This window comes from Agrobacterium tumefaciens str. B6, from assembly GCF_001541315.1.
GTDB classification, from domain to species: domain Bacteria; phylum Pseudomonadota; class Alphaproteobacteria; order Rhizobiales; family Rhizobiaceae; genus Agrobacterium; species Agrobacterium radiobacter.
In genome coordinates this window covers 1-87,341 of the sequence record NZ_LMVK01000014.1, presented here as the reverse complement: position 1 = coordinate 87,341, position 87,341 = coordinate 1, and the positions used below count along the sequence as shown (strand labels likewise).

Genomic DNA, 87,341 nt, shown 5'->3' with positions numbered 1-87,341 from the left:
CCACAGCTCCCGCCGCATCGACGCCGACCACGCTGCAGGAGTTCTTGCCCAGATCAATTCCAAGAATAGCAATAGACATTGGCTCGTTCCTTTCGCTTTCCGAATGCCAGCACTGTACTCGATGCTGGGTGAAAGGGCGGGCCATCCCATAAGGCCCGGTTGGTAAACCGGACCTTTATTTTAGCATCTGCGGAAGGATGGTGTCAGAACTTGACCTTCACGCCGGTCGAGATTGCTGCGACGAGGTCGCTGCCGAAGCTGTAACCAGCCTCGTCGCCGCAGGTCGCCGTGCCGATGTTGCTGCAGCGGCCGCCGCGGATCGAGGATTCACCCGATGTCAGCAGGCCGAGAGCGCCGGCAATCTTGAACTCGACGTTCGGAGTGGGCGAATAAACGAGCTGGGTGCCAACCATCCAAGTATCGGTCTGCGTACCGATAACCGTCGATGTGCCGCGATCCCAGGTCAGGCTGACAGCGCCGCTCCACTGGTCGTTGAACTTGTGGCCAATACCACCGGTAACCGTCCAGCCGTCGCGATAATAAAGGTCAAGCGTCGTGAGCGAGGTGACACCCGCAATACAGGTCGGCACGCCAACCTGGCAGAAAGGCACGACCTGAATTTGGCTCCAGTCCGTCCACTTTACCGAGCCGAAGGCAAGCCAGTTCGGCGCGATACCGGACTGCACCTTCAGTTCCAGGCTATCAGGCATGGAAACCGAGCCATAGACGGGAGTGACCTTGCCGCCGTAAGCGATGAGGGCCGGGCTGCCAGCAGCCGGAAGGCTTCTGAGGTCGACCGTACCGTTCAAATCGTGATCGACGGCACTGTTATAAACGAGGCTCGTGCGGAAAGCGATTTCCGGAATCTCATAGGCGATACCTGCGCGCCATCCCCAGCCGTCGCCTTCCATATCAAGCTTTCCGACACCGGAAAACAGGGAAGGATAAGCCGGGCCAAGCGCCGTCGGGGATACGACCTGACGGTATTTGTAACCGCTGATCTCCTGATAGAAGCCGCCGCCGATGATCGAGAAGTCACCCTTGCCAAGATCGAACTTCACCCGGCAGGTGGTGGCGTAATTGTGCGACTTGACCTTGGTTTCGATATTGTAGCTCGATCCCTGCCAAATGCCGGGGTTCAGATCCGCGCCCCAGGGCTGCGAATAATCGAACATGCAGTCGCCGAAATCGCCGATTGCCGCCTTGGCGCCAACGCGCGTCGACCAGTAGTTTTCAGAATCGTCGGCCGTGGTGGACCAAGAGCCAGGCAGCGGACCACCGCTCTTCAGCGGATTGTCACGCGCATTCTCCACCTTGCGCTGCGGCGCGACAAAGGTCGCGGAACTGTCGAGAACATAATCGGACGGATCGAACAGCAGGTCGATATTGTAACCACCGCGCTCAAGGCCACCCGCCAGTGAGGGCGTTACCGCCGCGATGCTGACTGCGAAACATACCGCGCCGCGAAAAATTGCAGTTTTTGCCATCTCTCTCCCCAATCAAGGCAATGTGATCATCAAAAGAGTGAAGCGCTTCGCAGCAAATGACAATCTGCCGCACACTGGCACAGTTCTGCGACACTTCTCCATTTTTTACGTAAGAATTTGATGTCGATCCCCTTGCATAGTCATTTTAGGTTATTTTTCTAATCCAATTGAAGCAATCCGACATAAAATGAAACAAATTCCCACTTGAGACGGGAATTGTCTCCAAATAACCACACTCACGGGTTTCCCGAGGAAACGCGCTTATCAGGCCGTTTTTGTTGGCTTTTTTAACTGTTCGGACAGTTTCTGGCTGAAAATGGCGTGAAATAATCGCTCATTCGAGCGCACATGATTCGCCATTGCAGTGCAGCAATCAATCGAGACGACTTGTTACGCCAAAGCAAAAAAACGCCCCGTTTCAAACGGGGCGTTTTTGTTTCTCCAAAGCCGTAAGCGGTATTACCCCGCTTCGCTGACCCGTGTGAGCGCCGTTCTCAGGCTTGCAAGCTGCACTTCCAGCTCGGCCTTGCGCTCGCGCTCGGCAGCAACCACTTCCGGATCGGCATTGGCCACGAATTTTTCGTTCGACAGCTTTTTGTCGATGCGTTCCATTTCCGCATCCACCTTGCCGATCGCTTTTTCGAGACGGGTCTGCTCAGCCGCGAGATCAACGAGGTTGCCGAGCGGCAGGCATACCGTCGCCTCGCCGACGATGATCTGCGCGGGACCCTTCGGCGCAACCTCGGCGGCACGGATTTCATCCGCCCGCGCCAGACGCCGGATGGCGGCGGCGTGGCGGTCGAGCCGTGCTTCGGGGGAGGTATTGGCACCGACGACCACAAGCGACGCGGTGGCGCCCGGCGGCACGTTCATTTCGGCGCGCGCGGAGCGGATGCCGGAGACGAGATCGATCAGCCAGTTGATTTCCGCAGCTGCGGCATCATCGCGGAACTCCGGCGTCGGCCAGTCGGTGAGGCAAAGCAGATCATCCCGCTCCTCGCCCTCGCCCGCCGGGTGCGCCCACAGCTCTTCGGTCATGAAGGGCATGAAGGGATGCAGGAGCTTGTAGATTTCTTCCAGAACATAGGCCGCACAGGCCTGGGATTCCCGCTTCGCCTTTTCGTCTTCGCCACTGAAGACAGGCTTCAGCAGTTCCAGATACCAGTCACAGAACTGGTTCCAGACGAAGCGATAGAGAATGCCTGACGCATCGTTGAAGCGGAAATTCTCAAGCGCCGCCGTCACGTCGCGCGCCGTATTGGCAAGCTCGGTCAGGATCCAGCGGTTGATGGTCAACGATGCGGTTTCAGCCAGGAAGTGCGGATCGCGCTTGACGCCATTCATCTCGGCAAAGCGCGTGGCGTTCCAAAGCTTGGTGCCGAAGTTGCGGTAACCGGCGATACGTGCCGGATCGAGCTTCACGTCGCGACCCTGCGCCGCCATGATGGCCAGCGTGAAACGCAGCGCATCCGCGCCGTATTCGTCGATCAGTTCCAGCGGGTCGATGACGTTGCCCTTGGACTTCGACATCTTCTGGCCGTTCTTGTCGCGAACCAGCGCGTGAATATAGACCGTGCTGAAGGGCTCAACCGGATTGCCGGCGTCGTCCTTCATGAAATGCAGGCCCATCTGCATCATCCGCACCACCCAGAAGGGGATGATGTCGAAACCGGTGACCAGCACGTTGGTCGGGTAATAACGCGCCAGTTCCGGCGTCTGTTCGGGCCAGCCGAGTGTCGAGAACGGCCAGAGCGCCGACGAGAACCAGGTGTCGAGCACGTCTTCGTCGCGCGTCAGGATTTCGCCCGGCGCGAAGTTCTCAAGCTTCTCTTCGACCCAGGCCTTCCACGGACCTTCATGGGCGATATAGTGCTGGATGGCGGCCTGCAGGGCCTCTTCTTCGGTCTTCTCAACAAAGACCTGCCCGTCCGGGCCATACCATGCGGGAATCTGGTGTCCCCACCACAATTGCCGCGAGATGCACCACGGCTGGATATTCTCCATCCACTGGAAGTAAGTGTTTTCCCAGTTCTTCGGCACAAAATTGGTGCGGCCTTCGCGAACCGAGGCAATCGCCGGCTGCGCCAGCGTCTTGTTGTCCACCCACCACTGGTCGGTCAGGCGCGGCTCGATCGGCACGCCGCCGCGGTCGCCATGCGGCACCACATGCTTGTGCGGCTCGATCTTGTCGAGCAGCCCGGCCTCTTCGAAGATTTCAACGATGATCTTGCGCGCGGTAAAGCGATCCTGTCCTTCCAGACGATCCCATGCGCCGTGCAGCGCAGCGGGATGGCTGAGACCTTCGAGGAAATCCTCGTTCTCCTTGATGGTGATCGTGCCGTCGATATTCATGACATTGATGGCGCGCAGGCCGCAGCGCTTGCCGACTTCGAAATCGTTGAAGTCATGCGCGGGCGTGATCTTCACGGCGCCCGTGCCGGCGGTCGGATCGGCATAGTCATCGGCAACGATCGGGACCTTGCGGCCGACGATCGGCAGGATGACGTGCTTGCCGACAATGCCCTTGTAACGCTCATCCTCAGGGTTCACCGCAATACCGGTATCGCCGAGCATCGTTTCCGGACGCGTCGTGGCGACGACGATATAATCGCGGGTCTCGAACTCGGTGGGCTTGCCCTCCTCATCGAAAGCGATCGGATACTGATAGGTAACGCCCTTTTCGAGCGGGTAGCGCAGGTGCCAGAGATTACCCTTGACCTCGATCTGCTCGACTTCCATGTCGGAAATCGCGGTCAGCAGCTTCGGGTCCCAGTTGACCAGACGCTTGTCCTTATAGATCAGGCCCTGCTTGTAGAGTGTGACGAAAACTTCGAGTACAGCCTCGGAGAGACCTTCATCCATGGTGAAGCGCTCACGCGACCAGTCGCAGGATGCGCCAAGGCGTTTCAGCTGGTTGAAGATCAGACCGCCGGATTCGGCCTTCCATTCCCAGACCTTCTCCACGAAAGCCTCGCGGCCCATCTCACGGCGGCCGGGAAGCTGGCCTTCCATCAGCTTGCGCTCGACGACCATCTGCGTGGCGATGCCGGCATGGTCCATGCCCGGTTGCCACAGCACGTCCTTGCCGCGCATACGCTCGAAGCGGACCAGAATATCCTGCAGCGTGTTGTTGAGTGCGTGGCCCATATGCAGGGAGCCGGTCACATTCGGCGGCGGGATGACGATGGTGAAGGTTTCCGCGCCCGGCTTGGCGTTGGCGCCGGCACGAAAAGCATTAGCCTCGTCCCAGGCTTTGGCGATCTTCGGTTCGACGGATGCGGAATCGTAGGTCTTTTCGAGCATTTCCTGACCTGAATTTTAGAGTTCTTGTGTGGATTTTTTTAAATAAGGATGGACGGGAGAGAGTCAACAGAAACCCGCCCGCGAGCCAACCATTGAGCGGACCCACGGGTGACTATGACCCCATAACACCTTCATCTTCAACAAAAAAGCCGCCCCGTTGCCGGAGCGGCCGCTGTTTCATCGCATCATCAGCAATTGCAGATGCGACAAGAGCGGGACTTAGCGGCGCGAACCGCGCGCCACGCGCTCGATTTCCTCGCGCACGAGACGCTCCACCAGCGTCGGCAGATTGTCTTCCAGCCAGTCCTGCAGCATCGGGCGCAGCATCTCGGCGGCCATATCCTCGATCGAGCGCCGCTCGACACCGTCAAAAACCTCCGCCAGCTCGTTGAAGGAACGGGCGATCTGCGCACCGGCAGCGGCGGAAAGCAGATTGAGCGACAGGCCGCCCTCAACATCCGCCTCGTCTTTTGCCTGCACCTCGGCCAGATCGAATGTCGGCGTCTCACCGACAGGGTTCAGCACCGCGATGTCGAAACGCTCCGCTGTCAGCGGCGTTTCAATGGCGCCGCGCAGCGTAAGCTGATCGAAGCGGCTTTCGGCCGAAGGCGCGCTTTCGACGGCGGCAGCGGCGGCGCGATCCTCAGCGGCAAAAGACGCCGGCTGCTCGTTTACACCCGCGGCCGCCACGGCTGCCATCAGCGGCCGAACATCCGTCGGGCGCTGCGGCGCGGCGCGGTCGGAAGACGATACCGACGAAGGCTGCGATACATTCGGGGCGGCTGCGGCCGGCAACGCGATCTCGGCCGCGCCACGCTGCGCCTGCGCGGCGAAAGCCTGCGGTCCCATGGCGACGTTACGGTCGGCGGCGGCACGCACGCGGGCGGCGACATCGGCAAGCGACATGGTCTTTTCGGCAGAGCTTTCCTGCCGTTCAACCATGGGCCCTTCAGAAATCGGCGAAAAATCCTGCGCAGGCCGTGCGCCAAAAGCCTGGTTTGCGGCGGGGGGGACGCGTGCCGGCGGGCTGATGGGCTCCGCCACGAAAGCCGCTTCGCTTGCAGCCTCGTCTTCATCGTCATAGACTGGCGGCAACTGCCCGGAAAACGCGCCGGTGGGTCCGGTCTCGTTGCTTTCGATGATCCGGCGGATAGACGCCAGAATCTCTTCCATGGACGGTTCACGCGCTACGCTTGGCTGAGCCATATCAATCCCCGGTTTCCACTCTTCGAGCGCCCTACCGCATCCCTCGGACATCGGATAAAGCGCTCCTTGACCTGTTCAATTCGCACATCGCGTTTCAGACAACCAAAATCGATCGTCAAACCGATGTTCTGAAACATGGTCGGCCAAAGCGCTTGAGCAATTTTGCCGTCCTAGTCGCAGGATCATGCGGGGCAGAAATACGCACACCCCGAATCACCCTTAGTTTAGGTCAGCATAGCGAGGAACTAAATCACTGATTCGACAAGTTTCGTGATGATGCACAGCTTTGTGAGAGCGGCCGGAAGGAAGCGCTCTTCCGGCAAACCAAACGCAAAAACGCCGGGGCGGAAAGTCCACCCCGGCGTCAAAAAGACAATGATCGTTTGCCGATCAGAAAACGAATTCAGCCGCCTTGGCAAAACCCGGCAGCGGCTTGACCGACGCATTGAAGAAGGTAGCGGTCGATGTGCCGTTGCCATCGCGGCGATAGACGGTGGCCTTCGCGGCTCCGCCATATCCGACAACGACAACCAGACGTCCGCCGTCACGCAGCTGGTCGGTCAACGCCGCCGGCACTTCTTCCACCGAGCCATTGATGAAAATGAGGTCATAGGGCGCTTCGCCCGCATAGCCCTTTTCGAGATCGCCGGTCACGACGGCGACATTGTCATATCCGAGCGAAACCAGCGTCTCGGTCGCCTGCGCGGCCAGGGCCTCATCGCTTTCGAGCGAGACCACCGAACCGGCAAGCTGGGAAAGAATGGCAGCCGCATAACCTGCACCACCGCCGACTTCCAGGACGACGTCTTCCTTCGATACGGCCGAAAGCTGCAGCAGCTTCGCCAGCGGCGAAGTCTTCATGACATAACGGGCCGGGCGGCCATCGCGGGCGGGACAGATCTGCAGATCCTCGTCCACATAGGCAATCTGCCGCACGCCCGCCGGCACGAAAGCCTCGCGCGGCACGCTCAAAAACGCCTTCAGCACGGAATGCGACGTCACGTCGGTCGTGCGCAACTGGCTGTCGACCATATTGGCGCGTGCGGTTTCGAAATCCATCATGTCCTTATCGCCTCAATTTCACGGATAGGGGCCAAAAACCAGCCCAAGTCGGAAGATGCAGCCGACCGTTAAAACAATCTCATAATTGCCAGAGGCTGCGCTTTCAAGCGCGCTCATTGGCTGAGGTCCTAAAAAGCACCGGAGGGTGATGTAAATTTCCCGCGATTGGCGTGAATCGCATCGTCAGGAAGCAGGAATATCCGGCATGATCCACCAGAAAAGCTGAACGAGATCGCTCCAAAGCTGCGTCAGGTCCTCGATCATCTGGATCGTCGTCACATAGGCATAGATCGCCAAGACAGTCACGACACCGAGGAGCAGCCATGGCCAGAGCCTTCGCTTCCCGCCGTTGCCCGCCTTGTCCTGCCGATCCTGATCCACGCTCTCCTCCTGCATTCTGGCCAAAAAAACAGCGCGCATGCGCGTCATCTACGGGTCGCAGATCTGATGTAATGCCGATGGTGGAGAAATTTGGAGGCCTCGCCCGGAATTGAACCGGGGTACAAGGATTTGCAGTCCTCTGCGTCACCACTCCGCCACGAGGCCTCACACGCTCATCAATCAAGCGATGGCGGGCATTTAGAACGAATCCATTATGGGCGCAAGAGGGTTCGTTCCGAATGTAGTGTTTTTTCGGATAGGACCGGCACGCAGCAAAAGTGGGTCACCTAAGCGCTTAAGATTCCGAAGCTTTTTGTATCTGCTTCATATCTCGGAAGAAAACAAAGCCCGCATCCGGCGCGTTTGCGCCGTCGCGGGCAATGCTGCATCTTATATGCCGATCGGTCAGATCCGTCCAAGCAGGACCAGGATCAAGACGATGACCAGAACCAGTCCGAGACCACCCGAGGGGCCGTAGCCGTAATTATGGTAACCCCAGCTGGGCAGCGCGCCGATCAGGAAAAGAATGAGCAGGATGACGAGGATGGTGCCGAGCATGTGTAACCCTCCACTGTTGGCATGTGTCTGCCTGATTGAATGATGAAACGCGCAAAAAGTTCCCTTTCCTGCAGGTCCGGCAGCATAATTGCAGGCAGGCATCCTGTTCCGTTTCAACGGGTTACACCGGCAGTTCAAGAATGCGGCCCTTGCTCCCGTCTCCTGAAGTAATTCTCTGGCTAATTATATCGCGGCGGGAAGCTCCGGATGCGAATGACAGGCCTGCCCTCACGCGGATCGACCAAACCAGCGATTTATTCGTGGTAATTTCTCGGCCTATGTCTATCGGCAGTTGTCCGTCATATTAAGCGCCAGTCCCCCGTACCCTGAAACTGGCGGGAGACGGAGAGATCTGGCATCACTGGCAGTGCGCCAGATCTCTCCCGCCCCTCCCCAAGGGCCTCAAATTCTCCTTTGCAGGCACACGGATATTTTACCGACCGTGTCACGCCTTTGCCTTGCCTTGCCGGTTTCAGTCCGGCTAGACCCCGTGCCGGGAGGGAGAAACGAGAATCATATGTCCGGTTTTGCGAACCTCATCCCGCTTTTCATCTTTGGCCTGCTCGTCTACTTTTTCTTTCGCTGGGTCGCGCGCGACATTCAGAATCCGAAAAGCAAATAGTCGGGGAAAATCGCCTCCGGCCCCTTGCCCGCCGGGAACCGCCGCGCCTCCATCTCGTTTTCACAGACGCACTTCGGAGGACAGGATGAAAACGCTCGCATCATCGGCCACTATAGCGCTTGCACTGGCACTTGCCGGATGCACCGCCGGCACGACCGCCTATGTCGGCCCCGCGCCCTATGTCGAACCCATCCCCGGCAGCATCATCTACAGGGGCCAGCCGCGCACCAAGCTGACGAAATCGCCGATCGGCAGCACCTTCAGCCATGAATTCCGCATAGACGGCAGCACAAGGGCGGTGGAAACCTATCGCATTGCGCCCGACCGCTCGCTGGAACTCATCGACCGGCGCATCATTCGCGACTGGCTGTTCGGGCGCGACGACTGACCGCACCGCAACCGGCAGAAACGCATCCGCAACGGGATTGCGCATCCTGACCGCTTCGTTTAGAGCCGGGCGCAACAACCACGATGGATAGGCGATGAATACGCGCTGGCAAAAACCCGTCCTGATCGCGTTCGAAACGCCGGGCGATTACACGAGCATCGAAACCACGCAGGCCGCCTCCTGGGCGCTGATCGAGGACTGGCCGATAGAAGACGGCGATGCGCTGGACAAGGCGCTGCTGATCTGCGCCGCCGTCGATGCAGGCCGGAAAAAGCCCGAGGACGCGCGCAAGGCCTTCATCGCAGCCGCAATCGAAGCGGGCCTCGATATCAAGGCCTGACGGCGCAATAACTGGGGCCGCAGACTATAAATGCCGCCTGCAGCGCTACGTTTTCAACAAGACAGGTTCGATGGATCGCAACAGATGGAAACTTCCGGAAACATGAAAAAAGCCCTGTTCATTTTTCTCCTCTCCTGCCTGGCGATCGGCCTTCTCGGCCACCTCGTGGTCGCCTTCGTCGTCACAGGCTGAAGCGTGAAAACGCCCTCCGTCGAAAGGCGGAGAGGCTGGATTTTAGAATTTCCTGAATTTCATTCTTTCGTTATGGAACCGCGATAAACTTTGACCGTTCTCTTTTCACTCAACAGGAGGAGGGTTGGAATGCGTGACGGATTGAACGGTTTTCTCGAAATCTCGATGATCGGCTTCGTGGTCGCAAGCTGCCTTTTCATGGTCAACCTGCCGATTTGACCCACCTCAAAAATCTATCTCCGACAGAACCGGCGACTTGACGTTCCGGCATAAAAAATGCGGCCTTTTGGGCCGCATTTCTGTTTCAACAAATCATCACATCAGGCAGAAAGCTTGGCGGCCAGCTTGGCGACATGGGCGCCCTGATAACGAGCGGCTTCCAGCTCGATTTCGGAAGGCTGACGCGAACCATCGCCATCGGTGATGGTGGAGGCGCCATAGGGCGAACCGCCCTTGATTTCATCAACGCCCATCTGGCCCTGGAAAGCATAGGGCAGGCCGACAACGGCCATGCCGTGGTGCAGGAAAGTGGGGATGAAGCCGAGAATGGTGGATTCCTGACCGCCATGCTGGGTGGCGGACGACGTGAAGGCCGAGCCGACCTTGCCGACCAGCTTGCCACTGAACCACAGGCCACCGGTCTGGTCCCAGAAATTGCGCATCTGCGACGCCACCGTGCCGAAACGCGTGCCGGCGCCGACGATGATCGCATCGTAATCCGCCAGCTCGTCCACCGTCGCCACCGGAGCCGGCTGGTCCAGCTTGAAGTGGGAGGACTTGGCAACCTCTTCCGGAACGAGTTCGGGAACGCGCTTGACCACGGCTTCCGCGCCGGTGGACTTCACGCCCTCGGCAACCGCATAGGCCATTTTCTCGATATGGCCGTAAGAGGAGTAATAAAGTACCAAAACCTTCGTCATTCTCTTCGTTTCCTTTGCTGGAACTGTTTCCGGCGTACCGGCGACAAGCTTCTTTAAAAACTCGATGATCATCGGCGTTGACCTGTAAAAACCGTATGACAAAAACGTAGCGGACGGATCGGTCTCTCGCCAGCCGGGGATTGGCATACGCACTGTTCACGATGAGTGAACACTCGATGCCATCGTCAACCAATCCCCGTTTTGCGTTTCTTTAAAACCGCTTTGCATTCGCACTGGCGCGGCGTTAACGTCTGACAAGACAGATGACGAGTGCACCCATGTCCAACCCCTCCTCCACCTCCTCCGTTGTTACCGCCGCCATGCTTGCGATCGGCGACGAACTGCTTTCGGGCCGCACCAAGGACAAGAATATCGGGCACCTCGCGGATGTGCTCACCATGTCCGGAATTGACCTGAAGGAAGTGCGCATCGTCGCCGACGAGGAGGAAGCGATCGTGGAAGCGCTGAACGCGCTGCGCAGCCGTTACGATTATGTCTTCACCTCGGGCGGCATCGGCCCGACCCATGACGACATCACCGCGGATGCGGTATCAGTGGCATTCGGCCTGCCCTGCGAACACGACGCCGAGGCGCTGCGCCTGCTCGGTGACATGTATCGCGTCCGCGAGATGGAATTCACCGAGGCGCGCAAGCGCATGGCGCGCATGCCGAGAGGCGCCGCCCACATCGCCAATCCCGTTTCCGTCGCCCCCGGCTTCGTCATCGGCAATGTCCACGTCATGGCCGGCGTGCCGCAGGTGTTCCAGGCCATGCTCGACAATGTCATGCCGACGCTGCGCACCGGCGCGAAAGTCATGTCGCAGGCGGTGCGTTCGCCCTATGGCGAAGGTGATATCGGCACGCCGCTGACGGCCATCCAGAAGGCGCATCCCGAAACCAGCATCGGCTCCTATCCGAAATATGACGGGCAGCGTTTTTCGACGGAGATCGTCGTGCGCGCCCGCGACGCTGGCGTGCTGAAGGCGGCGACCGAAGCGGTTGCGGCCATGATCGAAACCATCGGCCAGGAGAAACAATTGGCCGCCAGCAAGGGCGATGCAACCGCCTGAAACGAAAAGGCCTGAAACAAAAAAGTTTGACCAAAATCAAGGTGGCCATCGGCAAAGACGGCCACTCTCCCCCTAGAAAAGACATTGCACCGAGGAGAGAGAAATGGGTTACAAAACGATATTGGCAGTGGTCGACAATGTTGCGAACACGCAAAAGCTCGGCGAATTCGTGGTGAGCCTTGCCGACCAGTTTTCCTCGCATGTGATTGGCCTGCACATGGAAACGCTGGCCGCCGTTCCGCTCGTCGCGCCGATGGAAATTCCCGATCCCGCCACCGTGCAGGCGCTGCAGGATGTGGCGCACAAGGAAACCACCGACGTGGGAACCGCCTTCGAGCACACCCTGTCCGCCAATGGCATCTCGCATGAATGGCGCAGCTTCGTCACCTCGGTGGGTTACGCCTCCGCATCGGCGATCGACAGCGCGCGTTGCGCCGATCTCATCGTCGCCCGCCAGAGCAGCTCCTCTGCACTGTCAGACAGCCGCTCGGATATTGACGGCTTCCTTTATGAAAGCGGCCGCCCCGTTCTTCTCGTGCCGCATGTGCTGACCGTCGCCAAACCGATCAAGCGCGTCCTGATCGCCTGGAACGGCTCGCGCGAGGCGACCCGCGCGACCTTCGACGCCCTGCCCTTCCTGAAGGCCGCAGACAGCGTCGAGATTTTCTCCGTCGATCAGGCCGAAAGCGAAACGCAGTCTTCCGGTCTTGCCGGTGCGGAACTGGCCGCCACCCTCGCCCGCCACGGCGTCAATGTCACCGTCACCTCGCAGGAAAAGATCGCAGGGATCTCGCCGCAGGCCGCGATCGAAAACCGCCTGTCGGACAACAGCATCGACCTTCTGGTCATGGGCGCTTATGGCCATTCCCGCTGGTGGGAGCTGCTGTTCGGCGGCGTGACGCGCACGCTGCTCGATTCCATGACGGCGATGACGCTGCTGTCGCGTTGAATAAGGATGCGGCGCAAACAGTGCCGCATACCCTCCGTATCCCGCATTATAACAGCGATCACCGCTTGTTTCTTCTCCCCGCCGGGGAGAGGTCCGCGGCAGCGGGATGAGGGGGCGACAGTCGAGATATGCGGTGAGGCTTCCCCCTCATCCGACCCTTCGGGCCACCTTCTCCCCGGCGGGGAGAAGAAACAGGCGGCAATCTCCCGCCCTGTCCTTTTAGCGGAAAGCTTGCCTTTTTGCCGGTCTTGCGGCTATTAGCCAAAGCCATCGACAATTTTGACCAGATGGTAGACGACATGTCCCTTCCCGATAAAGCCTTTCCCGTTTCCTGGGACCAGTTCCACCGCGACGCCCGTGCGCTTGCCTGGCGTCTTGCCGGTCTCGATAAAGAGTTCCGGGCAATCGTCTGTATCACCCGCGGCGGCCTCGTGCCGGCGGCGATCATTTCCCGTGAACTGAATATCCGCATGATCGACACGGTCTGCATCGCCACGCGTCATGACTATGTGAACCAGGGCGACACGGTTCTGCTGAAGGGCGTGGCCCCGGAACTGACGAGCGATGCCGGCGAAGGCGTACTTGTTGTCGACGACCTGACCGATACCGGCAAGACCGCGCTTGAAGTGCGTGAAATGCTGCCGAAGGCGCATTTCGCCTGTGTTTACGCCAAGCCGAAGGGCGTGCCGACCATTGACACCTTCGTCACCGAAGTCAGCCAGGATACCTGGATTTATTTTCCCTGGGACATGGGCTTCACCTATCAGGAGCCGATCGCCAAGGGATCGCGCGGCTGATTGCCGGCCGTCATTAAAAAATCGGACAGGAAAAACCGCCCCGCCGAGGGCGGTTTTTTGGGAGAAAATCCTTCTTTGATGACGGCGGAAAAACACGGAAAAACCGCAGTGTCGCCATTATGCCTCACCCCGGAAATGCGGGGTTTTGTCTTTCCGTTGCGGAAACCAGTCTCGCGCAAGCTTCAAATTTTCCCGCCAAGTCACTGATTTTTCTAATCGCTTTTGCTATCCCCGTTTTCCACAGGCACTTCACACAATATCTTGTGGTTAAAAATGGGTTTCAATCTATGGCTTGACGAATCTGTGCCGCGAGAGGAAAGTGACATTTATGTTGCGGCGGCAACGGACCGGAAAGTAACGAGGCCGGTTCCTCTCCATCTTCAGCGCGCATGTCCAAACGGCGGTCCCGACCATGAGGGGGCGGTTCGCCGCAGGCTTTTGCGCGCCTTTCGGAAACCGCCAAAAACATGACGCGAGGACTGGCGGCAGGAAGCTGTTGATACTATATTTAGTATTCCATGACATGCTTGCAGCCGAATAAGCCACGAGATACAGGGATGACATCCAAGGATGAACATCCCTTACAGATCGGCAACAACCGGCTGCGCGAAGGCATCGCACGGCTGGACCGGATTTTTGCGCCCTCCACCGGGCGCCCAATGGACGAGGACAGAAACCATGCGCATTGAACGCCGCTTCACGAAGCCCGGCCAATCGCCTTATGCGGAGATCGACTTCCGCAAGGCCGTCAGTGAAATCAAGAACCCGGATGGATCGATCGTGTTCCGTCTGGCTGACATCGACGTTCCCGCGCAGTTTTCCCAGGTTGCCACCGACGTTCTGGCGCAGAAATATTTCCGCAAGGCTGGCGTGCCGAAGTTCCTGAAGAAGGTCGAGGAAAACGACGTTCCTTCCTTCCTGTGGCGCTCCGTTCCCGATGAAAAGGCGTTGAAGGACGTTCCGGAAGCCGAACGTTTCGGCTCCGAGACCGATGCGCGTCAGGTTTTCGACCGTCTGGCCGGCACCTGGGCCTATTGGGGCTGGAAGGGCAAATATTTCTCGTCCGAAGAAGATGCCCTCGCCTTCCGCGACGAGCTTGCCTATATGCTCGCCACCCAGCGCGTTGCGCCGAACTCCCCGCAATGGTTCAACACCGGCCTGCACTGGGCCTATGGCATTGATGGCCCCGGCCAGGGCCATTTCTATGTCGATCCCTTCACCGGCAAGCTGACCAAGTCCAAATCCGCTTACGAACATCCGCAGCCGCATGCCTGCTTCATCCAGTCCGTCGAAGACGACCTCGTCAACGAAGGCGGCATCATGGACCTGTGGGTACGTGAAGCGCGCCTGTTCAAATATGGTTCCGGCACCGGCTCCAACTTCTCCTATCTGCGTGGCGAAGGCGAAAAGCTTTCCGGCGGCGGCCGCTCCTCCGGCCTGATGAGCTTCCTCAAGATCGGCGACCGCGCAGCCGGCGCCATCAAGTCCGGCGGCACCACCCGCCGCGCCGCCAAGATGGTGGTTGTTGATGCCGACCATCCCGATATCGAAGCCTATATCGACTGGAAGGTGAACGAGGAGCAGAAGGTTGCTGCTCTCGTGACCGGCTCGAAGATCGTCGCCAAGCACCTGAAAGCGATCATGAAGGCCTGCGTCAATTGCGAGGCTGACAATGGTGATTGCTTCGACCCGGCCAAGAACCCTGCCCTGAAGCGCGAAATCCGCGCCGCCAAGAAGGACATGGTGCCGGAAAACTACGTCAAGCGCGTCATCCAGTTCGCCGAACAGGGTTACAAGGACATCCAGTTCAAGACCTATGACACGGATTGGGATTCGGAAGCCTATCTCACGGTTTCCGGCCAGAACTCCAACAACTCCGTATCCTTGAAGGACGACTTCCTGCGCGCTGTCGAGAACGACGGCGACTGGAACCTCACCGCCCGCAAGGACGGCAAGGTCATGAAGACGCTGAAGGCCCGCGATCTCTGGGAAAAGATTTCCCACGCCGCCTGGGCGTCGGCTGACCCCGGCCTGCACTTCAACACCACCATGAACGACTGGCACACTTCGCCGGCCGAAGGCCCGATCCGCGCTTCGAACCCGTGCCCGGAATACATGTTCCTCGACGACACGGCCTGCCACCTTGCCTCGCTGAACCTCTTGCAGTTCAAGGATCAGGCGACGAAGCGCATCGACATCGCCGATTACGAACATGCCGTGCGCCTGTGGACCGTCGTGCTCGAAGTGTCTGTCATGATGGCGCAGTTCCCCTCGCGCCAGATTGCCGAACGCTCCTATGAATACCGCACGCTCGGTCTCGGTTACGCCAATATCGGCGGCCTCCTGATGTCCTCGGGCATTCCCTATGACAGCGATGAAGGCCGCGCCATTGCCGGTGCGCTGACCGCGATCATGACTGGCGTTTCCTACGCCACCTCGGCGGAAATGGCCGGCGAGCTTGGCCCCTTCCCGAGCTTTGCGCCGAACCGCGACAACATGCTGCGCGTCATCCGCAACCACCGCCGCGCCGCCCATGGCCTGTCGGATGGTTATGAGGGCCTGTCAGTGAACCCGGTCGCACTTATCCATGCCGATTGCACGGATCAGGACCTTATCGCCCACGCCACTGCCGCCTGGGACAAGGCGCTGGCGCTTGGCGAACAGCATGGCTACCGCAACGCCCAGACGACGGTTATCGCGCCGACCGGCACGATCGGCCTCGTGATGGATTGCGACACCACCGGCATCGAGCCCGACTTCGCGCTGGTGAAGTTCAAGAAGCTCGCCGGCGGCGGTTACTTCAAGATCATCAACCGCGCGGTTCCGGATGCGCTGCGTTCGCTCGGTTATTCCGAAAGCCAGATCGCCGAGATCGAGGCCTATGCCGTCGGCCATGGCAATCTCAACCAGGCGCCGGCAATCAACCCCTCAACGCTGAAGGCCAAGGGCTTCACCGATGAGAAGATCGAAGCCGTCAACGCTGCGCTGAAGAGCGCCTTCGACATCAAGTTCGTCTTCAACCAGTGGACGCTCGGCGCCGACTTCCTCAAGGAGACGCTCAAGGTTTCCGACGAGCAGCTCTCCGACATGAGCTTCAACCTGCTCGAGCATCTCGGCTTTGCCAAGAAGGACATCGAAGCGGCGAACGTTCACGTCTGCGGCGCGATGACGCTGGAAGGCGCACCGTTCCTGAAGAACGAGCACCTGCCGGTCTTCGATTGCGCCAACCCCTGCGGCAAGATCGGCAAGCGTTACCTCTCGGTCGAATCGCACATCCGCATGATGGCGGCGGCACAGCCCTTCATCTCGGGTGCAATCTCCAAAACGATCAACATGCCGAATGATGCGACTGTCGAGGATTGCGGCAGCGCCTACATGCTGTCGTGGAAGCTGGCGCTGAAAGCCAACGCCCTTTACCGCGATGGTTCCAAGCTTTCCCAGCCGCTCAACGCCTCGCTGGTGGAAGATGAGGACGACGAAGATTTCGTCGAGGAACTGGTCCAGCAGCCGCTCGCACAGCAGGCCGTGACGATCACCGAAAAGATCGTCGAACGCGTCATCGAGCGGGTTTCGCGCGAGCGTGAAAAGCTGCCGAACCGCCGTCAGGGTTACACCCAGAAGGCAACGGTCGGCGGTCACAAGGTGTATCTGCGCACCGGTGAATTCGGTGACGGCCGCATCGGCGAAATCTTCATCGACATGCACAAGGAAGGCGCCGCTTTCCGTGCGATGATGAACAACTTCGCCATCGCCATCTCGCTCGGCCTGCAATATGGCGTGCCGCTGGAAGAATATGTGGAGGCCTTCACCTTCACCAAGTTCGAACCGGCCGGCATGGTGCAGGGCAACGACGCGATCAAGAATGCCACGTCGATCCTCGACTACGTGTTCCGCGAACTCGCCGTTTCCTATCTCGGCCGCCACGATCTCGCCCATGTCGATACGTCTGACTTCTCCAATACCGCACTCGGCAAGGGTATCCAGGAAGGCAAGACCAATCTGCTCTCCACCGGCTGGACACGCGGTTACAAGCCGACGCTGGTTTCCAGCAACGAAGGCGAACGCGCCGGTTCCGAACCCAAGGGCTCGGCAACGGCAGCCCCTGCCCGCGCGTCGGCCAACGTGACCTCGTTTGCAGGCTCCGCCGCCCGCAAGCTGGAACCGACAGTCGCGATTTCCACCTCGGAAATCGTCTCCTTCAAGCGCGATTATGAAGAGCGCGCCAAGGAACTGGCGGAAGAGATTGCCGAAGAGGTAATCGACGACGTGGTTCAGGAAACCAAGCAGACCGCCACCGCCCTCTTCTCCGACAAGGCCGCCGCCGACGCTGCATCGGCCAAGACGGAAGCCAAGAAGGTGGAAAACGAACGCCGCATGCGCTCGATTGCACAGGGCTATACCGGCAACATGTGCTCGGAATGCCAGAACTTCACGATGGTGCGGAATGGCACTTGCGAGAAGTGCGATACCTGCGGTGCGACGAGCGGCTGCAGCTAAGCAAGGGCAACAAGGTTTCTCGGAACCTGAAATTGGCCAATTGCGCAAATGATGGAAATCCGGACACTGAAAAGTGCCCGGATTTTTCTTTTAGAATGACCATGACCTGCCACCTGCGACCCGCTACACCGGAGCGGCCAAGAAGCAACGGGCCTTGAAGCGCCATTAGTCTGACATCGATTGGATCAAATAGTTGGCGTTCCAGATGCCTTCGCATAAACCGCAACCGCAACGAATGCGGCGATACTGACCAGCCCGAGACACGCGTTAAGCGTCAGTGCGAAGCTCAAGCCAAGATTCTCCGTAAGCGCCGCAAAGACGAACGGCGCGCCGGCACCCACCGCAAGCCGAGCGGCTGCCATCTTTCCTGTAATTGCCCCATAGCCTTCGGATCCGAATAGATAGAGCGGCAGGTTTCCCTGTGCGATGCTGTTGATGCCTGAGCCCAGACCAAGGCAGATGGCGAAGGCAACCGCCCCCGGTAGCCAGCTGGCTGTCACCAGCAGGATCAATATGCCCAGCACGATTAAAACAGCGGAAAGCACCGCAAGTGCTGGCGGCGGGAGGCTCTTGCCGAAGATCATGTTGATCAAGCGACTGAGAACCTGAGCCGGACCGAAAAGAGAGCCGATCACGACAGCAGCCGCTCCCAGCCCCACGGTTCCAAGCATCGGCACCATATGGGCGAGGATGGCGGAGAGAGTAAAACCCAGTATCGCGAAAGCGAAGGAGACCAAGATCATCCCACGGCGTCTCGTATGCGAAGGGAGCGCACCCACGACGGTCTCGCGCGCGCGGCTCGTCGTGTCGGCACTCGATCCCGTCTTTCCTGCGCGCATAATCCAGAAGTGAAGCGGCATACAAAGAAAAAGATTAAGTCCCGCGAAGACGAGATAGATCTCCCGCCAATCGAGGTGGACGGCTAACGCAGCCGAGATCGGCCAGAAAATGGTCGATGCGAAACCACCGATGAGAGTGAGATAGGTGATGTTTCGGGACGCCGAACGAGGATTGTTTTCCACCAGAGCCGCAAACGCCGCCTGATATTGCACCATACCGGAGGATATTTCGAGCAGGATGACCGCAGCGGCAAAGATCGCAACCGAGGGCGATAAAGCGCAGAGCGCCAGTGTCAATGCCGCAAGAAACGAACCGATTGTCATCATGGTTGCGGCGCCGATCCGGTCCATCTGCCTACCGATATAGGTTGCCGAAAGACCGCCGATAAAAAGGGACACCGAAAAAACCGCAAACACCTGAGAAAGCGTCAGGCCCAGATCTTTCGCCATGCCGGGCGCAAGGATGCTGAAACTATAATAGAGGGTGCCATAACCCACGATCTGTGTAAGGCCGAGCGCAGAAACGGTGGCCGCAGACGCCCTGAAATCACGCAACGATGTTGCCCTCTTCAGCACGGCCATCGGCAGGGTGGCAGCTGTTGCCACGCTCGACATCCTCCCGGACGGCCGGATGCCCGGCGCAGCAGTCTTCCATCAGGAATTTCACGAGGGACGCCAGAGTATCGTAGCTCGCGCTATAGAGGATCGATCGCGACAGGCGTCGCTGTGAGATCAAACCAGACCGTTCCAGCTCTTTGAGATGGAACGACACATTCGTTGCCGAGACGCCCATGCGCTCGGCGATCACGCCCGCGGCCAATCCTTCAGGTCCCGCGATAACAAGTGCTCGCACGATGGACAGACGGGTCTCCTGCGAGAGAGCCGAAAATGACAGCAGGGCCTGACGCTCATCCATATTTCAACAATCCTTGAATTATTGTATCGATGGATAACGCAGATTATCGAGGCCGACAAGACGATTATGTCGACGTCGTACGGGATGCGGCAGCCGCGCCTCGAAAAGGCGCGGCCCGCCCCCCTCTATCATCCCATAAAATCCACCAGCAGCTTCACATTCAGCGCCGCAATCACCACCGCGATCAGCCAGGCGAAGGCCGAAAGCCAGAGCGGCGAGCGCAGCTCGCCCATCTTCGTCCGGTCGGCGGTGAACATGACGAGCGGGAAGACGGCGAAGGAGAGTTGCAGGCTGAGCACCACCTGCGTCAGGATCAAGAGTTCGGCCGTGCCGCTGTCGCCATAGAAGATGGTGACGCCGGCGGCGGGGACGATGGCGATGGCGCGGGTGATGAGGCGGCGCAGCCAGGGGGCGAGCCGCATCTTGAGGAAACCCTCCATCACGATCTGGCCGGCGAGTGTTGCCGTGACGGTGGAATTGATGCCGCAGCATAAGAGCGCCACGCCGAACAACGTTGGCGCAATGGCAAGGCCGAGCAGCGGCGCGAGCAGATTATCCGCCTCACCGAGTTCGGCGACATTCGTCTGCCCGGTCTTGTTGAAGGTCGCCGCTGCGAGGATGAGGATCGAGGCGTTGATGAGCAGGGCGAACATCAGCGCGATGGTGGAATCGAGGGTGGCGAATTTCAGCGCCTCGCGTTTTTCGGCAACTGTCTCGCCGATTTCGCGGGTCTGCACGATGCCCGAATGCAGATAGAGATTATGCGGCATGACGGTGGCGCCGAGAATACCGAGCGCCAGATAGAGCATATCAGGATTGGTGACGATCTCAGTCGTCGGCGCAAAACCGAGGATCACCTGCCCCCAGTCGGGATCAGCCAGCGCCACCTGAATGGCGAAACACACGGCGATGACGCCAAGCAGCGTGATGACCAGCGCCTCCACCCAGCGGAAGCCGAGCTTCTGCAGATAGAGGATCAGAAACACATCGAGCGCGGTGATGAGGACGCCGAGTTCGAGCGGAATGCCGAAGATGAGGTTGAGGCCGATGGCCGTGCCGATGACCTCGGCAATATCGGTGGCGATAATGGCGATTTCCGCGAGCAGCCAGAGCACCATTGCCACCGGTTTCGGATAGGCGTCACGGCAGGCCTGTGCAAGATCACGGCCGGATGCGATCGCAAGACGCGCGCAAAGCGATTGCAGCACAATCGCCATGATGTTCGAGACCAGCGCAACCGTCAGCAGCGTGTAACCGAATTTGGATCCGCCGGCGAGCGACGTCGCCCAGTTCCCGGGATCCATATAACCGACGCCAACGAGATATCCGGGGCCGAAAAACGCCATCGCCCGGCGAAACGTGCCGGCATTCGGATTGATCCTGATCGAACTGTGAACGTCGGATAACGAGAGGTCGTCGCCGTTTCATCGCCATCCAAAGACTGGCTTGTCCATTTTATGCGCTTTCAAAGGGAAGGTTGAATTGGTGCAGTTGCAAATCATTCGCATAAGCAATAGCGGCTGACAAGGGGAGTTTTTGCAGCCATGCAGACGGTGCCGGGGGAACCTGTACGGTTTGAACGCAATCCGGCGCACCTCCACGTTCCCGTTGGGGGGCCGACACCCCTCCTTCCCGTCCTTCCGACCCTTGCCAGTGCCCAGCCCAGATCCTGCCGCTGAAAAGACTCGTCTCGCCGCGCAGACGCGCCTCTGCTGAATTTCGGCTCAGGGCCGGAATGACGGAGGTCGGATGAGAAAGGGTAGTAGCAAATACGGAAACCGCCGTGCCGACAGGTGTAGACGACGGAGCTACAGCCAGCCGGGCTCACGGCCTTGTCATCGCCCCTGCTCCGCCCTTGCGGAACAGCGCCGCACTTGTCTGCGTTTATATTTCAGGAACACTCTAATACCGGGGAAGTTCATGCGACATGGCCATAAATTCAGCCTGGTGAACCATCCGAGCCGATGGCCGAAATATATCATGGCGTATCGAAGGCCGCGCGACTGGCTGATGACGATCAGCGGCATCGTGCTGCTGTTCATCGTCGCCGCCGCGGTTGCCATGGGTTATCTCGTCACCAGCCATCCCGGCAAGCCGGAGCCAAACCCCGGCATCGTGGAAGAACAGGCAGCAGAGAACGGCGGGTAAGCTGCGGCGCAAACGCGCCGCTCTCAGCTCAACCCCGCAAGATGGCCGCTGAACTGCGCCTCATGCAGGCGGCTGTAATGGCCCTTGGCGGCCAGAAGCTCGGCATGGGCGCCGGTTTCGGCAATGCCGGTCTGGTCCACCACCACGATGCGCGAGGCATCGCGGATCGTCGCCAGCCGGTGGGCGATAACGAGCGTGGTGCGCCCCTTGGCAAGCTCGGTCAGCGATTGCTGGATGGCGCGCTCGGTTTCCGTGTCGAGCGCGGAGGTCGCCTCGTCGAGAATGAGGATCGGCGGGTTCTTGAGGAACATGCGGGCAATAGCGAGACGCTGTTTCTGGCCGCCGGACAATTTAACGCCGCGTTCACCGATGACGGTGTCGAGCCCGAGCGGCATGGCCTCGATGACGCCATCGAGACGGGCGCGCCGCGCCGCCTCCATGATGTCCGCATCCGATGCGCCAAGCCGTCCATATTCGATGTTCTCGCGGATCGTGCCGCCGAACAGGAAGACATCCTGCTGCACGATGCCGATCTGGTTGCGCAGCGAAGCGAGTTTCATTTGTCGGATATCGATGCCGTCAATGGTGATCGCGCCGCTGGTAACGTCATAAAATCGCGGCAGAAGCGAGCAGAGCGTGGTCTTGCCCGCGCCCGAAGGACCAACGAAGGCCACCGTCTCGCCGGCGCTGATCTTCAGGTCGATATTGGTGAGAACCTGCTTGCCCTCGGCATAACCGAAACCGACATGGCGATATTCGATATCGCCGCGCAGCAGCGGCGCGTCCACCGCATCAGGCGCATCGACAATGTCAGGCGCTGTGTCGAGAAGTTCGGTGAAGCGGCGGAAACCGGCAATGCCCTTCGGATAGGTCTCGATGACCGAATTGATCTTTTCCACCGGGCGGAAAAACACGCCGACCAGCAGCAGGAAGCCAACGAAGCCGCCTTCCGTGAGACCGCCCGTCAGCACGAACCATGCGCCGCAGATCATCACGATCATCTGCGTCAGCCGCATGCTCATGTAGCTCAGCGAGGTGCTGGCCGCCATGATCTTGTAGGCATCGAGCTTCGTGCGGCGGTATTTCTGGTTGTCCTTCTCGAACAGCGCGCGCTCGTGGTCCTCGTTGGCGAAGGCCTGCACCACCCGCATGCCGCCGACATTTTCCTCGATACGGGCATTGAAATCCCCCACACGGCCATAAAGCGCGCGGAAATTCTGCGTCATGCGGCCGCCGTAACGGCTGGTCACCCAAGCGGTGACGGGCACGACGGCGGCGGTAATGAGCGCCAGCGGCACATTCACCGACAGCATCAGCAGGAAGGCGCCGATGAAGGTCATGATGGCGATGAACAGGTCTTCGGGGCCGTGATGGGCCACCTCGCCGATCTCTTCGAGATCCTTCGTCAGCCGCCCGACCAGATGGCCTGTTTTCTGGTTGTCGAAATAACGGAAGGAGAGCTTCTGCAGGTGATCGAAAGCCAGACGCCGCATGTCGGTCTCGATATTGATGCCGAGCATGTGTCCCCAATAGGTGACGGTCGCCATCAGCCCGGTATTCAGCACATAGATGACGAGCAGCCCGACCGAAGCGGCGAGAATGATGGCCCATTCACCGCCCGGCAGCAGCACGTCAACAAAGGTCTTCACGGCCATCGGAAAGCCAAGTTCGAGTACGCCCGACAAAACCGCGCAGGAAAAATCGAGAATGAACAGACCGCGATAGGGACGGTAATAGGCGAAGAAACGGCGCAGCATGGCATGACCTGGAGATCGGGCGCGGCAACCTTACGCCGCAATAAAAACGGAGTTTAATTGTCATATTTCAATGCGCGCGCCAAGACCGATGTTCTATTTTTACCAAAATCGTTCAATAGGTTCAGCAATAAACACACAACGGTAATGTGATCGGGTTATATTGCACTTATATGTATCGGTGTGACAGAGTGAATGCACCCCTTGCGGGGAGAATGCGAGAAAGAGCCTGCCGTGAGTAACATTGACAGCCGTAAGCCCAGTGGCGAACCGAGATGGCTTGGTCCCGCCAGCCCGACGCGGATCGCCCTGATCCCGCCTATTTCGGCTGCGCGCTGGCTGCTCCTTCTGGTCGTCCTTGCGGGCATCTATTTCTTCAACGGCTTTCTGGTTCCGGTTCTCGCCGCCCTCGTCATCGGTTTCGCCAGCTGGCCGGTCTATACGCGGCTTCTGCGGCAGGTGGGCGGCAACACGACGCTCGGTGCCACCATCGCCATCATCCTCATCATTGCCTTCCTCGTGGTGCCGATCTTCATCGCCGCCTCCTATACGGCAACCGAAATCCGCGAATGGTTCGGCTGGGCGGTACACGTCAACAAGACGGGCGCGCCCGTGCCGGACTGGATCGCCGCCCTTCCCGCCGTCGGCCCCTGGCTCGGCGAACAATGGGTGAAATATATCGGCACGCCGGGCGCCATCGGCGAGCTCATCCAGCTCGTCAGCGGCGCCAATATCGGCAATATCTACCGGGCGATCCTCGCCGCCGGCAACGGCGCGTTCCATCTCGTGCTGACCCTGCTGTTCATGCTGATCGCGCTGTTCTTCGTTTACCGCAATGGCGCAGGCTTCACCCGTCAGGTCGATCTGGTGGGCGAACGCATCCTGCCGACACGATGGGAACGCATTTCGAGGGTCGTGCCCGCCACCATCAGCTCGACCGTAACCGGCATGACGCTGATCGCCATCGGCGAAGGCATCATCCTCGGCATCGCCTACTGGATCGCCGGCGTGCCCTCGCCCGTCACGCTCGGCGTGCTGACCGGCGTCATGGCGCTCATTCCCGGCGGCGCGCCGCTCTCGTTTACGCTGGTGTCGATCTATCTGGTTGCCAGTGGCTCGCCCGCCCACGGGCTGGCGCTCTTCGTCTGGGGCTCGGTCGAACTCTTCATCGTCGACAAGACCATCCGGCCGAAACTCGTCGGCGGACCGATCAAGCTGCCGTTCCTGCCCACCTTTTTCGGCCTTGTCGGCGGCGTCAAGACCATGGGTTTCCTCGGCCTCTTCATCGGCCCGGTGCTGATGGCGCTGCTGGTGGCAATCTGGCGCGAATGGGTGCGCGAGGTGGAACTGTCCGCCGCCGCCACCACCGAGGCCCCGCCCCCGCCGCCAACAGAGGCCGATCCCGTTGATGAGGTTGCTGCGCTCGAAGAGGATAGCGAGGAAACGACGGCATTTCGGAAAGCTGCTTTTTGATTGGTGAAGCCTGCGGTGAGCGGCGATGACGTGGAGCGCCACAGGCCAAGGCCGCTTCCCTCTCTTTCGTCATGCCGGGCTTGGATACCGGCATCAGCCATGGCTCATCTGCGCAGTGAAAGAGTCTTCCGCGATCAAAGACTTGATCGCGCTGGACCCGCATCTAGTCCGGGGTGACGTGGGCGGATGCTGCGGCTATACCTCAAACAGTCCCATCGCCAGCCCATCCGACCGATCGGTGCCTTCGCCTTAAAGCACCTTTTCCATGAACAGGCTGAGCGGGTCAGGCTTATAGGGCGCAAAGGCCTCGATCTCCACAAACCCCGCCTTGCGGTAAAGGCCGATCGCCTCCGGCTGGCTGATCCCGGTTTCCAGCCGGATGGCGGAAAGGCCGAGTTCGGTACCGCGCGCGACAAGCGTATCCATGATCAGCTTGCCGATGCGCAATCCCCTCGCCTCGGGATCAACGAACATGCGCTTGACCTCCGCCGTGCCATCACCCGCCTCCACCAGCGCGCCGCAGCCGACCACGCGGCCATCGTGTCGCACCACGAAAAAGGAGACATTGTCCTTTTCCAGCTGGCCGATATCGACCAGATGATTGCTCTCGGCGGGGTAAAGCGACGCCATATAGGTATTGGAGAGATCGATGAGGCGCAGAACCGCGTCCTGCCGTGGTGTTTCAAGCTTGATTTCGGTGGCCAATGCGATGCCTGCCTTCTCTATAAAAATGCGTATTTCGTCGTAATGTCACTGCAATCGGGATAGATGAGTTTCTAGAGCATTACTCCCGACAGAGGCAACACACCCCATGAAAACAGCCCTCGTTCTCATGACCTTCCTTGGCTGTGACGACAGCGCCACCGATTGCCATTACATCGCCACCTCGCAGCAGCGCTGGACGAGCATCGAGCTATGTGACGCCGTGTCGGAAAAGGAGCTGGAGCGTTACGCCAATGCGCCCTACCCGGTCGTGGTGGCCGTGTGCCAGACACCGGGCGAGCAGGCCCCGCAGACGGCGGGCAATACGCCCGGCGCGCAGCCTCCCGCCGCGGCAGCACCTGCCGGAACGCAGCAGGCGACCGCAGAGGTAACGCCGAAGGAAGAAGAGAGCCTCACCAGGCAGGCGATCGGCCGCGTCAGCCGTATCCTGCCGTCCACAGAAGGCATAAAGCACCTCCTGGGAACGCCGGTAAGGATGGTCGAAAACAGCTATTCGTGGATCGCCAAGCGGTTCGATAAGTGATTGCGGGAAATGCCACGCCAGCTTTCTTTGCCGCTGCAATGCAGAGGTTTCCTCTGACAGGAAAGCGCCCACGGCCCTCATTCCTGTGCTTGTCACAGGAATCCAGTCGACGCGCGTCTGCGCGGCGCAAGGAGTTTTTTCAGCCCAAGGACTTGGGCTGGCTGGATTCCTGTGACCAGCACAGGAATGAGGGTGAGAAGATGCACCCGCGGAACCCCCAACCTTACGCCGCCTCGAACGTCAGCGCTTCAGCATAATACCGCGCCTTCTGCCGTTCTTCGGCGATGGCGAGCTTGCGCACGGCATGCAGCAGTTCGAACAACGTCTCGGAACCGTTGACGTCGCGGAAATGCGCCAGCAACTCGGCTGAGACGGAGGCTGCCGCCTCAGAAAGCTGCGAGCGGGCGGCGCGGCGCCACATCAGCGTCGCCTCGATGAAGACGTCGACGACATCGCCAAATAGCCCGACGGACTGGAACAGGGCCTTCAGCGCGTGCGGCCGCCCCGTCGCCAGAATGGCGCGCACCTTGCGGTCATCGAGACCGGAGAGATTGACCATCGCCGCTGTGAAGAACTCCAGCCGGCCCGAACAGACGGCGTGGATGAGCAGCGCCGGCGTCAGTTCCAGCCGCTGGCGCAGATGCTCCACCAGCGCCGGCAGTTCCGGTGAGGAAACGCTTGATGCGATGAGGATGGTAGCTGAATCTTCCGCCTCGCGAAAAATACTGTCGGCACGGTTGCGCGCGATCATCGCGTGAACCAGCGCCGAGCCGGCGAGCGCCTCGCTGATGCGGCCCATCAACAGGTGCCGCGCATCGGCCGGCAACGCCTCGCGGCGCAGCAGGAGGTCGCGAATATCGGCGTCGCGGCCATGGCGCTCGGCAATGCGACGCAGCGAGAACGGCGTGATGAAGGCATCGTCGTTTTCGAGCAGGATGATAGTTTCGGGCAGATCGCCGACCTCGGCGAGTGCGGCGCAGACCCCGCGCGGCAGACCGGGCCTTGCGGCAATGAGCGCGCGCGTCAGGCTTTCGCCGCGCCCGGCGAGATCAACCAGGTCGGCCTCGCTGAGAACCGGCGAGCGGGCAATCACCGTGCAGGCGATTTCCGGCTGGTCTTCGGCAAGCGAAACGAGAATGGCGCGCGGTGCGTCTTGGGCATCCGCCAGCGCTTCGGCGAGCGCCAGCCGCACACGCGGTGAAGGGTCATCGAGAAGATAGGTCATCGCCATATAGGCGGCATCGCGGTTTTCCCGCGCCATGTCGGACTGCAGATAGGCACGGCCGAGCGCATTGGCAGCTTTCGCCCGCTCGGTCGATCCAGCCTTTTCAGACCAGCGAAGAAATGCCTGTACGATCACCTGAGCCTCGAAACACATTCATACAATGGATGGCGGCATCATCGCCGCCACCATGTATAAAACTCTAGGCGCAAATGGTTTACGTTTGGTTCACCATAAAAATTAACCGCATCCGAAGAAGGACTATATTTACGGCGCAGTAGAGGGGCGCTGCAGCTGGAATACATCGCTGCCGCCATCGCAGTAATCCATATAGCCCATGCGCGCGACGGGGCGCGACAGGCCCATGTCGATGCGGCCATCGCGGATGATCGTTTCATCGATATGGATCGCCATGACCTGCCCGATCACCATCCACGAATCCGTCGGCTTGCCGTCGACATCCCCGAGTTGCTGTATCTGCGTCACCCGGCATTCCAGAACAGCCAGCGCTTCGCCGACGAAAGGCGCGTCCACCACCCGCCCGTCGACGGCGGTAAGGCCGGCAAGGGCGAATTCGTCGACGTCATAGGCGACAGGCGCAGAAGACGCATTCATCCGGTCCACCAGGTGGCGGCTGACGAGATTGGCGGTGAAGACACCGGTTTCCTCGACATTGCGCAGGCTGTCCTTCCTGCCGCTGGACGAGAACATGACCAGCTTCGGCCGGTCCGAAATCGCATTGAAGAAGGAATAGGGCGAGAGGTTCATGGAACCGTCCCTGCCCTTCGAGCCGATCCAGCCGATCGGACGCGGCGCGACGATGGCCTTGAACGGATCATGCGGCAGGCCATGCTGGTTGGTGTCCGTGGTGTAGAACATCAGACGTCCCCGACCCAGGTGACGACATCGGCAAGCTCCGGCCGCGGCCGCTCCACCGGCGGGAATGTCGTTGAGCCGATGTGGATATAGCCCGCGACCTTCTCTTCCCCGCCGACGCCGGTCTCAGCAAGGAATGCCGGGTCGAAAGCAAGCCATTCCGTTAGCCAGTTCGCGGCAAAACCGCTGGCATTGGCCGCGAAGATGACGTTGAGGCACACTGCGCCGGCGGACATGACCTGTTCCCATTCCGGGATCTTGAAATGCGGCTTGGCGGTGCTGATGACGGCGATGACGACGGGCGCGCGGGTGAAGCGCGTGCGCTCCGCTTCCTGCTGCTGTAGGTCCAGTTCCGGGTTCTTTTCAAGCGCGATCCTCAGCGCCGTTTCACCGAGACGCACACGCTCCTCGCCGCGATAAACCACGAAACGCCACGGCGCGAGCTTGCCATGGTCAGGCACGCGCACGGCAAGGCGCAGGATTTCCTCGATTTGCCCCTTCGAAGGTCCCGGCTCAGCAAGTTGCAGGGCCGGCGTAGAGCGGCGAGCCTTGAGATAATCGAGGAGCTTGATATCACTTGTCATGATCAAAAATCTTCCATTCTGCTGTCATCGCGAAACATGGGCCTTGAAATAGCCATGGCATTGGTTTTGAAGTGATGCGGGAAAATCAAGAAGTCAATCGGTATCGAAAATGTCGGCAATCAAAATCGCGGCACGTCTGGCCATTGCATGTGCTGCGCTTGGTCTTTTATCACAGGCCGCTTTTTCGCAGGATGCCTTTAAAGACTTCAAGCAACTCGGCGGCACGCCGAAAATGCCGAAACTCAACGCTTTCACCGCCCCTTCCGCACCCAATGCCCCCGCAAGCACCGCCCGCGATATCGCCATGGAAGCCAAGCTGACGAGCGAAGGCGAGGCGGTGAAAGAAGGCCTGTCCTGGCGCGTTTTCAGCCCCATTCCCGGCGCTGACGGCAAATTGCCGATGCTGGCAAGCTCCGAGGGCGGCTCGGCCCATTTCAATCTGGTACCCGGCGAATATTTCGTCAACGTCGCCTTCGGCCGCGCCGGCGTCACCAAGAAACTCAACATCCCAACGTCCGGCAACGTTCAGAAACAGGTGCTGATTCTCGATGCCGGCGGCTTCGTGCTGAACGCGGTCGCAGGGTCCGACAAGCAGATTTCCGGCACCCAGCTCAAATTTTCCGTCTATTCGTCGGACGCCCGGCCGGATGGCGAACGCGGCCTCGTCATGGCCGATATCAAGCCCAACACCATCGTGCGGCTAAATGCCGGCACCTATCACGTGGTTTCCGAATACGGCAACGTCAATGCGGTGGTGCGCGCCGACATTCAGGTGGAAGCCGGCAAGCTGACAGAAGCGACGCTGCAGCACCAGGCCGCGCAGATCACCCTCAAGCTGGTGTCCGAAGAGGGTGGCGAAGCCATTGCCGATACGGCCTGGTCCGTGCTGAACGGCGGCGGCGATGTGGTGAACGAAAGCGTCAGCGCGTTTTCGACCATGGTTCTGGCGGAAGGCGAATATACCGCCATCGCCCGTAACAAGGAAAAGGTCTACCAGCGTAACTTCAAGGTCACGTCGGGCCGGGATTCGGATGGGGAAGTGTTGATGAAGGATCAGGCGCCGGAAGATATGACCGGGGATTTCGAGTAAGTCTGATTGAGCCGGCCGCGACGCCAGCGATAACGTCCGAAACTTCTCTTCCGTCATGCCGGACTAGATCCGGCATCCAGCCACGGCGCGTCTGCGCCGTGAGGGACGAGTCTTTCGCGATCAAGGACTTGATCGCACTGGCCCCCGGATCTAGTCCGGGGTGACGGAGTGCGGATGCCCCGCCCTCTGCCAATCATAGCGCTGCTACAGCACATCGTTCACAAACAAAAACGGCCCCCGAAGGGGCCGTTGTCATTTCTCACGCAACCTGCTTCTTCGCCGCAAGCTTGCGCTTCACGTCCGGCGGCGTCGCCTCGTCCACGAGGCTTGTAATGGCCTCCTCGAGCGACATCGACGTCTGGTTTTGCGAACCGAGACGACGGATGTTGACGGTGCGTTCTTCCGCTTCCTTGCGGCCGCAGACGATGATGACCGGAACCTTGGTCACCGAATGCTCGCGGACCTTGTAATTGATCTTCTCGTTGCGGAAGTCGGTCTCAACCGCCATGCCCGCCTCGCGCAGCGCTTCGGCGACCTCGCGGCCGTAATCGTCCGCATCCGAGGTGATCGTGGCGACGACGACCTGAAGCGGCGCAAACCACAGCGGCATGTGGCCGGCGAAGTTCTCGATGAGAATACCGAGGAAGCGCTCCACCGAGCCGCAGATGGCGCGATGGATCATCACCGGCTGCGTCTTTTCGGAGTTCTGGTCGATATAGAAGGCGCCAAAGCGTTCCGGCAGGTTGAAGTCCACCTGTGTCGTGCCGCATTGCCATTCACGGCCGATGGCGTCCTTCAGCGTATATTCGAACTTCGGCCCGTAGAAAGCGCCCTCGCCCGGCATAATGCCGGTCTTGATGCGGCCGCCAGACTGCTCCTCGATGGTCTTCAGAACATCCATCATCACGCTTTCGGCGCGATCCCAGAGATCGTCGGAACCGACGCGCTTTTCAGGGCGCGTGGAGAGCTTGACGACGACTTCGCTGAAACCGAAATCCTCATAGACGGAGAGGATGAGGTCGTTGATGCGCAGGCATTCCGCCGCCATCTGCTCTTCCGTGCAGAAGACATGCGCATCGTCCTGCGTGAAGCCGCGAACGCGCATCAGGCCATGCAGGGCCCCGGAAGCCTCATAACGATGCACGGTGCCGAATTCCGCAAGGCGGACGGGCATTTCGCGGTAAGACTTCAAGCCATGCTTGAAGATCTGCACGTGCCCCGGGCAGTTCATCGGCTTCAGTGCGAAAACGCGCTGATCGGCTTCCTCGTCATCGGGATGGGTGAAGGCATGGGCGGATTTCACCGCGAACATGTTTTCCTGATACCAGCCCCAGTGACCGGAGGTTTCCCACAGCGACTTGTCCAGCACCTGCGGCGCGTTGACTTCCTGATAGGTATTGGCGAGACGTCGGCGCATATAGGCCGTCAGCGTCTGGAACATGCGCCAGCCCTTGCCGTGCCAGAAGACGACGCCCGGCCCCTCTTCCTGGAAATGGAACAGGTCCATTTCGCGTCCGAGACGGCGGTGGTCGCGCTTTTCGGCTTCGGCCAGAACGTGCAGATAATTGTCCAGCTCTTCCTGCGTTGCCCAGGCGGTGCCGTAGATACGTGACAGCATCGCATTGTTGCTGTCACCGCGCCAGTAAGCACCCGCCACCTTCATCAGCTTGAAGGCGGTGCCGACCTGCCCCGTGGAGGCCATATGCGGGCCACGGCAAAGATCGAACCAGTCGCCCTGGTAATAGATCTTCAGGTCCTGACCTTCGGGGATCGCATCAACCAGCTCGACCTTGTAATTCTCGCCCTTGGCGGCGAAGACTTCCTTGGCCTTTTCGCGCGACCAGATTTCGCGGGTAAACGCCTTGTTGCGCTGAATGATTTCCTTCATGCGCTTTTCGATCTTCGGCAGATCTTCGGGCGTGAAGGGCTCGTTCTTGGCGAAGTCGTAATAGAAGCCGTTCTCGATGACAGGGCCGATCGTCACCTGCGTGCCGGGCCAAAGCTCCTGCACGGCCTCGGCCATGACGTGAGCGGCATCGTGGCGGATGAGTTCCAGCGCACGCTTGTCTTCACGCGTGACGATCTCGATCTTGCCATCGGTGATGGTATCGGACAAATCGCGCACGGTGCCGTCAAGCGCAATGGCGACGGCCTTCTTGGCAAGCGATTTGGAAATGGATTCGGCAACCTCGCGGCCGGTCGTGCCGGGGGCGTAGCTGCGGACGGATCCATCGGGAAATGTAAGGGAAATGGCTTCAGACATCGTCTAGTGCTCCTGTCCAGTCCCGCCAACGAATGCGGGTGGTGTTGGAATAATGATCTGCCCGCTGAAAACGGACAGGCAGCCTGATAAAGGCTTTTGCCATTCCAGTCAAAGGTGAAGGGTCGTTCAGCGAAGCATTTCCGCGAGACCATTGACGGTATTGGCGTTGCGGGTCGTGCCTATGCCGAGCCTCCTGGTGGTCAGGACCGGGAGAAGCCGGCTCTCGCTCGGCTTTCCCAGAAAATCGATCCATAAATCGCCACCAATCACGGCGATCTTCTCCTGCCGGCGATATTTTTCGAGAAATCCGAGAACGTCCTCGCCGAGCGGTTCGCGCATCACCCGAACGCAGACATCGGATGGATTGCCATCCGGAAACGGATTCTCAGCCGCCAGTTTCAGCCAGTCGCGAGCCGGGCGAACCATGATATCGACATGTTTGTCGAAACGCTTTTCGAAGGCGCGTTCAAGCCTGTCCTCAATCTCGCGAACTGGAGCATCCTCCGCACGAAAGACCAGGTTTCCGGTGGCTACAAGCGTCCGGCACTCGGCAAATCCCAGTTCTTCAGCCATTGCGCGCAGATCGGCCATGATGAGCCGCTTGCCCGCGCCAAGGACGATGCTGTGCAGCAGCGCCACGTGATCCTTCATCGATGCAGGCTCCAGTAACGCCACGGCGCCCACCAGCGCCTCGTGCTGCCGAGCGCTTCCGGCACCGGGTCCAGTCCGCTCGTGCCGCCAGGGCCGCAGCGCGCAACGCGAAACAGGGTCATCCATCCGCCGGCCCACAGCCCGTGGCGGGCGATGGCCTCATAGCCATATTCGGAACAGGTGGGGATGTGACGGCAGGAGTTTCCGATGAAGCCGGAAAGCGTCAATTGATAAAGCCGGATAAGGCCGACACCAAACAACCGCCCCGGCGTTTTGGCAAAGCTGCCCGCCCAGTTACGGGATCGGCCCGCTTTTTCCGCCGTCTGCTGATGCCGGCAGCCCGGTTCGCCGCACATCACCTAACCTGCGGCGTTCAAAGCCGGCCGGCCTTCGATCTGGTCGAGAGCATCGACCACCGCTTCAAAGGTCAGCATGGTGGAGGCATGGCGCGCCTTGAAATCGCGCACGGGCTGAAGCACCCGCATATCTTCGAAACGGCCCGCCGGCCCTTCGCCGCCCTGTTTCAGCATGGCGAGCATGTCTTCCCGCGCCTGCCGGATTTCGCCGCTGGAAGCGCCGATGATGTGATGCGCCATGATGGAGGCGGAGGCCTGGCCGAGCGCGCAGGCACGCACCTCGTGGGAAAACGCCGTCACGATGCCGCCTTCGACCTTCAGATAAACCTTGAGCTTAGAGCCGCACAGGCGCGAGTGTTTTTCGGCGCTGGCGTCGGCATCTTCAAGAACACCCGTCAGCGGAATATTCCCGGCAAAGTCCAGAATGCGATTATTGTAGATGTCGTCCATCGTCAGGTGCCCGGCGCGCTCAAGATTGCCCAAAAACAGGACAGGTCAAATTTTTCAAACACAGCGTTTGTCGCAGTGAAGCTTTCCTGCCCTTCATTCTCATTATATGCTAACGAGCTTTCTGGACATCAAGCCGTGATGAAATTAACGGCTCCGATACCGAAATAACAGCATCGGTCTTGCCAAAATGCTGTAAAACAACCAGATAGCAGCAACTGCGAACAAATGTTCGCGATGAAAAACGAATTCAGGTGCGGCCTTTACCCGCATCGGGAGAGACGGAATGGATGCGATCGTGAAGAATTTCCCCGGCGCTGGCGCAAAAACCGACGTGGCAGAAGCTCGCCCAAGCCAGGCCGAAGCGGAAGAAGCAGTGCGCGTTCTTTTGCGCTGGGCAGGAGAAAATCCCGCCCGCGAAGGACTTCTGGATACGCCGAAGCGCGTCGCCAAGGCCTATCGCGAGCTTTTTGCCGGTTATGAGCTGAACGTTCAGGACGTGCTCGGCACGACCTTCGAGGAAGTCGGCGGTTATGACGATGTGGTGCTGGTGCGCGACATCCCCTTCTTCTCCCATTGCGAGCACCACATGGTGCCGATCGTCGGCAAGGCGCATGTGGCCTATCTTCCGGCCGGCCGCGTGCTCGGCCTGTCGAAGATCGCCCGCGTCGTTGAAATCTTCGGCCGCCGCCTGCAGACGCAGGAAAACATGACAGCGCAGATCGCAAGATCGATCGAAGAAACCCTGAAACCGCGCGGCGTGGCCGTCATGATCGACGCCGAACATATGTGCATGTCCATGCGCGGCGTGAACAAGCAGGGGTCGACGACGCTGACCACCAGCTTCACCGGCACGTTCAAGAACGATCCGGCCGAGCAGGTCCGCTTCATGACCATGGTGCGCAACCGCTAGGCATCGGACCGAAAAGTGTAGCGCGGGTTTTTGAAAACCCGATGCTCAGACAAATTTTGGAGTGGCGGAGTGATCTCATTTTCCCCGCCGCTCTGAAACCTTCCGCTTTTCTCCCGGGGTAGCCATGTCCATTTCGTTTCCGTCCGCGCCTGCGGACAAGGAAGTGCTCGAAAACGCAGGTCTCTTTTCGCCGAAATTCGATGCCCACGGCCTTGTCACCGCCGTGGTTACCGATGCACGCGACGGCGAATTGCTGATGGTCGCCCATATGAATGCGCAAGCCCTGTCGCTGACGCTCGAGACCGGCATCGCCCACTATTACAGCCGTTCACGCGACAAGATCTGGAAGAAGGGCGAAACATCGGGCAACCTGCAGACGGTGAAGGAATTCCGCACTGATTGCGATCAGGACGCGGTTTGGCTGAAGGTCTCCGTCGCCGGCCATGATGCGACCTGCCATACCGGTCGCCGCTCCTGCTTTTATCGCACCGTCGAGCTCTCCAATGGCGATGCTGTGACGAAGATCACCGACGACACCCGCCATTTCGATCCGGCCACCACCTATTCGGACAAATAAACGGCTACCTTCCATCGGCCGCACCAATTTGCTACCAATATAGCGGGCTCCGGGGATAAGGGCGGAGCTTCACAGAATTGGCAGGGAGTGCGGTCATGTTGGGATGGGGAAATCGTCACAATCATCTTGCGGCTGGAAATCCCGAAGCCACCGGCAATGAGCCGCCCGTCACCCAGATCGTCGACAAACACCGCATAGCGCTCGCCCTTGGCGGCGGCGCGGCCCGCGGCTGGGCCCATATCGGCGTCCTGCGGGCGCTGGACGAGGCCGGCGTGAAGATCGGCATGATCGCCGGCACATCGATCGGCGCACTGGTGGGCGGTTGTTATCTCGCCGGCAAGCTCGATGAGCTGGAGGAATTCGCCCGTTCGCTGACGATGCGCCGCATTGCCGGCCTGCTCGATTTGACGATCGGCGGCGGCGGTCTTTTTGGCGGCATGCGGCTGACCAAGCGCATGCAGGAGCATCTCGAAGGCCTGCGCGTCGAAAACCTCGATCATCCCTTCATCGCCGTCGCCACGGAGCTGCGCACGGGCCACGAAGTGTGGATCCATCAGGGCGATCTCGTTACCGCACTGCGTTCATCCTATGCCCTGCCCGGCATTTTCGAACCCGTGCAATGCAACGGCCGTACGCTGATTGACGGCGCGCTCGTCAATCCCGTGCCGGTTTCCGTCTGCCGCGCCTATGAGCAGGCTCTGGTCGTGGCCGTCAACCTCAACTACGATCTCTTCGGCCGTTCCGCCGTGGTCAAGCACGCGGCCTCACCGCATGGCGGCGGCACACCGCCGGTGGAAACGGCGCCGCGTCCCGGCCTGCCGGGTGTCATGGTGCAGGCCTTCAACATCATTCAGGACCGGATTTCCCGCTCGCGTCTGGCGGGCGACCCGCCCGATCTGATGCTTCATCCCCGCATCAACCATATCGGCCTCTCGGAATTCCATCGCGCCAGCGAAGCTATCGATCGCGGATATGAGGAGACGCGCTCCCGTATTCCGGAGCTTGAGCGCATGCAGCAGGCGTTCCGGCGCTAATACGCTACTTTTAAAAACGTCTCCAAAGCCCAGAATGAATAGATGAAACGCCCGGAGATGGTGAGACCATGTATTGGTATATCTCAGTCCTGCCCCCGACCGACAAAAACATACTGTGCGACACGAATCGATTGATCGGGTTTCTGGAGGGACAGCCTGAGCTCAAACGGACAAACGACGTCACCTTTACGTCGGCGGACGGTCAGCCCTGGATCGACATCGTCATCGTGAAAGAAGCGGCCGATGGCAACTGGTCCAGCAGCGGCAAATTCATTTCACAGTTCAATCGGGTTGAAATTGTCTGCTCTGATTATGAGACGCAAAACTTCTACGTGGAAATATCGGCGAAAATAGCCGACTTTCTTCAATGGCGACTTGTTACCAAGGGCGATGCGTGAGTCCCGGCCCGAGATTGAACCTTTTCCAGCCATCTGACGCCGGGACGCAAAATCATCCGGCAATATAAGCCTTGATGTGCTCCGCTTCGGCTTCGATCTCGCCAATCCGCGCCTTCACCACGTCACCGATGGAGATGATACCGGCAAGGCGGCCGTTCTCTTCAACAGGAACATGCCTGAAACGTCCGCCTGTCATGATTTCCATCAGCTCATCGGTGGTGGAATTGTGATGACAGCGAATGACATTCTTGGTCATGGCCACCGAAACGGATTGCTGGAGGGAAGCGGCACCCTGGCCCGCCACGATCTTCACCAGATCGCGTTCCGTGAAGATGCCGAGAACGACACCGTCGGCGTCGGTCACGACGACGGAACCGATCTTATGCGCATTGAGCGTTGCCGCCGCTTCACCGATGCTGACCTCCGGACCGACAGTCACGACGTCCCGGCCCTTGCGGTCGAGAAGATCCTTTACGAATGTTGGCATGCCTTCCTCCTCTTTTCAGCGATCCGCAGTGCCGCAGTCTCCCCCGGCGGTTGCAAATCATGAGATATGGTGCGCTGAGGCCCGCATGAATGCAATCCCGCATGGGACTTGCGAAAGCAAATTTGCGCCATGGCCGACAAGGAGCGTGATCGGCTCAGACCAATCGTCGATCGAAAAGGCCGAAGAACATAAAGCCTAGCAGAAAGCCGAAAACATGGGCATCCCAGGCGATTTGACCGCCGACATCGCCGAACAGCGGCACGCCCACCGCAATCAGCACATTGCCGAACAGCCACATCAGCGTGAAGATCAGCACCGTGCGGTTGGAAAGCGCCGCAAGAATGCTCTGCCTCGGCATCAGATGGCCGAAGGAGGCGCTATATCCGCCACGCGCAGGGAAAGCGAAGCGGCAGGCCGCCCCCATCAGCGCCGAAACGACGCCGGATGCGCCGATCAGTACCGTCACATCACCCCAGTTCAACGCGGCATGACCAAAGGCCGAAACAGCGGCGGAAATGCACCATAACAGCACGAAGCGCACTGTTCCGATCCGGCGCAGAACCGGCGCGCCGAAGGCCATCAGCCACAGGCCATTAAAGAGAATGTGCTCGATACCGCCATGCAGGAAAGAATAGGTCACCGGTGTCCAGAGCCATTCCAGCCCCTGCTGCGAAAAAGGCACCGCATAACGCAGCGGAATGAAGCCAAAGGTGAAGATGAACCAGCCATTGCCTTCCTCCGACAGAAGATAGGCGGGAACCACATAAGCGATGATCAGCGCGGCCAGTATGCCGACCAGCAGCGATGGCAGATTGAAGACGGGATTACTCGTATCGTCTTTCGGCTCCGGTGTTTCCGAAACCGGCGGCTGTTCGCCGTCCCCGTAGGACATGATCCCATCCCTGTCTTGGTCGAATTTTGCGTTCCCCGAGCAATATAGGAAGCCCGAACGAAAAAAAAGCCGTCCCGCCTTTGAAGCGCGCGACGCCCAAACCGCAATCGGTCAAGACGCCGGGCCAGGGACGGTCCGGCTTGCGGGCCCGCCGTAAAATAACGGGCGGCGCCATCGAATTGTGCTGACGGAGCTTTCCCCGACATGGCCGCACCGATGCCACGGCCATTGCCGCCATTCAACATCAACCCTTTGTTAACCTTAACAAATCCAGTTGGCACGAAAATCGCTACACCTCAGAATACAGACGTTCGGATGGACATGATGTCCCAAAAACGAACATGGAGAGATGCTATGAAGAGCATGGCCGGACTGGACATATATGCCTATTGGGATGAATTGCGCGGCAAGCGATCGGCCCCTCGACGCGAGGACATCGATCCCGCAAAGCTGAAACATCACCTCGGCGATCTTTTCATCCTCACCGACAAGGGAGAGAACACCCCGTTCTTCCGCCTTGCCGGCACACGTCTCTGCGACCTCTTCGGCCGCGAGCTGCGGGATCGCCCGTTTTCGGAACTGTGGCATCAGGCAAATGCCACCTTCCCCTGCCGCGTTGCCCGCGGCATCCTTCATCATCAGTTGCCCGTGGTCTTCGATCTCGAGGCGGAGGACAGCCATGGCGCCGCACCGCTGGCATATGAAATGCTGCTCCTGCCGCTGCGCACGGATCCGGACGCCGCTCCAAGGTTGCTCGGGGCCCTGCTTGCGGAGCGGCCGCGACACGAATTCGCCGCGCCCATCCAGCATCTGTCAATGAAAAGCAGCCGCCTGCTGCGCCTGGACATCGCGCCCGTAGAATATCCGATGGATACGCAGCGCGCCGAAAGCTGCTGACCGACCTGTTTCACCGCTCCCAAACCCGTCTGGAAAAGGTGCGGCGGCGTCGAAACCTCAAAAAAATAGGTCAGAACTGTAACGATATTGCCGATCAGAAAAATTGTAGAGATTAAACAATACAGTCTGTTAACTCGCGCAAGGTAGAAACTTACCATCATCATTCATTACAATTGCGCTGCTCATGTTTTCGTCCCGTTCGGTCAACACCGCCCAAATCCTGCGTCCGGTTGAGGAAGCTCATCTTGACGACGCCGTCCGCGTGTCCTTCACCGGCCGCCTGATGTTGCCCGACCATGAAGAATATGATTGCACCGCGACCGAGATGACCGCCGAAAGAGCGCAGTTCACCTGCTCGGGTATTGCCCGCCACGGAGACCGCGTCATCGCTTATCTCCAGCATATCGGCCGGATCGAAGGCACGGTGACATCGCTCACCGCGTCGGGCTTTCTCATCGCCATCAACGCGCCGGAGCGCAAGCGGGAAAAACTTGCCGCCCAGCTGGCATGGATCGCCAAGCGTCAATTGCTCGGCCTGCCGGAAGACCGCCGCCACGACCGCCTGACGCCGCGCAACGCGAGAGCCCAGCTTGTTCTGGAAGACGGCGTGCTTGTCGCCTGCCGACTGATTGACCTTTCCCTGTCGGGTGCGGCAATCGAGATCGAAAACCGGCCGCCGCTCGGAAGCCGGGTCCAGCTCGGCAAAAACATGAGCGGCAAGATCGTGCGCCATTTCATGGAAGGCGTCGCCGTCGAATTCGACCGCGTCCAGTCGCCCGACGCACTGATTGAATTTCTCTAGGACGCTCCACCAAACGCGGCAGGTTCTGCGCCCGTACGAATAAGTGCGGCATTTGACGTGCTTTGCGCTCGCCCTAGTCGCATGATTGAGAAGATTCCCGGACCACGGTTTGGCAGTCTATGCTTTGTCCTTCGCGGCTGTATCGGGTTCACGAGCCGCTGATAGCTTCCGGCGCTCCATTCTCTGCTTTCTCGCTGCCGAACTTTTCCATTTTCATGCCCCGACCGCGCACGACATCCTGCGCATGCTCAGCGTGCCGGACGGAAAACGTAACTACCAGGGACAGCTGTGCGGCAGATCGGTCCACCATATTCGGCAAAAAGGATAAACGCGGCGGAACATGTCGCGCCCTTGATCAGATCATCCACGGCACGAAAATCGACCCGCAAAACTTTTTCCAGAAAAAATGCAGTTTTTTGAAGTTTTTTTGCCGCTTTTTCCGGCCTGTCCCAGCCTGAAACAGCCATCCCAAAACGAGAAATCCACGCCTTCGGTACCGTTCGCTAACTGGCTGTACAGCGCTCCGGAAATATCCCCGTGCCGAAAATTGCTTTCAATACAGGGGCCTACATGGCTACCAAAAGCCTAAGGGTGGGATGCGTAAAATTGTAATAAAATTTGCTTCAAACACGCATAAAAACTAATTCGAATACAGTTCAAAACAACAGCTAATTTGCTGAAATTTAAGCTCAAATTGCGCTTCGCAAATTTCCGCCGGGTCAAAATATACCTGCGAATGTTTCCTCAACACGGGGAGACAAGCAATGAACAAGAACAACCGTTTCGTTTTCACTCTGATCGCATTCATCGTCAGCGCCTTCGCGCATCAGGCAAGCGCGTCGCCGGCCGCCGTCATGCGCGTCATCGGCAAGGCCAATCCGCCGATCGGCCACTATGAATTCTGCCAGACCTATCAGAGCGAATGCCAGCCGACATCGCTGGATAACGGCCCGATGAAACTGACCGAAGAGCGCTGGAAGACGATGCTCGACGTCAACTACACCGTCAACACCACCATCACGCCGATGACCGACATGGAAATCTATGGCGTCGAAGAGCGCTGGGCCTATCCCACCACGGTGGGCGATTGCGAAGACTTCGTGCTTCTGAAGCGCAAGATGCTGATGAACAAGGGCTTCTCCGCCTCCAACCTCTTGATCACGGTCGTTCTGCAGCCGAATGGCGAAGGCCATGCCGTTCTGACCGTCCGCACCGATCGTGGCGATTTCGTTCTCGACAACATGCGCAACAAGGTCATGAACTGGTCGGAAACCGAATATACCTACCTGAAGCGTCAGGACACCGCCAACCCCGGCCGCTGGGTCAAAATTCAGGATGGTCGCGCCACCACCGCGGTCGGCGGCATCAACTGAAGCCAGAAAACAACCCGTCTCCCCAAACGAAAAAAGCCGGCTCCCTAAAAGGGGCCGGCTTTTTTCATTTTCATCCGTCAGGCGTCAGAGCAGACCAAGCTCGGCCAGTTCACGCCTGAGATCGGAAGGCATGTCCTCGCCGCCTGCACCGCCGCCGAGATCGCGTGGAGCTTCATCGTCCTTCAGGTAACGCCAGCCCTGAAACGGGCGCTTTGGCGCAGGTGAGGTTTCGATGACTTCGGGGCCGAGAATGAGGTCACAGCGGGAAATACCGTCTTCGCCCTTGAAGGAGCGGATATCGAGAAGTTTCTGCCGCGCCTGTACCTGTCCCTTGATAACCCAGTAGAGCGAACCGCCCTCGAGCAATTCCTCGACCCGTTTCGGGATCATCCGGGTGGTGTGAACGCTGTGCGGCTCAAGGCCTGCGGCAATTGCGGTCAGCGCGCGATGCGCGACCCAGTCTCTCAAGTCCTGGATTGAATCCGCGCCGACGCAAAGTTTGATGAGATGTAAAGGCATGGTTCTATCAATGCCTTTTTGCAGCGGGCGTCAAGCATGGCAACCATGCCGGACGCCCTGCCCGTTCAGCACTCCACAACGTTCACGGCAAGGCCGCCGGTGGAGGTTTCCTTGTATTTCTCACTCATGTCATTGCCGGTCTGGCGCATCGTCTCGATACAGGCGTCGAGCGGCACGAAATGCTGGCCGTCGCCCTTCAGCGCCAGCGAGGCCGCTGTCACCGCTTTCACTGCGCCCATGGCATTACGTTCGATGCACGGCACCTGCACAAGCCCGGCAATCGGATCGCAGGTCATGCCGAGATGATGCTCGAGCGCGATCTCCGCGGCATTTTCCACCTGTTCCGGCGATCCACCCATGACCGCGGCGAGACCCGCCGCCGCCATGGCGGAAGCCGAACCCACCTCGCCCTGACAGCCCACTTCCGCGCCTGAAATCGAGGCATTGTGCTTGATGATGCCGCCGATGGCAGCCGCCGTCAGCAAAAAGTCGCGCACGTCGTCGACGCTCGCATCCTCGTGGAAATGCCGGAAATATCTGACGGTCGCCGGAACGACACCTGCCGCACCATTGGTCGGCGCGGTCACCACGCGGCCGCCGGCGGCGTTTTCCTCGTTCACGGCCATGGCGTAAACGCTCAGCCAGTCATTGGCCATCACAGGGTTCAGCCGGTTGCTGCGCCATTCCGCATTCAGCTTCTCGTAAATGGAGCGGGCGCGGCGGCGCACCTTCAGGCCACCAGGCATGATGCCGTCCACTTTCAGACCGCGCTCAATGCAGCCGTTCATGGCTTCCCAGATCTGGTCGAGGCGCTCGTTCAGTTCCTCGCGGGAGACCACCGTCTCCTCATTGGCGCGCTTCATCTGGGCGATGGTGCGGCCGGAACGGGCCGCCATCTCAAGCATTTCCCGCGCCGTCCCGAAGGGATAAGGCACGCGCGGACCATTATCGATGGTCTTGCCGCGCTGCTTGATCGCCTCCAGTTCCGTATCGGTCACGACGAAACCGCCGCCGACGGAATAATAGATGCGCTTGATGAGCAGCCTGCCCTGATTGTCGAAGGCGGAGAAGATCATGCCGTTGGCATGGCCGGGCAGCGGGTTCTTCTTGTCGAAGATCAGATCTTCTGCGGGCCGAAACTCATAGGACGGATGGCCGGGCGGCGTTACCGTTCCGGCCTTCTCCACCGCATCGATAATGGCGTCCATCGCATCGGGGTCGACAAGGTCCGGCCGCTCGCCGGTGAGGCCCAGAATGACGGCACGCCCTGTGCCGTGGCCAATGCCGGTAAAGGCGAGAGAGCCATGCAGGCTGACCTTCAGCTGCGCAACGGCTGCACCCGCCGGTCGCGGCCACTCATCGCTGAGGATCAGCGCCAGGAAGCGGTTTGCAGCCGTCATCGGCCCCATCGTGTGGGAGCTCGAAGGACCGATACCGATCTTGAAGACGTCAAAGACCGAAAGAAACATGAAGTTCGCCCTGAATAAGAATGGATTCCTGCATCATCATATCCAAAGCCGAAACGGATCGCCACAAAAGAGCGTCAGCGGTTTGCGCAGCTGCGACATGAGCGTCCCAGAAACGAAAACAGCACGGTTTCCAGAGGAAAACCGCGCCGTTTCAAAACCCGTCATTCAGGAGAGATGCTTATGGGCTGCCAAAAATGTACGTCAATGCGAGAAAAGCGGCAAAGCCTGCAAGTGCGCGCAAGGTGACGCCCCAGCAGGATTTCTGAGCGGTTTCTTCCATGATTACTCCAGCTATTCACTCTCCGGGGGATCTTCAAGACCCGGCCCGTTGAGGCAAGCATTTATTAAAATCCGGCGGCGAACGCAAATGCAAAAAGCGGCTAAATGAAGGCGTTTTCGATGGGCTGCCATTCGCCCCGTGCATAGGTATGTGAAAAAACAAGATGTTAGCGCGGCGTGCAAAAAGACGCCGTTTCGGGCTTCGCCGCAATTTAGGCTAAAGTGTAACCGTTATTTAAAGCTTTCCTACAAACGCCTGTTGAAAACCCTCGCGACCGAACACGTTGCAGTCGAATTTCTTCCGCTGAAGCGTCGCGCCTTGAAAGGCCGCCAGTGCTGCTTTATCGACGATGGCAACGGCAACGATGCGAGTCACCCCATGCAGCAGGCATCCTCCTTTCCCGACCGTGAAACGGTCGCGTCGAAGCTCACTTCGCTGACGAGCGAAGATAAAGCGTGGGTGCTGCTGTTGATGGAAAACGCCCTGCAGGACGAAAACCTGCTGGCTGGCCTCAATCTTTATCTCGACCAGCAGACCAACGCCCGTTTCCTGAACAGCCTGAAGCTGGAAACGGCCGGCGAATGGCTTGGCGGCAATGCCCCTTCCCGGTTGCAGATCCGCATCACGGAAACCGCAAGAGCGAGTCAGCACCCCGCCTATCTCGCCTTCCGCAAAGGGCTGACGGCATCGGCCGGTCTCGAAAAAGCCTATCCCAAGGCGCCGATCTGATCTTTCCGGCTAATCCGGCACCCGATCGACAACGGCGATGATCGGCCCCATGGGAAACAGCGAGTCCCGCCTTTTCATCGCGGGAATATCGACGCTAGATATGGTGCCGTCGAGATAGAGCGCATTCGGCGCATCCAGCACGTCCCTGAACAGCGTGGCGAAATCATAAAAGCGCACGGTATTTTCCGAAATGGCGAAATGCACCATGCCGTCGCGGGAGACGCCGACGCCGTTGCGTCGCTTCAGGCTGTCGCTATCGGGCAGGAAGCGCGGATGCAGCTTGCCGTCGATTACCAGCATCGGCCCGGACTGGGTGGCGAAATCGGCTTTCGGATCCGCCGCCAGATAGGCTGCGGTTTCCAGCACGCCAGCCTTTGCACCCTTCAGATAAAATACGCCGTTCGGCAAAAGGTGAAAATTGCCCCAGCCGCCCCGGGTGCTGAGCGGCGAACGCTCCACCCCATTTTCAATGTAGAGGCCGACGGGCGAATAGTCGGAATGATACATGCCGCCATTCATGGCGAAGATGCTGAACATGTGCTGCCGCCACAAGGCCGACGACAGGTCGGCGAAACTGCGGTATCCCTGCCCGGAGACATGGTCGCGGTCATAAATGCGGATGGCGTTCCTTGCCGGATCGAAACTGCAGACGGTGTAGCGCCCGCCCGCATGGTCGATGGCCTTGCAGAAATCCGGCTGCCCACCGGCCTGCGCGGAGAATGGCAACAACAACGGCAGCAGCGCCTTTGCCAGTTTCTTCATCGATGCAATCATGCCCGCCCCTTTGATTCTCGTCAGGCGAACATTCGCAGGGAAATTCGGTCAAAGAAAAGGCGTCACCCGGGTTTTCGGGTAACGCCTTTGCGGGAGGGGAGCCTTGATTAACGACGCGCTGCGCGGTCCACGTTGCGGCCGGCATCCTGCGTCGCGTCAACGGCGTTTGCCGTATCCCGGCCCATGCCGCGAATGGTATTGCCGCAGGAGCTGAGGGTGACGACAGTCAGCAAAGCCACGAAAACGGTCGAAAGAATACGTGTGATCATGTGAAACTACTCCCCTATGACTTGCCGTCCAAAGGCAAGCGCCAATGTGATATGCGTCACAATAACGTGAGTCCCAAAAAACGGTTCCAGCGGCATTTCAAAAAATCCTGTCGATGAAAATTAACATGGTTTTGAAGTTCACGAGTGACACTCGGCAACTGCATCATGGCTTAGGAAAATCCCGTGGGTGATATGACTGACATCAACAATCGGCTTCTGGTGATGACGGCGGGCGGCGTGAACCCGAACGTCATGATCAATGCTCTGGCTGCCCGATTTCCCGATATCCACGTCTTCATGGAGCAGCCGGAAAGCAAGTCAGTCATTCTCAGGCGACGCGCGAGACGGCTTGGCTGGATTGTCGCTGCGGGCCAGATAGCGACGATGATCGCCTCGCGGCTCGGCAAACGCTTCACGGTTCGCAGAAGCAACGAGATCATCGCCGAACACGGTCTTTCTCCCGATCTCCACCACAGCCTTCCCGTTACGCAATTCGCCTCGCTCAACGATGAGGAATGCCGCAAGGCCGCCAATCTGCTGCAACCGGCTGCAATCTTCACCATTTCCTGCCGTCTGCTGAGACCTGCCACGCTGCAGGCCCTGCAATGCCCGGTCATCAATTTCCACGCCGGCATCAACCCCGCCTATCGCGGGCAGATGGGCGGTTACTGGGCGCTGGTCGAAAAGGACCGAGGCAATTTCGGCGCGACCGTGCATCTGGTCGACAAGGGCGTGGATACCGGCGCAACACTCTACGAGAAGCGGCTGAAACCATCGCCTTCCGACACGATCGCCACCTATCCGCTGCTTTTGACCGCCGCTTCGGTGGATATCGCTGTCAGCGCCATCGAGGACGCCCTTTCCGGCAGCCTTGCGCCGCAGCCGCCCTCACCCGGCAAATCGGTGCTGCGTTTTCCGCCGACCATCTGGACCTGGCTGTGGAACGGCCTGACGAAACGGATCTGGTGAAACCGAAACTCTCCGAACCGGGGTTGAGCTTCGTCGCAGATGCAAGCCTGTCTTGCCGCAACAGGCACAGACTTCGCCGAAAAATCGGTGCATGATAATAAAAAGGATCATGCACAAATTGCCCGATATTTCCGCCGCTTCCATCATTCCCGCCTCCATCGAAGCCTCGCCCGCGCAGGTGCTTGGCGCGAGCGACCTTGCCGGTCTCTTTCCGCAGGGTGTCCGCGTCTATCTCACCGACACCGGAGCTGCCTCGCAGGAAAGGCTCGTTGATGCCGCAGGACATTTGCGCGACCTCGGTTACGAGCCAGTGCCGCATCTTGCAGCGCGGCGCATACCTTCCCGCACGGGGTTTGAAGAACAGGTGAGACGGCTTGCCGGAGAAGCGGGTGTCACGGATGTTCTGGTTGTCGGCGGCGGTGTCGACCGGCCAGCCGGTCCCTTCGCATCCAGCATGGACATGCTGTCGTCAGGCATTTTCGACCGTTGCGGGATAAGGCAGATCGCCATCGCCGGCCACCCGGAAGGCAGCCCGGATTTCAACGACGACACGGCGATGGCCGCACTCAGGCTGAAACGCGATTTTGCAGAAAGAAGCGATGCCGCAATGCGCATCGTCACGCAGTTCGGTTTTGATCCCGCGCGTTTCATCGCCTGGGCGGAAGGACTAACGGCGTCAGGTATCGATTTGCCGGTGCATATCGGCGTTTCCGGCCCGGCCAAGATGACGACGCTCTTGAAATATGCCGCACTCTGCGGCGTCGGCAATTCCATTGCCTATCTCAAGAAAAACGCGCTTTCCCTGACGACGCTGGCGAAGGGCCATTCGCCGGAAAGCATCGTCGGGCCGATCGAGCGGCACTGGCAGGCCAATCCGCAAGGGCCGATACGGCAGATTCACGTCTTTCCCTTTGGCGGATTGCAGAATTCAGCCGACTGGCTGGTCAAGCGCGGAAGCTGGCAAACCGGCGGCGCGGACCGTTCGGCATCACAGGATTCGATAGCAGGCTAAAAGCCGCCATCCTGACAGCGCGACGGGCCACGGCCGCCGCGCATTATCAGGACCTCAGGCCGCCTTGGCGACCTCGACAAAAGCGTTTCGAATGCTTTCAGCCACGGCGAGAACAGGGCGCGACGCCTTGTCGCCCATGATCAGGCGGATATCGAAAGAGCCGAGTTCCGGCAGGCCTTCCTTGTCGCCCAGAATGACCATGTCGTTCAGCACATAGGATCGCGGCAACGGCGCAATGGCGAGATCGGCGGCAATCGCCGCGCGCTGCGCCATGGTATGGCCGCTGAGATAGGCCACGCGGAAATTGCGCCCGCGCCGTTCCAGCGAATTGATCGCTTCCGAGCGCCAGATGCAGCCCTCTTCCCAGATGGAAATGGGCAGCGGATCGCGCAGATAGGCCGTACCACATTTCGCGCCTGCCCAGACCAGACGTTCGCGCATCAGCACCTCGCCGGTGTCGCGCAGCGGATGGGAGGCGCAGTTGACGAGGGCGAGATCGAGCCGCTGCTCGTCCATGCGCTTGTAGAGATTGGAACTGGAATCGATGGTGACGTCGATCATGATGCCGGGAAAAGCCTCGGCAAAACGCTTGAGAATACCCGGCAGCAGGCCACGCTCGCCAATATCCTCCGGCGCGCCGAGCCGGACGACACCTGAGAGTTCCGGCATGACGAAACGCGACACGGCCTCGTTGGAGAGCGCAATCATGCGCCGCGCATAGGTCAGCAGCGTCTCCCCATGCGCCGTCAATGTAACCGAACGGGCATCGCGCAGGAACAGCGTCGTCTTCAACTGCTCCTCGAGTTTCTTGATCTGCATGGAAACGGCGGAAGGCGTTCTGAACACCACTTCAGCGGCGGTGGAGAAATTTCCCGTTTCCGCAATGGCGACGAAGGTTCTCAATATGTCGTTATCCAGCAACGGCAGCGGTTGGCGGAAAGTCACGGTCATGGCACGCACCTTCAAATATTTTGATTTATAGATGGATATCATTTCGTTTGATTGAATGTCAACAAGCGTGCACCATCCGGGACATCGATTGACGGGGCGAATTGAGCCTCGTCGGAATGAAGCGCTGACGATCTCGCGGATTGGAATTTTCCCCGCAGGCGTCGCCGGCAATTCATTCCAAAAACTGATGAGTGACATAAGATTCATTATCTTGCCTGATGAAACAGGCAAGCGCATATCGAAGTCGCAAACAGGATCGTGGTTCACGAAAGGATCAAGACATGACCATGATACATTATCTCCCGGTGACGAACCGTTCTACGCACCGTCCTTCACCCATTGGCTGGCTCCATCGCCTGTCCGACCAGGTTTCCGCCCGTTACGCAGAATGGCGCCGCGCCAGAATGCTCCGTGCACTGGAGGCATTGCCGCCTGAAACATTGAAGGATATCGGATGGCCGACCACCGACACCACCCGCATACACACCATCCGCAAATGATGTCCAACCGATGGCTCGCAACCATTGCGCGTCTTGCGAGCCATCCCTGCCCGCGCCCAAACGGCAGGATGGGGGCGCAAAACAGCCTGCCTGTTTTGCATGCGACACATCGCCTTTTTTAAAGGCTTGTCGCGAAATTTGCATATTTCAAAAGCTATTTTTTGACAGCTCCGATTCCGAGGCGTATTTTTCGTTAAAGATGTCGTAATCAGGACATCCAGAAGACCAATTCCAAGGGAGGAATTGCGTATTCGCAACGGAGCACGGGCAAATGAGCAGAAACTCCCAGAAGAAACGCTCAATCGTCTTTTTTCTCATTCCGCAATTTACCATGCTGCCATTCGCCGCAGCGGTTGAAACGCTTCGCATCGCCAACCGAATGTTGGGCTATCAGGCCTATGAATGGCGCCTTGCCTCCCTAGACGGCCAGAAGGTCATGTCGTCAAGCGGCATCTGTCTTGAGGCCGATACCTGTCTTGCCGACGAGCGGCGTTATGTCAGCGGCGAAAACCGCCCGGAAATGGCGATCATCTGTTCGGGCATCGATGTGGATCAACACATCAACAAGTCGGTCAATGCCTGGCTGCGCGAAGCCTATAATCGCGGCATCGCCATCGGCAGCCTCTGTACCGCCGCCCATATCCTCGCACAGGCTGGCCTCCTGAACGGCAAGCGCTGCGCGATCCACTGGGAAAACCTGCCCGGCTTTTCCGAAGCCTTCCCGCAGGTGGAAGTCTATGCCGACCTCTTTGAAGTCGACAGCAACATCTACACCTGCGCCGGCGGCACGGCCTCGCTGGACATGATGCTGAGCCTGATTGGCCAGGATTTCGGCGAAAACCTCGTCAACCGTGTCTGCGAACAGCAATTGACCGACCGGGTGCGCAGCCCGAACGACCGCCAGCGCCTGCCGCTGCGCGCCCGCCTCGGCGTCCAGAACAGCAAGGTCCTGTCGATCATCGAATTGATGGAAGGCAATCTCGCCGAGCCGCTGTCGCTGCTCGACATCGCCGACGCCGCCGATCTGTCGCGCCGGCAGGTGGAGCGCCTTTTCCGCCAGGAAATGGGCCGCTCACCCGCCCGCTATTACCTCGAAATCCGTCTCGACCGCGCCCGCCACCTGCTGGTGCAATCGGCCATGCCGGTGGTCGAAGTCGCCGTCGCCTGCGGTTTCGTCTCCGCCTCGCATTTTTCCAAGTGTTATCGCGAAATCTACAATCGCACGCCGCAGCAGGAGCGCGCTGAACGCAAGCTCTTGATCAGTGCGTCGCGAATGGCAATGGCAAGCCAGGGCAAAGCCGCGCATTGAGTGCGTGGCAAGGGCCACAAACGCAAAAGGCCTCGATTCGGAGGTAGAGACCTCTCCCCGTCATGCCGGACTTGATCCGGCATCCAGCCACGGCGCGTCTGCGCCGTGAACGAGCCTTTCGCGATCAAGGACTTGATCGCACTGGACCCCGGATCAAGTCCGGGGTGACGGAGTGAGAATGATGGAACTGTGCCAAACCACCGGATCTGTCAGCGGCCAGCAAACAGCGAACATAATCGGAGACCAATTCACCCAAACGGCCGAACCGCATGGGCAAGGTCCTCCGCCGTCATGCCGTCACCTGCCCTGTGGCCCGCCTGCCCATGCAGCCAGACGCCGGCCGCAGCCGCTTCGAAGGCGGGGGCTCCCTGCGCCAGCAGCGCACCGATGATGCCGGCCAGCACATCACCCGATCCGGCCGTCGCAAGGCTCGCCGGCGCATTGGTGTTGACCAGCGCCCGGCCATCAGGCGCAGCAATCACCGTGTCTGCGCCTTTATAGATCAGCACAGCGCCGCTGCGCGCCGAGGCGACCTGCGCCTTCTCGATCTTGCTCAGCACCCTGTCGGCGGCAAGATCCGGAAACAATCGCGCAAACTCGCCCTCATGCGGCGTCAGGATGAATTTGCCCGCGCCTGAGGTGATACGCTCGAACAGGGTCTCCGTGTGATCCTTGAAAGCCGTGATTGCATCGGCATCCAGCACGACCGCCTTGTCTCCAAGCAGGGATACGAATTGCCGCGCCTTTTCTAGATCGCCGAAACCGGGACCGAGAACGAAGGCTCCATGACGCCGGTCGTCCAGCCAGAGCCGCAGATCATCGGCATCGTCCATCGGCGCATTCATCACGGCCGTCAGCGTCACGGACAGCACGTCGAGCGCCTGCCTCGGAGCGGCGACAGTGACAATACCCGCGCCTGCCTTCAGCGCCGCAAGCGCCGTCATGCGGCTTGCACCCGTCGCATGGGCCGGGCCGGAAAAGACGGTCAGATGCCCGCGGCGGAATTTATGCGTCTCGATATCGCTCGCGGGCAAGGCATCACGCCAGACAAGCGGATGGTTTTCCGCAACCGAGCCTGCGTGATCGGTAAGGATGCGGGAGGGAATGCCGATATCGAACACCTCGAGCGCCCCGCAAAGCTCCCGCCCCGGCATCAGCAGATGGCCCGGCTTGCGCGCCATGAAGGTCACCGTCCGTTCGGCCCTGAACGAGGCACCAAGCGGCACGCCCCGCCGGCCGCAGAGACCGGAGGGCAGATCGACGGCGAGAACCGGCGCCTTCGCATTGGTCACCGCCTCGATTATCCGTGCAAGCTCCCGAGGAATATCGCGGGACAGTCCTGCCCCGAAGACCGCGTCGATCACCACGTCGCCGGCAAGAGGCGCGTAGTCGCCAAGCGGCAGCGGCGCCACCCCGCTGCGCTCGAAAGCCATCCGCGCATCACCCCTGAGCGCGCCGGCATCACCGAGATGATGAACCACAACGACCGCGCCGCTTTCCACAAGCGCCCGCGCCGCCACGTAACCATCACCGCCATTGTTGCCGCCGCCGCAAAGCACGACGAAACGCAGCGCCTGCGGATAGTGGCGAAGCGCTGAGGCGGCAACCGCCTGCCCCGCCCGCTCCATCAGATCATAAAGCGGAATGCCGGATTGACCGGCCGCCGCATCGATGCTGGCCATAACAGCCGGGTCAAAAAGGGAGAGCTGAGAGAGGGATGTCATGCCTCAATCATCCCTTCAAAACGCCGGAAAGGCAATCGATACAAAAATAAGCAGATAGCCAAGTCCAAATAATAATCAAATGCATAAAATATAAACAAACCAACTTCATCACACCCGCGCATTCTCAAATATTCAAACCATCTAAAATAATAAGAATTGGCAGAAATGCTGATGGATTTTTCGGGTTCCCGAGAGAAATTGGCTGGAAAACCGCCAAAACCGAATGCATTTTGTGTCGGAAGGCCGGGGGATCGAAGTTTTTTCTTCAAGCCCGCTTCCGATCTGGCACAATACGTGCATTCTTGTGGCAGAGCGGGAATAACCTGCTTTAACGGGAGAAGCGGAGAGATATTTTCTCATGAAAAAGATCGAAGCGATCATTAAGCCTTTCAAGCTCGATGAAGTGAAGGAAGCCCTTCAGGAAGTCGGACTTCAGGGCATCACGGTCACGGAAGCAAAAGGCTTTGGTCGTCAGAAGGGCCACACGGAACTCTACCGCGGTGCAGAGTACGTTGTGGACTTTTTGCCGAAAGTGAAAGTCGAAGTCGTATTGGCGGACGAGAACGCGGAAGCCGTCATCGAGGCGATCCGCAATGCGGCGCAGACCGGACGTATCGGCGACGGAAAGATTTTCGTTTCCAATATCGAGGAAGTCATCCGCATCCGTACCGGTGAAACAGGCGTGGACGCCATATAATCAAGAACGTCCCGAGCCGGGGAGGCTTGGGTTTTCACCTCGTCATCATCACACTCAAGGAAAACGTTTAAATGACGACCGCAAACGATATCTTGAAGCAGATCAAGGATAACGACATCAAGTTCGTGGACCTGCGCTTTACCGACCCCAAGGGCAAGCTGCAGCACGTCACCATGGATGTTGTCTGTGTGGACGAAGACATGTTCGCCGACGGCGTCATGTTCGACGGCTCCTCGATCGCCGGCTGGAAGGCCATCAACGAGTCCGACATGGTGCTGATGCCCGATCCGGCAACCGCCCATATCGACCCGTTCTTCGCCCAGTCCACCCTGGTCGTCCTTTGCGACATTCTCGACCCGGTCTCGGGCGAAGCCTATAACCGCGACCCGCGCGGCACCGCCAAGAAGGCCGAAGCCTACCTCAAGGCGTCCGGCATCGGCGACACCGTCTTCGTTGGCCCCGAGCCCGAATTCTTCGTCTTCGACGACGTGAAGTACAAGGCAGACCCCTACAATACCGGCTTCAAGCTCGACTCGTCCGAGCTGCCGTCCAACGACGACACCGACTATGAAACCGGCAACCTCGGCCACCGTCCGCGCGTCAAGGGCGGCTATTTCCCGGTTCCGCCGATCGACAGCCTGCAGGACATGCGCTCCGAAATGCTGACGGTTCTGGCCGAAATGGGCGTCGTCGTTGAAAAGCACCACCACGAAGTGGCTGCCGCACAGCACGAGCTGGGCGTGAAGTTCGACACGCTGGTTTCCAGCGCCGACAAGATGCAGATCTACAAGTACGTCGTGCATCAGGTCGCCAATGCCTATGGCAAGACGGCAACCTTCATGCCGAAGCCGATCTTCGGCGACAACGGCTCGGGCATGCACGTTCACCAGTCGATCTGGAAGGGCGGCAAGCCGACCTTCGCAGGCGACGAATATGCCGGCCTCTCCGAGAACTGCCTCTATTACATCGGCGGCATCATCAAGCACGCCAAGGCCATCAACGCCTTCACCAATCCCACCACCAACTCCTACAAGCGTCTGGTGCCGGGTTATGAAGCGCCGGTTCTGCTCGCCTATTCCGCGCGCAACCGTTCCGCATCCTGCCGTATTCCCTTCGGCTCCAACCCGAAGGCAAAACGCGTCGAAGTCCGCTTCCCGGACCCGACCCAGAACCCCTATCTCGGTTTTGCGGCCATGCTGATGGCCGGCCTCGACGGCATCAAGAACAAGATCCACCCCGGCAAGCCGATGGACAAGGACCTTTACGACCTTCCTGCAAAGGAACTGAAGAAGATCCCGACCGTCTGCGGCTCGCTGCGCGAAGCTCTCGAAAGCCTCGACAAGGATCGCAAGTTCCTGACCGCCGGCGGCGTGTTCGACGACGACCAGATCGACTCGTTCATCGAGCTGAAGATGCAGGAAGTCATGCGTTTCGAAATGACCCCGCATCCGGTCGAATTCGACATGTACTACTCGGCCTGATCGGCCTTTCGAGCGCTCCCTCGGGGGCGCTCGATCCATTTCGGCGGTTTTCCCCGGAAAGCCGCCGTTTTCTTTTGAAGCCCAGCCATGTCGCGAAGAATGTCGAACAAGCCAGCCACTCAGCAAACGCGCCTTACGGACTGGCTCATCTTTCTGGCGGTGCCGTTCTTTTTCTCCAGCAACGTCATTTTCGGTCGTGGCGTCGTCGGTGAGGTATCGCCCTTCATCGCCGCCTTCATCCGCTGGATCGGATCGACCCTCATCATCGCGCCCTTCATGATCGCCGACTGGCGCAACTGCCTTGCCTTCCTGAGGCGCAAAACGCTTCTCTGGCTCGTTCTCGGCATTCTCGGCATGGGCATCTGCGGCGGCGTGGTCTATTGGGGCCTCACCATGACCACGGCCGCCAACGGCACGCTGATCTACACGACATCGTCGCTGTTCATCATCCTGTTCCAGCGCATCTTTCAGGGCCGCCCCATCAGAAAGCTTGAGGTGGCGGGCATGATCATCGCCTTTGCCGGCGTGGCGGCCATCGTGCTCAAGGGCGATATCGCAGCTCTCCGGCACATGAGCTTCAACATCGGCGATTTCGCCATACTGACGGCGGCCATCGCCTTTGCCGTCTATTCGCTGCTGCTGCGCGAGCCGGCGGCGCGGCAGATGGCGTCCTTCAGCCTTTTTGGTCTGATCGCGCTTTCCGGCGCGCTGGTGCTTCTGCCGCCGGCGGCGCTGGAACTGGCGCAGGGCGGCATGCTGCCCGCGACGCCAATGGCATGGGCGAAGATCGGCGGCATCATCCTGTTCGCTTCGCTGCTTGCCTTTTACTGCTTCACCCATACGGTGCGCGTCTTCGGCCCCGCCACGGCCGGCATCACGCTTTACATGATGCCGCCCGTCTCGATCCTGATGGCCACGCTGTTCCTCGGGGAGACGTTCGAGACCTACCACGCGATCGGCATCGTGCTGGTCACCGGCGGTGTCATCATCGCCACCGCGCCGCTCGGCCGCCGAGCCTGAGCCCATATAGAGAGAAAGGGCCGGGATACCCCCTAGCCCTTGATATTTTGCGTTCCGCACCCAACTATTAGTGGGAAAGGAAGTTCATGCCATGAAACAAAGAGACGCAAAATTCACGCTTGGCGAGATCGTCCGCCACAAGGTGTTTCCGTTCCGCGGCGTGGTCATCGACGTCGACCCGGAATATGCCAATACCGAGGAATGGTGGAACGCCATTCCCGCGGAAATCAGGCCGGATCGCGACCAGCCCTTCTATCATCTTCTGGCCGAAAACGAGGAGACGGAATATGTCGCCTATGTTTCCGAGCAGAACCTCGTCCACGACGAAAACGAGACGCCGCTCCGAAACCCCAATATCGGCCGCATCTTCGACAAGGCGCCGAACGGCGAATGGCGCCCGAAAATGTCAACGGCGCATTGACGCCCGCCAACCATCTCCCCACCCTCCCAGGGACATAAAAAAACCGGTCTGTCACCAGACCGGTTTTCTGTTTTTAGCGCTTACGCTGCAATCAGGGCTTCGGAGCGCCCTTGGCGGCATCCTGAGCGGCTTCCAGCTTCTTGCGAGCCTCTTCAGCCTTCTTCTGCATGCCTTCCTGCAGGCTGCGCTGGCTTTCGGCCAGCTGCGACTGGGTGATCGCCGGGCCGTCAAACGCGCCGGTGAAGCCGGAGAGCGCGATCTTGATGGGGTTCGGCGCGCGGCGGAAGTTGATGGAGGTGAAGACCACCTCGCTACCCTTCTTCAGGGAAGCGATCATGGCGTCCGTCAGCGGAACTTCGGCCGTGCACTTGTCGGGAAGGCAAACGGCGTAGTCGAGCTTCTGGCCCTTGCCGCCGTCGATCTGCATCATCACACCAGGAGGAATGAGACGCGCGGTCGGAACGGAAACCTGCAGCAGCTTGCGGTTAACCTTGCCTTCAACGGTGATGAGGCCGACAGCGGTGATCATCTGGCCGTTCTGGGCGAGAACCACGTTCTGCACGACGCAGACATCGTTGTCTTCCTGCTTGGAGCAGGTCTTGAACCAGCCGAGCGGCGGAGCGCCGGCGCCCTGGGCGGCGGGAGCAGCATCCTGTGCCTGCGAGATGGCCGGAGCGGAAACCGCGCCCAGAGAGAGGACCAGAGCGGACAGAGCCGTCCGGGTGAATGTGTTTGCCTTTTGCATCATAAGAGTTCCGTCTCCTGAATGTCTGCCAGAACAGAACCGTTAAGGCCCTGTTCGTCGATGGCGGTATCCTTCTGCCCGTTCAACTGTCGTTTAAATGAGGCAAATGCGTGACCCGTCTCTTCCGGCCACCCTGTTACATGCCGATCGCGGCGATATCCAGCACTTCTTTAACTTTTTCTTGAGCTGACCCAAGATTTCCCGCGCTTGGATGGGTCGCACCATGTCCGTGTGCTACATATCTGCCAGAATCATGATGATAAACGGTCGTGACGCACATCGGACGGACAGTTGAGACAGGACAGTGACATGCGCAACCTTGCGGCCCTCATCCCCGCATTGTTCCTTTTGGGATCATCCCTGCTTCCCGCCGGGAACGCCCTGGCGCAGCCGCTGCACGGCATTTCCATGCACGGCACGCCGGAGCTCCCCGCAGACTTCAGGCACCTTCCTTATGTCAATCCTGACGTGAAGAAAGGCGGCCGCATCTCCTATGGCGTCGTCGGCACCTTCGACAGCCTCAATCCCTTCGTTCTCAAGGGAATGCGCACCACCGCGCGCGGCGTCTGGGACCCGGAATTCGGCAATCTTCTCTACGAACCCCTGATGCTGCGCTCCAGCGATGAGCCTTTCAGCCTTTACGGCCTCTTGGCCGAAACAGTGGAGTGGGATGAGGAGCGAAGCTTCGTCCAGTTCAACATCAACCCGAAGGCAAAATGGTCCGACGGCGAGCCGGTGACCGCAGATGACGTGATCTTCACCTTCAATCTTCTGAAGGAAAAAGGCCGCCCGCCCTTCAACAGCCGTCTGGACGGGGTGGCGAAGCTGGAAAAGATCGGTGATCGCAGCGTGCGTTTCACCTTCAACGACAAGGCCAACCGCGAAACGCCGCTCATTCTCGCCTCCTCCACCCCGATCCTGCCGAAACATGCGATCGATCCGGAAAAATTCGAACAGGCCGGCCTCGGCGCAGTCGTCGGCTCGGGTCCATACCGAATCAAGACCCTGCGGCCGGGCGAACGAATCATCTGGGAGCGCAATCCGGACTATTGGGGCAAAGACATTCCGGGCAAGGTCGGCTTCGACAATTACGACGAGATCAGCGTGACCTATTTCCTGCAGGTCACCACCATGTTCGAGGCCTTCAAGAAGGGCGATATCGACATCTATCCCGAAGGCGACGCCATCAACGGCACCTCCGACACCTCCCATTGGGGACAGGCTTACAATTTCCCCGCCGTCCATCGCGGCGACATCGTCAAGGACGTCTTCCAGCCGCGCCTGCCGACAGGCATGTTCGGTCTCGTCTTCAACACCCGCCGCGCCGTCTTCGCCGACGAGAAGGTGCGCGAAGGCCTTACCTACGCGTTCGATTTCGAGTGGATGAACAGAAACATTCTCGGCGGCTCCTTCAAGCGGACACAGAGTTACTGGCAGAATTCGCCGCTCGGCGCCTATGGCAATGCCGCGGACGAACGCGAGCTGGCGCTGCTCGGCGACGCGGCTAAGACCATGCCTCCGCAGCTACTGGCCGGCACCTATGCCTTGCCGACCACCGACGCCACCGGTGCGGACCGCAAGGTCCTTAAAATGGCCGTCGACAAGCTGAAAGAGGCCGGATACAGCATCAGGAACGGCAGGATGTCCGACGCCAACGGCCGCCAGCTCGCCTTCGAGATCATGACACAGAACCCCGCTCAGGAGCGCATCGCGCTTGCCTATCAGCGTTCTCTCAATCTGATCGGCGTCGCCATGGGCATCCGCTCGGTCGATGACGGGCAATATCAGGCCCGCTCGAACAGCTTCGATTACGACATGATCATCCGCTCCCTGCCGTCGTCGCTTTCGCCGGGCATGGAGCAGCTCAACCGCTGGAATTCGCTCTCACGCGATGCGCAGGGCAGCTTCAACTATGCGGGCGCCGCCAATCCCGATATTGACCGGATGATCGAAGCGCTGCTGCAGGCGCGCTCGACGGAAGATTTCCAGGCCGCCGTGCGCGCCTATGACCGCCTTCTGGTTGCCGGCCACTACATCATTCCGCTCTATTATATCGGTGCGCAATGGGTTGCGCGCTGGAAATATATCGACCGCCCGGATATGACCCCGATATCAGGCAATCAGAAACAGCCCTGGTGGGATGCGCGGGCGCAGTAACCCGCCCCTGCCCGGTCCAGGACAAGGGAAGATAAAGCCATGGAACGCATCGTTATCGACGTCGTATCGGATATGGTCTGCCCCTGGTGTTATCTCGGCAAGGCAAGGCTCGATCTTGCCATAGCCGAGGTGCAGGATGAAATCAGCGTCGACGTGAACTGGCGTCCCTATCGCCTCAACCCCGACTATCCGCCTGAAGGCGTCGACCAGAAAGCAGCTCTCGAGGAAAAACTCGGCAAGGAGCGTCTGGAACAGGCCCATGCCACGCTGGTGCAGCTCGGCAAGGAAGTCGGCATCCATTACGATTTTGATGCGATCAAGATCGGCCCGAACACACTCGACGCGCACCGCCTGTCGCTCTGGGCGCATTCCGAAGGCCGCGATATCCAGGAGAAGGTGGTGACCGGGCTGTTCAAGGCCAATTTCGAAGAAGGCCGCAATATCGGCGACCACGCCGTGTTGATCGATGTAGCCGAAAAGGCGGGCATGGACGCGCAGGTGGTGGCACGGCTTCTCGCCTCGGAGGCGGACAAGGACACCGTCATCGCTGAAATTGATGCGGCGCAGCAGATGGGCGTGGCCGGCGTACCCTTCTTCATCATCGACCAGAAATACGCCATAAGCGGTGCACAAACGCCAGATGTCCTGATTGCTGCATTGCGGGATATTGCAAAAATCAAGGCGGACGAGCATAGATCGATGAACTGACGGCCAAACCACCGGCGGTTTTCTGCAACTCGATTTTCCCCCGGTGTTTCCGTGTCCGACCAGACCCTGAAAGGCATTCTGCCCGCCTTTGCCGCCCTCGCTGCCTACGCCTGGAGCGATGCCAGCGTTAAACTTATAGAAGGCCAGATTTCGCCGATCGAATCGGCCTTCTTCGGCGCCCTGTTCGGGCTCGTCGCCCTGCCCTTCATCCGCAAGCGCAACGATCGCTGGGTGGATGTGGTGAAGACGACGAACCGTCCTTTGTGGATCATCCGCTTTTTTGCTGCCGGCACCGGTGCTGTCGGCAGCGTGACCGCCTTTACCCATCTTTCCATGGCCGAAGCCTTTGCGCTGATCTTCCTTTTGCCCTCCTTCGTCACCATCATGTCGGTGGTATTTCTGAAGGAACAGGTGGGCATCCGTCGCTGGTCCGCAGTCATCATCGGTTTCCTCGGCGTACTGGTCATCCTGCGGCCGGGCTTCCGTGAACTGGGTATCGGCCATCTCGGCGCCATCATCGGCGGCTTCAGCGGCGCGCTCAGCATCGTCATCTTCCGCGCCATGGGCCCGTCGGAAAAGAATGTCTCGCTTTATGGGGCGGGTGTGCTGGGCTGTCTCACCATCAGCGGCGTCGCCATGGTGCCCACCTTTGTCACGCCGGGAGGCGAGCAATGGCTGCTGCTGGCGGGATATGGCCTGCTCGGCGCACTTGGCAACGTGCTGGTCATGTATGCCGCCCAATATGCGCCCGCCGCCATGATCGGCCCGACGCAATATAGCCAGATGCTCTGGGCCATCCTTTTCGGTTATCTGATTTTCGGCGACCGTATCGATGGCTGGATGCTCTTCGGCATCGCCCTCATCGTTGGCTCCGGCCTATTGACGCTGATCCGCGAGAAGCAGAGAAAAGTGCCGCTGCCCGCCTCGATCGCCGCAACCGATCAGAACGTGGCCGTCGGCATCACACCGGAAGACGAGACTTAGGTCACAAGAATACGGAACTACCGGCGACTGTTCCTGCCGCCGGCGCTCTCAGCTGTCAGTCGCAAACCCTGACCCGATACATGTCGCCCCAGGCATTCTGTCGCCAGGCAAGGTGGCAGCGCGGATAGACGGGTTCGTACGCGACCGGCGGGCCATAAACAGGCGCAGCGTAGACGGGAGGACCGTAAGCCGGACCATAGGCCGGAGCGTAGGCGTAACCCGGGTGTCTTGCACCCGCAATCAGCGCTCCGCCAATGATCGTGCCGGCAATGCCGGCCGCAAGGCCGCGGCCGAAATTATTGCGCGCTTCCGCCTGGCTGGTGGTGGCAATTGTGGTGCCCGCAATTGTCAAAGCAACCAGACCAGCGGTGGCAAACCTGTTGATGTTGGTCCACATCGTCCTGCTCCTTCATGACCCGGCGGCATCTACAGATCCGCCGCACCGGGTATGAAATGGAGATTACGCCCGCGAAAACTACCGGCACATGTCCGTTTAGTTACATCGCTGTAATATGGACGACAGCCCGCACTCTGCCGGTGCCATGGTCAGGAGCGCGCCAGTTCCGCAAGCTGCGTCATGACCATCGCCGCACCCGTCAACCGCTTTTCAGGCGTGGGCAGATCGCGGGTGAGGAACAGGCTGTGATCCGGCCGGATCTTCGCCATCGTGCCCTGTTTGCCGATATAGCCAACAAGCGCTGCCGGATTGGGGAATTCCTTGTTGCGGAACTGCACCACGACGCCCTTCGGCCCGGCGTCCAACTTTTCGACATTGGCGATACGGCAGAGCGACTTGATGTAGACGATCTTGAGCAGGTGCTGAACCTCTTTCGGCAAGGGGCCGAAACGATCGATCATTTCCGCGCCAAAACCGTCGATCTCGCTGATATCCGCAAGCTCGCCGAGACGGCGGTAAAGGCCCATGCGTAGATGCAGATCGGGAACATAATCCTCCGGGATCATAACGGAGGTGCCGACCGAGATTTGCGGCGACCAGCCGCTATCCTGCACCTGTTCGTCGCCCTTCACTTCGGCAACCGCCTCTTCCAGCATCTGCTGGTAAAGCTCGAAACCGACTTCCTTGATATGGCCGGACTGTTCTTCGCCGAGCAGATTGCCTGCGCCGCGAATATCGAGGTCGTGGCTCGCCAGCTGGAAACCGGCGCCGAGCGTGTCGAGCGATTGCAGCACCTTCAGCCGCCGCTCCGCCATCGTTGTCAGCACCTTGTTGACCGGCAGGGTGAAGAGCGCGAAGGCGCGCACCTTGGAGCGCCCGACCCGGCCGCGCAGCTGGTAAAGCTGGGCAAGACCGAACATGTCGGCGCGGTGCACGATCAGCGTATTGGCGGTCGGCACGTCGAGGCCGGATTCGACGATGGTGGTCGAAAGCAGCACATCATATTTGCCGTCGTAAAAGGCGTTCATGATGTCTTCGAGTTCGCCTGCCGGCATCTGCCCATGCGCCACCGCCACCTTCAACTCCGGTACATCCGATTGCAGGAAGGCATGGATATCGGCGAGGTCGGCAAGCCGCGGGCAAACATAGAAACTCTGGCCGCCACGATAATGCTCACGCATCAGCGTTTCGCGGATGACAAGCGGATCAAAGGGCGAAATGAAGGTGCGCACCGCCATGCGGTCCACCGGCGGCGTGGTGATGAGCGACAGTTCGCGCACGCCCGTCATGGCCAGCTGCAGGGTGCGCGGAATGGGCGTCGCAGAGAGCGTCAGCACATGCACATCGCTCTTCAGTTCCTTCAGCCGCTCCTTGTGCTTCACCCCGAAATGCTGCTCTTCGTCGATGATGAGCAGGCCGAGATTGGCGAAGTTGATACCTGCGCCCAGCAGCGCATGGGTGCCGACGACGATATCGGTCTTGCCATCAGCCACTTCCTTTTTCGTCAGCGTCAATTCCTTGGAGCCGACAAGGCGCGACGCCTGCTGCACCCGGATCGGCAGGCCGCGGAAACGTTCGGAGAAAGTGCGGAAATGCTGGCGAGAGAGCAAAGTGGTCGGCACCACCACCGCCACCTGAACGCCGTTCATGGCGGCGAGGAAGGCGGCGCGCAGCGCCACTTCGGTCTTGCCGAAACCGACATCGCCGCAGATGAGGCGATCCATCGGCCGGCCTGCACCCAGATCCTCGCGGACCGCCTCGATGGCGTTCAGCTGGTCTTCCGTCTCGTCATAGGGGAAACGGGCGGCGAATTCGTCGTAAAGCCCATCGGGTGCCGCCAGAATCGGCGCGTGCCGCACCAGGCGCGCGGCCGCGATGCGGATAAGCTCGTCGGCCATGTCGAGCAGGCGCTTCTTGAGCTTGGCCTTGCGCATCTGCCATGCGCCGCCACCCAGCTTGTCAAGCGTGGCTTCCGCCGCATCGGAGCCGTAACGGGAAAGAAGATCGATGTTTTCAACCGGCAGGAACAGCTTTGCATCGTCGGCATAATGCAGTTCCAGGCAGGCGCGCGGCGCACCCGCTGCCTCGATTGTCCGCAGGCCGACAAAGCGGCCGATACCATGCTCGGCATGGACGACCAGCGAGCCTTCGTCCAGCCCCGCCACTTCCGAGATGAAATCAGCACCGCGCTTGCGGCGTTTCGAGCGCCGCACCATGCGGTCGCCGAGAATATCCTGCTCGCCGATGACCGCGAGCGTCCCAGTTTCGAAACCCGCCTCAAGGCTCAGCACCGCCGAGGCCGCCTCGCCCTTGCCGAGCTTCTCCACCTCTTTCAACGAGGCGACCGGCTTGATCTTCTCAAGCCCGTGCTCGTTCAGCACCTGCAGCAGCCGGTCGAGCGAACCTTCCGACCAGCCTGTTATCAGCACCTTCCAGCCCTTGGCCCGGCGCTCGGCAATATGCTTCACCGCCAGATCGAAAACATTGACCCGTTCTTCGCTCTCGCCTTCGGTTGGCGGACGCGCCCAGCGCGGCCCGACATGGGCGTCGAGCGTGGCGACCGGGCGGCCTTCGCTATCCTGCTCGTTGAAGGGTGTCAGACGCACCGCATTGACGGCGGCCAGTGCGGCATCGAAACTCTTGCCGTCGAGATAGAGCTGGCCGGGCGAAACCGGCTTGTAGGGCGCGCCCTGCGTCGATCCCTTGGTTTCACCGGAGCTGCGGCGCGCATCGTAATAATCGAGCACCAGCTTGGAGCGCTCTTTTGCCGCCTCCCGCGCCGTGTGATCGGTGACGATGCGGAAACCCTCGAGATAATCGAAGGCGGTTTCCAGCTTCTCGTAAAACAACGGCAGCCAGTGCTCCATGCCGGCATAACGGCGGCCTTCAGAGACGGCCTGATAAAGCGCGTCGTCACGCGTCGCGGCACCGAACAGCGACAGGTAATTCTTGCGGAAACGGCTGATCGTATCCGGCGTCAGCGTCACTTCGCTCATCGGATTCAGATCGAGCGAGCGCGCCTGGCCGATGGTGCGCTGGCTGGCCGGATCGAAGGTGCGGATGCTTTCCAGCGTGTCGCCGAAGAAATCGAGCCGCACCGGCTCTTCCGTGCCCGGCACGAAGACATCGAGAATGCCGCCGCGCACGGCGAATTCACCGACTTCGCGCACCGTCGCCACACGGTCGAAACCGTTGCGCTCCAGCCGTGCGGCGATGTCGTCCATGCGGATCTGGTTGCCGGGCTTCGCCGAAAAGCCGAGGCTCTCGATAATGTCGCGCGGCGCCATCTTCTGCAGCATGGCGTTGACGGTGACCAGCACGATGGCCGGATGCGGTTTCCTGGCGTGGCTGATGAGACCGGAAAGCGCCGCCAGCCGGCGCGCCGAGGTGTCGGCGCTCGGTGACACGCGGTCATAGGGAAGGCAGTCCCAGGCCGGCAGCGTCATGACCGGAATGTCAGGCGCGACGAAACCGAGAATCTGTTCGAGATCTGCGACCCGCTGGCCATCCGACATGACATAGGCGACCGATGTCCCCGCCCGCGCCATATCGGCCAGAAGCAGGGCTTCCATGCCGGAGGGCACATTTCCGATGGTCAGCGGCGTATCTGCCGACGCCACCAGCTTTGCATCGAATCCGGCTATCATGTTTCAGGCCTTCAGGGTTTCGGCGGTGACGAGATCAAAATCGGGACGGTAGGAGGCGATCTTTTCAAACAGCGGTGTCTGGAATTTTTCCGGTATGGCAAGCGCGCCGGTCACCATCTTGACGAGGTCGTTATCCTCTTCCGCCATGATGATCTCAAGCTCATCGAGCTGATCATCGGAAAGCCCGGCAATATTGTCTTCCGCAAATTGCCCGAGCACCAGATCCATCTCGCGAATGCCCCGGTGCCAGCAGCGGTAAAGAATCCGCCGGCGTCTCGGATCGAGGTCGGCACTCGTGCGCACCAGTCCAGTCATCGCATTCACCTTTCGGTTGGCTATTCAACAGGATGTTGACTGCGACCTCCTATAGAACAGGAGGCGAACGCTTGGGAACCGGTTTTTATCGAAATAATGCCACGGCCGCTAAAAACTGCCGGTGATAACCCGCCTTTGTGACCTGCGAAGTCTTGCATAAGCCGTGCCCTTCCCCGATTTTGCTGACCATGCGCCCAGCCATTCTCGATCCGCTGTTTGCTTCCGTCTCCACCCTTGCCGGTGTGGGGCCGAAGCTTGCCGATCTTCTGGCCAAGCTCTTGAGCCGGGAAAACGCCGATGACACCCGCGTGATCGATCTCCTGTTCCACGCGCCGTCCAACGTCATCGACCGCCGCAACCGCCCCGGCATTGCGCTTGCCGCACCCGGCGCCATTGTCACCATTCAGGGACGAGTGGACCGCCACCAGCCGCCACCGCCGGGAAACCGCTCCGCGCCCTATCGCGTCTTCCTGCATGACGAGACCGGCGAACTGGCGCTGACCTTCTTCCGCGCCAAGGGCGACTGGCTGTCCAAGGCGCTGCCGGTCGATGAGGAGGTTCTCGTCAGCGGCAAGGTGGACTGGTTCAATGGCCGCGCCTCCATGGTGCATCCGGATTTCATGGTGAAACTTTCCGAGGCCGAAAACCTGCCACTTGTGGAAGCCGTTTATCCCATGACCGCCGGACTGTCCCCCAAGGTGCTGCGGCGGGCGATCGAAGGCGGGCTGTCGAAGCTGCCGGTCTTTCCGGAGTGGATCGATGAAACGCTGAAGACCAGGCAAGGCTTCGGCGATGTCGCTTCGAGCTTCCGTGAGTTGCACGACCCGCGTGACAGCGCCGATATCGAGCCGCAGGCTCCAGCGCGCAGGCGGCTTGCCTATGACGAATTCCTCGCCGGGCAGCTGTCACTCGCATTGGTGCGCCAGCGGCTGCGCAAAGTGGCGGGCCAGCCGATCCGCGCCAAGGGTGATGTCGCCGCAAAAATCCTGTCGCAACTGCCCTTCTCGCTGACACCGAGCCAGAGCGCTGCGGTGAAGGATATTCTGACTGACATGGCCGGCGAAGACCGCATGTTGCGGCTGCTGCAGGGCGATGTCGGCGCAGGCAAGACGCTGGTGGCGCTGATGGCGATGGCAACGGCCGTGGAGGCAGGCGGACAGGCGGTGCTGATGGCCCCGACCGAAATCCTCGCCCGGCAGCACTACGCCACCATTTCCAAGCTCGCTCAGGCCGCGGGCATTACCGTCGAAGTGCTGACCGGCCGCACCAAGGGCAAGGAGCGGCGCGAGATCGAGGAGCGCGTCGCATCAGGTGAAGCGCAGATCGTCATCGGCACCCATGCGTTGTTTCAGGACAGCGTGAGTTACAAGAACCTCGTGCTGGCCGTGGTGGACGAACAGCACCGTTTCGGCGTTCATCAACGCCTGCGCCTCACCGCCAAGGGCATCACCCCGCATATGCTGGTCATGACTGCCACGCCCATTCCGCGCACGCTGGTTCTGGCCGCCTTCGGCGACATGGATGTCTCCAAGCTCACCGAAAAGCCGGCCGGCCGCAAGCCTATCCAGACGGTAACGATCCCCACCGAACGGATCGGCGACATTGTCGAGCGGCTGCGTTCCGCGCTGAAGGATGGCAAGAAGGCCTACTGGATCTGCCCGCTGGTGGAAGAAACGGAAGAATCCGACCTTATGTCGGCGGAGGAGCGGCACGCAGTTCTCTCGCAGATGCTGGGCGCCAATATCGGCCTCATCCATGGCCGCATGAGCGGCCCGGAGAAGGACGCCGCCATGCTCGCCTTCAAGAGCGGTGAAACCCGGCTGTTGGTGGCAACGACGGTGGTGGAAGTGGGCGTCGATGTGCCTGACGCGACGATCATGGTCATCGAACATGCCGAACGTTTCGGCCTTGCCCAGCTTCACCAGCTGCGTGGCCGGGTTGGACGCGGTGACGAGGCCTCCACCTGCATCCTGCTCTACAAGGGGCCGCTCAGCGAAAACGGCCGCGCCCGGCTTTCCATCCTGCGTGACAGCGAGGATGGCTTCCTGATCGCGGAAGAGGATTTGAAGCTGCGCGGCGAAGGCGAGTTGCTCGGCACCCGCCAGTCCGGCACGCCGGGATTCCGCATCGCCAGCCTGGAAGCCCACGCCGACCTTCTGGAAATCGCCCGCAAGGACGCGGCCTACGTCATCGAGCGCGACCCCGAACTGACGGCCCCGCGCGGCAATGCGCTGCGCACCTTGCTCTACCTGCACCGCCGGGACGAAGCGATCCGCTTCCTGCACGCCGGCTGAAAGTGACCTGTCATGAACATGATCGACCCCCGCCGCCCACCACCCGCCTTCCGCAAGGGTTATGCGCTGTGCTCGCCGCAGAATATCCTGCAACCCGAGACATTTGCGAAGAGTGAGAAAAAGGCGATCGGCAAGGCGTTCAAGAAGCCCGGCCGCAAGAAGGCCTGGAGCGAGGCGCTGGAGGCAGGCTGGAGCGTGCGCCTGGTCTATATGCGGCTTTTCGTTCCCGTTTTCCACGCGACCAATGCGGGGACGGAAGTGGATGATCTGGATGACGAGGATTGATATGGTCCATTGAATGGACTAATCTGCGGAGTGCCTTAATTCCTGGAGCAAGCCATGCAGATTTCTGTTACTGACGCAAAGGGCCAGCTGACCGAATTGGTGCGCCGCGCCGAGGCGGGAGATGAAATCATTCTCACCCGGCATGGTCACGCAGCAGTGCGTCTTGTTCCGGTCGTTGTCGTGGCGGACAAGACATCCCGCGGTGCCACGCTGAAAAAAGTGCGCAAGGCAGTCGCAAACAAAACCAATGATGGCCCCGATGCCGCGCATAGTCAGGATTTCCTCTATGACGAGAACGGCCTGCCTGAATGATCGTCATCGATACGTCGGCTCTGATGGCGATCCTGCTTGATGAACCCAAAGCGGATGCCTGCGCCGCAGCTCTCGAAACAGATGAGCCTCTACTCATTTCCGCCGGTACGCTTGCGGAGGCCATGATCGTGGCGCAACGGCGCGACCGCAGCCGGGAACTAGAGATACTGATCGAAGGTCTGAGCGTCGAAATCAGACCCGTTACCCCAAAATCGGCGCATGGCGTTTCTGAAGCTTACCGCATCTGGGGCAAGGGTATTCATCCCGCCGGACTGAATTTCGGCGACTGTTTTGCCTATGATCTGGCGAAAACCGAGGGCTGCCCTTTGCTTTATGTCGGCAACGACTTTTCGCAGACGGACATCCTCGGCGCTCTCTAACCGTCAAACCGGCGCGATCATCTTGGGCGGCGTGAAATCGGGTGCCACCAAGCCGCCGGAAATCAGCAGTTTCGCCGCATCCTCCGGTGTCATGTCCAGCATCACGATCTTGTTTTTGGGCACGAAGAGCAGAAAACCTGCCGTCGGCACCGGTGTGGGCGGCAGGAAGACGGCGACCATCTGCTGGCCCATTTCGTTGAAACGGTGAGCAAGCTCGCCCTTGGCCTCGGAGGCGACGAAAACCATGGCCCAGGTCCCTGACGATGGAAACTCGATCAGGCCGACCTTTTTGAAGGAGTTCGAATGCTCTTTCAGGACGGATTCGAACAGCTGCTTGATGCTTTTGTAGATCGGCCGCACCAGCGGCATGCGATTAAGGATGGATTCGCCGACGCCGAAAATCCATTTGCCGATGAGATTATTACCGAGAAAGCCGATGAGCGTGATGCCGATGACGGCGATCAGCAGGCCGAAACCGGGGATTGCCACATCGAAATATTGCTCGGGATCGTAACGGGCCGGAATATAGGGCTTCACCCAGCTATCCGCCCATTGCAGGAAACTCCACACCAGCCACATGGTGATGGTGACGGGCGCGAGGATCAGAACGCCCGTGAGGAAACTATTGCGCAGGCGGGCTGCGAATGAAATTTTGACTGGAATATCGGTCATTTACCGTTCGGAATTAAGCGTTGTCGCCATCGAAACCCGGATGAAAACCGACAATGCCGGATGGAGTTCCACCATGCAAGCGAAGAACTGTGAAATATTCGTCAGGAATCCCTTCCGCACTCACCCCTTCAACATGGCGAAAACCGAAGCGGCCGTAATAGGCGGGATCACCGACAACGACGCAGCCGGCAGCGCTCAGCCGCTCCAGTGCGGCAAGCCCTTCACGCGCCAGCCGCGAACCGACACCTTCTCCCTGCCTTTCCGGTGTCACGGAGAGCGGCGCGAGGCAGAACCAGCCGGTCTCGCCGCCCGACAGCGTCACCGGCGAGAAGCCGACATGGCCGATGACGCCTTCGCTGTCTTCCGCCACTAGTGAAACCGTCATTGCGCCGGCATCCCGCAGCCGCGCGACGATCAGCTGTTCTGTCCCGCTGCTGTGCTCGGCGTTACGGAAGGCATCTTCCGTAACGCGAGCGATCGCTTCCTCGTCGCCCTGCCGCTCCGGCCGGATGATCATTCCACCGTTACCGATTTCGCCAGATTGCGCGGCTGGTCCACATCCGTGCCCATGAAGACGGCGGTGTGATAGGCCAGCAGCTGGATCGGCAGCGAGAAAACCATCGGCGCGATCAGCTCGTCGACATTGGGCAGCGTGATCGTCGCCATCGTGTCGAGCTTGGAAGCGGCAGCCCCCTTCTCGTCGGTGATGAAGATGATGCGGCCGCCGCGTGCAGCGACTTCCTGCATGTTCGAAACGGTCTTTTCGAAGAAGCGGTCATGCGGCGCGATGACGATGACGGGCATATTTTCGTCGATCAGCGCGATCGGCCCATGCTTCAGCTCGCCGGCGGCATAACCTTCGGCGTGGATATAGGAGATTTCCTTGAGCTTCAGCGCGCCTTCCAGCGCCAGCGGGAAGCTGGTGCCGCGGCCGAGATAAAGCACGTCCTTGAAACGCGACAGATCGCGTGACAGCGCTTCGATCTGCGGCTGGATACTGTTGAGAACCTTGCTCATGATGCGCGGCATCTCGGTGAGATGGCGAACCAGCTCGGTTTCCTGCTGAGGCGTGATGGTGCCTCGCGCTTTTCCGGCGGCAACGGCAAGCGAAGCGAGCACGGCAAGCTGGCAGGTGAAGGCCTTGGTGGAGGCCACGCCGATTTCAGGACCGGCGAGGATCGGGAAGATCGCATCGGATTCACGCGCCATGGTCGATTCACGCGTATTGACCACCGCGCCGATCTTCAGGCCCTCCTGCTGGCAATAACGCAAGGCCGCCAGCGTATCGGCAGTTTCCCCCGATTGCGAAATGAACAGCGCGGCCTGCGTGGGAACAAGCGGGATTTCGCGATAGCGGAATTCCGAGGCGACATCGATTTCCACCGGCAGACGCGCGTAACGTTCGAACCAGTATTTGCCGATCAGGCCGGACAGATAGGCCGTGCCGCAGGCGGAAATCGCAAGGCCGGAAAGCTTGGCGAAGTCGATTGCCGTGTCGGCCTGCTTCACGGTCTTGGAGGCGAAATCCACGTAATGGCTGAGCGCGTGGGAAATGACTTCCGGCTGCTCGTAGATTTCCTTTTCCATGAAGTGGCGATGGTTGCCCTTGTCGACCACGAAGGCCGTCGCCTGCGAGATCTGACGCTCGCGCTTCACCGGCTTGCCCGAGAAATCGATGATCTCAGCACCCTGGCGGGTCAAGATGGCACAATCGCCATCCACCAGATAGGTGATTTCGTTGGTGAAGGGCGACAGCGCGATGGCGTCGGAGCCGAGGAACATTTCGCCCCTACCGTAACCGACGGCAAGCGGCGGGCCGGAGCGCGCCGAAAGCAGCGTGCCGGGATCATCCTTGAACATCACCACCAGCGCATAGGCGCCTGTCACGCGGTTCAGCATCTTCAGCATCGCCTCGCGATGGCCGAGACCCTCCCGGGTATATTTCGCCAGAAGCTGCGCCACCACTTCGGTGTCGGTCTGGGTGGTGAAGGTTGCACCCTCGGCGCTCAGTTCGTCGCGCAATTCGGAGAAGTTTTCAATGATGCCGTTATGGACGACGGCAACGCCATCGACGAAATGCGGGTGGGCGTTGGTTTCGTTCGGAACGCCGTGGGTCGCCCAGCGGGTGTGTGCGATGCCAACGACACCAGGCAGCGGCTCTTCAGAGAGCCTTTTCTCCAGATTGAACAGCTTGCCTTCCGCACGGCGGCGGTCCATCGCGCCATTGTCGATGGTGGCGACACCCGCCGAATCGTAACCGCGATATTCGAGACGCTTCAGCGCATCGACAAGCCGTTCAGCAACGGGCTGGGTTCCGACAATTCCGACAATTCCGCACATATATTTCTCCAGACGGCGATCTCTTCGCCGAAACTTTCAGAGCATTTTCGCATTTCCCTGAAATGCAAAAATACTTCACCTTTTTGTTCTGACGCATTTCCGGACGTAAAACCGCTGCACACTTTTACTGGAAATGCTTTAACCGTTTCCCTGAAATCGGCAATTACGCCGCCGGTCACTTTCGGTATCGCTTGGTAACGTCTTTCAAGAGGACTTTTTCTTCGCTTCCTTCAGCGCTTTTGCCCGCTCGCGTACAACGGTCGCCCGGCCCGGTTTCATCTCCTGCCGCGCCCGCCCGAACGCCAGCGCATCATCAGGCACGTCATCGGTAATCACGCTGCCGGAGGCGATATAGGCCCCCTCTCCAATGGTGACAGGAGCGACCAGCGACGAGTTCGAACCAATGAAACTGTTCGCACCAATGCGCGTTTCGGCCTTGTTGTAGCCATCGTAATTGCAGGTGATGGTGCCCGCGCCGATATTGCTGCCTGCACCGATAAAGGCGTCACCGATATAGGTCAGATGGTTGACCTTGGCGCCCTCGCCGATCTCGGCCTTCTTGACCTCGCAGAAATTGCCCACCTTGGAATTGGCATGCAGGTTCGCACCCGGGCGCAACCGCGCATAGGGACCAACGGCCGCACCTTCCGCGACATGGGCCCCTTCCAGATGCGAGAAGGCGTGGATGACGGCGCCCGGCTCGATCGTGACGCCGGGACCGATGACGACATTCGGCTCGATCAGAACGTCCTGACCGATCTTGGTGTCGAAGGAGAGGAAGACGGTTTCGGGGGCAATCATCGAAACGCCGTCCACCATCAATTCGTGGCGGCGGCGCTCCTGCCAGAGCTTCTCGATAAAGGCCAGTTCGGCACGGTTGTTGCAGCCGACCAGCTCGGCTTCCGGCGCGTCGATGGCGACGGCGCGGCGTCCGAGAGAGCGGGCGATCTCGACGACGTCAGTCAGATAATATTCGCCCTTCACATTGCTGTTGCCGATCCGGTCGAGCAGATCGAGCGCATTGCGGCCGTTGATGGCCATCAGGCCGCTATTGCACCAGGTGACCTTGCGCTCCGCATCGGTGGCGTCTTTTTCCTCGCGGATCGCGACAAGCTCACCATTCTCGACCAGAAGCCGGCCGTAACCGGTCGGGCGATCGGTATGGAAACCGATGACAGCGACATCGGCGCCGGCGGCAATCGCCTCACGCGCCCGGTCGAGCGTTGCGGAGGTGATAAGTGGCACATCGCCATAGGCAATGATGAGATCATCGAAACCGCGTTCGAGGGCGGCGCGTGCGGCAAGAACCGCGTGGCCAGTGCCCTTGCGTTCCGTTTGCAGGAAAGCTTCGCCCTGAATGCCCTTCATGCTTGCGGCCGCAGTGACATTGTCGGCATCGCGCCCGCCCACCAGCGCCACCGTGCCGCCGCCAGATCCAGCCACCGCCTCCACCACATGCGCGATCATCGGACGCCCGGCGACCGGATGCAGCACCTTGGACTTCGACGATTTCATGCGCGTGCTGTCGCCCGCTGCGAGAATAATGGCTAGAGAGCTGCGCTCCATAAGACCTCCAACACCCTGTCGCCGGCCGCATGGCGGCCAGGACGGCGGCATATGTTTGACTTCACGCCGTCCGGCAAACGAACGGGCGCATCGGTAATTTCATTCCGGAATTGCTATAACGGCGGCCCACTTAAGAAACCATGCAAATCTGCACCAAATTTCCGCACCGATTTTCATCAAACGTGATTGGAAGAGGGTCGCATCCCGCTCCCGCAGTTTGAGTTATCGCGGGGTATTGCGGGCAGTGAATTCCAGCACCTGCTGGCGGCCGTTCTCAATCAGCCTTTCCATTTCGCGGCGCGCCGCGGCCTCATCGCGCAGGCGAAACGCCTCGACGAGCCTCAGGTGGGAGGCGGAAACATCGGAAATCTCATTGGGATCGGTATCCGGGTTGCTCATCCGGAAAATACCAACCAGAGCCGCCTTTATCAGCGAACCGACGGTGCGCATGAACGGGTTGCCCGACATTTCGGTGATGAGCACATGGAAGTTCATATCCGCAAGAGCGCGCTTTTCCTTGGAATAGGCCGTGTTGCCCATCTCGTTGGCATAGGCGGCGAGCTTGGTGATATCGGTGTCCTTTGCCCTGATAGCGGCAAGGCCCGCGCCATAGGGTTCGAAAGCCTGACGGATATCATAAAGATGCAGCAAAAACTCATCGCTGACACCAGCCTCGAAATGCCAGAGCAGCACTTCGCTGTCGAACATGTTCCAGCTCTCGCGCTCCGTCACCCGGGTGCCGATACGCGCCTTGGGTGAAATCATGCCCTTGGCGGTGAGCGTCTTCATCGCTTCGCGCAGCACTGTGCGCGACACTTTCAGACGCTCCATCAGCTCGGCATCACCAGGAAGGATGTCACCCGTCTTGAAGGTGCCGGAGACGATATCGAGACCGAGCTTGTGAACGACCTGTGCATGATTTGTCCGCAGCTTTCGAAAACCGATCGCCGCATCGAGCATTCCGCGCTGCAAGTGCCATATCCTTCCGTTCGGCTGGCGATCTCGAAAAAATCGCGCCAGACGTGTGTATCTCAAGTCAGATTATAGTGAAAAACATCAAGTCGCGTGAAAAGCAAAGGTAAACTTCATCCATGCAGTAAAACGCATGAAAATAAGCAAGGCCGCACATGACGCATGTGCGGCCTTGCCTCAATCAGGATAGATAATCCGCATTATTGCGGCAGCTTGTCGTCCACGCCGGCAACGTAGAAGTTGAGGCCGAGCAGAACCTTGTCTTCAGCCTTCTCGCCAGCCTTCAGCCATTCCGAACCGTCCTGCTTCTTCACCGGACCGGTGAAAGGATGCAACTCGCCCGACTTGATCTTGGCTTCGGTTTCCTCGGCCATCTTCTTCACGTCATCAGGCATGTTGGTGTAGGGCGCCATGGTCAGGATGCCGTCCTTCAGGCCGTCCCAGATGGATTCGGACTTCCAGGTGCCGTCCAGAAGAGCCTGCGTGCGCTTGATGTAATATGCGCCCCAAGTGTCCTTGATCGCGGTCAGCTGCGTCTCCGGACCGGCCTTGATCATGTCCGAAGCCTGACCGAAGGCCTTGATGCCGCGTTCCGCTGCAACCTGCATCGGCGCTGTCGTGTCGGTGTGCTGCGTCAGGATATCGACGCCCTGGTCGATCAGCGCCTTGGCGGCATCGGCTTCCTTGCCGGGGTCGAACCAGGTATTGGCCCAGACGACCTTGACCTTGAACTCGGGATTGACGGACTGCGCGCCGAGAACGAAGGCATCGATGCCCATCACCACTTCCGGGATCGGGAAGGACGCGATGTAGCCGGCAACACCCTTCTTCGACATCTTCGCGGCGATCTGGCCCTGAATGTAACGGCCTTCATAAAAACGCGAATTGTAGGTCGCGACGTTTTCAGCGGTCTTGAAGCCGGTGGCGTGCTCGAACTTCACCTTGGGGAACTTCTGGGCAACCTTCACGGTCGCATCCATAAAGCCGAAGGAGGTGGTGAACACCAGTTCGCAGCCGGAACGGGCCATGCGCTCGATGGCGCGTTCGGCATCCGGGCCTTCCGGAACGCTTTCGAGGAACGGCGTTTCGATCTTGTCGCCGAAGTGCTTCTGCAGCTCTTCGCGGCCGATTTCATGCGCCTGCGTCCAGCCGCCATCGGTGCGGCTGCCGACATAGATGAAGCAGACCTTCTTGGCGTCGGCGGCTTCAGCGGAGGAAACAACGCCTCCAAGCGCCGCGATGGAAGCGGCAAGTGCGATGACCAGTTTTTTCATTTTTACCCCTGTTGGTTTGGAGACGTGAGAATGCTTCACCTGTCCGGCACGAAGGATTTGCCCAGCGATGCCGGTGTATTGATCAAGGTCGTGCGGCGATTATGCGAGATGATGACCAGCACGACAATAGTTGCAAGGTAAGGTAGCGCCGAAAGCAGTTGCGACGGCACCCCGATACCGAATGCCTGCGCATGCAATTGCCCGATGGAGACGGCGCCGAACAGATAACCGCCCGCCAGAACCCGCCATGGACGCCATGACGCGAAAACGACGAGCGCCAGCGCAATCCAGCCGCGCCCGGCCGACATGTTTTCCACCCATTGCGGCGTATAGACGAGCGACAGCTGCGCCCCGGCAAGACCGGCACAGGCGCCGCCGAACATGACAGCCAGATAACGCGTGCGGATGACATTGATGCCAAGCGCATGGGCGGAAGCGTGACTGTCGCCGATAGCGCGGATTTTGAGGCCCGCGCGGCTTTTGAACAGAAACCAGCCAGTGCCAAAGACCAGCGCGATGGACATGTAGAAGATCAGATCCTGCCGGAATAGCAGCGGACCAAAGAAGGGAATCTCCGACAGCAGCGGAAAGACGATAGGCTGCAGCTTGACACCCGGCAGGCCAACGAAACTTTCGCCAAGCATGCCGGAAACGCCGAGGCCGAGAATGGTAAGCGCAAGGCCCGTCGCCACCTGGTTGGTGACGAGCGTCAGCGTCAGGAAGCCGAACAGCAGCGAAAAAAGTGCGCCAGAGGCAATGCCGGCGAGAATGCCGAGATAGGGAGAACCGGTCATATGTGCAGTGGCAAAAGCGCAGACCGCACCCATGATCATCATGCCCTCGACGCCGAGATTGAGGACGCCGGAGCGCTCCGTCACGAGCTCGCCGGAGGCGGCAAGGACGAGCGGTGTCGCAGCGGTGATGACGGTGAGGAGAATGGCCTGAAGCATATCCATCATGCCGCTCCCTGGCTGTTATGCGCCTTGCCGGTGAAGACGACCCTGATGCGATAGAAGATCAGCGTGTCGCAGGACAGCACGAAGAACAACATCAGCCCCTGAAACACACGCGTCACCTTGTCCGACACACCAATCGAAAGCTGCGCCGCCTCGCCGCCGAGATAGGTCAGCGCCAGCACCAGCCCGGAGAGGATGATGCCGAGCGGGTTGAGACGGCCGAGAAAGGCGACGATGATGGCCGTGAAGCCGTAACCCGGTGAAATGCTGGGCTGCAGATGGCCGATGGAGCCGGAGGCCTCCGAGATGCCCGCAAGCCCCGCCAGCGCGCCCGACAGCAGCATCGAAAACCAGACCATGCGGCTCGACGAGAAACCGGCGAACCGCCCTGCCCGCGCCGATTGGCCGAGCACGGTGACTTCGAAGCCCTTCAGCATGTAACGCATCATGAACCACAGCGCGATGGCCGCAACGATGGCGAAAACGAAACCCCAATGCGCCCGGCCAGATGCCAGCATTTCCGGCAGCACTGCGCTCTCGTTGAAGGGCTTGGTCTGGGGGAAGTTATAACCGCCCGGATCACGCCAGATGCCGCGTGTCAGCCAGTCGAGAAACAGCTGCGCGACATAAACAAGCATCAGGCTGACGAGGATTTCGTTGGTGTTGAACTTCGTCTTCAACAGCGCCGGAATACCGGCATAAAGCGCGCCGCCGATGGCGCCCATCACCATCATCAACGGCAGGATGAGCGGCGAATGCCAGTCGGGATAAAGAACCGGCAGTATGGAACCGGTGATCGCGCCGATGGTGAATTGCCCTTCCGCGCCAATGTTCCAGTTATTGGAGCGATAACAGATCGATAGCCCAACGCCGATCAGGATCAGCGGTGCGGCCTTGATCGCCAGCTCGTGCAGCGACCAGACTTCGAGCAGCGGTTCAACGAAAAAGGCATAAAGCGCATGAGCCGGATTTTTGCCGAGCATGGCGAACATGACGGCGCCGACGAGCAGCGTCAGCACAAGCGCCAGAAGCGGCGAAATAAGGGTGAAAAGCTTCGAGACCCCTGCCCGTTTTTCAAGCTCAATGCGCATGCTGGGCGGCTCCCGAATGTGACGCGTTAATGCCGCCCATCAAAAGGCCGATCTTTTCAAGCGTCATGTCTTCCACCGGATAGGCCTCGGAAAGCTTGCCGTCGGAAATGACCGCGATATTGGTGGCAACCTCGAAAATTTCATCGAGATCCTGGCTGATGACGATGACGGCCGAGCCCGCCTTGGCAAGATCGACAAGCGCCTGACGAATGCGGCTTGCGGCACCGGCATCCACACCCCAGGTCGGCTGGTTGACGACAAGCACGGTCGGCTGACGATCAAGCTCGCGCCCGACGATGAATTTCTGCAGGTTGCCGCCGGAAAGCGATCCGGCCAGCGGATCGGCCCCGCTTTTGCGCACATCCATTGTTTCCGAAATGCGCCGCGCCGCCGCCCTGATCGCCGAGCCCCTGACGATGCGCAGGAAACCGCCGGTCAGAAACGCCTTGCGGTCGGAGCGCGCCCGCGCCAGCAGCAGGTTGTCGGAAAGGCTCATGCCGGGAACAGCTGCATGGCCGTGGCGTTCTTCCGGCACAAAACCCGCGCCCATCAGGCGACGGCCATTGATACCGATGCGACCGACCGGCTTGCCGCGCAGATGGATGGCATCGTTGTTATAGACCGGATATTCGCCCGAAAGCGCATCGAACAGCTCGCCCTGCCCGTTGCCGGCCACGCCGGCAATCGCCAGCACTTCCCCGGCGCGCACCTGCATGGAAATCGATTTCAACGCCACGGCAAAGGGCGTGCGTGGCGCAACGGAAAGCCCCATGACCTCGATCTGCGGTTGGCCGAGCGCCTCGCCCGTCGGCCGCGAAACGCTTGCAACATCGCTGCCGACCATCATGCGCGCCAGCGATGCCGGCGTTTCCTTGCGCGGATCGCAGGCGCCGGTCACCTTGCCGTGACGCAGGACGGTGGCGCGGTCGCAGATGCGCTGCACCTCTTCCAGACGGTGGCTGATATAAAGCACCGAGCGGCCTTCGGCCTTCAGCTTCTCCAGCGTTTCGAACAGCTTGTCAGCCTCCTGCGGCGTCAGCACCGAGGTCGGCTCGTCGAGAATGATGAGGCGCGGGTTCTGCAGCAAGGCGCGGACGATCTCGATCCGCTGGCGCTCACCAACCGAAAGATCGGCCACATGCGCATAGGGATCGAGCGGCAGGCCATAGGCCCGCGACAGCGTTTCCGCTTCCCTGGCGATTTCCTTCAATGAAATTTTAGGGTCGAGCGACAGGGCGATGTTTTCAGCGACCGTCAGCGCCTCGAACAGGGAAAAATGCTGGAAGACCATGCCGATGCCGAGCTGGCGGGCCTCGCTTGGCGAACCGACGGAAACCGGCTGGCCCTGCCAGATAATATCACCCTCGGTGGGTGCGAGAACGCCGAACAGCATCTTGACGAGCGTGGATTTGCCCGCGCCGTTTTCACCCAGAAGCGCGTGGATTTCGCCCGGCGCAATATCGAGATCGATGCCGTTGCAGGCAGCGAAATTGCCGAACAGCTTGGTCAGCTTGCGAACGGACAGGAGAGGCACGGCCTCCGGCGCCAAAGTTCCAGTCACGAGTTCCCTCTCTCACCGACCATCCATGCCTTCTTCGAGGCGTTTCTAACGATCGTGGTCATTGTTCCCAATCGGACGCCAATGCGTATGCAATTTCATCCAATCAAGACTTATTGATAACGGTTTTGCTGCTGCGCACAACTGAAAAAGAAGCTGCTTAAATGCGATTTGCACAAGCAATAAACGGCTTTACCTTTTTCTTATTTCGCACCGAGCGAGGGGAAAAACTGCAATATTCCACCGATGCAATAAAGATAGATGCCACTGACCACGAAGCCGATCACGGCCCAGCTCGGGGTTTCGAAGTGCGTCAGCAGCGCATAACCGCCAAGCGCGCACCAGATGAAGACAACGGCCAGATTGAGCGGCCGCAATCGTTTCACCCGCACCGGATGCAGGAAATTGATCGGCAGGAATGTCAGGAACACCGAGACGGTAACGACGATCATGGCCGTCGTTGCGCTGGCATCCATGACGAACAGGGTGAACACCACCATGTTCCACACCACCGGAAAGCCGGAGAAGAAATATTCGTCCGTCTTCATGCCCATATCGGCATAATAGATGGCGCTGGACACCACGATCATGCCGGCCGCCACGAAGGACAGCGGCTCGCCGATCATGCCGCTCTGGTAAAGCGCAAAGGCGGGCAAAAGCACATATGTGACGTAGTCGATGATATTGTCGAGCGTATCGCCGGACCAGTTGGGCAGAACTTCCTTCACCCGCACCTTGCGGGCGATGGGTCCGTCGATACCATCGACCAGAAGCGCAAGCCCCAGCCACCAGAACATGTCGACGAAACGGTGTTCAGCCGCGGCAACGACGCCGAGAAAGGCCAGAAACGAACCGGAAGCCGTGAGCATATGAACGGAAAAGGCGCGGATTTCCGCGTAGGGAACACGCTTGTAGTTGAAAATTTTCATGGTCAGCGTCTGCGCCCCGTTTTTCATCCGCCCTGCTTATTCCGGTATGCGGCCATTCACCACGCTTTGCAACCGGCTCAATCCGCTTATCCTAAGACTAATATAACAGGGCAACCAACGAATCTTCGCAACCGGATGTTCCGGAGCCGAAGTGGATTTACCCGCGCAAAGCCATTATGATGCTTTGGAAATAACAACGGATCAGGACCATGAGACACTTCGATATCGCCATAACAGGTGCGGGACTTGCGGGCCAGATCGCGGCCGTCGCGCTGGCGCGGGCGGGCCGCCACGTGGCGCTCATTGCACCTTCAAGCGAAAGGAAGGACCAGCGCACCACGGCGCTGATGGACCAGTCCATCCGCTTCATGGACCGTCTCGGCCTCTGGTCACGCATCGCGCCATCAGCCGCACGCCTTTCCACCATGCAGATCATTGACGGCACCGACCGGCTTCTACGCGCGCCAACCGTGCAGTTCCGCTCCTCCGAAATCGGGCTCGATGCCTTCGGCTGGAACATTCCCAACGAGGCGCTGCTTGGCGTTCTCAGCGAAGCGGTTGAGCAGGAACACAATATTACCCGCCTCGACGCCACGGCCGAGACGATCGACATCGGCAACGACCGCGTATCGGTGACACTTGCAGACGGCGAAACACTCTCGGCCGATTTCCTCATCGGCGCTGATGGCAGGAAGTCGATGGTGCGGGATGCAGCCGGCATCGGCGTCAAATCCTGGTCCTATCCGCAGACGGCCATTGTTTTGAACTTCGGCCATAGCCGGTCGCATGGCAATGTCTCGACGGAATTCCACACGCCAACCGGTCCTTTCACCCAGGTTCCCCTGCCCGGGAACCGATCCAGCCTCGTCTGGGTCGTTACCCCGCAACAGGCGGAGGAATTGACGGCGCTGCCGCTGGAAACACTCAGCCTCCGGATCGAGGAGCGCATGCAATCCATGCTGGGCGCGGTCACCGTCGAGGACAGCGTGCAGGCCTGGCCGCTCTCTTCAATGACGGCGCACCGCTTCGGCAAGGGCCGCGTTGCCCTGATCGGCGAGGCGGCGCATGGCTTTCCGCCCATCGGCGCGCAGGGGCTGAACCTCAGCCTGCGCGACATCATCGCGCTGACGGAACTGCTGGGCGCGGTCTCCGACCGACCGATTGCGGGCGATGCGGGCAGCAGCTTCGACCGCAGGCGGCGGGCGGATGTCTATAGCCGCACGCTCAGCGTCGATCTCCTGAACCGTTCACTGCTTTCCGACCTGCTGCCGGTGCAGATGGCGCGCGCGGCGGGCCTGCACGTGCTCTCGGGAATCGGCACGCTCCGAAGCATGGTCATGCGCGAAGGCATCGAGCCGGGACGCGGGCTGAAGGCCCTGCCCTCGCTTTTATTCGGCAGCTTCAAAAAAGCTGGATGAAATACACCACGCCGGTCAGCGTGAAGACCGACAGAACCGTCGAAATCAGGATCGTCGCAGACGCCCTCTCCTGCCAGACATGATATTGCTGGCCGATGACGAAGACATTCGTCGCGGTCGGCAGCGCTGCCAGCAGCACCGCAGAATAGATCCACACCGGCTCGAATCGCCCGAGCGACGAGAGCACGAGCCAGACGGCAAGCGGATGCAGGATCAGCTTTGCCGGAACGATATAGCTGATTTCCACCGGCACCCGTTTCATTGGCCGAAGCGCCAGCGTCACACCCATGGCAAATAGCGCGCAGGGTGCTGCTGATTGCGCCAGATAATCCACCAGCCGCTGCACCGCCTCCGGCGGCTGCCATGACAGCGATGCGGCCAGAAAACCGGCGATGACGGATACGATGAAGGGATGGGTGATGACCTTGCGCGCCACATCCAGCGCAAGCCTTGCCGGAGAGCGTTTGTCGCCGCCCGCCACCGCCATCATCGCCGGGGCGACGATGAAATGGGCGGCGTTTTCAAGGCAGACGATCAGCGCCACCGGCACTGCCGCCTTTTCGCCGAGCGCCAGAAGCGCAAGGCCCGGCCCCATATAGCCGATATTGCCGTAGCTGGCCGCAAAACTCTGGATAGTGGTTTCGGCAAGACTGTTTTTCCGCACGAACCGGCCGATCAGAAATACCAGCAGGAAAATGCCATAGGTGCAGGCAAGGCTGGCAGCGACGAAATCCATGCGCGCCAGCTCTTCAACCGGCGTTTTCGACACCAGCTTGAAAAACAGCGCCGGCAGCGCCGCATAGATGATGAAGGTGTTCAGCCAGCCCATCGCCTCGACCGGCTGTTTCGTTATGCGCGCCGCACCATAACCGATGAAGATCAGGCCGAAAAACGGCAAAAGCAATCCGACGATATCGGTCACTATGTTTCCCCCGCAAGCAACTCCGGCGGGAGGCTTAACCGATTTTCATGAGGATCGGAAAGGTCTCCTGGAACCAGATCGCCACATTGGTGATAAAACCGGACATGAAAGCGAGACCGGTCAGCACCAGCAATACGCCCAGCAGCTTTTCCACGAGGCCGAGATGGCGGCGGAAGCGGACGAGGAAACGCATGAAGGAACCGGAGAACGCAGCCGCGATCCAGAACGGCACGGCAAGGCCCAGAGAATAGACGGCAAGCAGCGCCGCACCATCACCAACCGTATCGCGCGCGGCAGCGACACCCAGGATCGCGCCCAGCACCGGACCGATACAGGGCGTCCAGCCGAAAGCGAAGGCGAGGCCCATCACATAGGCCCCTGAAAGCGTGGCCGGCTTGCCCGCCCCCTGAAACCGCGCCTCGCGCGAAAACAGGCCGATGCGGAAGACACCGAGGAAATTCAGGCCCATAAGGATGATGATGAAACCGCCGATCTTGGCGAGAATATCCAGATTCTGACGCAGGAGCGTACCGATCGTCGAGGCCCCTGCTCCAAGCGCCACGAAAACAGTGGCGAAACCAAGCGTGAAGAAAAAGGCCGAAAACAGCACGGCCCTGCGAATCTCCGGCCGGGGTGCTGTATCTTCCGTCCTGAACTGCTCGACCGAAACGCCCGCCATATAACAGAGATAAGGCGGCACCAGCGGCAGGACGCAGGGCGACAGAAAGGAAAGAGCGCCGGCCAGAAGCGCGCTGAACAGGGAAATATCGGCAATCGACAAGAAAGAACTCCGCATCCCGCAAAGCCGCCGCGATTCCTAGGATTCGCCGCCGCCTCACGCTTCATTTTCATGCATGTCATTGCTGCAAAAGGATTTCACCCGTCTCGCCGACATGTCTGCAGCCGGTTTTATCCCCAGCTGCCCCCTCTCTCCAATCACCTTTTCGGGGGTGCGACAAAAAAAACCGGATTGATTGTAGAAAGCGCTTTTTTTGGGTTGACCGAACGGATCGCTCTACATATGTTCCGCGCACTTCCGAAGGGCAACCAAGCCCCGACACGGGAGAGCGTAGCTCAGCCGGTAGAGCAACTGACTTTTAATCAGTAGGTCCAGGGTTCGAATCCCTGCGCTCTCACCAACGGAATCAAGCACTTACCGTTGAAAATCAGCCCAAAATCAGTAGAATAACCCTCACACATGTCTCGCACAGTTTGAGAGGGTGAAATGGCCTCGCATACCGTCTTTGGTGACAAGGTCCGCGTGTACCGCCGCGCCAACAGCACGCTCTGGCAATGCTCCACCTACCTTGAGGGTAAAGAGTGGCGCGTCAGCACAAAAACCGATGTCCTCGCACTTGCCAAAGAGTTTGCCGAAGACTGGTATCTGGAGCTTCGCGGTAAGAGCCGTATCGGCCAGTTAAAGACCGAGCGCACCTTTGCCGACGCCGCCAAACAGTTCCTTCAGGAATATGTCCCCCTCACCAATGGCGAGCGCAATCCGCGCTACGTGAAGGACCATGAGGCGCGAATCAACAACCATCTTCTGCCCTACTTCGGCAAGATGGCGCTGAGCGCGGTTACAGCGGGCAAGGTGCAGGATTTCCGTGTCATGCGGCTCCAGCCGCACCCCGAGACCGGCAAGGTGCCTACACGCAGCACTCTCCACCACGAGACCGTCACCCTGCGGCAGGTCATGAAAACCGCCCTGCGTCACGGCTGGATCAGCCACCTCCCCGACTTCTCCGCGCCATACAAGGCCTCAGGCAAGATCACGCACCGCGCATGGTTCTCTCCCGAGGAATACAAACAGCTCTATACCTACACCCGTGAGCGCGCCAAATCCGCCGCTGGCCTCAACTGGCACTACGCCGCCGAGCAGTTCCATGACTACATCCTGTTCATGGCCAATACCGGCCTGCGGCCCGATGAAGCCAATCGGCTGGAATACCGTGACGTGACCATCGAGAAGGACGAGGAGAGCGACGAGCGCATCCTGCTGATTGAAGTGCGTGGCAAGCGGGGCTTTGGCTACTGTAAAAGCACTACGGGCGCTGTGCATCCGTTTGAGCGGCTGGTGAAGCGCAACAATCCCAAGCCAACCGATCTCGTGTTCCCACAGGACCACAAAAAGCAGTTCAACCATGCCATGACAGATTGCGGGTTCAAGACTGACCGTGAAGGTAACAAGCGTTCGGCCTACAGCCTCCGCCATACCTATATCTGCCTGCGCCTGCTGGAAGGTGCAGACATCTATCAGATCGCCAAAAACTGCCGGACGAGCGTGGAGATGATCGAGAAGCACTATGCCGTGCATCTCAAGAACACACTGGATGCCAAAGCTATCAACGTGAAGAAAAAGGTAAAGAAGGTTGTGGCTGCCGAAGCCTAGCCCATCTTGATCATTCCCGGCCTGCGTGTATCAATGCGTAACAGCGCACCTACGCATCGCCAATGTGTACGCATTGAAGCGGCGGCGATGCTCTGCACGGTTTCCTAACCAGCCGTAAAACGGACTGGAGAAAACCGGCAGGTGCGTCAGGGGACACCCCTGAACCCCGTCCGTGCCGGAGCAAGGTGAATGGCTATCTATCACCTGAACGTCAAGAACATCAGCCGGGGCGACGGACGCTCCGTGGTCGCAGCCGCCGCGTATCGCGCGGGCGAAGTTCTTCCCAATGATGCCGAAGAGAAGCTGTCGGATTTCGCAGGACGGCGAGATGTCATCGCGAGCGGCATACGCCTGCCAACTGGTGCGCCGGAGTGGATGGCCGACCGTACGACTTTGTGGAATGCAGCCGAACTGGCCGAACGGCGTCACGATGCACGTCTCGCCAAAGAGATTGAATTCGCCCTCCCCCGTGAACTACCGCGCACCGCGTGGCTGGCCGTGGCACACGCTATGGCCGATGCGTACACGTCCCAAGGATTCGTAGCTGACTTCGCCATCCATGATGACGGCACCCAACATAATCCCCATGTCCATATCCTGATCACCACGCGCGTGATTACGCCCGAAGGCTTCGGTCCCAAAATCCGCAGTGCCGATGGGCGGCAGTTTATCAGCGAAGCACGACTAACCTGGGAGCGCATTGCCAACGCCGCCTTGAAGAAGGCAGGCGTGGCCGCCGCCATCGACAGCCGCAGCTATGCGAAACGCAAACTTGACCGAACACCCGGCCAGCATCGTGGGCCGGACAAAGAGGAACGGCGTGCCCGCAGGCAGCGCCAGCGAGAGAGGGAAAAGATGGTTCCTACGCATGATGACCATGACCTGCCCGTCCCCGATCCCGATGGGAATCCTATACATCCCCGCGAGCTTGCAGCCGCCGAACGGCGGATGCTGAACGAAGTGCAACGGGAGGAACCTCCCGTTTTTCATGAGCCGCACGGCGATCCTCTGCAAGCCAGAGATACGCTTGAGCGGCTGAACAGCCGTGAAATGAATGAAGATGATGCCGCAGCTTACCGGCTTGCGCCGGACGATACGCTGGACTGGCTCACTACCCCTATTGTTGACCAGGACGAACCCACGTTAGAGCGCTGGGAAAACCATCTTGACTGGCTGGAGCCGGATAACCGACCGTCCTCTCCGCCCCCTGAGGACGGGCAGTTCTACGAACCGGAGCATGACCGCAGGTAGCACTTGCATGCTGCCGCAACCCGTCCCATCATGCTGTCATGACAACGGTTTACACAGGTTCGGTATTGGGCGTCCGCGAGATGTCCGAAGAGCAACGCGTCAAAGCCCGCGAGGAGCTGGCGTGGCTTGAGAATGACCTGATCCGGCGGCGCAAACGCCTCGCCTATTGGACACGGCGTAAGCATCAGGCGGAAACCCTGCCGGATATCCCCGAAGATTTGCGGCAAGGTGCATTTCATTTCTATGCCCGTGCGCGAGACCTCGTGAACTCTGGCGAACGACTGAGGGCTTATCTGGTGATTGAACTGCAAGAACAACCCGAGCACCTGCCCGGCTACCACCACGCCCACTAATGCCCCTTTGCGGAGGCCCCGATGGACTTACAGGCCGAACTGGACCGGTTACGCGAACGTGCCGCGACGCTGGGAGATACTATTCAGGATATGGACTACCAGATGGAGCGGGCCATGCATGCCGTAGCCGCTGGTACAGATGATGTCGGGCATGCGATGACCGTTCTTACCGAACGGCACAATGCCCAGTTGGGGCTGATGTTCGATCTCGGCAAGGTGACGGCCCAGATTGAGGATCTTGAACAGCGGATACGTGAGCAGGGCGAGCGGTCTCATGAGCAGCAGTTGGCGGAGAAATGGGAAGAACGCGCACCTGACGAGGATCATCTGGACTGGTTGCGGCCTACTCTTGAGGGACCCGGCACGGAGGCGGTTCAGGACGAGCGACATCCGCATCATGACGGCGAAAAACACATGTCGGAGGACATACAACGCAAAGGGCGCGAACCGCAGGATTATCTGGATTGGCGGAAGCGGTAACGTAAATCAAGTATCTTTAATTAGATTTATAATTTCCGCAAAAATTGATTCATTTTGTGAAGTTGTGTCTTTTTGCGCAATATTAAAAACAAAGCTACCCGCGCTTTTTCGACTTGGTGCAATGTTTATATCCTGCAACTTCTGCTCAATTTCATCCCATACGAGATCGTTCACGCGAAACTCAACAAGAGCTGTCTTCTTCTTTCGCGGACGCACCCATATTAAATTACGGTTGCCATTACTCAAAGATACATAATTTTTGACGCCATCTTTCTCTAGTTTTATCGCACCTTTATTCGCGATAGCTTCAAAATATGATGCATAAGAAACTGTATCCGGAGAATTAGAATTCCACCATGCGAGATTGTATTGCCCAACCTCACTACCAGAACCATCATCTACTTCCTGATATGTATCCAAAACCTTTGCAAAGTGTAGACCTTGATTCCCCTCAAGGTTCAACAACGAAACTTGAACAGCTACAATCGGAATAGAATGACTTAGCAAATGAATAACGTTGAAAAAACGACGATTTATATCCTCCGCAACAAGTACAGCAATGTGATGCCGCGTAGGCCAACGGCGCTTTTCGTTGTCCCAATACTCAATTGTACGGATTATATGAGTTTCATCCGTAGCACCAAGCATAATTTCAACTTCGTACATGGTGTCATTGGATGGATCTTTGAGCAGCATATCAATGCGCCCACCAGTAGGTTGAGTTCTTTCTTTTTGAAGAGCTTCAAGATCACCGAAGCCAAGACAAGATGGGTTTTGCCAGATCATATCTTGAAGCCAGGCCTCACTGTATCCCGCTTCTCTAATACTTTGCACGGAAGTAAGAGGAATAATGTTAAACAAAATATCACCCAATGAAGACAGCTACTTCGCCGATACGTGAATAACCTAAAAATATCGTTCACAAAAAACACATAAAATCACAATCAATGACTTGCGTAGGCGATATCCTCAACTTTCGGCAAGATATGAGGTGCACTCAGCGCATCATGATTCTTCAACGCGGGGATTTGGGCCAGATACGTCTCGGCTTCCAGCGCAGCCCGCCGCTCCTCCAAAGTTGGATGGGTCGACAGCAAAGAGCCTGCGGCAATGCCCCGGACCATCAGCCGCGCTTCCTTGCGTTCAAAGTCGCTCAGGTCTGGCCCGTTGTGCAGCTTGTCCAGTGCGGCGATCATGTGTTCCTTGCTTGTCAGCGCCGCGCCGAAGGCATCGGCCCAATACTCCCGCTTGCGCGACAGGCGGAGTACGTACAGCTCTGATATCCACGTCAGCAGCCAACGGCCCCAACGCTGCAGAGTCTCGGAAAACCCCAGATACCACACCAGCGCATTCTGGAACGAGCGCGCCAGTCCCATCCGCCGCATGTCATTGTTGGCGATGTGGCCGAGTTCGTGGCCGATGATCGCATCCACTTCGGCTTCACTCAGGGTGTCGAGCAACGGCTGCCCCACCACCACCATGGCGTTGTCGGCATTCGAACCGATGGCATAGGCGTTGTTGTGCGGCATAGTGCCAACCCATGGACGGGTGCGCAAGCCGAGGCGGGCGGCAAGGAGGTATACCCGTTGTGCCAGCGGATCGTTTTCGTTCAGGAGGGTGATGCCATGCTCGCGCACGGCCATGTCCCGCTGGCGGCCTTATAGCGCGGCAATCAGGATGAGACGCGGGCGACAATCTGGATGAGATTCTTAGGTCGCGGTGGGGATCAAGTTATCACGCTGATTGTCGCTGACAAGTTCTTCGTCGTTTTCTGATTGCCGTTCCGCGACAGACAGCGTTGAGGTCCTGATT

Annotated in this window: 87 protein-coding genes, 2 tRNA genes and 1 pseudogene; 41 read left to right on the top strand and 49 right to left on the bottom strand. The window is 59.5% G+C overall.

Going from position 1 to position 87,341, the window contains the following annotated elements:
• Positions 1-203: 203 nt before the first annotated feature.
• The 7 genes from ASB65_RS14155 to ASB65_RS27340 all read right to left on the bottom strand — a co-directional run bounded on the left by ASB65_RS14155 (position 204) and on the right by ASB65_RS27340 (position 7,997).
• Entirely contained in the window at positions 204-1,487 is a 1,284-nt protein-coding gene (locus ASB65_RS14155) for an outer membrane protein transport protein (RefSeq protein ID WP_060724330.1), read from the bottom strand.
• Between the two features lie 459 nt (positions 1,488-1,946).
• Positions 1,947-4,790 carry a valine--tRNA ligase gene (locus ASB65_RS14150; protein ID WP_060724329.1) on the bottom strand — a complete coding sequence of 948 codons (2,844 nt, stop codon included), beginning with the start codon at positions 4,788-4,790 and terminating at the stop codon, positions 1,947-1,949.
• Between the two features lie 219 nt (positions 4,791-5,009).
• On the bottom strand, positions 5,010-5,996 hold the full coding sequence (gene popZ / locus ASB65_RS14145; RefSeq protein ID WP_060724328.1) for a cell division protein PopZ: 987 nt from the start codon (positions 5,994-5,996) through the stop codon (positions 5,010-5,012).
• A 390-nt stretch (positions 5,997-6,386) separates the two neighbouring features.
• Positions 6,387-7,058, bottom strand: a complete 672-nt coding sequence (locus tag ASB65_RS14140; protein ID WP_060724327.1) for a protein-L-isoaspartate O-methyltransferase family protein — start codon at positions 7,056-7,058, stop codon at positions 6,387-6,389.
• Between the two features lie 183 nt (positions 7,059-7,241).
• On the bottom strand, positions 7,242-7,487 hold the full coding sequence (locus ASB65_RS14135; RefSeq protein WP_003509743.1) for a hypothetical protein: 246 nt from the start codon (positions 7,485-7,487) through the stop codon (positions 7,242-7,244).
• 43 nt (positions 7,488-7,530) lie between these two features.
• Positions 7,531-7,604, bottom strand: a tRNA-Cys gene (locus ASB65_RS14130).
• Positions 7,605-7,844: 240 nt separating this feature from the next.
• Positions 7,845-7,997, bottom strand: coding sequence for a DUF3309 family protein (locus tag ASB65_RS27340; protein ID WP_003495626.1), 153 nt, complete (start codon positions 7,995-7,997; stop codon positions 7,845-7,847).
• Positions 7,998-8,704: 707 nt separating this feature from the next.
• On the opposite strand from ASB65_RS27340, the gene ASB65_RS14125 reads away from it, so the two are divergent.
• Together ASB65_RS14125 and ASB65_RS14120 are read left to right on the top strand one after the other, a co-directional pair.
• Entirely contained in the window at positions 8,705-9,007 is a 303-nt protein-coding gene (locus ASB65_RS14125) for a hypothetical protein (RefSeq protein WP_003509745.1), read from the top strand.
• A gap of 94 nt (positions 9,008-9,101) precedes the next feature.
• Positions 9,102-9,347: a DUF982 domain-containing protein gene (locus ASB65_RS14120; RefSeq protein ID WP_003509748.1), complete on the top strand. Its 246-nt coding sequence runs from the start codon at positions 9,102-9,104 to the stop codon at positions 9,345-9,347.
• Between the two features lie 512 nt (positions 9,348-9,859).
• On the opposite strand, the gene wrbA is transcribed toward ASB65_RS14120, so the two are convergent.
• On the bottom strand, positions 9,860-10,459 hold the full coding sequence (gene wrbA, locus ASB65_RS14115; protein ID WP_003509751.1) for an NAD(P)H:quinone oxidoreductase type IV: 600 nt from the start codon (positions 10,457-10,459) through the stop codon (positions 9,860-9,862).
• Between the two features lie 278 nt (positions 10,460-10,737).
• Between wrbA and ASB65_RS14110 the strand changes: the two genes are divergently transcribed.
• From ASB65_RS14110 to ASB65_RS14090, 5 genes are all read left to right on the top strand, one after another.
• Entirely contained in the window at positions 10,738-11,529 is a 792-nt protein-coding gene (locus ASB65_RS14110; protein ID WP_060724326.1) for a competence/damage-inducible protein A, read from the top strand.
• 103 nt (positions 11,530-11,632) lie between these two features.
• Entirely contained in the window at positions 11,633-12,478 is an 846-nt protein-coding gene (locus ASB65_RS14105; RefSeq protein WP_060724325.1) for a universal stress protein, read from the top strand.
• A 299-nt stretch (positions 12,479-12,777) separates the two neighbouring features.
• Positions 12,778-13,275, top strand: coding sequence for a xanthine phosphoribosyltransferase (gene gpt, locus ASB65_RS14100; RefSeq protein WP_060724333.1), 498 nt, complete (start codon positions 12,778-12,780; stop codon positions 13,273-13,275).
• Between the two features lie 557 nt (positions 13,276-13,832).
• Positions 13,833-13,964: a hypothetical protein gene (locus ASB65_RS29105; protein ID WP_020812850.1), complete on the top strand. Its 132-nt coding sequence runs from the start codon at positions 13,833-13,835 to the stop codon at positions 13,962-13,964.
• The gene (locus tag ASB65_RS14090) at positions 13,954-17,772 is read left to right on the top strand and encodes a vitamin B12-dependent ribonucleotide reductase (RefSeq protein ID WP_060724324.1); all 3,819 of its coding nucleotides are present in this window, start codon (positions 13,954-13,956) and stop codon (positions 17,770-17,772) included. Before ASB65_RS29105 ends, ASB65_RS14090 begins: the two co-directional genes overlap by 11 nt.
• A gap of 185 nt (positions 17,773-17,957) precedes the next feature.
• Here the strand turns inward: ASB65_RS14090 and arsK are convergent, their stop codons facing one another.
• From arsK to ASB65_RS14075, 3 genes and pseudogenes are all read right to left on the bottom strand, one after another.
• Positions 17,958-19,193 (bottom strand): arsenite efflux MFS transporter ArsK, encoded by a 1,236-nt coding sequence (arsK, locus tag ASB65_RS14085; protein ID WP_173992186.1) that lies wholly within the window; start codon positions 19,191-19,193, stop codon positions 17,958-17,960.
• Positions 19,159-19,527, bottom strand: coding sequence for an ArsR/SmtB family transcription factor (locus tag ASB65_RS14080; RefSeq protein WP_020809330.1), 369 nt, complete (start codon positions 19,525-19,527; stop codon positions 19,159-19,161). Before ASB65_RS14080 ends, arsK begins: the two co-directional genes overlap by 35 nt.
• 128 nt (positions 19,528-19,655) lie before the next feature.
• Positions 19,656-20,981: pseudogene (locus ASB65_RS14075) on the bottom strand (Nramp family divalent metal transporter).
• A gap of 466 nt (positions 20,982-21,447) precedes the next feature.
• On the opposite strand from ASB65_RS14075, the gene ASB65_RS14070 reads away from it, so the two are divergent.
• Positions 21,448-21,675: a hypothetical protein gene (locus tag ASB65_RS14070; protein ID WP_003508088.1), complete on the top strand. Its 228-nt coding sequence runs from the start codon at positions 21,448-21,450 to the stop codon at positions 21,673-21,675.
• A 23-nt stretch (positions 21,676-21,698) separates the two neighbouring features.
• Here the strand turns inward: ASB65_RS14070 and ASB65_RS14065 are convergent, their stop codons facing one another.
• Positions 21,699-23,432, bottom strand: coding sequence for an ABC transporter ATP-binding protein (locus tag ASB65_RS14065; protein ID WP_060724321.1), 1,734 nt, complete (start codon positions 23,430-23,432; stop codon positions 21,699-21,701).
• 231 nt (positions 23,433-23,663) lie between these two features.
• Here ASB65_RS14065 and ASB65_RS14060 point away from each other — a divergent pair, with 231 nt between their 5' ends.
• Entirely contained in the window at positions 23,664-24,902 is a 1,239-nt protein-coding gene (locus ASB65_RS14060) for an AI-2E family transporter (RefSeq protein WP_060724320.1), read from the top strand.
• A gap of 249 nt (positions 24,903-25,151) precedes the next feature.
• On the opposite strand, the gene ASB65_RS14055 is transcribed toward ASB65_RS14060, so the two are convergent.
• Positions 25,152-25,607 (bottom strand): GNAT family N-acetyltransferase, encoded by a 456-nt coding sequence (locus ASB65_RS14055; protein WP_003508080.1) that lies wholly within the window; start codon positions 25,605-25,607, stop codon positions 25,152-25,154.
• Positions 25,608-25,713: 106 nt separating this feature from the next.
• Here ASB65_RS14055 and ASB65_RS14050 point away from each other — a divergent pair, with 106 nt between their 5' ends.
• Entirely contained in the window at positions 25,714-26,148 is a 435-nt protein-coding gene (locus ASB65_RS14050; RefSeq protein WP_060724319.1) for a hypothetical protein, read from the top strand.
• A gap of 223 nt (positions 26,149-26,371) precedes the next feature.
• On the opposite strand, the gene ASB65_RS14045 is transcribed toward ASB65_RS14050, so the two are convergent.
• The 3 genes from ASB65_RS14045 to ASB65_RS14035 all read right to left on the bottom strand — a co-directional run bounded on the left by ASB65_RS14045 (position 26,372) and on the right by ASB65_RS14035 (position 28,830).
• Complete coding sequence (locus tag ASB65_RS14045; protein ID WP_060724318.1) at positions 26,372-27,526, bottom strand: DUF2336 domain-containing protein; 1,155 nt, start codon at positions 27,524-27,526, stop codon at positions 26,372-26,374.
• Positions 27,527-27,637: 111 nt separating this feature from the next.
• Positions 27,638-28,249 carry a flavin reductase family protein gene (locus ASB65_RS14040; protein ID WP_020809325.1) on the bottom strand — a complete coding sequence of 204 codons (612 nt, stop codon included), beginning with the start codon at positions 28,247-28,249 and terminating at the stop codon, positions 27,638-27,640.
• On the bottom strand, positions 28,249-28,830 hold the full coding sequence (locus tag ASB65_RS14035) for a nitroreductase (RefSeq protein WP_060724317.1): 582 nt from the start codon (positions 28,828-28,830) through the stop codon (positions 28,249-28,251). The genes ASB65_RS14040 and ASB65_RS14035 overlap by 1 nt, the downstream gene beginning before the upstream one ends.
• A gap of 109 nt (positions 28,831-28,939) precedes the next feature.
• Here ASB65_RS14035 and ASB65_RS14030 point away from each other — a divergent pair, with 109 nt between their 5' ends.
• A complete protein-coding gene (locus ASB65_RS14030; RefSeq protein WP_060724316.1) occupies positions 28,940-29,920 on the top strand; it encodes a hypothetical protein in 981 nt (326 codons plus the stop codon).
• 259 nt (positions 29,921-30,179) lie between these two features.
• Here ASB65_RS14030 and thrS read toward each other — a convergent pair whose 3' ends face one another.
• From thrS to ASB65_RS14010, 4 genes are all read right to left on the bottom strand, one after another.
• Positions 30,180-32,183: a threonine--tRNA ligase gene (gene thrS, locus ASB65_RS14025; protein WP_060724315.1), complete on the bottom strand. Its 2,004-nt coding sequence runs from the start codon at positions 32,181-32,183 to the stop codon at positions 30,180-30,182.
• Between the two features lie 126 nt (positions 32,184-32,309).
• Positions 32,310-32,834 (bottom strand): DUF1697 domain-containing protein, encoded by a 525-nt coding sequence (locus tag ASB65_RS14020; protein WP_060724314.1) that lies wholly within the window; start codon positions 32,832-32,834, stop codon positions 32,310-32,312.
• On the bottom strand, positions 32,831-33,190 hold the full coding sequence (gene yidD / locus ASB65_RS14015) for a membrane protein insertion efficiency factor YidD (RefSeq protein WP_003508065.1): 360 nt from the start codon (positions 33,188-33,190) through the stop codon (positions 32,831-32,833). Before yidD ends, ASB65_RS14020 begins: the two co-directional genes overlap by 4 nt.
• Before the next feature lie 3 nt (positions 33,191-33,193).
• Positions 33,194-33,640 (bottom strand): iron-sulfur cluster assembly scaffold protein, encoded by a 447-nt coding sequence (locus ASB65_RS14010; protein WP_026364143.1) that lies wholly within the window; start codon positions 33,638-33,640, stop codon positions 33,194-33,196.
• Positions 33,641-33,923: 283 nt separating this feature from the next.
• Here ASB65_RS14010 and folE point away from each other — a divergent pair, with 283 nt between their 5' ends.
• From folE to ASB65_RS13990, 4 genes are all read left to right on the top strand, one after another.
• Positions 33,924-34,550 carry a GTP cyclohydrolase I FolE gene (folE, locus tag ASB65_RS14005; RefSeq protein WP_003508063.1) on the top strand — a complete coding sequence of 209 codons (627 nt, stop codon included), beginning with the start codon at positions 33,924-33,926 and terminating at the stop codon, positions 34,548-34,550.
• Positions 34,551-34,674: 124 nt separating this feature from the next.
• Positions 34,675-35,127 carry a phosphoribosyl-AMP cyclohydrolase gene (gene hisI, locus ASB65_RS14000; RefSeq protein WP_020811294.1) on the top strand — a complete coding sequence of 151 codons (453 nt, stop codon included), beginning with the start codon at positions 34,675-34,677 and terminating at the stop codon, positions 35,125-35,127.
• Between the two features lie 95 nt (positions 35,128-35,222).
• Positions 35,223-36,161: a patatin-like phospholipase family protein gene (locus tag ASB65_RS13995; RefSeq protein WP_003508061.1), complete on the top strand. Its 939-nt coding sequence runs from the start codon at positions 35,223-35,225 to the stop codon at positions 36,159-36,161.
• A 68-nt stretch (positions 36,162-36,229) separates the two neighbouring features.
• Entirely contained in the window at positions 36,230-36,559 is a 330-nt protein-coding gene (locus tag ASB65_RS13990) for a hypothetical protein (RefSeq protein WP_020811296.1), read from the top strand.
• Between the two features lie 52 nt (positions 36,560-36,611).
• Here the strand turns inward: ASB65_RS13990 and ASB65_RS13985 are convergent, their stop codons facing one another.
• Both ASB65_RS13985 and ASB65_RS13980 read right to left on the bottom strand, forming a co-directional pair.
• Positions 36,612-37,046, bottom strand: a complete 435-nt coding sequence (locus ASB65_RS13985; protein ID WP_003508059.1) for a CBS domain-containing protein — start codon at positions 37,044-37,046, stop codon at positions 36,612-36,614.
• A gap of 154 nt (positions 37,047-37,200) precedes the next feature.
• Positions 37,201-37,938, bottom strand: coding sequence for a rhomboid family intramembrane serine protease (locus tag ASB65_RS13980; RefSeq protein ID WP_003508058.1), 738 nt, complete (start codon positions 37,936-37,938; stop codon positions 37,201-37,203).
• 354 nt (positions 37,939-38,292) lie between these two features.
• Here ASB65_RS13980 and ASB65_RS13975 point away from each other — a divergent pair, with 354 nt between their 5' ends.
• Together ASB65_RS13975 and ASB65_RS13970 are read left to right on the top strand one after the other, a co-directional pair.
• Positions 38,293-38,835, top strand: coding sequence for a PAS domain-containing protein (locus tag ASB65_RS13975; RefSeq protein WP_020811298.1), 543 nt, complete (start codon positions 38,293-38,295; stop codon positions 38,833-38,835).
• 184 nt (positions 38,836-39,019) lie between these two features.
• Positions 39,020-39,637 carry a PilZ domain-containing protein gene (locus ASB65_RS13970; RefSeq protein WP_003508056.1) on the top strand — a complete coding sequence of 206 codons (618 nt, stop codon included), beginning with the start codon at positions 39,020-39,022 and terminating at the stop codon, positions 39,635-39,637.
• Positions 39,638-39,885: 248 nt separating this feature from the next.
• Here ASB65_RS13970 and ASB65_RS13965 read toward each other — a convergent pair whose 3' ends face one another.
• A complete protein-coding gene (locus ASB65_RS13965; RefSeq protein ID WP_233282996.1) occupies positions 39,886-40,104 on the bottom strand; it encodes a hypothetical protein in 219 nt (72 codons plus the stop codon).
• 297 nt (positions 40,105-40,401) lie between these two features.
• Here ASB65_RS13965 and ASB65_RS13960 point away from each other — a divergent pair, with 297 nt between their 5' ends.
• Positions 40,402-41,010, top strand: coding sequence for a transglutaminase-like cysteine peptidase (locus ASB65_RS13960; protein WP_003523403.1), 609 nt, complete (start codon positions 40,402-40,404; stop codon positions 41,008-41,010).
• A gap of 84 nt (positions 41,011-41,094) precedes the next feature.
• Here the strand turns inward: ASB65_RS13960 and ASB65_RS13955 are convergent, their stop codons facing one another.
• Both ASB65_RS13955 and ASB65_RS13950 read right to left on the bottom strand, forming a co-directional pair.
• Positions 41,095-41,529, bottom strand: coding sequence for a DUF1489 family protein (locus ASB65_RS13955; protein ID WP_020012781.1), 435 nt, complete (start codon positions 41,527-41,529; stop codon positions 41,095-41,097).
• A 65-nt stretch (positions 41,530-41,594) separates the two neighbouring features.
• Positions 41,595-42,998 (bottom strand): L-serine ammonia-lyase, encoded by a 1,404-nt coding sequence (locus ASB65_RS13950; RefSeq protein ID WP_003508052.1) that lies wholly within the window; start codon positions 42,996-42,998, stop codon positions 41,595-41,597.
• Here ASB65_RS13950 and ASB65_RS27335 point away from each other — a divergent pair.
• Both ASB65_RS27335 and ASB65_RS13945 read left to right on the top strand, forming a co-directional pair.
• Positions 42,997-43,386, top strand: coding sequence for a hypothetical protein (locus ASB65_RS27335; protein ID WP_161974088.1), 390 nt, complete (start codon positions 42,997-42,999; stop codon positions 43,384-43,386). The two genes, ASB65_RS13950 and ASB65_RS27335, sit on opposite strands and share 2 nt — an antisense overlap.
• Before the next feature lie 270 nt (positions 43,387-43,656).
• On the top strand, positions 43,657-44,007 hold the full coding sequence (locus ASB65_RS13945) for a hypothetical protein (RefSeq protein WP_060724332.1): 351 nt from the start codon (positions 43,657-43,659) through the stop codon (positions 44,005-44,007).
• A gap of 9 nt (positions 44,008-44,016) precedes the next feature.
• Here the strand turns inward: ASB65_RS13945 and ASB65_RS13940 are convergent, their stop codons facing one another.
• Positions 44,017-44,781 (bottom strand): phosphodiester glycosidase family protein, encoded by a 765-nt coding sequence (locus tag ASB65_RS13940; protein WP_060724313.1) that lies wholly within the window; start codon positions 44,779-44,781, stop codon positions 44,017-44,019.
• Positions 44,782-44,888: 107 nt separating this feature from the next.
• Positions 44,889-45,050 carry an entericidin A/B family lipoprotein gene (locus tag ASB65_RS13935; protein ID WP_003495552.1) on the bottom strand — a complete coding sequence of 54 codons (162 nt, stop codon included), beginning with the start codon at positions 45,048-45,050 and terminating at the stop codon, positions 44,889-44,891.
• A 192-nt stretch (positions 45,051-45,242) separates the two neighbouring features.
• Between ASB65_RS13935 and ASB65_RS13930 the strand changes: the two genes are divergently transcribed.
• Together ASB65_RS13930 and ASB65_RS13925 are read left to right on the top strand one after the other, a co-directional pair.
• Positions 45,243-46,019, top strand: a complete 777-nt coding sequence (locus ASB65_RS13930) for a formyl transferase (protein ID WP_035213178.1) — start codon at positions 45,243-45,245, stop codon at positions 46,017-46,019.
• Positions 46,020-46,110: 91 nt separating this feature from the next.
• Complete coding sequence (locus tag ASB65_RS13925; RefSeq protein ID WP_060724312.1) at positions 46,111-47,031, top strand: methylenetetrahydrofolate reductase; 921 nt, start codon at positions 46,111-46,113, stop codon at positions 47,029-47,031.
• Positions 47,032-47,085: 54 nt separating this feature from the next.
• Here ASB65_RS13925 and ASB65_RS13920 read toward each other — a convergent pair whose 3' ends face one another.
• Entirely contained in the window at positions 47,086-48,024 is a 939-nt protein-coding gene (locus ASB65_RS13920; protein ID WP_003508046.1) for a LysR family transcriptional regulator, read from the bottom strand.
• A gap of 239 nt (positions 48,025-48,263) precedes the next feature.
• On the opposite strand from ASB65_RS13920, the gene ASB65_RS13915 reads away from it, so the two are divergent.
• Together ASB65_RS13915 and ASB65_RS29215 are read left to right on the top strand one after the other, a co-directional pair.
• On the top strand, positions 48,264-48,482 hold the full coding sequence (locus tag ASB65_RS13915) for a DUF1127 domain-containing protein (protein ID WP_003508045.1): 219 nt from the start codon (positions 48,264-48,266) through the stop codon (positions 48,480-48,482).
• A 271-nt stretch (positions 48,483-48,753) separates the two neighbouring features.
• Positions 48,754-49,791 carry a GlxA family transcriptional regulator gene (locus ASB65_RS29215; RefSeq protein ID WP_060724311.1) on the top strand — a complete coding sequence of 346 codons (1,038 nt, stop codon included), beginning with the start codon at positions 48,754-48,756 and terminating at the stop codon, positions 49,789-49,791.
• A gap of 248 nt (positions 49,792-50,039) precedes the next feature.
• Here the strand turns inward: ASB65_RS29215 and ASB65_RS13905 are convergent, their stop codons facing one another.
• A complete protein-coding gene (locus tag ASB65_RS13905; protein WP_060724310.1) occupies positions 50,040-51,515 on the bottom strand; it encodes a bifunctional ADP-dependent NAD(P)H-hydrate dehydratase/NAD(P)H-hydrate epimerase in 1,476 nt (491 codons plus the stop codon).
• Entirely contained in the window at positions 51,512-51,784 is a 273-nt protein-coding gene (locus tag ASB65_RS27330; RefSeq protein WP_077998371.1) for a hypothetical protein, read from the bottom strand. The genes ASB65_RS13905 and ASB65_RS27330 overlap by 4 nt, the downstream gene beginning before the upstream one ends.
• An 89-nt stretch (positions 51,785-51,873) precedes the next feature.
• On the opposite strand from ASB65_RS27330, the gene ASB65_RS13900 reads away from it, so the two are divergent.
• From ASB65_RS13900 to hspQ, 4 genes are all read left to right on the top strand, one after another.
• A complete protein-coding gene (locus ASB65_RS13900; RefSeq protein ID WP_003508042.1) occupies positions 51,874-52,212 on the top strand; it encodes a P-II family nitrogen regulator in 339 nt (112 codons plus the stop codon).
• 71 nt (positions 52,213-52,283) lie between these two features.
• On the top strand, positions 52,284-53,693 hold the full coding sequence (glnA, locus tag ASB65_RS13895) for a type I glutamate--ammonia ligase (RefSeq protein ID WP_003508040.1): 1,410 nt from the start codon (positions 52,284-52,286) through the stop codon (positions 53,691-53,693).
• A 99-nt stretch (positions 53,694-53,792) separates the two neighbouring features.
• Entirely contained in the window at positions 53,793-54,713 is a 921-nt protein-coding gene (locus tag ASB65_RS13890; RefSeq protein ID WP_080866223.1) for a DMT family transporter, read from the top strand.
• Positions 54,714-54,804: 91 nt separating this feature from the next.
• Positions 54,805-55,134, top strand: a complete 330-nt coding sequence (gene hspQ, locus ASB65_RS13885; RefSeq protein WP_003508038.1) for a heat shock protein HspQ — start codon at positions 54,805-54,807, stop codon at positions 55,132-55,134.
• Positions 55,135-55,225: 91 nt separating this feature from the next.
• Here the strand turns inward: hspQ and ASB65_RS13880 are convergent, their stop codons facing one another.
• Entirely contained in the window at positions 55,226-55,882 is a 657-nt protein-coding gene (locus tag ASB65_RS13880; RefSeq protein WP_003508037.1) for an invasion associated locus B family protein, read from the bottom strand.
• Positions 55,883-56,188: 306 nt separating this feature from the next.
• Here ASB65_RS13880 and ASB65_RS13875 point away from each other — a divergent pair, with 306 nt between their 5' ends.
• The 3 genes from ASB65_RS13875 to ASB65_RS13865 are packed head-to-tail and all read left to right on the top strand — an operon-like array spanning position 56,189 to position 59,728.
• On the top strand, positions 56,189-58,036 hold the full coding sequence (locus ASB65_RS13875) for an extracellular solute-binding protein (RefSeq protein WP_060724308.1): 1,848 nt from the start codon (positions 56,189-56,191) through the stop codon (positions 58,034-58,036).
• Positions 58,037-58,075: 39 nt separating this feature from the next.
• Positions 58,076-58,744 (top strand): DsbA family oxidoreductase, encoded by a 669-nt coding sequence (locus ASB65_RS13870; RefSeq protein ID WP_060724307.1) that lies wholly within the window; start codon positions 58,076-58,078, stop codon positions 58,742-58,744.
• A gap of 51 nt (positions 58,745-58,795) precedes the next feature.
• Positions 58,796-59,728, top strand: coding sequence for a DMT family transporter (locus tag ASB65_RS13865; RefSeq protein WP_060724306.1), 933 nt, complete (start codon positions 58,796-58,798; stop codon positions 59,726-59,728).
• A gap of 55 nt (positions 59,729-59,783) precedes the next feature.
• Here the strand turns inward: ASB65_RS13865 and ASB65_RS13860 are convergent, their stop codons facing one another.
• The 3 genes from ASB65_RS13860 to ASB65_RS13850 form a co-directional block, all read right to left on the bottom strand.
• Positions 59,784-60,125: a hypothetical protein gene (locus ASB65_RS13860; RefSeq protein WP_003508033.1), complete on the bottom strand. Its 342-nt coding sequence runs from the start codon at positions 60,123-60,125 to the stop codon at positions 59,784-59,786.
• A 149-nt stretch (positions 60,126-60,274) separates the two neighbouring features.
• On the bottom strand, positions 60,275-63,772 hold the full coding sequence (gene mfd, locus ASB65_RS13855) for a transcription-repair coupling factor (protein WP_060724305.1): 3,498 nt from the start codon (positions 63,770-63,772) through the stop codon (positions 60,275-60,277).
• 3 nt (positions 63,773-63,775) lie between these two features.
• Positions 63,776-64,087: a succinate dehydrogenase assembly factor 2 gene (locus ASB65_RS13850; protein ID WP_003508031.1), complete on the bottom strand. Its 312-nt coding sequence runs from the start codon at positions 64,085-64,087 to the stop codon at positions 63,776-63,778.
• A gap of 188 nt (positions 64,088-64,275) precedes the next feature.
• On the opposite strand from ASB65_RS13850, the gene recG reads away from it, so the two are divergent.
• From recG to ASB65_RS13830, 4 genes are read left to right on the top strand one after another with little or no spacing between them, the layout of a single operon-like run.
• A complete protein-coding gene (recG, locus tag ASB65_RS13845) occupies positions 64,276-66,381 on the top strand; it encodes an ATP-dependent DNA helicase RecG (RefSeq protein ID WP_060724331.1) in 2,106 nt (701 codons plus the stop codon).
• A 12-nt stretch (positions 66,382-66,393) separates the two neighbouring features.
• Positions 66,394-66,666, top strand: coding sequence for a hypothetical protein (locus ASB65_RS13840; protein ID WP_003508029.1), 273 nt, complete (start codon positions 66,394-66,396; stop codon positions 66,664-66,666).
• Positions 66,667-66,720: 54 nt separating this feature from the next.
• Positions 66,721-66,978 carry a type II toxin-antitoxin system Phd/YefM family antitoxin gene (locus ASB65_RS13835; protein WP_060724304.1) on the top strand — a complete coding sequence of 86 codons (258 nt, stop codon included), beginning with the start codon at positions 66,721-66,723 and terminating at the stop codon, positions 66,976-66,978.
• Entirely contained in the window at positions 66,975-67,358 is a 384-nt protein-coding gene (locus ASB65_RS13830; RefSeq protein ID WP_060724303.1) for a type II toxin-antitoxin system VapC family toxin, read from the top strand. Before ASB65_RS13835 ends, ASB65_RS13830 begins: the two co-directional genes overlap by 4 nt.
• Before the next feature lie 3 nt (positions 67,359-67,361).
• On the opposite strand, the gene ASB65_RS13825 is transcribed toward ASB65_RS13830, so the two are convergent.
• From ASB65_RS13825 to pcsA, 11 genes are all read right to left on the bottom strand, one after another.
• On the bottom strand, positions 67,362-68,030 hold the full coding sequence (locus ASB65_RS13825; RefSeq protein WP_003508022.1) for a DUF502 domain-containing protein: 669 nt from the start codon (positions 68,028-68,030) through the stop codon (positions 67,362-67,364).
• A gap of 13 nt (positions 68,031-68,043) precedes the next feature.
• The gene (locus ASB65_RS13820; protein ID WP_060724302.1) at positions 68,044-68,547 is read right to left on the bottom strand and encodes a GNAT family N-acetyltransferase; all 504 of its coding nucleotides are present in this window, start codon (positions 68,545-68,547) and stop codon (positions 68,044-68,046) included.
• Positions 68,544-70,370, bottom strand: coding sequence for a glutamine--fructose-6-phosphate transaminase (isomerizing) (gene glmS, locus ASB65_RS13815; protein ID WP_020809235.1), 1,827 nt, complete (start codon positions 70,368-70,370; stop codon positions 68,544-68,546). Before glmS ends, ASB65_RS13820 begins: the two co-directional genes overlap by 4 nt.
• A complete protein-coding gene (locus ASB65_RS28200) occupies positions 70,307-70,549 on the bottom strand; it encodes a hypothetical protein (RefSeq protein WP_141681089.1) in 243 nt (80 codons plus the stop codon). Before ASB65_RS28200 ends, glmS begins: the two co-directional genes overlap by 64 nt.
• A 25-nt stretch (positions 70,550-70,574) precedes the next feature.
• A complete protein-coding gene (gene glmU / locus ASB65_RS13810; RefSeq protein ID WP_060724301.1) occupies positions 70,575-71,936 on the bottom strand; it encodes a bifunctional UDP-N-acetylglucosamine diphosphorylase/glucosamine-1-phosphate N-acetyltransferase GlmU in 1,362 nt (453 codons plus the stop codon).
• 222 nt (positions 71,937-72,158) lie between these two features.
• The gene (locus tag ASB65_RS13805) at positions 72,159-72,896 is read right to left on the bottom strand and encodes a FadR/GntR family transcriptional regulator (protein ID WP_003508015.1); all 738 of its coding nucleotides are present in this window, start codon (positions 72,894-72,896) and stop codon (positions 72,159-72,161) included.
• 212 nt (positions 72,897-73,108) lie between these two features.
• The gene (locus ASB65_RS13800) at positions 73,109-74,182 is read right to left on the bottom strand and encodes a BMP family ABC transporter substrate-binding protein (RefSeq protein WP_003508013.1); all 1,074 of its coding nucleotides are present in this window, start codon (positions 74,180-74,182) and stop codon (positions 73,109-73,111) included.
• Positions 74,183-74,217: 35 nt separating this feature from the next.
• On the bottom strand, positions 74,218-75,138 hold the full coding sequence (locus tag ASB65_RS13795; RefSeq protein WP_060724300.1) for an ABC transporter permease: 921 nt from the start codon (positions 75,136-75,138) through the stop codon (positions 74,218-74,220).
• Positions 75,138-76,229 carry an ABC transporter permease gene (locus ASB65_RS13790; protein WP_060724299.1) on the bottom strand — a complete coding sequence of 364 codons (1,092 nt, stop codon included), beginning with the start codon at positions 76,227-76,229 and terminating at the stop codon, positions 75,138-75,140. The genes ASB65_RS13795 and ASB65_RS13790 overlap by 1 nt, the downstream gene beginning before the upstream one ends.
• On the bottom strand, positions 76,219-77,778 hold the full coding sequence (locus tag ASB65_RS13785; protein WP_060724298.1) for an ABC transporter ATP-binding protein: 1,560 nt from the start codon (positions 77,776-77,778) through the stop codon (positions 76,219-76,221). Before ASB65_RS13785 ends, ASB65_RS13790 begins: the two co-directional genes overlap by 11 nt.
• A gap of 212 nt (positions 77,779-77,990) precedes the next feature.
• Entirely contained in the window at positions 77,991-78,716 is a 726-nt protein-coding gene (pcsA, locus tag ASB65_RS13780) for a phosphatidylcholine synthase (protein ID WP_003508003.1), read from the bottom strand.
• Positions 78,717-78,925: 209 nt separating this feature from the next.
• Here pcsA and ASB65_RS13775 point away from each other — a divergent pair, with 209 nt between their 5' ends.
• Positions 78,926-80,134, top strand: a complete 1,209-nt coding sequence (locus ASB65_RS13775; RefSeq protein ID WP_060724297.1) for a UbiH/UbiF family hydroxylase — start codon at positions 78,926-78,928, stop codon at positions 80,132-80,134.
• Here the strand turns inward: ASB65_RS13775 and ASB65_RS13770 are convergent.
• Positions 80,118-81,056, bottom strand: a complete 939-nt coding sequence (locus ASB65_RS13770; protein WP_060724296.1) for an AEC family transporter — start codon at positions 81,054-81,056, stop codon at positions 80,118-80,120. The two genes, ASB65_RS13775 and ASB65_RS13770, sit on opposite strands and share 17 nt — an antisense overlap.
• Before the next feature lie 34 nt (positions 81,057-81,090).
• Positions 81,091-81,837, bottom strand: coding sequence for a cytochrome c biogenesis CcdA family protein (locus tag ASB65_RS13765; protein ID WP_003507996.1), 747 nt, complete (start codon positions 81,835-81,837; stop codon positions 81,091-81,093).
• Between the two features lie 282 nt (positions 81,838-82,119).
• Between ASB65_RS13765 and ASB65_RS13760 the strand changes: the two genes are divergently transcribed.
• The 5 genes from ASB65_RS13760 (at position 82,120) to ASB65_RS13740 (ending at position 85,529) form a co-directional block, all read left to right on the top strand.
• Positions 82,120-82,195 (top strand) — tRNA-Lys (locus ASB65_RS13760).
• Between the two features lie 86 nt (positions 82,196-82,281).
• On the top strand, positions 82,282-83,445 hold the full coding sequence (locus tag ASB65_RS13755) for a tyrosine-type recombinase/integrase (protein ID WP_060724295.1): 1,164 nt from the start codon (positions 82,282-82,284) through the stop codon (positions 83,443-83,445).
• 189 nt (positions 83,446-83,634) lie between these two features.
• Complete coding sequence (gene mobQ / locus ASB65_RS13750; RefSeq protein WP_060724294.1) at positions 83,635-84,696, top strand: MobQ family relaxase; 1,062 nt, start codon at positions 83,635-83,637, stop codon at positions 84,694-84,696.
• A gap of 38 nt (positions 84,697-84,734) precedes the next feature.
• Positions 84,735-85,049 carry a hypothetical protein gene (locus ASB65_RS13745; RefSeq protein ID WP_060724293.1) on the top strand — a complete coding sequence of 105 codons (315 nt, stop codon included), beginning with the start codon at positions 84,735-84,737 and terminating at the stop codon, positions 85,047-85,049.
• Between the two features lie 21 nt (positions 85,050-85,070).
• Complete coding sequence (locus ASB65_RS13740; RefSeq protein WP_060724292.1) at positions 85,071-85,529, top strand: hypothetical protein; 459 nt, start codon at positions 85,071-85,073, stop codon at positions 85,527-85,529.
• Positions 85,530-85,535: 6 nt separating this feature from the next.
• Here the strand turns inward: ASB65_RS13740 and ASB65_RS13735 are convergent, their stop codons facing one another.
• Positions 85,536-86,402 (bottom strand): hypothetical protein, encoded by an 867-nt coding sequence (locus ASB65_RS13735; protein ID WP_139786505.1) that lies wholly within the window; start codon positions 86,400-86,402, stop codon positions 85,536-85,538.
• A gap of 71 nt (positions 86,403-86,473) precedes the next feature.
• Positions 86,474-87,166 carry a M48 family metalloprotease gene (locus tag ASB65_RS13730; protein WP_236734551.1) on the bottom strand — a complete coding sequence of 231 codons (693 nt, stop codon included), beginning with the start codon at positions 87,164-87,166 and terminating at the stop codon, positions 86,474-86,476.
• Between the last annotated feature and the right edge of the window lie 175 nt (positions 87,167-87,341).

Coding starts and splice junctions, on each gene's coding strand:
- ASB65_RS13740 (WP_060724292.1), top strand. CDS start 85,071: ATGGACTTACAGGCCGAACTGGACCGGTTACGCGAACGTGCCGCGACG.
- ASB65_RS14070 (WP_003508088.1), top strand. CDS start 21,448: ATGCGACATGGCCATAAATTCAGCCTGGTGAACCATCCGAGCCGATGG.
- ASB65_RS13940 (WP_060724313.1), bottom strand. CDS start 44,781: ATGATTGCATCGATGAAGAAACTGGCAAAGGCGCTGCTGCCGTTGTTG.
- ASB65_RS29105 (WP_020812850.1), top strand. CDS start 13,833: ATGACATCCAAGGATGAACATCCCTTACAGATCGGCAACAACCGGCTG.
- ASB65_RS14135 (WP_003509743.1), bottom strand. CDS start 7,487: ATGACGCGCATGCGCGCTGTTTTTTTGGCCAGAATGCAGGAGGAGAGC.
- ASB65_RS14010 (WP_026364143.1), bottom strand. CDS start 33,640: ATGGACGACATCTACAATAATCGCATTCTGGACTTTGCCGGGAATATT.
- arsK (WP_173992186.1), bottom strand. CDS start 19,193: ATGGCCGTGCTGAAGAGGGCAACATCGTTGCGTGATTTCAGGGCGTCT.
- mobQ (WP_060724294.1), top strand. CDS start 83,635: ATGGCTATCTATCACCTGAACGTCAAGAACATCAGCCGGGGCGACGGA.
- ASB65_RS13800 (WP_003508013.1), bottom strand. CDS start 74,182: ATGAAAAAACTGGTCATCGCACTTGCCGCTTCCATCGCGGCGCTTGGA.
- ASB65_RS13975 (WP_020811298.1), top strand. CDS start 38,293: ATGAAGAGCATGGCCGGACTGGACATATATGCCTATTGGGATGAATTG.
- ASB65_RS29215 (WP_060724311.1), top strand. CDS start 48,754: ATGAGCAGAAACTCCCAGAAGAAACGCTCAATCGTCTTTTTTCTCATT.
- ASB65_RS14020 (WP_060724314.1), bottom strand. CDS start 32,834: ATGAAGGATCACGTGGCGCTGCTGCACAGCATCGTCCTTGGCGCGGGC.
- hisI (WP_020811294.1), top strand. CDS start 34,675: ATGTCCATTTCGTTTCCGTCCGCGCCTGCGGACAAGGAAGTGCTCGAA.
- glmU (WP_060724301.1), bottom strand. CDS start 71,936: ATGGAGCGCAGCTCTCTAGCCATTATTCTCGCAGCGGGCGACAGCACG.
- ASB65_RS13805 (WP_003508015.1), bottom strand. CDS start 72,896: ATGCTCGATGCGGCGATCGGTTTTCGAAAGCTGCGGACAAATCATGCA.
- glnA (WP_003508040.1), top strand. CDS start 52,284: ATGACGACCGCAAACGATATCTTGAAGCAGATCAAGGATAACGACATC.
- folE (WP_003508063.1), top strand. CDS start 33,924: ATGGATGCGATCGTGAAGAATTTCCCCGGCGCTGGCGCAAAAACCGAC.
- ASB65_RS14140 (WP_060724327.1), bottom strand. CDS start 7,058: ATGATGGATTTCGAAACCGCACGCGCCAATATGGTCGACAGCCAGTTG.
- ASB65_RS13955 (WP_020012781.1), bottom strand. CDS start 41,529: ATGCCTTTACATCTCATCAAACTTTGCGTCGGCGCGGATTCAATCCAG.
- gpt (WP_060724333.1), top strand. CDS start 12,778: ATGTCCCTTCCCGATAAAGCCTTTCCCGTTTCCTGGGACCAGTTCCAC.
- ASB65_RS13995 (WP_003508061.1), top strand. CDS start 35,223: ATGTTGGGATGGGGAAATCGTCACAATCATCTTGCGGCTGGAAATCCC.
- ASB65_RS27340 (WP_003495626.1), bottom strand. CDS start 7,997: ATGCTCGGCACCATCCTCGTCATCCTGCTCATTCTTTTCCTGATCGGC.
- ASB65_RS13745 (WP_060724293.1), top strand. CDS start 84,735: ATGACAACGGTTTACACAGGTTCGGTATTGGGCGTCCGCGAGATGTCC.
- ASB65_RS13990 (WP_020811296.1), top strand. CDS start 36,230: ATGTATTGGTATATCTCAGTCCTGCCCCCGACCGACAAAAACATACTG.
- ASB65_RS14040 (WP_020809325.1), bottom strand. CDS start 28,249: ATGTTCTACACCACGGACACCAACCAGCATGGCCTGCCGCATGATCCG.
- ASB65_RS14110 (WP_060724326.1), top strand. CDS start 10,738: ATGTCCAACCCCTCCTCCACCTCCTCCGTTGTTACCGCCGCCATGCTT.
- ASB65_RS13965 (WP_233282996.1), bottom strand. CDS start 40,104: ATGGCTGTTTCAGGCTGGGACAGGCCGGAAAAAGCGGCAAAAAAACTT.
- recG (WP_060724331.1), top strand. CDS start 64,276: ATGCGCCCAGCCATTCTCGATCCGCTGTTTGCTTCCGTCTCCACCCTT.
- ASB65_RS14120 (WP_003509748.1), top strand. CDS start 9,102: ATGAATACGCGCTGGCAAAAACCCGTCCTGATCGCGTTCGAAACGCCG.
- ASB65_RS13920 (WP_003508046.1), bottom strand. CDS start 48,024: ATGATATCCATCTATAAATCAAAATATTTGAAGGTGCGTGCCATGACC.
- ASB65_RS14105 (WP_060724325.1), top strand. CDS start 11,633: ATGGGTTACAAAACGATATTGGCAGTGGTCGACAATGTTGCGAACACG.
- ASB65_RS13835 (WP_060724304.1), top strand. CDS start 66,721: ATGCAGATTTCTGTTACTGACGCAAAGGGCCAGCTGACCGAATTGGTG.
- ASB65_RS13900 (WP_003508042.1), top strand. CDS start 51,874: ATGAAAAAGATCGAAGCGATCATTAAGCCTTTCAAGCTCGATGAAGTG.
- glmS (WP_020809235.1), bottom strand. CDS start 70,370: ATGTGCGGAATTGTCGGAATTGTCGGAACCCAGCCCGTTGCTGAACGG.
- ASB65_RS13890 (WP_080866223.1), top strand. CDS start 53,793: ATGTCGAACAAGCCAGCCACTCAGCAAACGCGCCTTACGGACTGGCTC.
- pcsA (WP_003508003.1), bottom strand. CDS start 78,716: ATGAAAATTTTCAACTACAAGCGTGTTCCCTACGCGGAAATCCGCGCC.
- ASB65_RS14035 (WP_060724317.1), bottom strand. CDS start 28,830: ATGACAAGTGATATCAAGCTCCTCGATTATCTCAAGGCTCGCCGCTCT.
- mfd (WP_060724305.1), bottom strand. CDS start 63,772: ATGATAGCCGGATTCGATGCAAAGCTGGTGGCGTCGGCAGATACGCCG.
- ASB65_RS13795 (WP_060724300.1), bottom strand. CDS start 75,138: ATGGATATGCTTCAGGCCATTCTCCTCACCGTCATCACCGCTGCGACA.
- ASB65_RS13960 (WP_003523403.1), top strand. CDS start 40,402: ATGAACAAGAACAACCGTTTCGTTTTCACTCTGATCGCATTCATCGTC.
- ASB65_RS13950 (WP_003508052.1), bottom strand. CDS start 42,998: ATGTTTCTTTCGGTCTTTGACGTCTTCAAGATCGGTATCGGTCCTTCG.
- popZ (WP_060724328.1), bottom strand. CDS start 5,996: ATGGCTCAGCCAAGCGTAGCGCGTGAACCGTCCATGGAAGAGATTCTG.
- ASB65_RS13925 (WP_060724312.1), top strand. CDS start 46,111: ATGATAATAAAAAGGATCATGCACAAATTGCCCGATATTTCCGCCGCT.
- ASB65_RS13985 (WP_003508059.1), bottom strand. CDS start 37,046: ATGCCAACATTCGTAAAGGATCTTCTCGACCGCAAGGGCCGGGACGTC.
- ASB65_RS13860 (WP_003508033.1), bottom strand. CDS start 60,125: ATGTGGACCAACATCAACAGGTTTGCCACCGCTGGTCTGGTTGCTTTG.
- hspQ (WP_003508038.1), top strand. CDS start 54,805: ATGAAACAAAGAGACGCAAAATTCACGCTTGGCGAGATCGTCCGCCAC.
- ASB65_RS13930 (WP_035213178.1), top strand. CDS start 45,243: ATGACTGACATCAACAATCGGCTTCTGGTGATGACGGCGGGCGGCGTG.
- ASB65_RS13850 (WP_003508031.1), bottom strand. CDS start 64,087: ATGACTGGACTGGTGCGCACGAGTGCCGACCTCGATCCGAGACGCCGG.
- ASB65_RS13825 (WP_003508022.1), bottom strand. CDS start 68,030: ATGACCGATATTCCAGTCAAAATTTCATTCGCAGCCCGCCTGCGCAAT.
- ASB65_RS13830 (WP_060724303.1), top strand. CDS start 66,975: ATGATCGTCATCGATACGTCGGCTCTGATGGCGATCCTGCTTGATGAA.
- ASB65_RS13875 (WP_060724308.1), top strand. CDS start 56,189: ATGCGCAACCTTGCGGCCCTCATCCCCGCATTGTTCCTTTTGGGATCA.
- ASB65_RS14065 (WP_060724321.1), bottom strand. CDS start 23,432: ATGCTGCGCCGTTTCTTCGCCTATTACCGTCCCTATCGCGGTCTGTTC.
- ASB65_RS14090 (WP_060724324.1), top strand. CDS start 13,954: ATGCGCATTGAACGCCGCTTCACGAAGCCCGGCCAATCGCCTTATGCG.
- ASB65_RS13790 (WP_060724299.1), bottom strand. CDS start 76,229: ATGCGCATTGAGCTTGAAAAACGGGCAGGGGTCTCGAAGCTTTTCACC.
- ASB65_RS13945 (WP_060724332.1), top strand. CDS start 43,657: ATGCAGCAGGCATCCTCCTTTCCCGACCGTGAAACGGTCGCGTCGAAG.
- yidD (WP_003508065.1), bottom strand. CDS start 33,190: ATGTGCGGCGAACCGGGCTGCCGGCATCAGCAGACGGCGGAAAAAGCG.
- ASB65_RS13820 (WP_060724302.1), bottom strand. CDS start 68,547: ATGATCATCCGGCCGGAGCGGCAGGGCGACGAGGAAGCGATCGCTCGC.
- ASB65_RS13775 (WP_060724297.1), top strand. CDS start 78,926: ATGAGACACTTCGATATCGCCATAACAGGTGCGGGACTTGCGGGCCAG.
- thrS (WP_060724315.1), bottom strand. CDS start 32,183: ATGTCTGAAGCCATTTCCCTTACATTTCCCGATGGATCCGTCCGCAGC.
- ASB65_RS14150 (WP_060724329.1), bottom strand. CDS start 4,790: ATGCTCGAAAAGACCTACGATTCCGCATCCGTCGAACCGAAGATCGCC.
- ASB65_RS13755 (WP_060724295.1), top strand. CDS start 82,282: ATGGCCTCGCATACCGTCTTTGGTGACAAGGTCCGCGTGTACCGCCGC.
- wrbA (WP_003509751.1), bottom strand. CDS start 10,459: ATGACGAAGGTTTTGGTACTTTATTACTCCTCTTACGGCCATATCGAG.
- ASB65_RS13880 (WP_003508037.1), bottom strand. CDS start 55,882: ATGATGCAAAAGGCAAACACATTCACCCGGACGGCTCTGTCCGCTCTG.
- ASB65_RS14045 (WP_060724318.1), bottom strand. CDS start 27,526: ATGTGTTTCGAGGCTCAGGTGATCGTACAGGCATTTCTTCGCTGGTCT.
- ASB65_RS13840 (WP_003508029.1), top strand. CDS start 66,394: ATGAACATGATCGACCCCCGCCGCCCACCACCCGCCTTCCGCAAGGGT.
- ASB65_RS13870 (WP_060724307.1), top strand. CDS start 58,076: ATGGAACGCATCGTTATCGACGTCGTATCGGATATGGTCTGCCCCTGG.
- ASB65_RS14155 (WP_060724330.1), bottom strand. CDS start 1,487: ATGGCAAAAACTGCAATTTTTCGCGGCGCGGTATGTTTCGCAGTCAGC.
- ASB65_RS13970 (WP_003508056.1), top strand. CDS start 39,020: ATGTTTTCGTCCCGTTCGGTCAACACCGCCCAAATCCTGCGTCCGGTT.
- ASB65_RS14050 (WP_060724319.1), top strand. CDS start 25,714: ATGAAAACAGCCCTCGTTCTCATGACCTTCCTTGGCTGTGACGACAGC.
- ASB65_RS14030 (WP_060724316.1), top strand. CDS start 28,940: ATGTCGGCAATCAAAATCGCGGCACGTCTGGCCATTGCATGTGCTGCG.
- ASB65_RS13935 (WP_003495552.1), bottom strand. CDS start 45,050: ATGATCACACGTATTCTTTCGACCGTTTTCGTGGCTTTGCTGACTGTC.
- ASB65_RS13980 (WP_003508058.1), bottom strand. CDS start 37,938: ATGTCCTACGGGGACGGCGAACAGCCGCCGGTTTCGGAAACACCGGAG.
- ASB65_RS14125 (WP_003509745.1), top strand. CDS start 8,705: ATGAAAACGCTCGCATCATCGGCCACTATAGCGCTTGCACTGGCACTT.
- ASB65_RS13915 (WP_003508045.1), top strand. CDS start 48,264: ATGACCATGATACATTATCTCCCGGTGACGAACCGTTCTACGCACCGT.
- ASB65_RS13905 (WP_060724310.1), bottom strand. CDS start 51,515: ATGACATCCCTCTCTCAGCTCTCCCTTTTTGACCCGGCTGTTATGGCC.
- ASB65_RS14080 (WP_020809330.1), bottom strand. CDS start 19,527: ATGGATGAGCGTCAGGCCCTGCTGTCATTTTCGGCTCTCTCGCAGGAG.
- ASB65_RS27335 (WP_161974088.1), top strand. CDS start 42,997: ATGAAGTTCGCCCTGAATAAGAATGGATTCCTGCATCATCATATCCAA.